This window comes from Methanobacterium subterraneum, from assembly GCF_002813695.1.
GTDB classification, from domain to species: Archaea; Methanobacteriota; Methanobacteria; order Methanobacteriales; family Methanobacteriaceae; genus Methanobacterium; species Methanobacterium subterraneum.
The window spans coordinates 2,023,185-2,138,527 of record NZ_CP017768.1; the positions used below are offsets into that span (position 1 = coordinate 2,023,185).

Below are 115,343 nucleotides of genomic sequence, written 5' to 3' on the forward strand. Positions count from 1 at the left end.
GTATCAGTGAAGAAATACCTAAGGGAATCTCCCCGGAGGAAACTGTGGAACTCATCAGAATTCAGGGAGGGATTGCAGTAGCTGCCCATCCCTTTGTTACCTACCGTGAAGGACTATTTACCCAGGTTAAATTTGTGGATGTGGATGCTATGGAAACCCTAAACTCCCGATACATTTTCGGATACTCTAACTGGCGGGCTAAGAACATGGCCAAAGAGAGGAACATTCCCCAGATTGGTGCCAGTGACGCTCACTTTCTAGGGGCCATTGGAAGCTGTGTTACTGAACTGGAAGCAGACTTCTCAGTGGATGGCATTATCCAGGGTATCCTTTCCGGTAAAACCAATGTCTTCGGAGATCGAACTCCACTGCCTCTTATCCTTAAAGAGGTTATAAATAAGAAGATTCGCAGAATTTGATTTTTATTTATTTTTAAACGGAATTTAAATACCTTAAAATCTTATTGGGCAGATTAGGATAAATTTAAATATTTTAACACCCTACATAGGGCCATGGTTCTTGATCAAATCACACAGTACATCCAGGAGAACTTCATCTACCTGCATCCAGGTTACACCACCTTAAATACCATTGTTTTTGGTATAATCCTGGGCATGGTAATTCTCCTAATCATTCGAATGTTCCGCTGGATTGATAAAGACCCTAAAGACCTTTTTATACCAATCATTCCATTCATTTTCTTTGGATCCAGTGCACGGGCCCTGGTGGACAACGGCATATATCCCTTGACCTACCTCCTGGTCACTCCTGGAATATATCTTTTAACCGGAATTTCAGCTATTTTAACCCTTTTAGGATCAGTTTTAATTGAACGCAAGACTGACCGGGATTACCGTTATATCATTTTCATGGTGGGAGTAGTCATGTGCCTTCCTAACCTGTATTACATTCAACACCTCGACTTGGGAGTAGTATTCCAGGTAATGGGTTCATGGGTTCTGGTATCAGTACCATTCATATTATTGGGCTTTAAATGGAGTCTTTTGAAGGATAAATTCAACTTAAGTGTTCTTTTAGCTCATTTGCTTGATGCCAGTTCTACTTTTATTGCAGTGGACTACTATGGTTATGGTGAGCAGCATGTACTACCCAATGCCCTCACTCAGATGGCAGATAGTGCTATTGTAATGTTCCCCTTGAAAATAGCAGTGATACTACCTTCCCTATATGTTATTGACACCTACGTGGAGGATAAAACCATTCGGAACATGTTGAAACTGGCCATATTTATCTTGGGATTGGCACCAGGCCTTAGAAATTTCCTGAGCCTGGCCATGGGTACTTAGTTTCCAGGATCACTTAATAACAGGATCACTTACAAAAATCACAATCCCTTTTTTTACACAATTTTTTTATGAAGTCCAGTCACAAACATTAATTAATGTCAAACCATTAGGGGTCTTCCCATGTACATAGATAAGGTAAAGCAAGAGATTAAACTGCCAGAAAAGGTACGGATATTCGACACCACCCTCCGTGATGGTGAGCAAACGCCAGGGGTGGCTATAACGCCGGACGAAAAGATTAGAATAGCCAAGAGGCTGGACCGCTTAGGAGTGGATATTATAGAAGTGGGTTTCCCAGCTGCGTCACTGGGTGAGCAAAGGGCTGCCCGTGAAATAAAGGGTCTGGGTCTGAATGCACAGGTATGTGGTTTGGCAAGGGTTCTGCAGGAAGATATAGATGCAGCCCTGGACTCTGACGTGGATTACATTCACACTTTCATTGGAACCTCCCCTTTACACCGGGAGTACAAGTTACACATGAGTCAGGAGGAAATACTCAACAAGGCAACCGAAGCTGTGGAGTACATCAAAGATCACGGGATCATTGCTGAGTTTTCGGCTGAAGATGCTACCCGAACAGAGTTTGAATTCCTTAAAAATATTTACACAGCAGTAGAAGAGGCTGGAGCAGATATAATCAACGTTCCAGACACAGTTGGAGTATTAGTACCGGTATCAATGCATAGTCTCATAAGCGACCTAAAGGATGTAGTTAACATTCCCATAAGCGTGCACTGCCATGATGATTTTGGTCTGGCTGTGGCCAACAGCCTGGCAGCAGTGGAAGCTGGTGCCGAGCAGGTTCACGCCACCATCAATGGTCTGGGGGAAAGGGCAGGAAACGCCTCTCTGGAAGAGGTGGTAATGGCTCTAATGGTCAATTATGGGGTTAAAACCAATATAACTACCGAACTTTTGGTCAGCACATCTGAACTGGTTTCCAGGATAACCGGGGTGAAAATGCCCCCTAACAAGGCCATAGTGGGTGAGAATGCCTTTGCCCATGAGGCAGGAATACATGTCCACGGAGTCCTACAGAAGGCAGAGACATATGAACCTCTTAAACCTGAAATGGTAGGTCACACCCGCCGTATAGTTATGGGAAAACACACCGGTGCTCGTGCCATAAGGTCTAAACTGGATGACTATGGAATTGAAATGGAAGAAGATCAGTTTTGCACCCTGTACGACCAGGTGAAGAAACTGGGAGATAAGGGCAAAATGGTGACTGATGCCGATCTTCAGGCCATGGCAGAAACCGTACTGGGAAAACCCAAGGAAGAAAAGGTCAAACTGGAAGGTTTCACGGTTATGACTGGTGATAACGTACTCCCAACTGCTACAGTTAAACTTAACATCGATGGTAAGATAAAAACTGCTGCCAAAACAGGTGTAGGGCCAGTTGATGCAGCTATCAATGCAATACAAAATTTAGTAGGGGACACTGCAGATATAGAACTTAAAGAATATCATATTGAAGCAATAACTGGCGGTACAAATGCCCTGGCTGAAGTATTCGTAATTATGGCTGATTCTGATGGTAACAGTGCTACTGGGCGTTCTACTGTGGAAGATGTGGTAATGGCAAGTGTAGAAGCAGTTTTAGATGCAATAAACAAAATTCTTATTGAAAGATAATTGGGGTCATGATAATTGAAAGGATACAAATAAGCACGCAGAATCATTATAAAATGGAAAACATATAAATTAACAAATAATAATTAGTTAACAGTTAATAATTAGTTAACAGTTTAGAATTTTCTATAAATTTCAGGAGCACAGATAATCATGGCCAGTGCAACTATCCTGGTGGTGGAAGATGAAAGAATCACCGCTGAAGACATCCGAGCAGGACTGAAATTTGCAGGTTATAAAGTACCCGCAGTATGTTCTACAGGGGAAGATGCTGTTCAACAAGCTGGAAGACTAGAACCTGATTTAGTCCTAATGGATATTAAATTAGAGGGCGAAATGGATGGTATTGAGGCAGCTGCGGAGATAAAAAAATCACACGATATTCCCGTAATTTACCTAACTGCTTATTCTGATGAGGAGACTGTGGAAAGAGCTAAATTAACCGAGCCTTCGGGCTTTTTGGTTAAAGGTCAGGGGCTTTTAAGTAAACCATTCGATGAGAATGAACTACATGCTGCCATTGAAATTACATTATACCGGCATCAGATGGAAAAAGAACATGATCAGATTTCATCAACCATGTTAATGAAAACCAGTGAAGCAGTAATAGCAACCAATTCCACTGGTCAGATCAAATTCATCAATAACCTGGCTGAGGAAATAACGGGCTGGAGAAAGGATGATGCTTTGGGTAAGGATCTCCACGAAGTTTTCTTACCAATCTCTGAAATAAATGATGAATCATCCCTGGAAGATGCTTTGGCCGCAGGGGAATTACCGGAAATAATTTCCCGCAATGGTGCTCGCTTCCGTATTAAAGGGACTGTAACTCCTATAAAAGATTACAAGCATCAGATTAGCGGTATGGTGGTATCTTTCCAACTTCATAATGATTGATGGGAAACTTTATGAAAAGTAGTTCAATAGACAGCAGATATACTGGGGAGGCATGAAATGGGAAACGTAGACATCTTGATAGTGGAAGATGAGAGAATAACTGCTGAAGACATAAAAAAAGCTTTAAATAGTGTTGGGTTTAACGTACCGACCATTGTAAGTTCGGGTGAAGATGCTATAAGGGCTTGTGATGAGTTAGAACCTGATCTGGTGCTCATGGACATCAAACTGGAGGGGGAAATGGATGGTATTCAGGCCGCAGAAAAGATCCGCTCCAAAATGGGAATCCCCATAATCTACCTCACTGCATTTTCCGATGAAAAAACAGTTCAAAGGGCTAAAGTAACTGAACCTTCTGGATTTATTCTCAAGCAACCCTACGGATTTTTACGCAAACCATTCGAAGAAAGTGAACTCAACACTGCTATTGAGATAACTTTGTATCGGGATAGGCTGGAAAAAAGGCTTCGAAAACATGATAAATGGTTAGGGGCCACATTGAGGAGTATCAGTGATGGGGTAATTGCCACGGATCCCCAGGCTCAGGTTAAATTCATGAATTCCATGGCTGAAGAATTAACTGGATGGCTGGAGGAAGATGCGTTGGGTCATGATGTGCGGGATATATTTAAACCCATGGATTACAAATTTCCCCAGGGGGAGGATGTTTCTGTGGATGAGTCACGTTTCAAGAAAGCTATTCTTCCGGCAAAGGATGGAAGTAAATTAACAGTAGATGGTAGTGTAACATTCATTAAAGATTTTGAGGGGAATGTAGACGGCCTTGTGGTAATATTCCGTGCAATTGACTGAAATCATCAAAAGTGAATTAATAGTGGGATTAGTTAGTAGTTTGAATAAAATCTTAATGTCTTTCTAATTTTTACCCTTCATACTATTTTTTCTATTTAATTGAGACTTATGGCGATTGTTTTCAGAGATATCTGTATTTTTTATTTCCATTATTCCTCATTGACTTTGTTGAATTTCCATCCCCCAGAAAACTGTTCAGGGAAACAAAAAAAATGTTCTTACTGTGGAATTTATATCATAAATACTAGATTTAAACGGATATTTAACTTTTAAAACATTATAATCAGTGTTATTTGCCTAAAAGACTGCGTCACAAAATATATATAATATTAATAACACTTTTAGAACCATAGTATATCAATGGAGGTTAAGCGAATGTCAGAGGAAAATGTGGTGTACATTGGAAACAAACCGGTAATGAACTATGTATTAGCTGTAGTAACACAGATGAACGGCGGCACTTCTGAAGTGATACTCAAAGCTAGAGGAAGAGCCATTTCACGAGCAGTAGATGTTGCAGAGATAGTCAGAAACAGATTCATAACTGATGTGGGTATTGGTAGAATTGACATATGCACAGAAGAAATTATGAATAACGAGGGAACCTCAACCAACGTTTCGGCCATTGAGATACAGCTTGCAAAGGAATTCAGTAAATAGTTTTAAACCTCCTTTTTCCTTTTTATATATCTTTTAATAAAATTTAAAGACTTAAACCTTTATTTTTGGAAAATAACAACATAAATATCCATTATTGGATTATTAAACTCCAATTTTTAATCATCTTAATTCTGAAATCTTATTCATTCAGATATTCATGAATATAATATATTGAGTTTAATGAGATTAAAAAAGCTTTAAAATAAAAATTTTCCAAAAAAAGAATAATGGAAGAAGATAAAAATCTTCTTTGTTTTACAAGAATACCATCAAGATTTATTTTCTTTTTTGTTCTTCCTTCGGTTACGCACAGTTCTACCAACCACTAATAGGGCAATTATGATAAAAACAGCCCCACCAATGTAGTAAATGTATACGGACGTTGGCGCGCTTTTCTTGTCGTTGTTAAGGGCGTAGAGTGATCCGTCATCTGCACCAACGTATATCATATTCCCGTAAGTTGCTGGGGAAGATTCTATAGGTTGATTTATAATACCATAGCCCGGATTGTAGGTCCACTCTTCATTACCATTGTACTTGTTTACAATGTAAACTGCACCTCCACTGGATCCGAATACTATTTTGTTGTCCATAATGGCAGCAGTGGTTTTTACAGCTCCACTAGCGGTGTAATTCCATTTTTCAACACCATTCCGGGTGTCTAAACACATTATTTTACCGTTATCCGCTCCCACAAATAGGCTGTTATCATTGGGGTCGATGGTTGGTGAGGATACTACTGGTTTCCCCATATCGTAATTCCACTTTAGTGTTCCGTTTTCTATGATAATGGCATATATTTTCCCATCGTTTGATCCAACATAAACAATATCGTTCATTACTGTCGGGGACGATTGTACCTTATCACCTGTAGTGTATTCCCATGATTTATTTCCGGTGTTAATATCAAGGGCGTATACTTTCCCATCATCAGATCCAATTATTAATTTATCTCCGGAGATAACTGGGGATGATTTAACAGCATTACCTGTATTGTATTCCCATTTTTTGGTCCCGTTTGATGTGTAAATGGCATATATTCTCCCATCATCTGAACCAACATAGGCTGTGTTGTTCTGCACTAATGGTGAGGAAGCGATGGAGTTACCTGTTTTGTATTTCCATTTAACATTTCCGTTTTTAATATCCTGAGCGTAAAGATATCCGTCTGTTGATCCTATGTATAGATAATCTCCTGATATGGAAGGGGAAGATATCACAGAACCTTCAGTTTTATAATCCCATAGTTTGGTGCCGTCTTCAAGGTTAACTGCATATACATGGTGGTCTTGAGAACCAAAATATGCCACTTTGTTAAGTATGGCTGGGGATGATTTTATAGCACCTTGGGTGCTGAAATACCAGACATTAGGTGTGAAATCAGCGGCCTGATCCATGTAACCGGTACGTTGGGCGTTTTCATGGAACATGCTCCAATCAGCCCCTGCGACGGCTGCTGGCGATGCCAGAAGGCAGGTTATCATAAATCCCAATAACAATTGTTTTCTTCCCATATTCATTTATATCACCTGATCTTATGTATTCTCTAAATAAACTAAAATCTCCTAAATGTCCCTGTTAAATCGGGTTACGCCCATTGCAAAGAACAGTAACGTGAAACCCAGAAGAACAACTATTTCAACCCATACATCCCCTATTCCTGCTCCTTTTAACATAACTCCTCTTAATGCGTTGTTTGCATAGGTTAAAGGCGCTAAGTATGCTATTTTCTGGAATATCCAGGGCATGGTTTCCAGAGGATAGAATACTCCAGATATGAACATCATGGGCATGCTGAAGGGCATTACCATCTGGACGTAATCTTCCTGGGTACTGACTCTAGCAGAAACCATTATACCGAAACCGACAAAGCAAAGGGCTGTAAGTATCAGTAGGAGTATGGTAAGTAACATACTACCGGCTATAGTGATATTAAACAGCACAATGGCCGCGCCTATCAGCACCAGGGCAGTTGAAGTTTGAATAACCAGCCTGGATATGATTTTACCACCGACCACGGTAGCCACGCTGGTTGGCGTCATGAAAAGTCTGGCTAGTTCTCCTCGTTCTCGTTCTCCTGCTAGGGATTCTCCCATACTCATCATTGCCCCCATCATAACGGTCATGGCCAGGATTGCGGGCACCAGGAAGTCAATGTATTTGATGTCTCCGTAGATCTTGTTGACCTGGAAATTGATGGAGTTCATGATATTCTGGAAGTTAATGGAGGATAATGATGAAGTGGGCTGAACACTCTGTGACTGTACTTGAATGGATGAGGGCTGAGCAGATTGGCTTTGCATTGCTTCCAGTTTTTGCATTCCAATTTGGGAAGATATCTGGCTGAATAAGGCTTGGGTTATTGGAACCAACGTTTGGGTGGCCATTTGATCTGATGAATCAACATAGATTACCACGGATTTAGAGTTGCTGCTATTGAGATTTTCATAGTCCGGCGGCAGTAAAATGGCTGCCTTCACTTGTCCCGATTCAACCATTTCCCGGCCCCTCTGAGGGTCGCTAATTATATCTTTCACATCATAAAGGGACATTCCCTTAATGGCGTTGAGAGTGGTGTCGGTCACCGGACCATCAGTCTGTTTAACCACCACTACTGGAATGTTTTCGATGGTTCCTCCCATACCATAACCAAAAAGAGCGATCATCAGTATGGGGAAAAGGAAGATTGAAAATAAACGGGGTTTATGTCTCCACAGAACCAGTAGATCCTTTTTAATCATCCACATAATTTTTTTGGTTTCTACCATCCTCTATTCACTTCCTTTTTCCCCTTTATTGGGCTTTTTAGCAGTAACTTTCATGAAAACATCCTCTAATGAAGGGTCTTTGGTGGAAATTGAGGTTATGTTCCCACCAGTTTCCATAATTGCCGATATTACCTGGGTTACCGCATTTTCAGTGTTGGCTAATTTAAAGGCTAGCCTACCTGATCGGTGGCAGTCAATATCCAGAACACAGGGAATTTGAGATAATCGATTAACCAGTTCAGTATCTGAAATATCAACCATTAAACTCATTTCTCTCGCTTTATCTATTTCAGATTCCTTTGCAACTTCTTTAAGCTTACAGAACGATGGATGATCACTGTTATCTGTCCCCTCCATTTCACGCACAATTTCCCCGATTTTAGTTTCCCCACATTCTTCTTGCGTTAGTATGGTGTCTTTCAATCCCTGTGGGGTGTCAAATGCAGCCAATTCTCCTTGATTGATTATACCCACATGGTCACAGAGCATGTCCACTTCGTACATGTCGTGTGAGCACAGGATGATGGTGTGTCCCTTCTGGTTGAGTTCGTCTATAAGATCCCATAGAACACTTTTAGTGGTAGGGTCCAGACCAATGGTAGGTTCATCCAGGAAGAGGATGTCTGGTTGGTGTACTAGGCTGGCAACCACAGATACTTTCTGTTTCTGCCCTCCAGATAATTGCTTAACCAGTTTATTCTCAGCGTACTTGATATCCACCAGTTCCATTAACTCGTCAATTCTCCTTTCTTTAAGGTCTTTGGGCATCCCGTAGTAATCAGCACAGAGTTCTGCATTTTCCCGAGCTGTAAGATCAGCGTAAAGACTGACTAGCTGTGGAACCATCCCTATTTTTTGACGAACCTCGTTGGGTTTTTTTATGATATCATAACTGGCCACTTTCGCTGTTCCGGATGTAGGGGGAATCAGGCAAGTTAACATTTTTATAGTAGTGGTTTTACCCGCCCCATTAGGGCCTAAAAAACCGAATATGCTTCTATCTTTAACTTTTAAGTTTAAAGCATCAACTGCTTTAAAATCACCATATAATTTGGTGAGATCAGAGGTTTCGATGGCATATTTCATACCTTTAACTCCTATTATTTTTTATATACATGACATCTTCTAAAAAATCTTCATACAGATTATTTTTCCGTGTTTTAAAGAAATTTCTTATCTTGTCCAGGGTTTCTATTCCTTCAGGGGTTATTTCATAATATTTAACTTTTCTTTTCCCATGATTTTCCCAGGTACCCTTAATAAGGCCTTTCTTTTCCAGTTGGTGTAATTTTGGATAGATGATGCTGGCACTGGGCATTTTAACTTTATCACTGAATGGCGAAGATTCGTGGAGTTGGGTCATGATCTCATAACCATGCTGTCCCTTTTTACTGATAAGCCAGAGCATGATTATTGGGCCGGAACCTCTCATAATCCCTCTGACCAGTTTTCTTTCAAACTGATTCAAATTTTTGAATACTTCATGGTTTTCCATGGCATTACGGTAGTAACCCCTTGATTTTTTAAGTTCTTCTGCAGGTTCTTTATCACTGGAACCTTCAGTTGGATTGTCTCTAAATGATTCATCACCCATTCACTTCACACCTCCTCTATTCCCATTATTGATATATCAAATTTCGACATAGTTTAATTAGATATATCCACTTTCCATATAAAGGTTGTGTAAAACTCAACTAGGAATTATTCTAAATAAAGTATAGTATGTTCCCATTTTATCATGTCACCCCTTAAAATGCGAAAAAAGTTTAGTGGAATTTCGAAGAAGATAATGAATTTCGAAAAATATATCCCAATTACTATAAAAAGTGTGTATACATGAAAATAGGATTTTCAACTTTGGCTCTTTTCATGAAGTCCTTTGAGGATTTTCTGGACACCGCGACTGCTGATGGCTTTGATCTGGTGGAAATATTATGTGAAGGTCCCTACTGGCCCCGGAATATTCTCAGCCAGGCCGAGGGTCTGGATGTATTTGCCTCCTATGATGTGGATGTTTTCCTGCATGCCCCCACCATAGACCTGAACCCTGCCAGTATGAATCAGGGTATTCGGGATGAAACCCTCCGCCAAATCAAGGAAACACTGGATTTAGCATCAAAAATAGGCGCAGAGGCCATAACCACTCACCCTGGAGTGATCCATCGATTGGAAGATAGAATCCGGGAAATGGGTAAACATTTTGCCATTGAAACCTTAAAAAAGGCCAATCAATACGCAGAGGATCTGGGTGTTATTTTATCCGTGGAAAACATGCCTCATCGATATGCTTATTTCTGTAACACCGCACAGGAACACTCTTACTTCCTGGATCAATGTGGCTGTCACGCCACAGTAGATCTGGGTCATGCCAACACCACCAACCATCCTGGTTCATTTTTAAAACTTGAAAAAATATATTACTATCATTTAAGTGATAATAACGGTGAAAAGGATCAGCACGTGGCCCTGGGTGAAGGAACCCTTGATTTAAGTCTCATAAATGGTATTGAAAGGGGAATAATTGAATTAAACAATTACGACGATGTTTTAAAAAGTCGAAATCTTCTCCTAAACCTATCGAAATAACTCAATCCAGGATAATGCAATAATAAGTCTAACTTTCCAAGGATATTAACAAGTCGAAATGAATAAAAATAGATAAATTATAATTAATGGGGGTTTTTAAATGTCCAGTGAAGTGTATTTTTCTAATTTCAGATCCAGGAGCCAGGGAGAAAACAAAAACAGTAAGATAAAACAGTTATTTGACAGGGCAGGTTTTGGGGAATTCATTAATAAAAATGATTTAACTGCCATTAAACTCCATTTTGGGGAAAAAGGCAACGACGCGTTTCTTAAACCGGTTTTGATAAATTCAGTGGTTGAAAAAACTCTGGAATATCGGGCTAAACCGTTCCTAACCGATACCAACACTCTATATTATGGTAGTCGCCATAATGCAGTAGACCATCTCCAGACTGCAATGAAAAACGGTTTTGCCTATGCAGTTACCGGAGTTCCGGTGATCATTGCCGATGGAATACGTGGTGATAACTGGATTCCGGTGAATGTAGGGTTGAATCATTTCTCAAAGGTGAAAATCGCCGGTGATATTGAAAAATCAGACAGTATGCTGGTTTTATCCCACTTCAAGGGACATGGGATGAGTGGGTTTGGTGGGGCGATTAAGAATCTGGCCATGGGATGCGCATCGGCCCCTGGAAAAATAGAACAACACCAGTGCGCCAAACCAATCATCACTGAGGAATGCACTGGCTGCGAAACCTGCATTGGATCCTGCCCAGTATCGGTGATGTCTCTGGTGGAAGGTAAAGCAGTTTACGATAGGGGAGAATGCATAGCCTGCAACAACTGTCTCTCCAACTGTCCGGAATCTGCCATAGAACTGGATTTGGATTCACTACCGGAATTCATGGAAAGAATGGTGGAATACGCCTTTGGTGCGGTTATAAATAAAGAAGGGAAAGTGGGTTACATTAATTTCCTCATGGATATCACCCCTGACTGTGACTGTGAATCATTCAGTGATGCGTCTATTGTCCCGGACATCGGCATACTGGCATCCAATGATCCCGTGGCCCTGGATAAGGCCAGTTATGATCTGGTGAATCAGGAAGCTGGATTGGAAAATTCTCTCCTGGAACATCATCATCACCAGGGTGGTGATAAATTCAGGGGAGTCTGGGAAGGTGTGGATGGAAGGGTGCTCTTGGAGTATGCCGAAGAAATTGGGATGGGCTTTCAAAAATATGAATTAATAACTTTATAAAGTTTTTATAACCGCTTATTATATTTTATTATTGGGTTTAATCACTAAATCATACTTTTTAGGGGGAGGGGAAAATGGCTTATATATTTTTCCATTTTTTCCCCAGAGCAAGGTATTAAATAAATGATGATAAAACGCAAATAATAAGTGTTAATTTTCTATCTTCAATTAGATCTGCTAAGAGAGGGGTTTTAAATGGATACAGCTTATACCTGGCTGATACTGGGGATAATTGGTGCATTAATAATGCTGGGGATTCAATTTTATTCTAAACGAGCGTTAACCGCGAAAAAAATAATAGAAATATCTCTTTTATCATTCCTGGTTATTACTGTTGGCTTAGGTTCTATCTGGGCATCTATAGGTCATTCCTTCTTTGCCAACCAAGTGGCTGCATCCATTGGATGGGCTACTGGAAGTCCATTTCAACAGGAAGTGGCCTTTGCCAATCTGGCCTTTGGGGTTCTGGGAGTCTTATGCGTCTGGATCAGGGGTAATTTCTGGACAGCAACGGTTATAGGGGTTTCTATCTTCCTTTTGGGCGATGCTCTGGGACATATAAGTAACATCTTTGGCACTGGCAATTATGCATCTGGAAATGCAGGAGCAGTCCTGGTTCTAGATATACTGGTACCTATGCTCTTAATAGGGCTGCTGGTGGCCTACCGAATTATGGAAGAAAGGGCAGTGCGCAGTGCCATTAAGAGTCTGGAAAGATCATTATAGATTATGGCAAACCTGTCATTATAAAAACTAGAATTCTATCATTATAAAATCGAGAAACAATTAAAAGCTAATTTAGGGTTATCATACTTTAATTAGTTATAATTAATTACGTGCTATTAAATTCACCATATCGGGGTTGGCCATTTGCAGGATAATGAAAAAACTGTAAAATCAACAGGAATTAATGTCCGACGCATAGAAACCCTGGTGGATGGTATTTTTGCCATAGCAATGACCCTCCTGGTTTTGGGAATTGCAGTACCTTCCGTTGCCAATCCCACTGAAGCCAGCCTTTATAAAGCCCTATTTGATCTTCTCCCTAATTTTTACAGTTACTTCATCAGCTTTGTTCTTCTGGCTGTTTTCTGGAGGATTAACCACCTTCAGTTTAACCGTATTAAACGAGCAGATGGCACCTTGTTATGGATAATCATTATATGGCTTCTTTTCGTGGCACTGGTGCCTTTTTCAGCTTTTTTTGTAGGGGAATACGGGAATTTCCAGATTCCCAACATTTTTTTCGACCTGAACCTCTTTTTTATAGGATTTCTACTATTTCTTAACTGGCGTCATGCCATCAACCAGGGGCTGGTGGATAAAGTTGATGAGGAAACCCTAAAGTCAAGCTTAAAAGTTAATCTAATGTTACCGGTAATTTCTCTGGTGGCTGCTGGAATCACATTCCTCCCCTTTATGAATGAATGGGGATATGGCTGGTCTAGTCTGGTTTACCTGATTATTCCCTTATTAAAACGTTACCAGTGATCATTGGGGTAATTTAATTAAAAATACTAAACCAGTTCAGGAAATATATTTTTTAAGTGTGTATCTTCCAAGAGTTTATCTTCCTTTAAAAAGTTGAAAAAAACTGTAAATGGTGAATAACAGGCATATGTTGAATAAACTAAATCAGAAAAGGGATCAAGGATCATAATTTGGTTAAAAACATAATCTGACCCTAAAAATCAATATCCAGAATTTCCTTAATATTGCCCACCACCACATCCGCAGCTTCCATAACCTTTCGTGATGTTTCTTTATCCTGTTGTGTGGTTATAACTCCCATATCTGCCTCTTTAAGTGCTAGGATGTCGTTGGCACTGTTACCAACCATCATCACCTTGTATCTTTCTTTAAGTCCAGCCACAATTTCCCTTTTCCTCTGGGCATCAGCAGTGCCGAAGACGTTTTCAGAGGGAATGTGAATATAACTGGCCAGCTCCATCAGGGATTTAGTCCGGTCTCCAGAGGCCACATAGATATGGAATGATCTTTTTTTAAGTTCCTCCACCACCTCCGAAACTTCAGGGAATATCTTACCTCCGGCAGTGATGGTGAATTCAATATCACCACTTCGGGTATTGACAATGAATCCGGATCCACTGCATATCTGGACGTTATAATTTTTATTAGAAACGGCGTGAATGGTATCCTGAATATCACTGATTTCAGCATTTTCATTCTTAATAAGCGGTAATATTTCATCCTTTTGAACATCTGAAGAAGAGTAGCTTATATCAAAAGGCACCTTGTTGCGTACAATGAATTGGTGGATGGTCTGGTCTGGTCTGGCATTAATCAGGCAACTGGAAGGATCAGTCTGAAGGACTACCAGGGCCCGGTGGGGATGCTCATCAACCAGATCAATGGAACTGATGTTGTCATAAATAATTCCACTATTAAGGTTTTTAATAGCCCTGTACCTGGAGATTAGGGTTCCGGAGTTATCGAAAACAACAGCTTTCATGTTTCTTAATTTGCTCCTGGTGACTTATAATTAATTACTATATTATTCAGGAGGTCAATTAAAATTGATAAACATTTGAAATAAAAAATTTAATGAAAATTTCAGGCTATTAAGGTGGAGTAAATGAAATAAACTCCTAATAACACCAGGAAAACTCCACAGATAATCATCATGATCCGGTAACGCTTACCCGGGAGTACATGCCTTCCTTTACTGGTGAAAAATGACACTAAACTGTACCAGCTGAGATCTGCCCCCCAATGACCCACCAGGAAACTTAAAACCCCAATGATCCCGGCTAACTCTATTCCCTTGAGCATGAAGGCCCAACCCACAGTAGCCCACCAGAGGTAGAAGTAGGGATTGGTGACACTGGTGATGACTCCACTTAAAACTGATCCCCGTTTTTCAATAGGCTTATCATCACCTGGTATCTCTTCAGGAACCGGGGATCTGGCGATGCTGTAGCCAATGTAGATTAACATCACTCCTCCAATTCCCCCGATGACCATGGTAATTGTCTGGGATCCAATAACCCACCCTAAACCCAGTACCAGGAGTATAATCAGGCTGATCTCAGCAATAACATGACCCAGAACCACCAGGGGCCCAGCCTGGGATCCTTTTCTAAGAGAATCAGAAATAGTAACAGTCAACATGGGTCCGGGGACCATTGCCCCGGATAAACCCACCCAGAAGGAGGCAGTTGCGAATAAAATAATTTCTAACCACATTTAAATCATTTTTTTAGATACATAGTTTGGAAAATAAATATTCCTGATTATTATTAATTGATTCCCTTGGAAAAAATGGATATTAATTATTATGAGTATAAATAGTGTACTTTTTGATGTGATATCTGAAATAAAGTATTATTCCTATTATGGGTCAACAAACACCTGAATTCTAAATACACCAGTGTTTAGGTTTGATTTAACACTTCTATAATCCGGGATAAGTGCTGATCTATATCTGCAATCTGCTCATCAGAGAGGGATCTGTTTCTGGATAAAAACTGGAAGCGTTCGTACACATGGCCCATTCTACTCAGAACTTCGCTTCGATTTACTTTCTGGTACATTCACATCACCAGAACTAGATTGAACTTTCAAACCTATATATTTTACCCAAAGGGAAGGGTTGGACTTCCCCACCTTTCCAAAACTAAAAAAAGGGATTAGAATTAGCTCATGAAATCAAAATCCGTTCCAATGCCCTGTTCCCGGGCCCTTCGGTATATGAGCCCGGCAGTAACCACATCCTGAACAGCCAGGCCAGTGGAGTCAAATACGGTGATCTCGTTGCCCTCTCTACCTGTTTCCTTTCCAATAACCACATCTCCCAGTTTGGCATGGATATCCTTCCTTTTAAGAACATTTTGTGAGACTGGGACGTTGATTTCACCACTGTGGCTGGCCTGATCCCATGAATCAATAATGATCTTTGACTTTAAGAGTAACCGGGTTTCTAATTCCTGCTTACTGGGAGCATCAGCGCCCATGGCATTAATATGAGTCCCGGGACTGATCCATTCAGCTTTGATCAGGGGCTTCCGGGAGGGGGTGGTGGTAACCACCACATCCACATTTTTCACTGCTTCTTCGGCACTTTCAACTGCTTCCACAGGGAAACCATAGATTTCTGTGGCTGCTTTGGCGAAGTTGGTACGGGTGCTGCAGGTCCTGCAGAAAACTTTGGCTTTTTGAATGTCCATCACTTCATTCAGGGCCATCAACTGTGTGCAAGCCTGTTTACCGGCCCCAATTATTCCAAGGGTTTCTGAATCGGGTCTGGCCAGGTATTTGGTGGCCACCCCGGCCGATGCACCGGTCCGAAGATCAGTAACTAGGGTCCCGTCCATCACCGCCATGGGGAACCCAGTTTCTGGATCAACCAGTTCAATGACTGCCATCACCGTGGGTAACTGGTGTTCCAGGGGGTTTTGAGGATGCACATTCACGCATTTAACTCCGGCTTCTTCACTACTGCGCACGTAACAGGGCATGATCCTTAGATCTCCTTCCTGGAAAAACAGGTACTCCTTGGCAGGCATCTGCACGTTACGCTCTGCAAAGTCCTTAAAAGCAGTTTCAACTGATTCAACAACTTCTTTCATGCTAATAAGTTCTTTTATTTCACTTTGTTTTAGTAAAAGAGTTCCGGACATGAATTTGCACCTCTTAATCTTTAAACCATGATATCAATTAACAAAACTCAAGTAATTAACCCATTGCTATTACTAAATAATCTAATTTTTCTAAATAATCAATTCTTTTAAATAATTAGATTTTTTGGGACCTAATACACGGGGATTTTATAGATGTAAACACATTTAACTATAACTATTTGTGCATATGAGAACACTTTTTAGGAAATTAAGGTTGCACATGGATTTTAATAAGCTCAACAAACATAAAAACAAATGGGAAACTTACAGTAGTCATATTATTTTGCCATTAAAATCTTGTGTGGAAAATGAAGGATTTAAACAAGCGATTCTGGGAAATAGACGTCTTGCGAGGTCTAGCTATATTGGTGATGGTGATTTATCACCTGATCTTTGATCTCACTTACTTCGGGATATTCTCCTTTAACCTCTCATCAGGATTCCTATGGTGGTTCACCCGTGCAGTAGCCTTTATCTTCCTGTTCCTAGTGGGGGTTTCCCTCACTCTGAGTTACACCCGGAGGCAACTACAGGGGCTGGAACAGGTAAATGAAACCCTTTTCACTAAGTATTTCAAAAGAGGGGTTAAGATATTCTTACTGGGATTGTTGGTCACCCTGGCCACTTGGATCTTCATCCCCGATGATTTCATAGTTTTCGGAGTCTTGCATTTCATTGGAATAGCAATAATCCTGGAATATCCCTTCTTAAACAAGAAATATCTTAATCTGGTTCTGGGATTCATCTTCATCATCGCTGGTTTCATCCTGGCCCAGTTTGCAGTCAGTTATCCCTGGCTGTTATGGTTAGGCTTGAAACCTGCCGGATTCATAACCGTGGACTACTTCCCATTACTTCCCTGGTTGGGGGTGGTTTCCCTGGGACTTTTCACCGGAAAAATACTTTATCCCGATTACAAGAGGAGATTCCACCTACCGAAACTTTCCAAAAACCCCTCTATAGAGATATTCAGCTTCATGGGACGGCACTCCCTACTCATCTACCTCCTGCACCAACCACTGCTCATACTGATCCTTTACCTTATGGGTGTACTGGATTTGGGAAATTTATTTCATTTTATGAATGTATGGTAAAAATAGGCACTAAGTTTCTACAGATTACTAATTAAAAATTCAGAATTTAGCATCATTCAGAATCTAACATTGATTTCAGTACCTACTAATTTGATGTCCAGTAGAAGTTTGGTATGTTCAGTGATGCGAATAAACGTTGACTCCAACTCAGAACAGGCCCATCATTTTAATTCAAATTTAAAACCCACATGGTGCTTAGGGATGCCAATGGAAAAGAAATATGTTGAAATGTAGGCATATGACTTCCATATGAAATTATAAATTTGATAAAAACATTAATAACCAATTTTATCAGGAAAAAATCTATTAAATCTTTTTAATCAGGGTGAATCGGTCTTTGCCCTCCTGATTTTTCATTTCTTACCGGGTGAGAAGCAACTCCTGAGGAGTAATTAATCTTTAGAATGGTAAATATAATAAGATTCATTTTCTAAAACAAAGGATGGTAATGATTAACTAGTACTAGATTTGCTACTCACATATTTTAGGTGGGAATATGAATATTTTGGAAAAATCACAATCAATCAGGAATCATGAATTAACCTCAAAAGATAATCTGGAAACATTCATTAAACAAATAGAAAAGGATAATTCTAGTATAAGGGCATTTGTTGAACTTAAATTTGATGATGCCCGGAAAAAGGCAGAAGAAATTGATGATAAAATAAATAATGGCCAGAAAGTTGGAAAGTTGGCCGGTATGGTAGTAGGGATCAAGAGTAACATTAATGTGGAGGATTTCCACATCACCGCAGCCTCACCAACCCTGGAAAACTATCTGGGAAGTTACGATGCCACTGTAACCCGGAGGATAAAGGCTGAGGATGGGATCATAATTGGTATGACCAACATGGATGAATTCGCAGCGGGAAGTTCCACCGAAACATCTTTCTTCGGACACACCGACAACCCAGCAGCACCCGGACGTATACCTGGTGGATCCAGTGGGGGCAGTGCGGCGGCAATTGCCGCTGGGATGTGTGACTTGGCCTTGGGTTCAGATACCGGGGGGTCCATCCGTAACCCCGCATCCCACTGTGGGGTGATGGGATTCAAACCAACCTACGGTGCAGTGAGCAGGCAGGGACTGCTGGATCTGGCCATGAGTTTCGACCAGATCGGACCATTCTCAACGGACGCCAGTGGTGTGGCCCTAATGCTGGAAGTCATTGCCGGGGAAGACCGCCGGGAGTGCACTACCATTGACTGGGAAGTGCCAAAATTCACCTCTTCCATCAATGATCCTGAAAATGTACTTAAAGGAATGAAGCTGGGTGTAGTGAAGGAATTCTTTGACGTCTCCGATGAGGCCATAGTTAATATTATTGAAGATCGCATCAACCAGATGCAGGAGGCAGGGGCAGAAGTAGTGGAATTAAACTTCGATTATCTTAAATTATGCCTACCTACCTACTACCTCATAAACTATGTGGAGTTTTTCTCCGCCACCCGAAAATACGATGGTCGAAAATACGGGGAACGAATCGAAGAAGTGTGTGGAGAGGAAGTACTGCGCAGAATACACATGGGCTCCTACATCAGTCAGAAAGAATTCAGTGGCAAGTACTACAAAAAAGCATTACAGGCCCGATCACTCCTAAGAAGAGAAATTACCGGATTACTGAAATATGTGGATGTTTTGGTAGGTCCTACAGTTCCCAAACTCCCACATAAACTGGGCACCTCACTGGAACCTATGGAAATGTATGCCTATGACGTCCTGACCGTTATAGCCAACCTGGCCGGTATACCTGCGGCCAGCACACCTGCCGGGGATGTTAAGGGAATACCCGTAGGAATGCAGTTCCAAGCCAAACCACTGGATGATGAAAAAATAATACAGCTAATGGCAGCTCAGGAAGGATTGAACTAAAATCCTTCCCCTAATTTTTATTTATTTTTTATTATTTTCAAACCAATTATAACTCACTTAAAATCAATTAAAACACTTAAAATCAATTATAACTAATTCAAATGTACAAATAATCAAATTAAACCAGTGAATTCCCATGAAAAAAATAGGCATCCTCTACGTTAAAGGATCACTACCCAACTTCGAGGACTTTGGAAAACTCCCCACCCACCTTTTAAAGGACAACGGGATGGTAAACGGGAAAAAGGCACACGAAGTCCTGGATGGTCTGATAATCCCTGGTGGAAGTATAGTGGAATCAGAAAGCATCACTCCCGACGTGGCCAGGGTCATTAAGAAAATGAACAGCCAGGGGAAATTCATACTGGGAATGTGCTCAGGATTCCAGGTACTGGCCCACAAAACCGACATAGGCCGGAAATCACCCTGCCCAGTGGAACGCGAAGGACTGGGAATACTGGATGTCACATTCCACCCAATGATTGGAACCGACCGGGTGGAAGCAGAAGTAGCCGATGAATCATTCCTCACCAGGGGAATGGTGGGTGAAACAGTCACTGGATTCCACTGCCACACCTACGGGGATATAAGGGGAGAGGCGCCACCAATCTTATTTTCACAGGTTAAAAGAACCGATTACTCAGACAATCCCCGCAAAATACTGGCCGGTGTTCGTAATGATGAAGGAAACGTGGTGGGGGCTATGATTCATGGTTCTCTGGATGAAAATCCCTCCCTGGTTAATAACATCCTGAATTATATGGATACGGATGAAGAAGAAACAAAACAAATCTATCAGGCCAACCAGGAACTTCTAAAGAAAATCAAGGGAGAAATAGGAATCGGTCTGGATATTTACGCTGATTATCGGTTATCCTTCAACGTGGATGGATTGCACCGACCAACCCCTGGAAATAACCCTGAAAATGTAGAAATACCTCCTTTCCTCATGATAGCCAGCACCGGGTCTGATTCCGGGAAAACATTCCTCACCACGGGAATGGTGGGAGCCCTGCGCCGGAAAGGCTACCGGGTGGGAGTTTTAAAGGTGGGCCCGGATACCCGGGACCTGGTGCCAGCCCTCTACCTCAACAAGGAAAGAATGGTCAACTTTTCATCCATTAAAATCGGTGGACTGGGCTGGAAAGATTTGAAAGAAATAATAAACACTTTAAAATGCAAAAAATATGATTTGATATTGATTGAGGGAGTTATGAGTGTTTTCACTGGCCTTTTAAATGAAAAAACACCCTTCTCTGCTGCGGAGATAGCTCTGGCCGGGAACATCCCCACCATCATGGTAACCGGATGTAACAAGGGAGGCATAGAAACCGCGGCACTGGATTTGACTTCTCACCTGGAAATGATGGAGAAACTGGGCATAAAAACAGTTGGAGCTATTTTAAACAAGGTTTATCATGAAGAAATAGCAGAAAACGCCTCTCGCTACATTAAAAAAAGTACCGGACTGGACTGGGTGGCCCGGGTACCCAAGGCCCAGCTGGCAGCCCGTGGTGGAACTCCGGAGGTGGAGATAAAACTGGAAGATTTCTGCCAGAAGGCCATGGAAACAGTGGAACAACACCTCGATGTTGAAGAAATCATGAAAATGGCTAAAAAACCTGAATTTACGGGTTACCGGCCTTACAGTGATATTTTGGATATTTATTTATCCTAATGTTCTCACTATACTTATTAAAAAAATCAATACTCTAAGGGGCCCGTCTCTAAAAATAATTTAATTGTTTATTAATTTTTCTTTTTTTCCATGTATTATCAAATGCTTTTTGTTTAGGGGGATTTGGCTTCATTATTATTTGTAGGTCTTGTGCGTGTTAATCAGTTTTTTGACGAGAATTCGTGCTATTCTGTGTGTTATTAATTATGTACTTTAATTTTTAGATATAACTCCTAAAACAAGATCTTAAAAAAATTAACTATGATAAATTCATTGATCTCTTTAAAAAAAGAAAAAAAGGGGTTGAATGGGTTGGTTTATTTTTTCTTTGGTGTTAGTATTCCTCCGAGTATGGCTAGTATGGCTAGTATGAGGCTTGTTGTTGGTGTTCCTGTTTTTTGCATTGTTATGGTGTTGCTTGCTGCGTTTGCTGTTGTAGGGTTTGTTGTAGGGTTGTTGTTGTTTGGTGTTTCTATGTTAATGTTGAATGGTTTTATTGTGTTTGTGTTTCTGTTGAGTGTTTGTGAGTTTATTGTGGGTATTATGGTGTATTTTCCGCTTGTTAGTGCTTGTAGTGTGAGGTATAGGTAGGGGTCTCCTACTTCTACGTTGTTGAGTGTCCATGTTATTGTTCTGTTTGTGGGGTTGTAGGTGTATGTTCCGCTGTCAACACTGGCTGTTACAAATTCCAAACCTTCCGGTATCTGGAATGACACCAAAACTTTAGCCGCATCATCCGGACCACTATTACTGAGTTTATAAGTTAAAACAAACTTATCACCCACACTAGGATTAACCTTCGAACTTGTAACGTTCATGTACAGATAAGCAGATGGCTGCAATGTCAAACTGGTACCATTGGTAGAAGCCAAATAATTACTGCTACCAGAGTATTCTGCAATTATATTGTAGGTACCGGTGGTCCAGGTTGTGGGGATGGTCCATGTGATAGTCGCTAAACCATTAGAAACATCCACTGTGCTAATAGTAGTGCTGTTTACTTTGTATGTTACTTGTCCGTCTTTTACTGGATTTCCGTTTGAGTCTGTTGTGTGAGTGGTTATAGGCACGGTTTGGCCTGCGTGGCCGTTAACTGGGTCCACGGTGACCGTGGTTGGTGTTGGGTTTACTGTTAGGTTTGCAGTATTGGTTGAAGCCAAGTAATTGACACTACCTGAATACTCTGCAACAATACTGTAAACACCACCAATCCACGTAGTGGGGATGGTCCATGTAATAGTCGCTAAACCATTAGAAACATCCATATTACCGATAGTAGTGCTGTTTACTTTGTATGTTACTTGTCCGTCTTTTACTGGATTTCCGTTTGAGTCTGTTGTGTGAGTGGTTATAGGCACGGTTTGGCCTGCGTGGCCGTTAACTGGGTCCACGGTGACCGTGGTTGGTGTTGGGTTTACTGTTAGGTTTGTGGTGTTGTTAGATGCTAGGTAATTGGCACTGCCTGAGTATTCTGCAATTATATTGTAGGTACCGGTGGTCCAGGTTGTGGGGATGGTCCATGTGATAGTCGTTAAACCATTGATGACATCTGCATTACCTATAAGAGTGTTGTTTACTTTGTATGTTACTTGTCCGTCTTTCACTGGATTTCCGTTGGAGTCTGTTATGTGGGTGTTTATTGTTATGGTTTGGCCTGCGTGGCTGTTAACTGGGTCCACGGTGACCGTGGTTGGTGTTGGGTTTATTGTTAGGTTTGTGGTGTTGTTAGATGCTAGGTAATTGGCACTGCCTGAGTATTCTGCAATTATATTGTAGGTACCGGTGGTCCAGGTTGTGGGGATGGTCCATGTGATAGTCGTTAAACCATTGATGACATCTGCATTACCTATAAGAGTGTTGTTTACTTTGTATGTTACTTGTCCGTCTTTCACTGGATTTCCGTTGGAGTCTGTTATGTGGGTGTTTATTGTTATGGTTTGGCCTGCGTGGCTGTTAACTGGGTCCACGGTGACCGTGGTTGGTGTTGGGTTTATTGTTAGGTTTGTGGTGTTGTTAGATGCTAGGTAATTGGCACTGCCTGAGTATTCTGCAATTATATTGTAGGTACCGGTGGTCCAGGTTGTGGGGATGGTCCATGTGATAGTCGTTAAACCATTGATGACATCTGCATTACCTATAAGAGTGTTGTTTACTTTGTATGTTACTTGTCCGTCTTTCACTGGATTTCCGTTGGAGTCTGTTATGTGGGTGTTTATTGTTATGGTTTGGCCTGCGTGGCCGTTAACTGGGTCCAAGGTAATGGTAGTGGGGATGGGGGTTACTGTTAGGTTTGTAGTATTGGTGGAAGCCAAATACTTATGACTACCTAAATAATCTACAACAACACCATAGAAACCACCAATCCACGAAGAGGGAATGGTCCAGTTAATGGTTGCTAGGCCATTGGAGATATCCACTGTGCCAATAGTAGTGCTGTTTACTTTGTATGTTACTTGTCCGTCTTTTACTGGATTTCCGTTGGAGTCTGTTATGTGGGTGTTTATTGTTACAGTTTCACCCGCATCACCTCTAACTGGATCTGCGGTAATGGTGGTAGGAGACTGGTTTATTGTTACTGGTGTTGAAAGTATTTGATTATCAACTGTCACCTTAATATTATCTGAGCCTACGGTTCCTGGTATGTAAAACGATGTTATACTACCATTCACCAGTACATTATCAGCTGGTCTGTAGAGTCCCAAGTAACTTGAGAATTCAACATAGATTCCATCTGGCACATGGCCGTTTTCTGGATCATGATAAGTTCCAGTATTGTCATGCAGTAAATCAACAATAACAGTCGAATTACCGCCATAGAAGATATTAGTAGGGTTAGTTGTCATATTCAGAATCAACCAGGAACTTACGTCAACACTACCATTTGAACTATTAGACACATAACTTAATGGATTTAGGTTTGAACCCCACCAGTTAAGCGTAGCATTCACTGTGCCCATTTCGCTGTGGATCTGACTGTTATTTGGACTGTTTCCAACAATCCTGTTGAAATGAACAACAACCTTACCTCCATAACTCCAAATAGCACCACCCGCACCACTATCACCACCAGCAACACTATCCCCATAGGCGGTGTTGTTGGTGAATGTACTCTCCGTAACAATTAAACCTCCAAGATGATTGTAGATGGCACCACCGTAAGAAGTATAGGCGTTGTTGTTTGTGAACGTACTGTTTGTCACAGTTGAACCTCCACTATTGTAGATGGCCCCACCATCACCAGAAGCGGTGTTATTTTTTAGTGTACTGTTTGTCACAGTTAAACTTCCATTATTGTAGATGGCCCCACCATCACCATAGGCGTAGTTATTTGTGAATGTACTGTTTGTCACAGTTAAACTTCCATTATTGTAGATGGCACCACCATACCAATATGCTGTGTTGTCTGTGAATGCACTGTTTGTCACAGTTAAACTTCCAGCATTATTGAAGATGGCACCACCATAACCTTGTTCTAGATTCATGGTGTTATCTGCCAGTATACAGTTCATCACAGTCAAACGTCCGCCATCCTTGTAGATGGCACCACCATAACGCGCTGCTTTGTTGGTGGTGAGTGTACAGTTTGTCATACTAAAACTTTCACCATCTTTACTGTAGATGGCCCCACCATCCTCAGATACTGTGTTGTTGGTGAGTGTACAGTTTGTCATACTTAAACTTCCACCCTTATTGTAGATGGCCCCACCACAATATGCGCTGTTGTTGGTGAATGTGCTGTTAATTACAGTTAAACTTCCAGCATTATTGAAGATGGCACCACCATAGCGAGTTGCGCTGTTGTTGGTGAATGTGCTGTTAATTACAGTTAAACTTCCACCATCATTGTAGATGGCACCTCCAGAATCATCTCCGAGGCCAGAAATGGTTTTGGTTGTGAATGTACTGTTTGTCACAGTTAAACTTGCAAACTTATTGTAGATTGCACCACCCCAAGCACCAACATGCTGATTTGCGGTGTTGTTGGTGAATGTACAGTTCGTCACAGTTAAACTTCCCCACCAGTTGCAGATGGCACCACCATAAGTTGCGGTGTTGTTGGTGAATGTACAGTTCGTTACAGTTAAATTTCCATTATTGAAGATGGCACCACCCAAAGTTCCCCTGCTGTTTGTGAGTGTTAAGTTAGTTATATTGGCTGTTATTCCTGATAGTATGTTGAATATGCTGTTTCCGTTGTGTTGTCCATTGATTATTGTGTTTTCCTGGTTTTCGCCGGTGATTGTCATGTCTTTGTTTATGGTTATTCCTGATTCGTTGTAGGTTCCTGGTGCTATGTAGATTGTTCCGTTTGTTGTAACTGTGCCTGTGGCATTTGTTATGGTCTTTTTGGGTCCGCTTGTGGTGTTGTATGTGGGTGATAGTCCGTCCCATGTGTCGTTTCCTTCTGTACTGACGTATATTGTGGAATTACTTGATGTGTTGGCTGCGCTTACAGCACTAACACTCAAAGAAAATAAAACCACACCTATTAGTAGTAGAAAGGGAATTTTAGGGATCTTTTTTCTATTTTGGGTTTTCATTGGTCTTTTTCACCTCCTTTATGTCTGTTTTAGATATGGATGGTATTGTCATATCCATAAAACCATACTATAGTTATAATAAATAAAACTTCTGTTTGTATGATTAAAATAGGGGTAATTAAAGTTAGTAAGTACAATCTAAAAGTAAAATAACTTTTAAAATTATAACTGCCTTGAATTAAACGAACTCATAACAAATTAAGTAAAATAAGCAAATAAATTAACATGTATCAGTGTCTCCATAAAGTGATAAAAAAAATATGCAAAAAATATTTAATAAATGCTTAAAATGTTCAATTAACCGAAACAGAAATGATCATAATACAGAATTAAGTCCTTTTAGTTTTAGTAAGAATTTAAAACTATCAAATTAGTCATCAAATCAATTAAAAGTCTAATCACGTGTATTTAATGGATTTTATTAACTTTTAATCATGTAAAAAAAAGAAAGGGGGGGTGTATTTGGTGGTTTATTTTTTCTTTGGTGTTAGTATTCCTCCGAGTATGGCTAGTATGGCTAGTATGAGGCTTGTTGTTGGTGGTCCTGTTTTTTGCATTGTTATGGTGTTGCTTGCTGCGTTTGCTGTTGTAGGGTTTGTTGTAGGGTTGTTGTTGTTTGGTGTTTCTATGTTAATGTTGAATGGTTTTATTGTGTTTGTGTTTCTGTTGAGTGTTTGTGAGTTTATTGTGGGTATTATGGTGTATTTTCCGCTTGTTAGTGCCCTAAGTGTAAGATACAAATAAGGATCTCCTACTTCTACGTTGTTGAGTGTCCATGTTATTGTTCTGTTTGTGGGGTTGTAGGTGTATGTTCCGCTGTCAACACTGGCTGTTACAAATTCCAAACCTTCCGGTATCTGGAATGACACCAAAACTTTAGCCGCATCATCCGGACCACTATTACTGAGTTTATAAGTTAAAACAAACTTATCACCCACACTAGGATTAACCTTCGAACTTGTAACGTTCATGTACAGATAAGCAGATGGCTGCAATGTCAAACTGGTACCATTGGTAGAAGCCAAATAATTACTGCTACCAGAGTATTCTGCAATTATATTGTAGATGCCGCTGGTCCAGGTAGTGGGAATGGTCCAGTTAATGGTTGCTAGGCCATTGGAGATATCCACTGTGCCAATAGTAGTGCTGTTTACTTTGTATGTTACTTTTCCTTCGTTCACTGGATTTCCGTTGGAGTCTGTTATGTGGGTTTTTATTGTTATGGTTTGGCCTGCGTGGCTGTTAACTGGGTCCACGGTGACCGTGGTTGGTGTTGGGTTTATTGTTAGGTTTGTAGTATTGTTAGATGCTAGGTAATTAGTACTGCCTGAGTATTCTGCAATTATATTGTAGATGCCGCTGGTCCAGGTAGTGGGAATGGTCCAGTTAATGGTTGCTAGGCCATTGGAGATATCCACTGTGCCAATAGTAGTGCTGTTTACTTTGTATGTTACTTGTCCGTCTTTCACTGGATTTCCGTTGGAGTCTGTTGTGTGAGTGGTTATAGGCACGGTTTGGCCTGCGTGGCTGTTAACTGGGTCCACGGTGACCGTGGTTGGTGTTGGGTTTATTGTTAGGTTTGTAGTGTTGATGGATGCTAGGTAATTGGCACTGCCTGAGTATTCTGCAATTATATTGTAGGTACCGGTGGTCCAGGTTGTGGGGATGGTCCATGTGATAGTCGTTAAACCATTGATGACATCTGCATTACCTATAAGAGTGTTGTTTACTTTGTATGTTACTTGTCCGTCTTTCACTGGATTTCCGTTGGAGTCTGTTATGTGGGTGTTTATTGTTATGGTTTGGCCTGCGTGGCCGTTAACTGGGTCCACGGTGACCGTGGTTGGTGTTGGGTTTATTGTTAGGTTTGTAGTGTTGTTAGATGCCAAGTAATTGACACTACCCGAATACTCTGCAACAATACTGTAAACGCCACCAATCCAATTAGTGGGGATGGTCCATGTGATAGTTGCTAAACCATTGATGACATCTGCATTACCTATAAGAGTGTTGTTTACTTTGTATGTTACTTGTCCGTCTTTCACTGGATTTCCGTTAAAATCCGTTGCGTGAGCGGTCATATTTACAGTCTCGCCAACATCACCGTTAACTGGGTCCACGGTGACCGTGGTTGGTGTTGGGTTTATTGTTAGGTTTGTAGTGTTGTTAGATGCTAGGTAATTAGTACTGCCTGAGTATTCTGCAATTATACTGTAGATGCCACTAATCCAGGTTGTGGGGATGGTCCATGTGATAGTTGCTAAACCATTGATGACATCTGCATTACCTATAAGAGTGTTGTTTACTTTGTATGTTACTTTTCCTTCGTTTACTGGATTGCTGTTGGGGTCTGTTATGTGGGTGTTTATTGTTATGGTTTGGCCTGCGTGGCCGTTTACTGGGTCCGCGGTAATTGTGGTAGGGGATTGGTTTATTGTTATTGGTGTTGAAACTGTTTGATTATCAACGGTGGCTGTGATATTTCCTGAGCTGATGGTTGTTGTTGTGAAAACAGATGTTGCACTACCATTCACCCATACAGTAGATACTGGTTCTAAGTTTCCCATGTCACTTGCGAAATCCACAACTATTCCATCTGGTGCATGGCCGTTTACTGGGTCATGATAAGTTCCAGTATTGTCATGCAGTAAATCAACAATAACAGTCGAATTACCGCCATAGAAGATATTATCAGGGTTCGTTGTGATATTCAGAATTAACCAGGAACTTACGTCAACACTACCGTGAACATCATTAGACACATAAATTGATGGATCAAGGTTTGAACCCCACCAGTTAAACCTAGCATCTATAATACCATAGTTACAGTGGATCTGACTGTTAATTGCATTGTTTCCAACAATCCTGTTGAAATGAACAACAACAACCTTAGAAGCGTCCGGTTGATAACTCCAAATAACACTACCAGTACTAGTTGCGGTGTTGTTGGTGAATGTACAGCTAATAGCAGTTAAATTTCCAGTATTGGTGATAGCCCCACCAAAACTATAGGCATAGTTATTTGTGAATGTACTGTTTGTCACAGTTAAACCTCCACCACTATTGTCGATGGCACCACCACTTTTACTATTCGCAGTGTTGTTGGTGAATGTACAGTTCGTCACAGTTAAACCTGCCCCATGATTATTTTCGATGGCACCACCATAACGAGTTGCGGTGTTGTTGGTGAATGTACAGTTCGTCACAGTTAAATCTGCACCATTATCATTGCCGATGGCACCACCACTGTCCGCGGTGTTGTTGGTGAATGTACTGTTAATCACAGTTAAACCCGCACTGTTATAATTGTAGATGGTACCAAAACCTGCGGTGTTGTTGGTGAATGTACAGTTCGTCACAGTTAAACTTTTTCCAAGATCATTGTAGATCGCACTACCCCGAGTTGCGGTGTTGTTGGTGAATGTACTGTTTGTCACAGTTAAACTTGCACTCTTATTGTAGATGGCACCACCACCATGAATCGAGGTGTTGTTGGTGAATGTACAGTTCTTCACTGTTAAAATTCCACTCTTAAACTCATTGTAGATGGCACCACCACCATAACGAGCATAAGCTCCATCATAAGTTGCGGTGTTGTTGGTGAATGTACAGTTCGTTACAGTTAAATTTCCACCATTGTAGATGGCACCACCCATCTCTGAGGTGCTGTTTGTGAGTGTTAAGTTAGTTATATTGGCTGTTATTCCTGATAGTATGTGGAATATCCTGTTCCCGTTTCCATTGATTATTGTGTTCTTCTGATTTTCACCCGTGATCGTCATGTTCTTATTTATAGTTATCCAAGATTCGTTGTAGGTTCCTGGTGCTATGTAGATTGTTCCGTTTGTTGTAACTGTGCCTGTGGCATTTGTTATGGTCTTTTTGGGTCCGCTTGTGGTGTTGTATGTGGGTGATAGTCCGTCCCATGTGTCGTTTCCTTCTGTACTGACGTATATTGTGGAATTACTTGATGTGTTGGCTGCGCTTACAGCACTAACACTTAAAGAAAATAAAACCACACCTATTAGTAGTAGAAAGGGAATTTTAGGGATCTTTTTTCTATTTTGGGTTTTCATTGGTCTTTTTCACCTCCTTTATGTCTGTTTTAGATATGGATGGTATTGTCATATCCATAAAACCATACTATAGTTATAATAAATAAAACTTCTGTTTGTATGATTAAAATAGGGGTAATTAAAGTTAGTAAGTACAATCTAAAAGTAAAATAACTTTTAAAATTATAACTGCCTTGAATTAAACGAACTCATAACAAATTAAGTAAAATAAGCAAATAAATTAACATGTATCAGTGTCTCCATAAAGTGATAAAAAAAATATGCAAAAAATATTTAATAAATGCTTAAAATGTTCAATTAACCGAAACAGAAATGATCATAATACAGAATTAAGTCCTTTTAGTTTTAGTAAGAATTTAAAACTATCAAATTAGTCATCAAATCAATTAAAAGTCTAATCACGTGTATTTAATGGATTTTATTAACTTTTAATCATGTAAAAAAAGGATAATTCACATTTTTCATGAAAACTAAGATCCCTGATGAATGTGAAATTAACTATGAGACAATCTCAAAAGGATTAAAAAAATAACTTAATTTCGCGGTTATAATGAAATAATAAAGGGGGATTAAAAAATTCCCTAAATTTAAATTCCTTTAAACTCATGGTAGGCTTCTATTAACTCTGCTCCGCTTAAAAATACCAGGTCATTCTTTTTAGCGTACTCCCCTACTTTGTCGGTGTTCATTGAATCACCGGTCTCATCATCCATCATTTCACAGCAAACTGCCACTTCGGTTTGCCCGGCCATTTCAGCCAAGGCAATACTCATCTCAGTATGACCTTTCCTTTTTAAAACATGGTCTTTAGCAGCTCTAAGCAGGGTCACGTGTCCCGGGGAACGGAAATATTTACCAAAATCCTGGAAATTCCCATTTTTACATAGTAATCCCAGTTCCTTGATGGTACAGGCCCGGTCATTGTCGGTGATCCCGGTGAAGGTCTTCCTGTGGTTCACGGTTATGGAGAAGGCTGATTTTTCATCGTAAGGTATGTCGTTAGGGGTTAATTCAGCTAGAACTGGGTATTCTTTACTGGCTTCATTCATCAAATCGGTCATGAATGGAATTCCCAGTTTATCGGAGATTTCTGCAGATATGGGGACGCAGAAAAGACCACCAGCATCGTTCCTAATGGTGGTCATGTGCTGGGGGGTCATAAACTCCGCAGCCACAATCATGTCAGTTTCTCGCTCCCGGTTGTCATCGTCAAAGATTAAAACAATTTCTCCCTTTTTAAATGATTCTATGGCTTTTTTTATCATGTGATCACTGATTAGATTTTTTTTTGATAATTAAATTTTTAGTAGTTTAGTTAACAATTGTTTTATAAGTTAAACATTTTTCCATATTTCATACAATCATGGTTTCTATATCTAAAACAAAAATAATTTTGATCCTCAATTTATTTTTAAAGTAGCTTCATCTCCGTCATTGAGATTGAGAGTGTTTCGAAGATTTTCCTGGGCCACAAATTCCAATATTTCTGGGGAGTGCTCAGTCTTAACCGGGAACAGAATAGCCCCCTCTACCATTCCATTGAGTTGAGCTGGGAGAAATTTAACATCCCCATAATTACCAGTCCCTTCAATGACTCTCATTTTATCCTGCATACTCGATATACGGGCTGCGTTTTCAGGAGAGATTTTCAGGTTAAGAGTACCCGGAAATGGTTCAAATTTAAGCTTTTTCCTAAACTCCTCCTTATAAACCTCTAAAGACATGAAATACGTGCCTTTACGAGTTCCAGAGATGACTTTGCCTGTGATTTCCATATAATTCCTTCAATTTCTTTTAATTCATTTGTAGGTATTAAAAATATTAATTTAATTCTTAATTACTCGTTAATTCCTGTTTAAAAGTTTCTGTTGCCAGTATATGGGTTTGCCTGATTGGTTCCGGAGTTTTGAAAACGCTGGTCATCTTCACAATACTCAATGCAGTTTTTAAGGATATTTTATGCCCAACGCTCACGTATTTCCCCTTAAAAAAGGCCCCAAGCTCATTATTGTTTTCGGTTATCAGTTGAAATTCGCCAATGGCGTGGTGTCTTTGGGTGGCCCTCTTTATATACCTTCCATCAATTAACCTTTTTGCCACCCCAATGGTGGGAACATCACAGAGGACACCCACCTGACAGGCCAATCCAAAGCCACGGGGATGCATAACACCGTGACCATTAACCATTAGAACATCGAAATCGTGTTCTAAAGTGTTCAGTACTGAAATAACTGCATCAGCCTCCCTAACACCGAGAAAACCAGGGATGTAGGGGAAAAATAGTTCCACGGGCAGTGTTCTCTTTTCCAGTATCTCCAGATCTCCCAGTTGCAAAACCACAACTGCCGCAATTGCCTGGTTATCCACGGAAAAAGAAACATCCACTCCGGCCACAGTATCCAAACTGTTAAAACAGTCTTCTTCCAACACCCTATCTGCCAGGGAGAACTGTATATTAGCTATCTCTTGGGTGAAGTTATGGATACACATTATCTGCGTGGAAAATTTTGTTTTTTAAAGATTTTGACATGATTATCTTTTTGGAACTATCTTTATTAGGAAGAAATCTCTTATTTGGAACTATCCTTTTAGAGAATTATGAGTTTTCCTAAAAAGAAAAAAAATATTTTTTTATTTAACATCAATTGCCCAGTATTTCATGAACCGGAGAGATATAATTTAGTCTTTAATCTCACCAGTTATTGTGCAGAATATTGGCCCCCTGATGTCTATAACTTTGTTATTGCTGTTTATGTAGCGCATGGCCAGTTCGTCCAGTTTAAGGTTGATGTCCGAGGGGGATTTGGCTATGGTGGCACGTAACTTAAGTTGTTCCTCTCCGCTAACCACCATCTCCTCCATACGGTAGGCTGCTTGGGCTGCCACACCGTCCATGTAACTGATACCGGTGGGTATGCCCTTTTTAAGGGCCTTAATAGCCAGGTCATCCATTACCTCTTTTCCCATGCTTAGAAGCTTTTCTACAATATCATCAGGTGACTGGAAACGTTCTATCTCTGCGGGCTGGGGCACACCAACGATGTTTCCCTGATAAACATGCACCCGGTTCCAGCTGGCAGGTCCCAGTAGTTTGGTACCGGCTTCGGGTTCAATGATCTTTACTTCAATGTTTTTACCCATGAATTCTCCCTGGAACGCGGTGAACTCGCAGGGTGAACTGGTGTCACCATATTCTACGGCGGTCTGGATTATGGATTCCATCAACCTTCGCCCGTCATCAGTCACTGGATACAGGTTCAAGTGGAGCATGGAGGCCATTTCCCGGTCACTGAGACCCCACTTACCATAGGTATGGGGATAAACCATCTCCCGAATATCCTGGTGACCACCGAGGATCATGGCAATTCTCTCGGCACCCACACCCAGGTTCATAACTTCCTGGTCAATACCATACTTGGCCAGTGCAATGGGGGAGTACAAACCAAATGTAGCCACCTCCACCCATTCATTCAGTTTAGGATGGTAACCGTAGACCTCAGTCTGAGTCCCAGGGATGTAGTACTTGGATTTCTTCTCATCAAGCAGGAATTTGAACTTCTGAAATCCGAAATACTCCAAAAGGCTCTCTGAAACAGCCATTCCCATATCCAGAGAAACTTCATCATCCATCCAAACACAGGAAGCGGAGTGGTAGGTCATAAGGTGGCTTGAATCCTCTCTTTGCTCCCGACGGAAGCAACGGTCAATTGAAAATAGTTTAACTGGCAATGTGTTGTTTTGGTTCAATGCATTCAGGGTGATGAACCATCCAGAAGTCATATGTGAACGTAAAGTGGTTTTGCTGGAGATGGGGGTTAACTCCTTAAGTTCAGGGAAAACCCTCTCCATAACTCGTAGCCCGGTGGCATCGGCTACTTCCAGGGCAAGGGACACATCGTGGATAAGGTCATCTCCGCTGGTTTCACCTTTTTTATAGCTACGGAACACTTCTTTCAGTCCCTGAATTTTTTCTTCATCAAGGGAAACACCTATTTCCTCGATCTGTGCTATTTTATCCATACCGATCCCTATATCTGGTCGGGGTAGTCCTGCCAGGTAGAAGCAACGGTCCAGAACTGCCGGGGCTTCTGGTCCGAACTGGCGGTAAACATGATCTTCTTCAATGAAGAGGGGATTGATGGTTTCCTGGAAACCAAGGAGCAGGTAGGCTTGCCTGAGCTGGGCCATGGTATCGGAGAGTGGATGGGTTTGGCCGGGTTTGAAGTGCAAACGTGGATATTCCTCATCATGATGGGGATTTTTAAGATTTTTACCTGTTTCAGCCCAGGCCTTTTCAAAATCCCTCTTCGCCAGCTTTAATATCTCCTTTTTCTTCACTGCACATCCTCCCTTACTTTAAAGATAATATTGAAAATTGTTTTAAACATATTTTTATATCGGGTCATACCCTTAAACTATCTCTCCACTCTACTTAAAAAACTTAAATAAAACCGGGTGCAAATTCATAGTATGGAAAGGGAGACTTACCACACCGATGTACTGGTCATTGGATCCGGGGGAGCCGGGTGCAGAGCAGCCATCGAAGCAAAAAAGCATGATTTAGACGTTATTATAGTATCCAAGGGATTATCTTACAAATCAGGGTGTACCACTCTGGCAGAGGGGGGCTACAATGCTGCCTTTGCCTATGTGGATGCAGATGACAGTGTACAGGCACACCTGGAGGACACCCTCAAAGGAGGGGGCTACCTCAACGACCTTGAACTGGCACGTATCCTGGTGGAAGAAGCACCAGACCGACTCACCGAACTCGAGAGCTACGGTGCCCTCTTTGACCGACAGGAATCAGGCCAACTGAACCAGCGACCATTTGGTGGTCAAACTTACCCTAGAACCTGTTTCCAGGGGGACCGCACTGGTCACGAGATGATGACTGCCCTCAAGGAGGAGGTTATTCGTCAGGGTATTCAGACTGTGGACGAGGTCATGATCACCTCACTTATCCAGGATGATACTGGACGGGTGGGGGGAGCATGTGGAGTGTCCTTAGAGAGTACTGAATTTGTGGTTTTCCATGCTAAATCCACCATCATTGCCACTGGGGGGGCGGGCTGGATCTACCCGGTAACCTCTAATGCCCTTCAAAAAACTGGGGATGGATATGCTCTGGCCTGGAATGCCGGTGCAGATCTTCTGGACATGGAACAGGTTCAGTTCCACCCCACCGGCATGCTGTACCCTGACTCCCGCCGGGGAGTTCTGGTGACCGAGGCGGTTCGTGGAGAAGGGGGGAGACTCATAAACTCCCAGGGGAAACGTTTCATGACCAACTATGACTCACGTGGAGAGCTGGCCACACGGGACGTGGTAGCCAGGGCCATCTACAACGAGATAATGGAAGGAAGAGGCACTGAAAACGGTGGAGTCTATCTGGATGTGACTCACCTCCCGGCCGAGGTCATTGAAGAAAAACTGGAAACAATGCTCTTACAATTCCAGGATGTAGGGGTGGACATCCGGGAAGAACCAATGGAAGTAGCACCCACCGCCCACCACTTCATGGGAGGAGCCCGGATAAATTCACAGTGTGAAACCAAAATTTCAAACCTCTACGCAGCGGGAGAAGCTGCTGGTGGAGTTCATGGTGCCAACCGGCTCGGTGGAAATGCACTGGCCGAAACCCAGGTATTCGGAAGACGTGCCGGAGATGCAGCCGCAAAAAACGTAACTAAATCTAAATTCAAATTGAATCCAAAATCTCTGGAAATGGAAGAAGAACGAATTGAAAAACTATTCAAGGACGGGGATTACTATCCCTTCCAGATTAAAGAAGAACTGCAGGAAGTCATGTGGAATAATGTAGCCATAATCCGCAGGGATGAAGGCCTTAAATCAGCTTTAAATGCCATCCATGCTATCAAAGATAAAATGGTTCGAATGAAGCTACCGGAGGTACGTGGATATAACCCGCACCTATTAGATGCTCTGGAACTGGAGAACATGGTTTTGATAGCTGAATTAGTTACCAAGTCTGCTATTATCCGTGAGGAGAGCAGGGGAGCACATTACCGTGCTGATTTCCCAGAAACCAAGGATGAATGTAAGAAGAGTATTGTTTTGAATAAAAACAATAAAAATGAAGGATATTTGCAGAGATAAGATTTGCTGATTTATCAGTATAGTTTATAAGGTAAATTTTTCTGATTTTATTCTTTTTTTTGAGTTAAATTATAAGTTAATCCCGGCATTGGTTCTAACTTTATTAATTCTAAAAAATTTAACTTCTAGTCTACGACATTAAAAATTTAACAATTTGTTTTTATAATTTTTTTTATCCATCCTTCGTATAATGTTTCATTTCCGACTATTTCATTGTAGTAAGATTTAAATTTTTGAATTAAGAATGTTTCATCTTTTATATAGATTTTAGACAGTTCACGTTTTATTATTCTCCAAACTTGTTCTATAGGATTTAGTTTTGGAGAATATGGGGGTAAAAGTATTAATTGGATATTAAGGATTTCACAAGCTTTTTTAGCTAATTGTGCTTTATGAACTGGATAATTGTCTAAAATTATTACAATTTTTGTTTCTTTTTTTAATTGACTTATAATTTCAGAGTTTTCTAAATTTTTAACAATATTTTCCCTTTGTAATTTGTCAATTATTCTTTGATTCTTTTTATTTTCATTTTCTAAGATAATCCTCATTTTTTTCTTGATTTGTTCGATATTTAAATCTTTTTGAGGTGTGAAAAAATCGTCAATAATATGTTTAAATTCAGTTTTATCATGGAAATCTGCTTCTAAAAGCGTTTTTAGATGTGTTTCATCAATGTTAATATTATTTAAAATGGAATTCAATTTAGATTTGCAATATGGGTTGTTTGAGTTTTGAATTCTAATTTTAACTAGAAAATTGATAAAATCAAATGTTTTAGATCCTTTGGGAAAGTCTATTAATGATTTGCCGTTTGCTGACTGGAATCCTATTCCTGTAACTGAAAATTTATCTGGATTTTTCTTTAAAATGTTTTTAGTTCTTTTTTTATACCAAATACGGCCTGAATTACCAATATTTTGGCATGCTGTCTGATCTAAAAATCCAATTATGCTATTTTCAAGATTTATTCCTTGAAGTTTTTTTTAAGTGATTCTTCAGCATCTTCTGGCATTTTTGAATATATCGTATAAGGTTTACCATATCCAAATTTTAAATCTCTTAAAATTCTTTCCACCTGTCTAATACTGTATTCAACATTAAATTTTTCTTTTATTAATTCTAAAACCTGTTTAGAGCTATAAATCTTATTATCAATGATAATTTCAGATAATTCTTTTTTTTGCTCAGGAGTAAGTTTCGATTGACCCCCACTACCAGATTTTCTGCCTAAAGAATCATATCCACCTTCATTCCATTGATTTAACCAATTATGCCCAGTAACTCTTGTAATTCCCAGTTTTTTACAAGATTCTGTGATAGAAACATCATGATAAATATCATTTATGAAATACAACTTGTTTAAAACTTTTACATCCTGTTCCAACTTCTTTATTCTAATTTGAAGCTCTTCAACACTCGTAAAATCCTTATTTATAGTTGGCTTTCTATTCATATAAATAAATATAAAACCCACCATATATAAAATTTTCTATGTCGTTAACTATAGAATTAAAAAAAAATAGATAAAGGTTTAAAACCTTCTCCTATCATGTAATTCTTTCATTTTACCAGGATTCCAACCGCCACTAGCAGATTTAGAGCGACCCACCTGTTGTACGTATCCAGTTATCCGGTCATACCATTCCACTTCTTTCTGTTCTCCACAGGCAACACAGCTATTCTGTAATCCTTTCATCAGGGTTTTGCATTTCACACAGAAGCTCAGGGCGCTGCTGTATGCCCAGAAACCAATATCAGATTTTCGGGCGATTTTATTAGTGAGGCTCATGAGTGCCTCAGGGTCACTGTGGGATTCACCCATAAATGCATGGAAGATATGACCACCCAGAGTACGGCTGTGGAACTGTTCTTCAATACGGATCTTCTCAGCCAGATTCACAGTGGTATCCACTGGTACATGGGAAGAGTTGGTGTAGTAATAGGCATCGGAATCCCCCTGGGTTATTGCATTGTTACCGAATTTTTCCTTATCCAACATTGCAAACCGGTAGGCGGTGGACTCTGCGGGTGTCTGGATAATGGTCCAGCGAAGTCCTGTGTCTTTTTTAAGTTCCTGAGCCCGCCCATTCATATAGTCAACAACCTTGAGGCCTAATTTGAGTGAATCTGGGTCTTCAATTCCGGATCCGCAGAATGATTGGAGCATTTCGTTTAATCCCACAAATCCAAATGTCATTGTGGAATTTTCCACCCGGTAATAACGTTCATCATTAAGGTTCTGGGTTAAGAATGGTAACAGGTTGTAATCATCCAGACAGGCCACCGCTTGCTTGCGACGTAACATCAGTACCTCTTCTGACAGGCGTAAATAGGAATCCAAGTACTCGAAGATTTCATCTTCATCACGGGACTGGTATGCTATTCTAGGTAGGTTCAGTGTAACATAGGCCAAGTTTCCTGTTCTAAAACAGTCTTTTTCCCAGTCCCCAGTCCAATTGTCAGAGAGGGATGTTCGGCATCCCATGTAGTTGGCCATTTGTCCCCGGTAACTGGGTAACATGTTAGTGAAGTAGGCAGTACCGTACTTAGATGATAATTCGTGGACTAATTCCAAGTCCTCTGCGAATTCATCCTTCAGAACTTCTTTTCGCAAGGCGTAGATGGTATTGGGGAATAGATGTGGTTTGCCATCGGAATCCCCATCTAGGAGCACTTCAGTGAATGCCCTTTGTAACATTCGGGTTTCGTCTTCAAAATCACCGTATGTTCCCATCAGACGACCTTTAGGCCCATAGGCAGGTTCTTCTTTTAAGAAGTCAGGTACTGTGAATTCCATGTTGATGGAGGTGAATGGTACTTGGCTTCCCCGGGCAGCGTAGGCCATGTTAAGGTTGTAAATGAACATTTGGACTGCCTGTTTGACCTTTTCGTAGGGAAGTCCATGGGCAAATGGTGCAACAAATACATTCCACAGGCTCATTGATTGTCCTCCACTCATGTTCTGCTGGGCTGCCAGCATGATTTCTCCAGAGTGGTTCATCAGGGTTTCGATGTGGTTTGGTGGTCCGGCCACTGAAGTGTGGTCTCCTGTGCCGTCAACTTTAAGTCCGTTTCGTATGAAGAATCTTAGATCATGTTGCAGACAGTTTATGGGTCTGCCAGCAAAGAATTCCAGATCGTGAATGTGTATATCTCCACCTAAATGAGCATCGGCCAGTTCATTGGGGAGTATATGTAGAAGTGCGTATTGTTTAAGGGCCTCATCTGCCACGTATTTGTGCACAGTTTCCGGGTTGTGGATCATGTTGGCATTGTCCCGGCTTCCGTTTTCAATGAGGTTGGTTATGTTGTAAACAGGTATCCCTAGCCTGGTGTACCTTCGCCTTAATGTTTCCAGGCCATTTTCAACCAGTTTAGTGTTTACCATTTCCCTGAGCATGGGAGCAGTTAAGTATTCCACGTCCAGTTTTTTAACCTCTTTCCATACTTCAGTGGCTATTTTATCGGCAAGTTCCGGACTGGCCCCTGTTTCTACCACGAGGGTTTTCTCTATTTTTGATTTGTCGAAGGATTCTATGGTGTCCCGTGCTGTTCGAACCCGTAACTGGTTACTTTTGAGGTATTTGTCAGCTATCTCTGGTTCTACCCGCTTCAAAGAGTCATATACCCACATCTTGATTTCTTTAGTGGTGACTCCGTCATAGGCCGCCCCAGCAGCCTGAGAAGCTATTTTTTCCGCCGCCCATAGTGGTGCGCCTGCCATAAGGCAGGATTTTAATATTTTTTCATGACTGAACTTCTCAAATATCCCATTGTTTTTCAAAACACAAGTTTCCGCCTTGGTTGGTATAGCAGCAATAATACGAGCATCCTTCATTATTTATCCTCCGACTTAACTCTTAAAATAAAAATCAATAACAGCAAATGATTACAAAGATTTTCCCCTTTAACCCCCAGAATTTTTAAGTCTACTTAATAATTAGTCCAGTTGTATCTTATAAAACTTTCCGATACCAAACTGTTCTGATTTACGAAACTATTAAGTAAGTTAACCATTTCCATGATCACACCACCCTCCCCTCTAATTGGACACATGAGGTGAACAGATCACCTCCGAATCCATAAATGATGGTATAAGATAACACACCATGTGCACATAAGGGGATGTATTCACATCATAAGAACACATCCAGTGAACTCTGTTTGGATCGGTCACTTTCAAAGAGGGAATTGATACCTGACTCTATAAGTTCAATCCTTTGCACCAGATACGGATCAATAGGGTAACGACTAGCCAATTCCTTGGATATCTCCAAATATTTAGTAACTGAACCCTTGGATATGCTCAATATAAGGTTTCCACCACAGGTACATTCACCAGTGAGTGGTATGCGACGGTATTTCTTGTTACACTTAGTGCAACGTACCTTCTGCCGGGCAAAGGCCCGTATATTACCAGCCATGTCCGGTAGGAAATGGGAGTTAAGAACTCCTTCTACCACCCCTTTCTGATCCACGGCACGTATCCTTTCTGCCAGACGGATCTGTTCATTCACCTTTTCCTTCATGGTGGGTAATGTTTTATAGAGACATATTTTAGGTCCCTGGTGTATGCTGGAAGTTTCATGGGAATAAATCAGCCCATGATACTGTTCATCCTTACCGAGCCTTTTTTTAACATTGTCCACCATGTCCACCACATCAGCTGGCTTGGCATTCTCCATGGTTTTCTGATATAGTTCTAAAGGTAACATTTCCATGGTGTCCAGGTTATGGGATTCATCATCTATTTCCTCTGGATCAATACGGGATGACAAAACCAGTGGTGCATCCATTCGCCCCCCACGGCTACTGGGGAGGTAAACTTTGGAGAAATTAAGTAACGCATCCATGAGTAGCATTACTGAGTCTTCATCACTATCACAGTTTCTACGCTTGGCTGAGTGGAAGTAAGGATGTGCATAGCACGCTGCGGCTTTGGTAAATCCTATGATCCGGCCCAGCACTCCCGCTGAAGTGTGTGGTGCCAGTCCGACTGCCAGGTGTCCCACCAGGTCTCCTTTGGTCTTTACATTGTAGAATGGTTCCATCTCATAGAAATTTTTAAGGAGATCATCAATGAAATGTGAAACTCGCATGAGATACTCTGCACAGGCCTCGGATATTACCAAGTCCTGTATACGGAGCTCAACCACCTGATCATCATTTTTAAGCTCCTCTCCTTTGATGTCATGAGTGTATCCCATTTCACGAAGTTTTCCGGGACTTACATCTATCTCTCGAGGTATGAAATGGGTGAGTGGCAAGTCGGTGGAGTCGTGGCGGATGGTGGCATCTTTGAATGTGTAAACACCATTCTTTGCCCGGAGTATTCCCTTTTCCAGGGGTTCGGGGAATTTTTCTTCAGATATCATTCCCTGCACTCCCTTTATCTCATCCAATTTCCGCACCCCTGCATTCTTATAGGCCTTCCTGAGGAGGTTAGCCACGTTAATCCTCTTTTTTCCCGAACTGGTGGGGACAGTACGAGCCCCGCATACTGGACAGATAGCTTGCATTGACCCCACACCACACTCAGGGTTGGTACATTTACATCTTGCTATATCAACAGTGATACTACCTTTTTTAGCCGCTTCCACAATATTCCTCCGGTTCCCACCATTGGTTCCTATGGGGAACAGGGCATGGGGTGCGGGTTTCATCATTCGTTCTTTGGTTTTTTCAGGTCGCCCTACACGCCCACCTAGATATGTGGGTGCTTTGGCCATTATTTCCACCGGAGAAACCTGATTTAAAGCTTCCAGGGTTGATATATCATCTTCAGTGTTGAGTGGTTGGTTTATTGTGTTGAGAAGGGCATAGGCATCGCCCTGTGCCAGAACAATTTTACCTTCACGTATCCGGTGGGGAACTCCCAAGGATTCCAGTATCCTCTTTTCCGGACCAATATTCACTTTCAAGTCCTCTTCAATGTTGATATCATCAATATCATGGTTAAGCCAGGATCGGAGTGTGTTAAGATCTTTTCTGGTCACATCATGATAGAAATATGTGTAGTCAGGGTGAAGTGGAATCTGATACTGTTTTGAAAGGTCGAATGCCCCACGAGCAGTTATTCTTTCCTGAAGATACTGGTTCAGTTCTTCTTCCTGCCCATCATTATAGTTAGCTGATTTTTGCAGCAGCTGTATCCACCATTCCTCGCACCAGCCCGCAGGGAGCAGTTGGTGGTTGTTTCTGAGGAATTCTCCGAAGGCTACTAACATGTCCCCCAGATAGATTATTTCCACTACCTGTGACCTTATTTTGCGAGCCTCCTCCACAGAGTCCACATTTACCACATCACCGTTTCTGAGTTTCACAATTGGCCCATCAATACTATCACAGGGAACTACACAGTTTCCCTTACCCGGTCTCTCGATTTTCATCTGGGTTCCGACAGCTAGAAACTCAAGGATCTCCATGGTAGCCGGGTGTACACCCATGGCTGCCAGTCCTGTGTTTCTGGAACGCCCATACCTTAAACGAAAGCCCCCTTTGGTTTGAGGATAAGCTAAAACTGGACGACCACCAATGATATCCCGCATGTATTTATCATCCACTTTGGGGGTCTCTCCCTTGGATTCTTCATCAGTTCCATCATTGTTATCTGATTTTTTGGTTTTAGAAAGATCTCCCAGCCAATCCCAGCCTTCTATCTTCAACATTTTAGCATATTTCAATACTTTGGGGGCTTTCTGGATAACACCCTCTACCAGTGCCAGGAGGGCTCCTCCCCGAAGATGGTTTGTTTCCACCCGTTCCAGATCCCGGTGGGATACTTCGACTTGATCCGTAGGTTCACCAGTGACTTCAACTGGTATGTGCTTTGCTGCGGATCGGACTTCATCAGGGGAGGGGGAGTACTGCAGGTTAGTCACTTCAGACTCGTAAAGCTCAGCTTCCTCAACATAACGCTCTATTTCCCTATCAGTAGGTTTATAAATATCTAAATCCATACTAAGCCTAATATAATCCGCAATTAATACTGCAAGTGCTGATGCAGTTCCACCTGCACTTCTTATTGGTCCTGTGAAGTATATGGCCAGATACCAGCTCTGGTCAAAGTTCCTTTTGATGGCCACCCTGTCTATTCCTTCCAGTGGTGCAGCTACCACCCCCTCGGTAAGAATTGATAAGGCTGTACGCACCGCCTGGTCAGCAGCCTCCTCTTTAATTTTGTACTGGTCTTTGTTCCCTGGATCGGCCTTCATAACCTCATCCGAGGTGACTATCTCCCGGGCCACCTCAAATGCAACTTCCTCACGGGACATTTCCTCTTCAAGTTCTTTTATGTGCTTTGCTATCCCCGGTGGGCCCACCAGTCCTTCCACACGTTCGGCCAGGTTCTTGGCCAGAGGTATCTCTGGTTCAGTTTCAATATCATGACCCTTCTTACGGGCCTCTATGGCCACTTCATAGGCCTGTGCAGTGCCCTCTTCCAATGTTTCAAAGTATCCCATACTAATTCCCTGACTTTTTTATATTCAAAATACTAAACACAAACAAATTAACCAATAATAATCCTACTAAATTGTGTTAAAATCCTGTTTACTTCTAAAAAAACGATTAAAGCCCTATTGAATCTGAGATTATTTAAACTCTAATAATTCTTATTAGTCTGAAGAGAATTTATACTTTTTCAATCCACTGATCTTAAGATGTTACCGATACCACCACTACAAATATAAAGTGGTAAGGGATAACATAAAAATGAATAAAATATCTACAAAATAAGATAACTGAACATAATTTTCATGATCAATTTATGGTGATTTAATTGGCAAAGAAAGAGAAAAAATACCTCCCACCCAGTGGGGCGGGTCTGGTAAGGTACTTTGAAGAGGAAACTAAAGGTCCCAAACTCAGTCCAGAACAGGTTATAATCATGACTGTTATTCTGGCTGTTTTCTGCATAGCTCTCCGGTTTTCATATACCTAGATACCAATATTTTTTTTATAAACTTCCCTCGAATTAGTTTAGGAGGAGTTATAAAAATTCAGGTAAATTTGAAGAATATTTAAATGAGTGACCTGGTTCTCAAAAAAAATATTCAAATGAAATATTCAAATGTATTAAATAAATTTTTTTAAACAGAATCAGATTCTAATATTTTTTTAATGATTTAATAAGATTTTAAGGAGTTTTTAACATGGCTATCCACCCAATTGAATTTCGTTATGGAACCCCGGAAATGAAAAAAGTCTGGGAAGCAGAGAATAAACTTCAAAAAATGCTGGAAGTTGAAGCGGCTCTTGCCGAAGCTGAAGCCCAGATGGGCTTGGTTCCTGAAGAGGCTGCCCAGGAAATACGAAGCAAGGCGAGCACCCAGTACGTTACCAATGAAAGAGTGGCTGAAATTGAAAAAGAAACTAACCACGACATTGCATCCATTGTAAAAGCCCTCGCTGAAGTATGTGAAGGAGATGCCGGAGAATATGTCCATTTCGGTGCAACTTCCAATGACATCATCGACAGTTCACAATCTCTCCTATTAAGGGATTCCATTGAGATTATACAGGAAAAGATCACTCGCCTGGCAAAAATCGTGCTCAAACTAGCTGATGAACATAAGAAAACAGTTTGTATCGGGAGAACCCATGGGCAACACGCCCTTCCCACCACCTACGGGATGAAATTCGCCCTCTGGGCTGATGAACTCCACCGCCAGTATGAACGGCTGGAAGAATGTAAAGAAAGACTCTGTGTGGGAATGATGACCGGAGCCGTGGGTACCACCGCTGCACTGGGTGAAGATGGATTGGAAATACACTTGAAAGTATCAGAGATACTGGGACTTCCTGCAGCACTGATATCCAACCAGGTGGTGCAGAGGGATAACCATGCCGAATACTTGATGGCCCTGGCCAATTTAGCCAGTACCCTGGATAAAATTGCCCTGGAAATCCGTAACTTGCAGCGTACAGAGATCAAAGAGTTAGGGGAGAGTTTCGACCCGGAAAAACAGGTAGGCTCCAGCACCATGCCCCACAAAATGAACCCCATCACTGCAGAAAGAATTTGTGGTGTTTCAAGAGTTATTAAGGCATATCCAGCCCCTGCTCTACAGAATAATGCTTTGTGGCATGAAAGGGATTTGACCAACTCCTCATCCGAACGGATCATGCTCCCGGAGGCATCCATCCTCACGGATTACATACTGAATTTGACCGTCCGGTTAATGGAAAAACTTGTTTTCTACCCTGAAAACATTGAAAGGAACCTTAACCATACTGGTGGGCTTATAATGGCCGAAAGGTTCATGGCTGAACTAACTCGTAAAGGCATGGGTAGGCAAAGTGCTTATGCAGTTGTAAGAAAGTGCGCCCTAGAGGCTAACAAACAGGGAATTAGTTTAAAAGACGTTGTACTCCAACAGGAAGAGATAAAGGACTATTTAAGCCTAGAAGAAGTGGATAAAATCATGGACCCCCACACCTATCTGGGATCTTCAGTGCAGATCGTAGAGAATGTACTGGAAAAATCAAGCCAATGGTTTTAATTTTTTTAAATAAAACCAGGTTTCAGATTTTTTTTAAAAATTTCCCTTTTTTATTATATTTTTGATAATTTGCTGCTTTTTTAAACACCCCTGAAAAGGAAAAATTAATATATTACTAACAACAAACAATATTGTTAATAATTATAAAGGGAGGTGAAAAAATGGTCGATATCAAAGAGATAAAAAAGATTAGAGCAGCACCATTCACATTGATGACATCTTCGATACATGCAATTTTAGCCTTTATCGCAGCAATTCTTCTAATACTGTTCTTCGGAACTATTGCAGCTTTAATACCAGGCATGGGACTATTCGCTAGTTTCATCACATTATTGGGATTGTCCATAATTATTCTATGGCCACTAACCTCGTTCTTCCTCAATATCGTATACACATTTATTCTGGCATTACTTTACAATGTACTTGCCGCCAGAGTAGGTGGTATTAAACTCGGCATGGAAGGAGACGAACTTAAAACAATCCCCGTGGTATCCATGGCCCTCATACTTTCATGTGTAGTCGCTATATTAACTTTTATAATGGGACTGTACATGGGTCTGGCTGGCTCCTCAATACTATCACTGTTCAGTGGAATAATTCCAATAGCAGCTAATATGGCCGCAAATACCACCAACGCCACAGATATAGCCGCACTTCCAACTGGTGCAGGTATGGCAGCAATCTCTGGAATATGGGCTTTGTTCTGGATAATTATAATGCCAATAATTGCATTCATATTCAGCTTCATTGGATACGCACTGTTCGCACTATTCTACAACATAGTAATACCCAAAGTCGGGGGAATAAGACTAATATTCGCCGAAGCAGCCAATGGCTTTGAACTAACCAACATACCAGTTCTGCCTGCAGCAATCGCCCTATCAGTTGTATCTGCAATATTCGGGTTACTACAGGGATTGTTAAATCTGGCTCAGTTCAGTATGATGGGAGATGTTCTAGGAGGATTCATGATGTTAATCGTTCAGATAATATCCTCATTCATCATGACCTTCATCATAGTCGCCCTGGCCACACTAATCTACAACTTCCTGCAACCCAGAATTGGCGGAGTCAAACTGGTACTGGAATAAATCTCTAACCCAATTACCCTTTTTTTATTTTTTTATTGAAATAACAAAGAGATAACTAATTTTAAGGTAACTAATTAGATCAGCATTGAAAATAGAAGGATTATAAAATAATTATAATATTTTAGTAATCAAATTAGATAATATTGATGGATCAGTGTTTAATACACTATATAACTGGAGGTTAATACACATGGAAGAATTAAAAGAAATAAAATCTGTAGCCATTGTACCCTACACCCTGATGTCTTCCTCGATTTCAGCAGTAGTGGGTCTTATATATGCCTTAATATTAGTCATGGTGCTGGGGGTGGTGGCTGTTTTCCTACCCTCTGAAGCCAGCATCATCACCAGTATACTGATGACGTTATCCATAGCTCTTATCATTATTTTGCCAGTGGGAGGCTTTTTGCTAAGCATCTTATCTTCATTTCTCACTGCATTCATCTACAACCAGCTGGTTCCCCGCATAGGCGGTATTAAAATAGGGATAGTTGAAATGGAAGAAATCACATCAATATCTGTGATCCCAGCTTCACTGATGTTATCACTGCTTTACACCATTATAACTTTCCTGATAATGTTGATAGTTGCACCCATACTGGTTGTGGCTTTACAGGGCGCAGCACTAGCCGCAATAAGTACCAGTACTTCGGTAGCTGGGTTAGATGGTTTAGGTGCTCTTGGAATAATTGGGATTATAATAATGATAATTGGAGTTCCCATATTGGTCTTGGTGGCCACTTTCATATCCACTGCCATCATGGCCCTGGTTTACAACTTTTTAGCTCCTCAAATTGGAGGTGTTAAGTTGAAATTCGCTTCAATAAGGGAAAACATCTTTGAAATCAAAAAAATAGCACCAATCCCCGTGGCACTTATCGGGGCCGTGGTAGTTACCATTGTTAACTTCATATTTTCATTACCATCTCTGGCCATGTACTTCGCCACTTCCAACCCCTGGGGAGGGATTGGATACTTTTTAGGGAATACCATTGGAACTTTAGTCTTTACTTTCATAATCTACACGATTATGGCACTCCTTTACAACTTCTTAAGAAGTGTGATTGGCGGAGTAGAACTTGAACTGGAATAGATAGCTGGAAACTGGAATAATAATGGGATAAATAACTAATTTAACAGGTAATAATGGTTAAAAATCCTTGAACAATGTTGGATTTTTCCATACTAATTTTTTTTAGTGTGAAATGATAGATAATAATTTATATTTTAATAATCGAAATTCTAGGGAATTAGTATAAAAAAATAAAGGAAATACCATCATGACTTCTCACAAAATCAAATGTCGTAAAATTTCACGAGGCCACGTTACTGGAAGTGTGATCATTTCCCAGGAACCCCTGAGTTTTTTGGGTGGTGCTGATCCTCAGACTGGAAATATTACTGACCGTGAACACGATCTTTATCAGCAGAACATTAGTGGCAAAATCCTGGTGATCCCCTCTGGTAAGGGTTCCACTGTGGGATCCTATGTGATCTTCCAGATGGCTAAAAACAAAACTGCACCACTGGCCATCATTGCCCTAGAAGCAGAACCCATAATCGCCACTGGAGCCATAATGGCCAGCATCCCCATGGTTGATCAGCCAGAGGAAGATGTTCTGGAAATTTTGAAGGAAGGAGACCGGGTGGAAGTTGATGCTGATCATGGAATTATCAAGTTAAAAAAATAATATTATTTCATTGAAATAATAAAAATCATTTAAGGTAAAATTGATCAATAAGTGATAAAATAATATTATAACCTAATTAAAGCCCTTATGAATTAAATAAACTATTGAAAAATATTTATAGTTTAGGAAAGATAGTAAATGTAATATTTTCATGAATTATTTGCAATAATCTACCCTCACTAATAATAAATCGGAGGATCTATGCTCCTATTCTCCATCATATCCCTGATAATTTCAGTTAGCTGTTTATTCATGGGAAACTTCATTTACTACCGGAACCCCCATAACCAGCTGAATCAAGTGTTGGCTCTTTTCAGCCTTTTTATTGGATATTTAGCCTTCACTGATTTTGGAGGTACGTACGTAACAACTGCGGAACAGGCTTACTGGTGGATCAAAGCCGCTTTCCCCTGGATGTTCACAGCTTCTTTCTTTATTCACTTAGCCCTTTTATCCACCGAAAAGTTCAACATTTTATCCCGAAAAATAACCTATATTATAATATATCTTCCCTCTGCTATTTTAGCTATTATAAACCTCACCACCCCCTCAATCACCCAGGGAGTTCAGATGGGATACTGGGGATGGACTTACATTCCCGCTGACTCAGTTGCCTATTCACTGACACTGCTTTGGACATTATCGCTGGCTTTCATAAGTGCAATCCTGGTTCTGAATTATTATCTTAAATCATTAGGAATAAAACGTCAGCAAGCTAAATACATCTTCCTAGGAGTGTACCTACCCCTGATTTCAGGTGTGCTAACCGAATTCATCCTACCTTTCATGTCTCTCCCCGCACCAAGCATTCTTAACCTGCTTATGGCCCTGGGAATTGGCTTCATTGCATATGGGATCTGGAAATTCAAGTTACCCCAGCTGACATCTTCCATGATTTCCGATAGAATCCTCTCCACCATGTCAAACTTTCTTTTCTTACTGGATGAGGAAAGAAAAATCATTCACGTTAACTTTAAAGCCATTGAATTATCTGGTTACCGCGAAAGTGAACTACTGGGCCAACCATTGGATTTCGTTTTTCCCCACATAAATCGCTCTGATTCTTATTCAAAATCCCTTGAAAATCTTGAAACCTTTCTTAATTCAAAACAAAGGGAAATACCAGTATTAGCTTCCACATCCATAATTAAGACTGCTAAACATGATGTTTTAGGATTGGTATTGGTGGGTAGTGACATCAGCCAACTTAAAGAAGCTGAAAAAGAAAGGGATCGTTACCGGGAACATTTGGAGGAATTAGTGGAAGAAAGAACCAAAGAATTGGAAAAAACCAACAGAAAACTTAAAAAAGAGATTATTGCCCATGAAAAGGCCGAAGAAGAGCTTAAAGATTCCCTGGATGAGAAGGAGATACTGGTAAAGGAAATCCATCACCGGGTGAAAAACAATCTCATGATTATTTCCAGCCTCCTGAACCTTCAGTCACACTATATAACCGATGAAAAATCCCTAAACATCTTTAAAGAAAGTCAAAACAGAGCCAAATCTATGGCCTTAATTCATGAACGACTTTACCGGACTGACAGTATGAGAAGAATTGATTTCGATGATTATATCCATACATTGGCCACTGATCTCTTCCATATTTATCGTTTAGGTCCTGGAATAAATCTTACCCTTGATTTGGAGTCAGTTAAATTGGATGTTAACAGTGCCATTCCCCTTGGCCTCATAGTCAACGAACTAGTAACCAATAGTCTCAAATATGCATTTCCTGATGGTAAGGGAGAGTTATCCATTAAATTTAGGAGTCTTAATAGGGGAGATGAATTTGAACTGGTGATCAGTGATAATGGGGTGGGTTTCCCCCAAGACCTGGACTTCCGAAAGGTAGATTCTCTGGGGTTGCAGTTAGTGTGTAATTTAACCAACCAGTTGAATGGCACCATAGATTTGGACAATACCCATGGAACCATGTTCACAATTCGTTTCAAAGAATCAAAATATGCCAAATAAAATGATAATACCTGATTTTGTATAAATTAATGATAAATTAGCTTAGAAAATAGCACTATAGCACTTATCTATTTGAGAGTTAAACCAACTCTTAAAAAAAACTAATTTTTGGAAGATAAAAAAGAAAGTAAAAAAATTAAGAAAAAATTTAATTTAAAAAAAAATAATTTAATCTTCCACTTCTACTTTTTTACGGCCATTTTCCCTGATTTCAGCACCTATAAATCCTCCAACAACACCCAGAACTCCGCCTAGGAAGATAGAGAATAAAGTGATAAATAGACCTGCAATCAGAGTCATAGCACCGGCCACCATACCAACCTTAGTAAATAGAAGTCCTATTATGGCACTTAAAGCCCCAAAGCCAGCCATGAAGAGAATTCCTATGATGAGTCCACCTATAATTCCAGTTAACCCACCTTCAATTGGTGCGTCCTTTTTATCCCCACGTCCAATGTAGGTTGCCATTAAACCCCCAATTATAGGACCTAAAAAGAATAGGGGAAAGACAGAAATTGTTAAGACTATGGTTAAAACCGCATTGATAAGGGATCCCACAGCCACTGCTTTCCAATCTACCATTCATATCACTCCTTAATGCGTATTCCCTATTATATATCCCTGATTTATTTCATTATTATTTATTCATCATTATCTTCAGAAGAGGATGTTTCTTCAGAATCATCTTCCAATATTGCATCTACCGCCTGTTGTCTGGTCTTCATCACTGAACCTAGGATCCCACCACCAAGGCCTATAAGAATGTACACCGGTATAGAACCTAATGAATAGATGATTAGACCCCCTACTATCCTTTCAGAGAATCCTGAAATTGCATAGATTATTAGGACGTAGATTATTCCGGTGAAAAGTCCCATTAAAGCTCCGTGTACTGCCCCGATCTTAATGTTCTGGTTGGCCATGTATCCCACCACCACTCCAGCTATTATCAGGGCAATCACACCCCCCACTAAGGGGATAAACATTCCAAAAACAACAACCAGTACCACGGCCAGTACTGTTCCAATGAGAATAACTTTTTGATCGATCATGATTTTTACCTTCATATCTCCACTCATTTAGCAATATGAACCTTAGTATCTTGCCCTTAATAGTTAATGAATGTATTATATTATATTTTTTGAGTTTTGAGAAATATAGTTTTGCTAAAAAAATAGGGGAAATAAAATAAAAATTCTAATATATCTGATTTTGACTTTGTTTTTTATGCTTCTCCTTTTATCATGGCTCCAATGGCCCCGCCAATGGCCATCAGGATCATAACTCCAAAGAAGGCTATAAACAGGAATATTGAAGTCACTGTGGCCGCTGCGAATCCCAGTATGCCTAGAATTATGGTTCCAAATATGAGCATGAGTATGGACAGTACTATGGCTCCAAATAAACCAGATACTGCTCCGTTTGCCATACCATTACCGGCAGTTCCCCCCACCATGTAACCAACAACCATTCCAGCTAAGATGAGGCCAATAACCGAACCCACTGCAGGTATTATCACTGCGAAGATGGCTCCTAGAACTATGGATAAAATGAATCCTACAACTACTGCTCCCCATTCAATGTCCATTTTTTCACCTCTTATTTATGAAAAAAAATAAAAAAATAGAAAAATTTGGATTTTTCTATGCTTCTCCTTTAATTGCGGCTCCGATGGCTCCACCGATAGCACCGATAATTGCTTCAATTATGACTGCTATTATCAATGCTACTATGCCTACGCCTACTCCAGCTAATCCAGCCACTGCTCCACCGATAACCATTGCTAGGATTCCAACGATTATACCTGCTACAATCCCTACCAGTGCTCCGTGAATAGCTCCGTTTGCATAGCCTCCACCAACAGTGTAACCGACGTATATGGTTGCGATTAGATAAGCAATTATGCTCCATCCTGGAAGAACCATATCAATGATCAGTCCCAGTATTACTGCAATCACTAAACCAATTATAACTGGAGTCCATTTTACTTCTACCATAGTTTTCACCTCCCTCTAGTTCTAAAGTAAACATAACCTTAATTATTGAACCATGGTTTTAGCAGCATTGTATGCATCATACAAACCATAAAGCCAAACAACTACGAATAATATGAACGCAATGGTCCCTATAAAATAAATAGCAACCCATGATACCAATGCTAAGAAAAAAATTATGGCCCCCATCTTGGTTTTGCCAGCGTATATACTACCTATGCCAGGTAAGAAGAATGATATGACCACTGCTAACATTGGATTTGGCAAATTTCCCAACACTTCCCACCTCCCTTTAAATTAATACTAATTATATCATTTTATGTCATTAATATTTTTTTCCCTTAAATTTCCCATCCTTCATTAATCGAAACTAAAAATCAGTTGGATATCCCCAGTGAACATCAAATTACAAATCAATTTCTAAAAAAAACTATTGAAACTATTTCAATACAATATTATTCATGGTTCTCTCCATTTCCATACTTTTTTGAAAAAAAGATAAGAACTTAGAATACAAATATCAATACTATAGAAATTCACTTTATCACACTAGGTTAGGTGTCATTTTAAAATATTAAAGGACGGTGTCAAATGGTGTATTTCCTAATCCGTAACGGAACTCTAATCGATGGAAATGGTGGAAAACCTATAGAAAAAGCGGAAATTCTAATTAAAAACCATGAAATCATTGATTTAGGCGTTGAGGGTTCTTTGAAACTCCCCAGTGATAAGATCAAATACTTGGATGCCAGGGGCGGATTCATTCTCCCTGGTTTTATTGACTGTCATGTGCACATGATGTTCACGGGATTCCACTTTGAAGACCCTTTATTCACCCCATTATCCCTTTATTTTTACCAGGCCACTCTTAATCTCAAACGCACCCTGAATGCAGGGGTAACCACTGCACGGGATGCAGGTATGGCTGATTTCGGAGTGAAAAGTGCGTTGGAGCAGGGACTCATCACCGGCCCCAGGCTCCAGATTAGTGTAATGCCCCTATCTACCACTGGAGGTCATTTCGATTTTCATCATAAATCAGGTCACCAGGTTAAGACAACCTATCCCGGTCTTCCAGATTCAGTTTGCGACGGGGAAGAAGAGGTTAGGAAAAGAGTTCGTGAAGTTTTAAGGGCCGGTGCAGATGTGGTTAAGGTTATGGTAACCGGAGGAGTGATCAGTGCCAATGACAGTCCTGAGCATCCCCAGTTCACCGCCGGAGAACTGCAGGTGATGGTGGAAGAAGCTTCCTTCCGTGGTTTACCAGTAATGGCCCATGCCCATGGATCATCCGGGATTAAAAACGCTCTAAAAGCAGGTATTAAATCAATTGAACATGGCACCTACCTGGATAAAGAATGCATCCCCCTATTCCTTGAAAATGATGCCTGGCTGGTTCCCACCATGCTGGTGCAACAGATAAATATGGAAAAATTGGAATCAGGAGAACTTCCTGAATTCAGCAGCGAAGATGCCAGGAATGTGTTCATTAAAGGTCTGGAAAGTGTTCAGAAAGCTCAAAAAGCAGGCATTAAGATGGTTATGGGTACTGACAGTGGTATAGGTCCCCATGGACAGAACCTGCGTGAACTGGGATTGCTTTGTAAGGCAGGTATGGATCCCGTAGAAGCTATACAGGCCGGCACTAAACACGCCGCAGAACTATTAGGATGCCAAGATAAGATCGGTACAATAGAACCGGGAAAACTGGCAGATGTAGTGATCTGTTCAACCAATCCCCTTCAGGATATAGATTCCCTGGGAAATCCGGATAATATAACCATGGTTATGAAGGGAGGTAGGATTTATAAAGATACTGAACATGATATCAGACTTTTAACTGATTAAAAAAGGATATTAACATGATATCTAACTTATAACTGGTTCAAGTGATGTTGAACAATGTTGGAGGATCAAAAACCTAATCAAATCAATATCTAACCAACATACAAGAATATTTAGGATTATATTGATATTGAACCTAAAATGAGACTTTTAGAATTATTAACGGCAATGATTTGAATAAACCATGAAAGGGCTGGATTAACATGGCAAAATATTCTAAAAAAAAGGCAGAAATCAAGATTTCAGGTATGCACTGTGCCTCCTGCGCATTGAATGTTGAAAAATCATTGCAGGGATTGGAAGGTGTTGGAGAAGCCCAAGTTAATTTTGGAACGGAGAAAGCCACTGTGGAATACGATCCAGATAAGTTAAAACTCCAGGATCTGGAGAAAACTGTGGAAGATGTTGGTTACGGTGTGGTGAATGAAAAGGTTATTATCAAGGTGGGAGGCATGACTTGTGCCATGTGTGTCCAGGCCATTGAAGGAGTTTTGGGAAAGATCAGTGGAGTGAGTGAAGTTAACGTGAATCTGGCTGCTGAAAAAGCCTTTGTAACCTACAACCCTCAGATGACCAGTGTGGCTGAAATGCGCCAGGCCATTGAAGACCTGGGATATGAATATCTGGGATTGGAAGGAGAAACCAGCGAAGATCAGGAGGAAAAAATACGGCAGGCTGATCTTAATGGTAAAAGGAACCGTTTTATTGTTGCTTTTGCTGTTTCCGTTCCGTTGATGGTGTTGATGTATGCAGGGGTGATGTTACCCTTTAACATGGCTTATTTCATGCTTGCAGTAACTATTTTGCCCTTTATCTACGTCAGTCACCCTATCTTTTCTGCAGGTTATCGTTCCCTCCAAAATCGTAACCTGAACATGGATGTGATGTATTCCCTGGGTATTGGTGTGGCCTTTATCTCCAGTATATTGGGAACCTTCAACATCGTGCTCACCCCTGAATTCATGTTCTATGAAACCGCACTGATGCTGGCTGGTTTTCTAATGCTGGGAAGGTGGCTGGAAGCACGTGCTAAAGGCCGTACCGGCACGGCTATAAAGAAACTGGTGGGTTTGCAGGCTAAAACTGCCACCGTTCTCAGGGATGATGGAGATGGAGAAGGTTTAGAAACCCAGGTACCAGTGGAGGATGTTCTGGTTGGTGATAACGTGCTGGTGAAACCAGGTGAACGGATACCAGTGGATGGGAAGGTGGTTTCCGGGGAAAGTTACGTTGATGAATCCATGATCACCGGGGAACCAATACCCTCCCTTAAGAATGCAGGTTCTGGGGTGGTTGGTGGGACCATAAATCAGAACGGGGTTTTAAAATTCCGGGCCGAAAAAATCGGTAAAGACACTACCCTGGCCCAGATAATTAAACTGGTTGAATCTGCTCAAGGATCTAAACCCCCTGTTCAGAGGATAGCTGACCGTGCAGTTAGTTATTTCATCCCCACCGTCCTTACCATAGCTATTGCTGCTTTCATAGGGTGGTACTTCCTCCTGGGGAGCACTCTACTCTTTGGACTCACCATCCTAATATCCATCCTGGTAGTGGCCTGTCCCTGTGCTCTTGGTCTGGCCACCCCCACCGCAGTGACTGTAGGGATTGGGCGGGGTGCAGAACTGGGCATACTGGTTAAAAATGGTGAAGCCCTGGAAATATCCGAGAAGTTAACTACTGTTCTCTTTGACAAAACCGGTACCCTGACAAAGGGAAAACCGGAAGTTACCAACATCATAGGAACTGCCACGGATGATAAAACTTTACTGTACATTGCAGCCAGTGTGGAGAAGAATTCACAACACCCCCTGGCCGAGGCAATTGTAACTAAAGCCCGGGATAATGATATAAAATTATCCGATAGTGAAGGATTCAACACCTTCGCCGGTAAAGGTGTATTCGCAACAGTTAACGGAAAATCTATTCTTATAGGGAACCGAACTCTGCTAATGGAAAATAATGTGGAAATAGTAGACGATGATGAAGAAATGATTTCAAAACTGGAAGAGGAAGGCAAAACTGCAGTTTTAGTTGCTTTAAATAATGCTTTTTCCGGTATTCTGGGGGTGGCCGATACCCTGAAGGAAAATACCCCTATGGCCATAAGTGAGCTTAAAAAGATGCACCTGGAGGTGGCCATGATCACCGGGGACAACCCGCGGACTGCTGAAGCCATTGCCCGGAAAATAGGTATAGATCAGGTAATGGCCGGAGTATTACCCGAGGATAAATCTGCGGAAGTGAAAAGGCTTCAGGATAAAGGAAAAGTGGTGGCCTTTGTAGGGGATGGTATTAACGATGCTCCTGCCCTGGCCCAAGCTGATGTGGGGATAGCCATTGGTAGCGGTACTGATGTGGCCATTGAAAGCGGGGAGATAGTACTCATCAATGACAACTTGCTGGATGCTGTGGCTGGAGTGCAGTTATCAGAGAAAGTGATGGGACGTATCAAACTAAACCTTTTCTGGGCATTTGCTTACAACACTATCCTCATACCAGTGGCAGCAGGATTGCTCTACCCCACTTTCGGGATTACTTTCCGCCCGGAATATGCTGGTCTGGCAATGGCCCTGAGCTCAGTTACCATAGTAACCCTCTCACTACTTCTAAAGGGTTACATACCTCCATCTAAGAAGTTAGGAGTAGTTTGAGAGATTTAAAACTTAAAATTAAGTTTAGAGATTGAAAATAAGGGAATGATGAGGAAATAAAAGATTTATGGTAAGAAGGTAGGTAGGTCTAAAAAAATAAGAACTAGGAATACCTATCATATATCACAGGGAATTTTGAGGTGATTAAGATGGCTGTAGATCCAATCTGTAAAATGGACGTTGATAAGGAAAGTGCCAAATGGGTTAGTGAATATAAAGGGAAAAAATACTACTTCTGCGCCCCGGGATGCAAAAAAGAATTCGATGATAATCCTGAAAAATACGTGGAAGAATAGGCGAAAAATGCAAATTAAGATTAACAATTGAATTAGACGTAACAGAGGGATTTCATGGGAATTCTGGACTCAGTTACTAAGAAAGCTACTAAAGAACTGGAAAAACAGGCTAAAGGATAAGGTAGTAAATAAATAGAGAAAAGAGCTAAAACTGAGCTTAAAAAACGTTTCAAGATTTAATTTGAAGCGTTGGCACAGCAATCTTTTTTCTATGCATCGCAACTTTCCTTCTTAATTAGGGATATTGGATTAATTATTTTTCTAACTTAAATATTCCTGTTAAAAATAAGTTTATAAGAAAAATATCAAATATAATCCTATGAATGAATTAATTAGGAATATTGAATGCATTTAATTTAAGAAAAAGCTGATAAATAAAGATAATAGAATAAATGATTCCACAAGTCCCATTGTTTGTATGTCGATGCACGCCAATGTTTTATAAGAGTTTTATACTGAGGGGGCACCCCTCTAATATGAGGGGCAATTTAACATAGGCCTTGGTGTCTGATGTGGGTTTGGTAAGAGCGTGTGAGAAGTAAACCGAGGATTAATAAATCCTTAAAGGATTATAAATCTTCAATACACATCCACCTTCATAACTTCTCTTAAAACTGCAGTTGCGTAACAACCCTTGGGAATGGAAAAACTCACCAGAACACCCTCATCAGTTGATTCAGCAGAAACATCCCATATTTTAAAGCGCATGGCCCTGCGTATACCATGACTACCCAGTTTAGGCATCTGGGGCACGGTAAAGTCCTCAAGTTTCAATTTCTCCCCATCCAATATCTTCTGCTCCATTTCTCCCAGTTTACCACCGGCCAGTGGCACTTTACTACCGTAGAGTGGCGATGATGGATGGGCCTGGAAGTTTTTAATTTCATTATCAATTTCTTCTTCTGAAAATTCGTGGATCAGATGTTCTTCATTATCAATTAAAATATCTCCCTTCACGTACTGGTCAATACCAAGCTTGGTACGTTCACTAACCGCTCTGTTGAAAAGATATGACTGGTATGCATGGACAAGCATCCTGCTCAGGGGTTTGGGGATGCTTCTAAGTGCCAAAATATAGGATTTCTCCGTTAATTCGCCCCTTTTTTTCATCTCCTTGATTAGGGCACGTAACATCATCTTCTCGTATCTCATCCCACTGGGCATTGACTCCAGAGACTCCTCCAGTTCCCCTTCATCATAAAATCGACGGGCCTCCTGGATGTGTTTTGGCTCAGTATCGTAAGGGTGTCCAATGTAACGGTCCACCGCCTCCTTTACACCCCCCATGATTAATGCTTTACCCACCAGGTGGGTGTTGGGACGGTCCTTACCAAAACGCTGGTATCCATAATAGTTAGGCACTCCCCTCTCCTTTAACTGGTTAAGTATTTCCTGAGCTTCCTGAGCAGCTGCCCCAGGATCCTCAACATCTCTTACCATTAAACGGAACTTGTTCCCCACCAGTTGCCCCATTCGAAGTTTCTTCTGATTGGGAATTATGTCAATAATTTTAACATTATGGAGCTTTTCTCCCAGCCCCTGGAGTTCTTCAGGGGTTTTGTTACTTACGCATATCCACTGTCTGGTGACTGCCTTTTTATCCTTCATTCCTGCAAAGCCCATTTGCTTTCGGTTTATTTTAAGTTCACGGGCAATGTCTAAAAGCACATCCAGAGTGGTCCTACTATTTTTCTCAATCCAAAGCCAGGTGTTTGGCCCTTCACCACTGGGATTACTTTCCGGGATTTCCTCCACATAGAAATCCTCATTTTTGGTTCTGATCTGCCCCCCTATCCCTTTTTGAGGGGTGAGATATGTTTCTGCATTTAACATGATGCTCTCCATTTGACTATAAATTTGATGTTTTCCTTACTTGGGATGTGTCCTAATTTGGTAAAGATAAGATTATGTAAAAAAAATGTTTCAATGTATTTTATATTGGGAATGGATTAACTAATAGATAACGGATTTTTACAATTAAAAAATAAATTCTTCCATATGAGGGAAAGTTGAAAGAGGAGGGAGTGATCATTATGAGTACGGTGAAAATAATGCCCTGTCTGGATATGAAGGACGGTAGGGTGGTTAAGGGTGTTCATTTTGTGGATTTGAAGGATGCTGGTGATCCAGCTGAAAACGCAGCATTATATCAGGAAGAGGGGGCAGATGAACTAGCCATGCTAGACATTGCCGCCACACTGGAGAACCGTAAAACCCGTCTGGAGTGGGTGGAAAAGGTTTCAGGAGTTATTGACATGCCCCTTACAGTGGGTGGTGGAATTTCCAGTTTGGAAGATATTGATCTCACCCTGAAGGCTGGGGCAGATAAGGTGTCCATGAACAGTGCTGCTGTTCAAAACCCGGAAATGGTAAAGGAAGCTGCCCTAGAATATGGGAAGGAACGGATCACCGTGGCGGTTGACGGATGCCGCAACAGTGCCATGACCTCGGGATTTGAGGTGGTGGTGGCTGGGGGAACTAAAACAACCGGTATTGATGCTGTAAGCTGGGCTACGCAGTGCCAGGAACTGGGTGCCGGAGTTATTCTCCCCACAAGTATGGATGGTGATGGAACTCAGGATGGTTACGACCTTGAATTCACTAAAGCAATCTCAGATGCAGTTTATCTACCAGTTATTGCATCTGGTGGTGCAGGTAAGCTTTCAGACTTTAAAGATGCAGTTTTGAATGGTGGTGCATCCATATTACTGGCAGCTTCAGTTTTCCACTACCGTTTATTGAGTGTTGGAGAGGTTAAAGAATATTTAAATGAGAATGGGATTAATGTCTACCTTTAATACTTTAAGATTTTATCGAAGACTTATCATCCTTTTTGACATATTGAAAATATAGACCGCCTATCCTTGATTTACATACATTTAATGTATTCTTTACCATTGCATTGCGGTAAATTAACTTGATTTGCCAATGAAGAGTTAAAACCACTCCTGTTCCTATCCATAGGATAAGTAATAATATTTATATGCTCTTGAACAGACACCAAGAAGAGAGGCGATTTATTGAAGTCTAAATTCAAGTTTTTAGAAAAGAAGATGGGAGATTTAAAAAATAAAATAAAGTGCCATCCTCACCATCAGCTTATTTTAGGAATAGTAACATTTTTTTGCCTCTTTCTAGTTATGGTACCCATCTACAATGTTTATTCTGCTGAGGAATCAACAAAACAACCAGCAGTCCAAGAAATGTTGGGAAATGAATCCTACGGATCAGTGCTGAAAGAAGGACCCTATGGTAACTCCAGTTCACCAGTGAAGGTGGCTTATATTGTGGGGCAACATCCCCGGGAGTATGAGGCCCATAAAGCTGTGGCTGAAAATGTTAAAGAAAAATCAGGTTCCTTGAAATACTGTTACTATCTTTATTACATTAATGTAACTCATTTTGCCTCTGATTTTTCAAAAGGAAGAATGAACGGGCAATTATTATCCAATAAGTATGTAGTTTCTGATATTGCCCGGGAAAATTTCTGTTTGGCCATTGATGTTCATGGAACAGACGGTGAATATTGTAAAAAAGTTTTCTTATTTACTCCTATCCCCAAAGGTTGCTCTCTGGATATTGCATATAACTTAACCAGTACCATGGAGGGTGTTCCCTATTACACTGCACCCAACCCCAGTAGTACCGCTTACACTACCGTTCCCCTTATTAAAAAAGGTGTTCCTGCTATTGTTTACGAATCTTTTACTGACCAATCTTACAATATGATTAAAGAACAGGATAAAAAGTTTGTTTTGGGCGTGGATAATCTCAATTTAGGCCCCAATCCTTGTTATTAGATTTTAATCTTTAAACATTCTGTTGATGTTGTTCTACTGATCAGGGTCTGGAAAAAAATACAATAATGGGCAACAGATGGTGAAAAAGGTCAGATTTTTAGGGTAGATTTTTGCCGCAAGTAGCAATCTATAAATATTAAACATTGTCTTATGTGTAATTAACACACATGGTGAATACATGCCGAAACATATTGCATCTGGATTAAAGTACCTGGCAGCGGTGAAGCTAAGAGAACAGGGTTATTTCCAAAAAGACATTGCTGATAGGTTGGGAATGGACCGATCAACAGTTTCCCATTATTTAAATGGTAGAAATCTATCCTGGGGATCCATAGAAGTTGCTGAAACTGTAACCAGTTGCTGTAACCGGGACTTCCTATACATGACCTACTCCCTTACTGGAGACCTTGATAACACCCGTACCATTTTAGGTATCCTCATTGAACAAGAATTCAGCGCCAATGTTAAAGACACTTGTATTGGTTGCGGAGTATGTGTGGATGCATGTCTCATGAACAATATTGAAATTGTGGACTTGAAATGCAACATAAGCACTGAAGGGTGTTGTGGTTGTTTAGAATGCCAATTAAATTGCCCTACTAACTCCATACAAATTTTAGAAGTTCAAAATCTCAACAAGTAATCAAATAGATTCTAATCATTTTATTTTTATACTTTTACAACCATAAAACCATTTTTAATCCTTCTTACCCCACAACAAAATGTTTTATGGGAACGATCCCACTGTTTTTATTCGGTAAAAAAAAGAAAATATCCAATTTTTTACCAACCATCATAATATGAATTTTATAGATGGATGATATCCATCAATTTAATCAGAGCGACGATCAACCAAACGTTTAGGTCTACCCCTTATCTTGTAGAATTCGAGACCTCCCGGTCCAGTAAAATTAAAGTGGATGTTAAAGCTACCATCCAAGTGTGCTTCAGATAGGGGAGGCTTGTACTGGAGGAATGATTTTAGAAAGTTTTCCTTAACCAGTTCCTGTGCACAATTTTTGGTATCCTGACACTCCACACTTACCCGGAGGGTAACCTCCTCTTCATCACCATAGAGAAATGCCTCATACTCCCCGGTAAGATAATCCATGTTTTCCCGCTGGAAAACACCCCTCTCCACATCTACCCTGTTAAATGGCGCACCCATAACCCATGATGTTTCTGCCTCTCTTTCAGGATTCAATATCCTCATATGAGTCCTTCCACAGGGACATTTATCACTGCTTACCACCACTGAAGTGTCTTCAGTGTCATAATTCAAAAGTAAAGTACCAGTCTTACCTCCAGGAGGTAGAAGAGATGTTAAAACGATCCGACCACATTCCCCTTCATCTACAAAGTTTTCCAGAGCAGGGTCATAGAGGTCCAGGTGCACCATGTCTTCCGGAACATGCAAACCCACCTTTTCATGGCATTCACCACACATGGTCCCCTCGGTGCTGCCGTAGGTATTGTAAACTGGAACATCCCATACTTCCTCAACATAAGCCCGTGATTCATCAGCAAAACTCTCCCCACCAGCAATTAAACGTTTTATACTTGATTCTTGAGGATTTATTCCTTCTTTTTCCATTCTCCGAGCTAATTTGAGGAGTTTGAACACACTAGCCACTATCCCCGTGGGTTGATAGCTGGTCATGATTCGCACTGGAAATGAACATTTACCCTCCGGAATGATGGCCATTCCAATTTTCTGGGCTGCAAGGGTCATGGTATTGGCCCCCACATTCATCCCATAGCTAGCGCATATCACCACCCGGTCTCCAACTCCAAAATTTTGGGAAACAAAAGAACGGGCGTATTTTTCAGCGTAACGATTCCAATCTTCCCAGGTTAAAAAGAATGACTTAGGCATACCACTGGTGCCACTGGTCTCATGTATGGTGTAAATATCATCCCAATCCATACATTTAAACTCAAAATCTTCCGTTTCTGGGGGTTGCTGTTCCCGCATGACTTTCCCACTGATGATGGGCAGTTCACGCAGATCTTCATGGTCTTTAATATCTTTAGGATTAATATTATTCTGTTTGAACCATTTACGATAAAATGAAGAGTTATCCGCCGCATATTGAATAGTATACTTGATTCTTTCATCAACCAAATCATCCAGCTCATCCCTAGGCATGGTTTCGATTTCTTCCCTGAAGTAATTCATGTTTAAGTCCCCCTCACATTAAACCATTAATGAGTATTCAAAGCGTCTTATTATCCGTTGATTAAAATATGTACTCCCAAACAAATAATGATTACGAATCCGGAATTACCCAAGGAATAATAAAAAAGGATTAACAGTGAAAAATGAGCCGTGGGGATGAAGAACCGGGAAAACAGTGATATTTGTAACCCATGACCCCTAATGTAAACGAATCTGGTTCTGGCTGATAGGATGGGAGGTCTTAAGTCGAAACCCGAGAAAAATCATTAAAAATTTCCAAATTGAACTTAACCGGATAAGGGGCCGAACTACGCCCCAGTTTCTGGAACTTAAAAAAGAAATAACCAGTTATCTGGATGATGAATTATAAACCATTAAAAAAAGAAATTATGGCAATTTAATGAGTTTAAACACCATATAGATACTTATCTACCCTTTAATATCTCAACCTTTTAATATTTCAAGAAATCCATCCCTATCCTTAAGGTTCTCCAGTACAAAATCCGCTCTGGCTCTTTCCAGCTCATGACTGGAATATCTGCCTGTGGCCACGGCTATGGTTTTAATATTGAATGGTCTGGCTGCTTCCACATCACGGGGAGTATCCCCGATAATAAATACCTGATCACCCTGATATCCATGTAATTTTCTGGCACGTTCCAGTGCCTTTTCCACCAGACAGGGCCTTTGTGCACTGTCACTACCAAAACCTCCAAAGGAAAAGAAGCCGTCAAGACCAGCTTTGCCTAGTTTAGCATAGGCAATTGGTTCCAGATTACCGGTGGTGAGGCCCATCAGGACATCTTCATTTTTTAATTCCTTTAAAAGATTATTTACGCCACCCAATGCTTGAACATTCTCCCGGTGTACATTTGCAATGTAGTATTGAGTCATGTAGTCCAAACAGTCCTGGAAGTTCTCTTTGATGGTTTCTTCTGGCACCTGTCCCATTGTAAGGACTTCCATCAGTATTTGAGGGTCAGTTTTCCCAGCGTAGTTTATGCCACTGATATCCTCTTTCATCCCGTAGTACTTGTTTACGGCGTGGACAAAGGCCTGATAGTGGCAGCGTGCCCCTCGAACCAAGGTCCCGTCAATATCAAAAAGGGTTAATATTCCATTGTAATCCATTTACATCACCTTATTTTAGAGAATTATCATTTCCTACTTAAAAAAAATCAATATGAAGGATAATCAAAGGATAAACAATATTTAAATGATTAATAGACATTTAATCCTTAGAAGATCATCTAATTTTTAGTGTTAATTTTCATTAACTGCGCGATATGAGGTCTTCTGCAGCGCTTTCAGCAATTTCCATCACTTCAACCTCGTCAAGGGCTAAAACTTCCCTTTCACGCATCAGGATCTCCCCATTGCATATAACTGTGCTCACATCTGCCCCCTCGGCAGAGTAGACCATGTGGGAAATTGGATTTCGGTAAGGAGTTAAGTGGGGTGCTTTCATGTCCACTAAAGTCATGTCCGCTTTTTTCCCAACTTCAATGCTTCCTATCTCGTTTTCCATGCCCAGGGCAGTGGCACCATTGATGGTGGCCATTTCCAGCACCTGAGGTGCAGGTAAAAGTGTGGGATCGAACTTGTTAACTTTTTGAAGGAAACTGGACATTTTCATCTCCTGGAACAGGTCCAGATTGTTGTTAGATGCAGCTCCATCAGTTCCCAGAGATACACAGACATCTTTAGCCAGTAAATCTGAAACTGGTGATATTCCCGACGCTAATTTCATATTACTCAATGGATTATGAGACAATTTAACATTATTATCCTTAATTAAAGCTATTTCAGCTCCAGAAATCCACACTGAATGAGCTGCTATGACATCCGGTCCTAAAAATTTAAGATCCTCCAAATACTCGAAGGGTCTCTTCATCCTATCGTTTAAACTGTCTTCCACTTCTTTTTTAGTTTCTGAAACATGGATGTGAATTCTGAGTCCTTTTTCATCGGCTTTCTTACGAACCCAATTCAATAGTTCTGGGGAACAAGTGTAAGGTGTGTGGGGTCCTAATGCCACTTGTATCCTGCCGTCGGCTGTGTTATGGCATTTTTCTATGATGCGGAGAGTTTCTTTATATTCTGCCTTTCTCTTTTCATCATCGAATAGATCGATCATTCCATGGCAGATGAGGGCTCTGATTCCAGATTTGTCCAGGGCACGGGCCACGTCATCCATGAAGAAGTACATGTCATTGCAGGTGGTGGTTCCGGATTTGATCATCTCCAGTGTTGATAACAAAGCTCCGGCGTAGCAGTGTTCCCCTTCCAGGTGCGCTTCCACTGGCCAAATATGGTCATTCAACCATACATCCAGAGGCAAATCATCGGCTAATCCCCTCATTAAACTCATGGAAAGGTGGGTGTGGGTGTTAACCAAGCCCGGGATGAGAAACTTTCCTTCGCCATTAATGATTTCATCTGCACCATTACTGGATTTATCAGAGGTTATATCAACAATTTTATCGTCTTCTATCAGTACTGATCCTTTCATAACTTCAGGGGCGAGGATCCTTGTGTTTTTTATGAGTATAGTCTGGGTTTCCATGGGACCACCTATCTATATAAGATTGAGGAAAATAACATAAATATCTACAGTATACAGTATGGTGAAATTTACCTGTACCCGGTACTGTATTACCCGGTTTCAATCATTTTTACTAGATCATGTTTTAGATGCACCTATTAAAGTTTTTAACTAAAAGGTGCATGCGAGGAGGATTTTTTAGATGGAGATAAAAATAGCCCTTCCATCCAAGGGAAGGATAAGTGACCCTGCAGTTGAACTCCTATCCAAGGCAGGGATTGGATTGAAGGATGCAGTTAATCGCCGGCTTTTCGCTGAAACCTATGATGACCAGATCAGTGTAATGTTCACCCGAGCCGCCGACATCCCTGAATTTGTGGCTGATGGCGCTGCTGACATGGGAATGACTGGCCTGGATTTAATAGAAGAAAAAGAAGCCACTGTGGAAATACTGGAGGATCTGAATTTCGGAAGATCCAAACTGGTCCTGGCCGCCCCTGAAGACTCAGACATCAAAGAATTGGAAGATGTTAATGATGGCTCCATCGTGGCCACTGAATTCCCCCACCTTACAGAAAGATACTTTAAAAATCAGGGGATTCCTGTTAAAATTGTGGAACTCAGTGGATCAACTGAAATAGCTCCTTTTATTGGAGTTTCAGACCTTATCACTGATCTGACCAGTACTGGAACCACCTTAAAAATGAATCATCTCCAGATGGTGGACACCATCCTGGAAAGCTCAGTGCACCTTATAGCCAACCCCGACAGTTACCAGAGTAAGAGAGAAAAGATTGATGAAATCCAGACTGGAGTGAAGGGTGTTCTGGATGCCGAGGGTAAGAAACTGGTGATGATGAACGTGGATAAAGAAGTCCTGGATGAGGTTAAAAATGCCATGCCTGGTATGACCGGACCCACCGTATCCCAGGTTCTATCTAACAAGGGGGTAGTGGCAGTGCACGCAGTGGTCAATGAACAGGAAGTATTCCAGGTGGTTAACCGACTGAAAAGGATTGGTGCCCGGGATATTCTGGTGGTCCCCATTGAAAGAATCATTTGAATAATATAGGCTGAAATCCTGTGACTAAAAATAGACTATAATTGGTGTTGGATTGGATATAGTAATTCTAAAGGATATATATTGACATATAAATAATTTTTAGCATATGAAAAGATATAAGGGGATTGTATGAAACTTTTAAGATTTAAAAAGGATGCTGTGGAGAAAACAGGGGTGGTTATCAATGGAGGGCTGGTGGAAATATACCATTCCCTACTGGAAGCTTCCCGATCACCCTTTGATGATCTGGAAAGGAAAGAATTTTACCCCCTGGATGAGGTTAATTTCCTCCCACCGGTTGAACCCGGTAAAGTGGTTTGTGTGGGTTTGAATTACCGGGACCATGCGGAAGAATTGAACATGGAACTTCCTGAGGAACCCATACTCTTTCTAAAACCAAACACCACGGTAATTGGCCATGAAGATAGCATTATCTACCCCCTTCAATCCCATCAGGTGGATTACGAAGCTGAACTGGCAACGGTAATGGGGAAAGAGGCCCGTTTTGTTAATAAAGAGGATGCTATGAACTATGTTGCGGGTTATACTGTTTTAAATGATGTAACTGCCCGTGACCTCCAGCAAAAAGATGGGCAGTGGACTCGTGCCAAGAGTTTTGATACCTTCTGTCCATTGGGACCGTGGATAGAAACGGATATGGACCCTTCAAATCAGAATATCTCCTTAAAATTAAATGGAGATGTTAAACAGGATTCCACTACTGGAAACATGATTTTCCCGGTGGAAGAGTTGGTGGAATACATATCCCATATAATGACCCTTAATCCAGGGGATGTCATTGCCACTGGAACACCTCCCGGTGTGGGTGCCATGCAAGTGGGGGACGTGGTTGAGGTGACTGTAGAAGGTGTTGGAACACTTATAAACCGAGTTAAACCTTAAAATCTTAAAATGAATTCAAATCTTGCTAAAATTATACGGATAACTTTAAAATTGAGGAAAACATTTACATGCGAATAATGATAAAATCAAATTTTCAGAATTCTCTTTATGTAATTAAATGAATTTAAGCATGCCAAGCCCTCATAACCATGTTCTGACTTTTTTTAAGGTGTTCTCCCTCAAAGTCTTCCAGTAACATTCGAACCACACTTTTCTCTATCCTGAAATCTTCCCCTAAGAGGAAATCCACCAGATCATGGTAACATGTGTTAACCTCCAGGAGAACTTCCCCCTGACCATGAATTTCACGGAATAACCTTAAAATTTCTTTTAAAATCTGATCTTGGCGAGGATGGGGTTTCACTGCCCCCCATAAATGTAGAAATACACTAGGATAAAATGTGAGGAAACCCACTGGTTCATCCTTATGCAGGGCTATGAGGATATCTCCACCACATCTACTGGCTAAATTAAGGTCTTTAAGATAGCTGACTCCCCCTAATTCTTGCCGGGTCCACTTGTCAATCTTTTCCAATACAGTTTCCTTCCTATTATCCAGTGTGGGTTGGAAAAGTTCCACCCTAAGATTATCATCATCCTGATTAATTCCATCTCCAAGGTTGGCTTTCTTTTCTGGACCTGATAATTTCTCTGGGACTTTCAGTATCAAAGAGGGATAGGCAGAATTGAATCCCAGTTTATGGTAAAGACCAATATTATTCCCTGCTTCCGGACGCACCTCCAAACCCACCACCTTACAGTGCCTCTGGAGGTAATCTAAACTACGCTGAATTAATTTTTTACCACGACCCTGTCCCTGTAATGATGGATGGATCCCCAGTGGTCCCAGGTAGCCCTCTTCCCCCATGGTTTTGGAAAATGAGTAGCCAACCAGTTCTTGGCCATCCATCAACACGAAACAGCCTTCTTCATCCCCTTCTCGGAGCCCCTGGAGATTCTGGAGACTTCGTGGTTCTTCGCGTTGGAAGGCCATCTGGTCGAGTTCTATGATGGTTTCCAGATGTTCCTCTTCCATCAGGATTATCTGCAATTAATCACTCCGCAAATTGCACTGGCCCCTTACTTGCTATTCCGATTTAGGTGTCCAGTTTTTTATTCCAGGTAAATTGCTGGTTTATAGGGTAAGGCATTCCGGGCCTTATTCTGAGGATCATAGGTTGGTTCTTGATATACAACAACTTTAGCACCAGTTTCCCGGGCGACATAACCCTGTGCATCTTCCAGGAGTTGTTTTTCATCCACCATTCCCACGTAGTGTATTTTGGTCATTTCCCTGGCGATTTTCTGGGCAAATCCAGCCAGTTCCTTCTTATCATCATGAACATTTGCCTGGATGGCCTGTCCCATTATACGTCCAATATCTGGTTTTCCAACCTCACGGGCAATCTCAAAGACTTCCCATTTCCATGTGGGAGCTAGATATATGTGTATCATTTCCGGTTGGCTTTGGGTTATCTTTTTTATCTCCCGGATGTCATCCACCAGGCCCTGGATGATTTCTTCACCCTTGTGCACCTTTTCATCAATTAAGGCCGGATCAGCTTCAGGCCATGGTGCTTCGGATACGAATCCCTGCCCTCCATGACGGTTCCACAGTTCCTCACAGGCATGAGGTGTGAATGGAGCCATTAACCGTATCCAGATTCCCAGTACATAGGCCAGGACATCAGTTATCTCCTCATGGTCATCTTCGTTTTTGAGTTGGTGGTCCACCCGGTGCAGGTAATGGTCAATGTCCTTTTTGAATAGGAAAAGTGATTCCTGGAGAGCTTTACGGGTTTGGAATCCTTCCAGGGCCTGGGTGGCGTCGCGGACCCTCTGGTTTACTTGGCTGATCATCCAGGCATTGATGGCCTTATCCACTGCTGGGGCTTCGGTGTAATCACTTAATTGTATCTGGGAGCCATGGAGTTCATCAACCATTGCCGCAAATCCTGAAAACCATTCTAAACGTTTTTTGGTTCCAATTACCTCTTTTTCCCTCCAGTCGAAGTCCTGCCATGGTTCTGCCGAGGACATTAAGAATAATCGTACCACGTCGGCTCCGTGGATTTTAATGGCATCTTCCAGGAGAATGATGTTTCCCTTGGAAGAAGACATTTTATGTCCTTCCAGTAATCCCATTCCAAAGACTACCACTCCGCGGGGTCTTTTTTCCTCGGGGAATATGGCTGAATGGTGAAAGATGTGGAATGAAAGGTGATTTCCCACCAGGTCCTTGGCAGACAGTCTCCAGTCCAGTGGGTACCAGTAGTTAAATTCTTCCTTCATACCATCGGGTATGTTGGTTTTGGTGGTTGGTTTATCCAGGAATACGTGGTCGAAGAATTCTTCGTCCAGTTCTTCCGGGTCTATGTTTTTCAGGTGCGGGGCGATGGCGTAGTAACTCATGTAGATGGTGGAGTCACTGAGGGGTTCGATTAACCACTGGGTGTCCCAGGGTAGTGGTGTTCCCAGACCGATCCGTCGGGCGCATGCCCAGTCATGGAGCCAGTTAAGGTAGTATTGGAAGTTGGATCGTATCTCCTCTGGTACGGTTTTCATCAGGGAGAGTGTGTTCTGGGTGGTGGTGGTCCAGTCTTCGTCAGAATACTTGAGAAACCACTGGTTGTCCAGGATCTTAACCACGCACTCGGTACCGCAACGGCAGATCACTGGTTTTTCTGCGAATTCATGCATTATGTCCCCTTTACCAGCTTCTAAGAGATTATCTTTAATGGCATCCCTGGCCTCGGGCACCCTTAAACCAGAATAACCAGTGACGTGTTCATCCATAACTCCCTTGGCGTGTTCCAGTTTGTACATTTCATTGGTGGCTTCTTTGAGTTTAGGGTCTTCCTGGCTTTTAACACCCATTTTTTCCACCATTTCCACTGCAGGGTGTTCGCCGAATCCTTTGAGACGTATGAGTCCTATGGGCTGGATTTTCTCCACTTCGTCTTTTATCCCATATTTTTCCAGAGTTTCCGTGTCCTTTTTAAGGTCTACCAGGGCGATGTAGTCTGCTGGGGCGTGTGCCGGTACTGAGTAAACCACCCCTGTAGCATAATCCGGGTCGACAAATGATGCCGGTAGAATAATGTGCTGTTGCCCGGTCACCGGGTTTTCCACGTATTGGCCGATTAAACTTGGGGCATCCGCATCTTCAATTAGTTCCAAGTCGGTTTTCTGATTTAAAAGGTTGTGGTATGCTTTTTTGCTGATAACCCATTCTTCCCCACTACTTCTAACCTTAACGTATTCTTCAGATGGATTAAGCCATAGGTTGGTGGCTCCGAAGAGGGTTTCCGGACGGAAAGTGGCGGCTACTAAATATTTTTCTCCCATTTTAAATTTGATGAGGGTTAATTCATTGATGGCCACTCCTTCTCCTTCCAGGAGGTCATGGTCCCCTACTGGGTTTTCATCATCAGGACAGTACTTTACCGGGTGGGCCCCTCGGCGTACCAGTCCTTTTTGGTTGAGTTTTTCAAATTGCCAGGTGATGAATTTCTGGTAGTGAGGGTCGATGGTGGTGAATTCGCGTCTCCAGTCAATGGAAAATCCTAGCTGAGTCATGACATTGTGGTACTCTTCACTGAAATATTTGACAATGTAATGGGGGTCGGTGAATTTGTTAAGCTCGTCCTCGGGTACTTTATGAACGTTCTGGTATATGTCCAGAGTCCAGGGATCTCTTCTACCGATACGTTTGGCTATCCCTATAACTGGAGCCCCGGTAACGTGCCAACCCATGGGGAATAATACATTGTATCCTTGCATTCTCTTAAAACGAGCATAAACATCCGGAACAGTATAGGTACGGCCGTGGCCCACGTGCATTGCCCCACTAGGGTAAGGGTAGGCCACAGTTAAGAATAGTTTTTCACGATTATCAGGATTAGATTGGAATAATTTTGATTTCTGCCATTTTTTCTGCCATTTCTCCTCAATTTTAATATCTGTCACTAAATCACCGCCATGATAATATTTTAATTTGGTAAAAACTAATTTATGATTAATTAACATTAATTTCAATTAATAATAGATTATAAACCAATAATCAAAGTTTTAATGCTTTTCAAGTGAGTTGTCCAGCCAGTCCAAGTAGTTCTCTGAACCCCTTTTGATCTGGATTTCCAGTGCACATGGTGTCTGGTAACTGTGGATTTCTCCAACCCTATCTATAACTTTATCCACTAATTCTGAACGGGTCTTCACCAGGAGGATGGATTCAACATCTTCCTCCAAACTCCCCTCCCACCAGTAAATGGATTCCATACCAGATATTATATTGGCACAGGCCACTAGTCGTTCATTTAAAAGAGTTTTAGCTATTTTTTTAGACTCTTCAACTCCGGAAGCTGTGATATAAACCATTGAATACACTTTAAACATCTCGAACTACTCGGTTATAGGATGAATTATTTTATTATCCCCATATTATTTGATCTACTATGAACTATCTCAATCAGGAAGTAATAATTCAACACCACTGAATTATCTAATTATGGGAGGTATGGGAGGCATTATTGTTTTGTGTTCAGCAGCCAGCATCATCACCTTAACCCTTACCACTTCATCCAGTTTTATCTGCAATTTGTGGGCTGTTTCATCCTCTTTCATCCCGTGTTCAGTCATCAAGTACAGGATTTTATCTAAAAGATCGTATTTGATTCCCAGATCTTCCTCATCAGTTTGTCCCGGCCATAAACCGGCAGTGGGATCCTTGTGGATTATATCCTCATTGACATCAAGATAACTTGCCAACCTGCGGACATCTGTTTTGTATAAACCCCCTATAGGGAGTATATCAACCCCACCATCACCATACTTAGTGAAATAGCCAACCAGGAGTTCAGTTCTATTACCAGTACCCACTACCAGACGATTTAGAGCATTAGCATGATAATAGAGTACTACCATTCGCATTCGTGCCTTAAGATTCGCTCCGGCAAGTTTATAGTTTTCATCATTTTCAGAACGGCTGCAAACATCTTGAACTGGTTCAATGAGAGGATCTATAGGTATGATTTTGTGTTTTATTCCTGTTTCCTCTGCCAACTTCACTGCATCATCCACGTCTTCTTGACTAGTGGTCTGGCTGGGCATGATGAGGCCCAAAATTTTATCCTTGTTCACCACTTGGGCACATAGTTTGGCAGTGGTGGATGAATCTAATCCACCACTGAGACCTATAACCAGACCTTGCGTGTTGGATTCGATCAATGAACTTTCAATAAAGCTTGATATCTCTCTTGATGCCCTTTCCACATCTAATACTGGTAATATCCCATTATAATCGCCCATATTATACACCCTACTAATTATTTAACCCACATAAAATTTATTATCCATTAATTTCAGTTAATATCCCAACAAAAGCATGCCATCAAATAAAACCTTTTATTGGTCCTTTATTGATGATCGGCCCTCACAGCTGAAATTACACTGTGGTTTGGAAAATATTTCCATATTGATTATAGGATTATATTTAGGTTTTATTAAATATGGATTTTGCACAATTATTATATGTCCACAGAATTTAAGTAAGATAATCAAATAGAAACTATTTAACTTGGAAAAAATGGATGTTTAATATTGAAGTTTATTTTAGGCTTATTACGATCTAGAATAAATAATGGAGGCATTATATAATGGCAATTAGAGACCTTTTCCAATTTAAAAAAGGAAAAACAACATTCGTGTTTATTGGAGGGAAAGGGGGAGTGGGTAAAACTACCGTATCCGCATCAACTGCCCTATGGTTAGCTGAAGAGGGTAAAAAAACTCTGGTAATATCAACAGACCCTGCTCACTCACTTTCAGACTCTTTAGAGAAGAAACTGGGACATGACCCCACCCCCATAGGTGAAAACTTGTGGGCTGCAGAAATTGACCCGGAAGTGGCAATGCAGGATTATCAGGTTAAGATGAAGGAACAGCAGGCCCTTAACCCTGGCATGGACATGGGTATGATGGAGGATCAGATGGAAATGGCCACCATGGCCCCTGGAATCGATGAGGCAGCTGCCTTTGACAAATTCCTCCAGTATATGACCACTGATGAGTACGATGTTGTGGTCTTCGACACCGCACCCACCGGACACACCCTGAGATTACTATCTTTCCCGGAAATGATGGATAGCTGGGTAGGGAAGATGATCAAAGTCAGGAGACAGATCGGTAGCATGGCCAAAGCCTTTAAGAACATCATGCCCTTCATGGGAGATGAAGACGAAGAGGACAAAGCCATGGAAGACATGGAAGCCACCAAAAAACAGATACGTGTTGCCAGGGAAGTTATGGCAGACCCAACACGAACATCCTTTAAAATGGTGGTTATCCCTGAAGAAATGTCCATCTACGAATCTGAAAGAGCAATGGAAGCACTGGAAAAGAACAACATGCACACCGATGCAGTTATCGTAAACCAGATCCAGCCAGAAGAAGCAGACTGTGATTTCTGCCGTGCACGACGTCAGATCCAACAAAAAAGAATGGAAAGTATCCGTCAGAAATTCGGTGGCCAAGTAGTGGCTGAAATACCATTATTCCGGGAAGAAGTTAAGGGTACTGATAAACTAAGAGAAGTTGGTAAGATCCTGTACGGGGAGAGCGAAGTAGCTTCCTAAAACCTCTTTTTCCAATTTCATTCTCTTTTATTTTTAACGCTATTTTTAGATAATCTCTATTATTTAGTCGATAGTTCCATATTTTTAGTCGATAGTTCCATATTTGAAAGAAGAATTTGGTTAAGATAGTTTCACACTTAAGAGAAGAGTTTCAGTACGTTTTTTATAAATCCTTCCAGAGCCTGGTTATAGTTAAACCAATCCTTTTCATAATGTTTGGTCTGGCTGATCATGAAGGTGTAAGAATAGAGGGAAAGGGCCATTGCATTATAGTCCACGTCCCGTCCAGGAAGGTTTTCTTCCAAGTATTTACTCATATATTTCACAAATTCAGCCAGCATGGGATCAGTGCTACCACTTTTTTGAGTGTTGGAAAGAGAAATGAATTCATAGTGATCCTCGGCTATTCTGGCCATGTCGGTGATTAAGGTTCTTAAAAAAACATCAGGATCAGTGGAAACATTGGTAGCCAGGGCTTCATCCACATCTTCTTTAACTTTCACTATGTTCTGATTCAAAACCTTGTTAAAAAGATTTTGTTTTGTTTTAAACTTTCTGAACAAAGTTAATTCACTGAAACCTGCCTTTTGAGCTATAAATCTAGTTGTAGCACCTTTATATCCTTTTTCAGCAAATATTTCCAAAGCTGCGTCTAAAAATTTCTGTTCCGTTTTATCAACCATGTTTACATGCAACCATTAATCCATATCCATAGATTTCTAAACCAGAGGTTTTAAAAAATAATTTCCAGGGTCACCTTATAAAGGTTAACCATCAAAAACCCGGCGATCGATAGATGATATTTTAGATTATTAAATATTAGAGTTTCTGGACTAAATAAGAGTCAGTTATCTATGTTTTTCAGATAATTAAAGTTTATTGTCAATAATTACCAAATAAATTTTGTAGTATATAATATGGAATTGGGTTCTAAGCTTAGTTAATTTATAAGATAATATGATTTATTCTAAGAAACAACACCATTAACCGCCATATATGATAAATCAGCTGCCTTATTAAGACATTGCTGTATATAATTATCGTCATCTGTTTCCAACCATGATTCCCATGCATTCTCGCTCATTTGGTCACAGGAAGATAATTCACTATCCCATTTGCCTGTTTTATCCGTAAGGTGGGGTTCCAGGAGTATTGCTTGTAGCTCACAGCTAGTGTGATCATATCCCGAATTACCCCCAGAATGTGGTGGGCATACACTATCAGAGATATAATGAGTTGCCACACCAAAACAGTAGCTGGCCGGTTTATAATTTCCATTCTGATAATAATCCCTACCTTTTTGAAGCCAGTAGTTGGCTTTTTCTTCACTGGCCGGGTAGTGATGATACTGGAAGTCAAAAAACTTATAATCAGGATCATCAGCCCCATCCAACATTTCTGAAAGATCCAGCTTGTCCTGAGCATCAGCAGGGAGCGAGTAATAAACTTCCTCAACAATGGCATAATGATTAGGAGCCGCCCAGGCAGATACGGGATGGGGTATTGCCAGGACAATAACAAATGTAACAAAAATCATTATCAGGGTTCTTTTCATGGTTCCTCGAACTTAGGGTAAATCTAGAAAATCAGTTAGTCGGTCTAATGAAAATGTGTAGTAAGTACCCATATTTAAACATACGCAACAAAAAGTCATTGGAGAATTAGATTGCAAAATTTAGATTCCATGGATTTAATGTACTTTGAAAAACTAAATTAAATTATTAAACTGGATAAAATAGTATTAATGATCCAATCCCGGTGATATCCAATGCATGGAAAATCATGTCCCATTGATTTGAAACAAATACCCCCTTGGAAGCGGTATTTAAGAGGTTTTCTAAGGATAATCATCCTGATTAACGCAGTGTACCATGTCGTCTTGGGTGAGGTTTTCTTTGGATTTTTAGCCCTATTAGCCCTTACAATCCTTCTTGTTCCCCGATTTTTTACAAAAAACAAGATATGTGTCGTTCCAGTGGATATAGAAATACTTTTTTTAATCGTGGTCTTTTTTGAGTTAATAGTGGCCGATGCCTATAGTTTTTACAGCAGAGTGCCTTACTATGATAAGTTCATGCACCTACTGGTCTCTTTTATTGTGGGCCTGGTGGGAATGGTGATCATTTACACATTCTACGCCCTTGGAAAACTTCAAGCCAGTACTGGGGTGATGTTTGCCCTTATTGTTTTAATAACCATGGGCCTGGGTGCTGGTCTGGAAATGGCAGAATATTTCTACGATCAAATCCTATATCCCTTAATTGGCCCTTACCTACCCACTGGACTCACCCAGGGGTCCATGGTGGCATCACCCCTGGCAGACACCATGGAAGATTTATTTGTGGATACATTGGGAGGTATACTGGGGGCGGCAATAGGGATAATTTTGATTAAAAGAGAAGAGAAAAGGGGAAGAGAACTGGAAATACTGGATGAACTGGAAGTACTGGCCGGGGGAAATAGTGAAGATGACTTGGAATAATCATGGATCCATCCTCTGGCATTAAATTAAATGGTTGTGGTAACATAGATTATAAACGAATCCGTAATATTTCCGTGGCTTTTTTAGTATTTCTAATTATTTTAGTGAGTTTCAGCTTTTTAGCTGGATTACTAGGTGAAACCTCATCCACAGGACCTATTAAAATATTTTCATGGGTTATTGGTTCGATAATTGCCTTTAAGATATTTGAAATCATGGGGGATAAAAAAAAATAGTTCTCTTAAAAAATAGGTTTTTTTAAATAGAACCTTAGTTTCCTCAAATAGAAGAAGTTTATCTAAAAAAAGGTTTTTGAATGGAAAAAATCTTGAAAATGCCCTAAATGAAAAAATGACCTAAAAAGATATAATTATTTTTTTGGTGATTCAAAATGCTTATAAAATCTCTTAAAAAATGCGAATACTTCCAAGTATCCGATGAAACTGTTCTGTGTGAGCTTCTGCACCCTGTAAATGAAAATATAGAAATGGGTTGCAGTGTGGCCCATGCCATCATCGAACCCGGCCAGGCATCTTTACCCCACAAATTAAAAAGTTCAGTGGAAATTTACTTCATAATAGAAGGTGAAGGCATAATGCACATTGACACTGAATCAAGAGATGTTAAACCAGGTGATGCTATCTACATACCTCCAGGATCATCCCAGTGGATAGAAAACACAACCAAGAACAATTTAAAGTTTTTGTGTGTGGTAACACCACCCTGGCGGGAAGAAGATGAGGAACTGTGCGATTAAAGGATTATCCAGCTGTTGTTTAAAAACTGTATGATTAGATGTCCATTATTAAGAAACTAGTAAATGACAAGAACTAACTAGTAAATGACCATCACACACAGATAACTGAACTCCTTACCCGCTATTTCCTTTAAAGTCCCCTTAAACAGTCTTTCATCAGGGTAACTGAGCCTTTCACACACTGCTACTTTTCTTTCCAGGTGAATTCCATTTTCAAGGAGGAACTGTGCCAGTTTCTCCACCCTGAAGTCTGGTAAAACAATGGTGGGCTTCCCGTTATCCAAATAATCCAATATTACTTGGGAGTTTCCTTTCCCATGGAGGGTGAGGAGGTTGGCCTGATCCCATGGGAGTTGTAGCCGGGCTGCAGCCAGTTGCAGGGAGCTGATACCCGGAATAACCTCAATGTCCAGATCATCCCGTAGATTAAGAATAGGTTTCAGGACCCCTGAAAATCCAGGGTCACCGGTGGATAGAATGGCCACATCTTTACCTTCATCCACCAGGGAAATTGACTTTTTCATCATTTCATCCATATTCCGTGCCCTTAATACCAATGTATCCCCCACAAATCCGGGGAATAAATCCAGAGCCCTCTGACTCCCTACCAGCACATCAACAGATTCCACAGCATCTATAGCTGCTTTGGTTAAATAGTCACTTGATCCAGGTCCGGTTCCCACCAGGTAAAGTTTTGACATCTATAATTGCTCCTGTTCTCAATATTAACTGCATAATGATGATATAATACTAATTTTAATATGTTTAGTTTAGTGTTTGAATTTCTAGATATAACTAACATTTCATTTGTTGATCTTCCCCTAAAATCTTTAATAACCTGGTAGGTAAAAAGACTAGTAGTGATTTATTATGCTCCAAATTGCAGTTACCGGAAAGCCCAACGTGGGCAAATCATCTTTTTTCAACGCAGCCACCCTATCAGAAGCAGACGTGGCTGGTTATCCATTTACCACCATCGACGTTAATAAAGCAGTGGCCCATGTGGTTAAACCCTGCCCCTGCCGAGAATTAGAGGTGGAATGTAATCCTCGAAACTCCCAATGCCATGATGGTCAACGACTGATCCCAGTGGAACTCTTAGATGTTGCTGGCCTGGTACCCGGAGCCCATGAAGGCCGTGGTCTGGGTAACAAATTCCTGGACGATCTACGCCAGGCCAGGGTATTCATCCACGTCATTGACGCCTCAGGATCCACTGATGAAGAGGGAAGACCCTGTGAGGCAGGTTCACACGACCCCATGGAGGATGTGGACTTCCTGCAACATGAAATAACCATGTGGCTCTTTGGAATCCTCAATAAGAACTGGAACCGTCTGGTGCGCAAGGCACTCTCTGAGAAACTGGACATTGCCAAGGTTATAGCCGAACAACTCAGTGGAGCTGGCATAATGGTGGAAGATGTTCTGGAAGCCAAGAGAAGTGTTACCAAGGAATATAAGGACTGGGAAGATGAAGATCTCATTGAAATATTGGATAACCTTCTTAAAATTGCCAAACCCATGCTCATCGTAGCCAACAAGGCCGATCTCCCCCATGCAAAGGAGAATATTCACAGACTCCGGGAAAAGTACGATAATGTGATTCCTGCTTCTGCCGAGGCTGAACTGGCATTAACCAGGGCTGCAGAAGCCGGTTTAATCAGTTACGTGTCTGGTGAATCTGACTTCAAGATCCTCCAGGAAGACAAACTGAGCCCTCAGCAGATAAATGCCCTGGAATACATACGGGAAAATGTTCTCCAAAAATACGGAGGTACCGGAGTCCAGAAAGCCCTTAACCAGGCCATTTTCAACCTGCTGGATATGATCGTGGTTTACCCTGTTGAGGATGAGCACAAACTCTCCGACCAGAAGGGTAACGTGCTCCCCGATGCACTCCTCGTTCCTAGTGGTTCCAAACCGAGGGATATGGCATTCCTCATACACACCGATATTGGAGAAGGTTTCATGCACGCCATTGATGCCAGGAGTTGTCGTAGGGTGTCCAGCGACCATGAATTAGATGATGGGGATATAATCAGTATTATCTGTCGTTAGAATGGCTATAAAAAGTTTGAGAAGTTAATAAAAACGTGACACTGTTATTATACCCCTTAAATCCAGGAAGATTTCTTCTAAGGAGAAGAGTATGCTTTTAGGCAGCTAAATTAATAAACTAAAATGAATTCGATTTTATTTATGACATCGGAAATCGCAACCCCCTGAGCTTACTATTCGTTAGCTCTGCTACTTTTCGGATCTGAGAATATTAGTATTATATTCGTTAATAGACATAATACAATAATTTATGCCACTAAAGTTAAATATAATATGAACTTCAAAGACAATATTGATGAATGTAAATGGCTAATAATAATTAGATAAAAATATACTCATTTCATGGAATTTTACATATTCTGGTTGGATTTCTGTCCAGATTATTTCATTATAGGGGGATGGGCATTGTTAAAAAATATTGGAACAGTTGTGATGTTGGTTGCCGCGGTTTTTCTAGCTGTGGTTCTTGTGATATTACCCCACAACCCAACCATGCATGATAAAAACACCCCTGATCCAATTCAAACACCCCTTAACCCAGAAATCCCCCAAAATAATCTTATTAATATAAATACTGCTAATTCTGCTTTCTTGAATGCGAATGCATACTCTTCAACCATTTTCCACAACCCCAACATGGGAAATGGGCCTGTTGGTACTTACCCCCCAGATATTGAAAAGGTTATCAGTTTATTCAATTCCTACGTTGAAAACCAATTCAAAGATAGTCTCATCCCCGGAGCAGCCGTGGTGGTAGTCTACAAGGACAAAATAGTGTACCTGAAGACTTTAGGGGTGAAAAAGGTAGGTGAATCTGATCCCATTAACTTGGAAACCATCTTCCAAATTGGTTCCTGTTCCAAGGCCTTCACCGCCACGGCAATAGCATCCCTGGTCGATGCCGGAATAATGACTTGGAATGACACTGCCCAACAGTATTTCCCTAATGATAACGAGTTCGTACTGCAGGATCCCGTGGCCGCCCAGGAAGCCAATATGAGGGATCTACTCTCCCACCGAAGTGGCATGCATGATAAAGCCGGTAACGAACACGTTCTGGACTTCAAGTACGATTTCAGTGAAATTCTCTACCGTATGAGATATATAGCTGCGCAGAGTGAGTTTAGAACTAAATATGCCTATAACAACATTATGTTTTCCCTTGCAGGCCAATCCTCTGCCCGGGCAGCATCCACCACTTGGCCCCAGTTAATAAAGGAAAAGATTTACCAGCCCCTTAATATGGATTACAGTGTGGTGACTTATCAGGAGTTTGTTGATAATCCCAACCATTCCGGCACCCATGTCATATATAATGGAGTGGCTTACTACGTTGATCCTCTTAATCTAGATGCCATGGGTCCTGCTGGGAGTTTAAGCTGTTCAGTGGATGATATGGGCAACTGGCTCCAGTTCCAACTTAACAACGGGGTTTTTAATGGGCAACAGGTAGTTTCATCCCAGTCCCTGGCTGAAACTCGCACCCCCCAAATACTGGTTGAATCCAATCCCAACATGGAGACCTGGTATGCCCTGGGGTGGACTGTGGTTTACACCCAGGGCAGGACATTCATAGCCCATGCAGGGTCCACCCGGCTATCTTCAGCTTACACCCTTCTGCTTCCTTCTGAAGAGTTAGGTGTGGTGGTTATGGCCAATGAGGCCACTTTTGGCCAGGATTTCTGTGTGGATATTGCCAGTGAACTGATATCCATATACTCCCAGACCAGGGTGGTTCCCTTTCCAGTTCTCCCGAAGAGATGGGAGGGACTCCTGTGGAAACACTGCCCATCTTATCATCAACCACTGACCCCCTGCCCTATGCAATTGATAACTACGTTGGTACTTATTATTCTGATTATTATGGTAACGTTCGGGTGGAGAAATTTAACGACACCTGTCTAAATTTATACCCTGGAAATAACGTTGATCCTTCTCCCTTAAACCATGAAAGTGGTAATACATTTAAAGATGCATATTACGGGACCAGTGTGGTTTTCAGTAATTTTGATACTGGTATTCCCCAGGAAGTTTATACTGAAAGGTGGGATGTGAATGGTGGTAACGGAACCTTCAACAGAGTATAATCTAAGAATCTAATTCACTAATCCCCATTTAACCAAACATCCTTTTAACAACACCCACTGAAAATTCTAACCAAATATAAAGGTTATTAATTGCATGTTCATCGTGAAAATTAGATTTTATAGGTTTTAACCCCATAATTATTCTTTAAATTCAGATTATTCCTGTTAAAAAATAGAGAAAGCTATTATTACCAATCCCATGATTACCATTACCACCAGACAGAGAGAGGTACGTTTCAAGTGTAAAAAATGACGATTAACGAACTCCCCCCTGAAGACGTTTACCAGGAATTAAACTCTTCTCAAAATGGTTTGAATGATAAAGAGGTTGCTAAGAGATTAGAAATATATGGACCCAACCAGATTGAGGAAGTTAAAAAGAAGCCGATTATTTTAAAGTTTTTAGCTAATCTTTACCAGTTGCTGGCTTTACTCCTATGGGCAGCCAGTATTCTTGCCTTTTTAAGTGGCACACCCCAGCTTGGTTTTGCAATTATCGCCGTTATTATAATTAATGCTGTTTTTAGTTTCTGGCAAGAGTACAAAGCAGAAAAGGCCCTAGAAGCCCTTAAAAGAATATTACCCTTCCAGGCCAAGGTAATTCGTGATGGCCTGGAAAAGGAGATATTATCGGGCCAGCTGGTTCCGGGTGATGTTTTGGTTCTGGAAGAGGGGGATAACATCTCTGCTGATGCCCGTCTGGTGGAATCCAACCAGATGAAGGTGGATAACTCCACCCTAACTGGTGAATCCCGGCCAGTTCGTAAAGTAGCCCATGCCAAAGAATCGGAAGGTAATAATCTTATTGGAACTCCCAACATAGTTTTTGCAGGTACCAGTGCGGTTGCAGGTTCGGGCAAGGCTGTTGTATTTGCAACTGGACAGGATACCGAGTTCAACCACATTGCCAGCTTGACTCAGGAAATCAGCCAGGAGGCCAGCCCCCTGCAGAAAGAATTGTCCAGGGTTACCCGAATTATCGCTTTTATTGCCGTGCTTCTTGGTATAATCCTCTTCGCAGTGAACCATTGGGTGGTTAAACTACCCCTGCAGGTGGCCTTCATTTTTGCCATAGGATTGACTGTGGCCAACGTGCCGGAGGGACTGCTTCCCACGGTTACCCTGGCACTGGCTGCATCTGTGCAGAAAATGGCGCGTAAAAATGCCCTTATTAAACGTTTATCCAGTGTAGAGACTCTGGGATCCACCAATATCATCTGCACTGACAAAACCGGAACCCTGACCAAGAATGAGATGACAGTAAGTAAGGTCTGGTTGCCCTTTGAGATCATTGACATCACCGGGGTTGGATATTCACCTGAAGGAGAGTTCTTGCACAAGGGTAGCCCTATAGATCACCGGGAAATCCGGGAGCTTAAGCTTCTTATGCGTTCGGCCACCTTTTGCAATGATTCCAAACTGGTGGAACCAGATACCGCCGGAGGGAAGTGGAAGATACTGGGGGATCCTACCGAAGCCGCTCTTCTGGTAGCTGCCCGTAAAAGTGGCTTTATCTGGGAAGAACAGCTGGCCAGGAAACCAAGAATATTAGAGTTGCCCTTTGATTCCCAGCGTAAATCCATGAGCAGCATACACCAAGATACTGGTAAACAGGTAGCTTATGTTAAGGGTGCTCCTAAAAAGATCATTAACCTATCCCGTAACATATCGGTGGATGGAAAGGTACGGTCTTTCTCCAGTGAAGAAAAAAAGAGAGTGATAGCCAAACATGATGAACTAGCTGCTTCTGGCCTGCGTATCCTGGCCATGGCCTACCGGGATCTCCCTGAGGATTATGATAACTACAGTGCCCAGGCTGTGGAACGTGACCTTACCTTCCTGGGTATGGTGGCCATGCAGGATCCACCACGTCCAGAGGTGAAACCAGCAGTGGAAGACTGTCACAAAGCAGGTATCCGTATCATCATGATCACCGGTGACTACGGTCTCACCGCCCATGCCATAGCCGAAGAAGTGGGAATTGTAGGGAAAGACCCCTGCCGGATTATTAAGGGAAAGGATCTCAACCAGATGGATGATGAAGAGCTTAAAGAGGTTTTACTTTCCGGTGAAAACGTTTTATTTGCCCGTGCTGTCCCAGAGCATAAGTTGAGGATCGCCAGTATTCTGGAGAGCATGGACGAAATTGTGGCCATGACTGGAGACGGAGTAAATGATGCCCCAGCCCTTCGAAAGGCAGACATAGGTGTAGCCATGGGTATAACCGGTACTGATGTGGCTAAGGAGGCTGCGGATATGATTCTTACCGATGATAACTTCGCCACCATTGTGGAGGCAATTAAGGAAGGCCGTACCATCTACGAAAACATACGGAAATTCATCACCTACATCTTTTCCCATGAAACCGCGGAGATAGTGCCCTTCGTGATGATGGTCCTTTTCAGAATTCCACTCCCCATTACTGTGATGCAGATCCTGGCCATTGACTTGGGAACAGATACTGTGCCTGCCCTGGCTCTGGGGGTGGGTCCAGCTGAGTCAGATGTCATGGACAGGCCACCTCGGCCACGTAAAGAACGCCTCCTGAACTTTGGAGTTATATTCCAGGGTTATATTTTCCTGGGAATAATAGAAGCAACCCTGGTTATGTCTGGATTTTTCTGGGTTTTAATGAGCAGTGGCTGGATATGGGGGCAGCAACTAGCCTTCACTGACCCAGTTTACATGAAAGCCACCAGCATGGTCTTTGCTGGGATTGTGATGGCCCAGATGGGTAATCTTCTGGGATGTCAAACTAACAGAACTTCGGTACTGGAAGTGGGAATCTTCAAAAACAAGTGGATTCCGAGAGGTATTCTATTTTCAGTGATTGTTCTCATTACTATAATCTATTTACCCCCGTTACAGGGACTTTTCGGAACAGCAGCCCTGGGATTAACAGAATGGCTCTACCTGCTTACCTTCGTGCCCATAATGTTCCTGGCAGATGAACTGCGCAAATACCGGGTTAGAAAAAATCTTAAATAATCCGTGAAATTAATCATCATCCTAAAATACTAAACATCCCCTAAATCTGGTTAAACTGTAGAAATAATGGGAAAAACATCTTAAAAATCCATTGTTCCCTGTGAGGATATATGATCAGTGCTCGGTTAAAAAGACTTGACTCCTACATGATAAATCATATTAAATTATAAATGAAAAGCTAAATATCAACTGTTAGTATTCAAATTAAAAAAAAAGGAGAAATAATAATGAAATGGCAAATTGTACTTTTATCATTTGTAATTCTTGTTTTTATGTCATTTTCAACCGTTTGGGCTAATGATGATTATGCTGAGGAATCTGATTCCCAAATAAGTGCATCAAATATGGCAAGTATCGCCCCCTTAGTGAAAAGCAGTGGTAGTAAGAGCAGCAGCTCCAGTTCTTCCAAGAAAATCAAAGTAAAGAGTGGGGATGATGATGACGAAGATGATGCTACTGGAACTGATGATTCCAGTGGAGGGTTCCCCTGGTGGTTAATCATTGTTATCGGAGTAGTCATTCTGGCGTTAATAGCAGTAGCAGTATGGTATCTCTTCCTTAGATAAGGGAATGATTCAAGATAATTCCCTATTCATGAATTTGAATATTAGGATTTGGAGACCCACATGTTTGTACTTCTAAGGGTACTCAGAAAAAGCATACCTCTAGTGGCTAAACAGAGGTTGACCTGGATTTTGATCCTGGTCCTCTGTATAATTGCCTACGGCACTCTTGGTTTTCATTTCATTGAAGGCCAACCATGGACTGTGTCTTTTTACTGGACCTTCGTAACTATAGGGACCGTTGGATACGGTGATTACAGCCCTAAAACCACTTTGGGAATGTTTTTCACCATCAGTCTGATTATTCTGGGCATTGGAACCTTTGCCCTGGCAATAGAATCCCTGGTGAACCTGATCTTCAAAAGACAGCAGATGAAATTTATGGGGCTGATAAATGTGGAACGATCAAAACACGTAGTTATTTGTGGATGGACCGAAAGTACTGTGGAGTGTATTAAGGAAATCGGCAAGGAAAGTGAGGTATTTGTGTTAGATGAGGATGAAGAGGTCCGTAAAAATGCTTTGAAAAATGGGGCTAACTTCGTTCATGGTGATCCCACCCGTATCAAGGACCTGGAAAAGGCCAATGTCAAGGGAGCGCAGGCAGTTATCGTGGACATGGACTCTGACTCTAAAACCATCCACTGCATTTTGAGTGTTCGCAAATTAGACCAGGATGTGAGAGTGGTGGCTGAGGCTCAGCGTTATGAGAATATTGAACAGATAAAACTGGCTGGTGCTAACCAGGTTATCTCCCCCTTCGTAATTTCCGGACGTCTCATGTACAAGAGCATTGATGATGGTTATGAGGCAATGTTCGTCCAGGATGTCCTGGCAGAACACACCAGCCGGGAGATGAGGGAAGTTAAAATCAGCTCTGAAAGCCAATTTAACGGTTTAAGCCTTTTAGAAGCAGATATTCATGAGAGAACCGGAATAGTAGTGGTGGGAGTGGGTCGTGACGGGGACTTAGTCATTGACCCCCCACGCAATTACACCTTGGAAACTGGAGATGTGGTACTGGGTATAGGGAAAGTTGAGGAGTTCGAAAAACTGGAAAACATGAAAGTAACCTGATTTGCTGGTAACAAAACCTAATGTTTAAGATTTCCGGTAAAAAAACTAATCTTAAGGTTGAAGAGTTTACTTGAAGATTTAACCCTTGCAAATGATTTAAACAATTCCAAAATTCTACTAATCAAGATTTTTTTGTTTAAGTTTGTTTAAGTTGTTTGATTTAAAGGTTTAACTATTACATCTACCTTTTTTAATGGTTTTAATTCCAATTCTTTTTTATCATAATTTAAAGTGAAAGAATAGGCGATTATCAGAACATTTTCCTTTTCTGCTTGTTTTAGTGTCCTGGAAAAATCAGGATCCATCTCCCAGTTTGGGGAAAAAACTTTAGCATCCCCTCGTGGAATAATAAACAATACTGCAGAATCAATGCCCTCATTTTTGGCTTTAATCAACTCTTCCAAGTGTTTTTTCCCCCTGAGGGTGGGTGCATCTGGAAACCGGGCATGACCCCCTTCAACCAGGGTGCATCCTTTAACTTCCAGGAGCATGTTTTTCCAGGGAGTAGGCACCTTACTATTATTGTGATTAATTACCTCATTATTATGAGGATTGGGCACCTTACTATGGATATTCTTAAGTAAAAAATCAATACGACTCTTCCCAAAGGTGTACTCCCTTTTTTCCACCCGGTAATCAGATAATTCCCCTATAAAACCTGATTCGATTAATTCTCCTGCCAGATCACTGTGAAAACCAGAGTTGATGAGCACCCAGATGTCTTCACACCACACTGCAATTACATCATATTTGGTTTTGCGATTGGCTAAGTTATTAGCAGGCCGGAGTAGTAAACGAGCCCCTGGAAATAGCAATTCCTTGAGTCGGCCAGGATCCCTTAAATGCGCCATTTCCAGAGCTCTATCAGCTTCAAATATTACTGTGAAACGGTTAGGTCTTTCTTTGAATGTTCCTTCTATTAGATTTGGGATTTTCATTTGCACTCCTTCTGAAAAATAGAAAATAAATTTTGGGAAAATTAATGCTTTCCCCTGATACATGAACTTTCTTTAGAGGGATAGCCCGTCAACCACCTCTACAAACTCCGTAGCTTGCCGGAGGGTTTCATTAAAGGGTGCATATGTATAAGTTTCATAGACCATGGCCGGAGTTCCAGACTCTATAATGGGAATGGTCACGTAGGGCCCACTGGTAGGGCCACCATCAAAAGGTGGGACGTAAAATACCAACCAGGGAATCTTGCTGACAATTAGATTGGCCAGGGTTAATGAACGGCTATCCTGGGATGGAACTGAGATAAACTTGGTTTCAGGGTAATCACCCCGGGTAGAATGCACATCCACCACCATATCATACTTACTAGCCTTAACATCCGGTACTACATAGTCCAGAGCCAATTGCTGGCCATTGATCCTTCCCTGATTGTAATCATCCTTATTCTTGGTCACAGTAATTTGATAAACGTAGTAACAGTGTTTCAAGTTTATTTCACCGGAGATAACTGCCATCATGGCCTGATGTGCCTGAACTTCCATGGGGTGCACCCCCACTACATAGGCCACCTTAACCGGAGAGTTCACATTGCCATAGGGCCCGTAACGGACCACAAAGCCATAATCACGTTCACCCAAAAACTTAACCGTGGTCAAAGTACGGTTAGTCCCAATTTGGCCGGAACTATCATTACTAGAACCATTGAAATTATAAGAAATCCCATTTAAGTTGGTAGTTCCCAGGATAGTTACAATCAGTATTAAAATTATCAAAAACCAGTGTTCTCTGCTCATATCATAGCCCCCACAAATATATCCGAAATATATGATAATTTATTAATCAATACACATGTTGTCGGTGCATTGCATTTAATATAATGGAGAATTGTATTCTATTAAAATTTATTAAAAGTATCTAAATTTATTAAAATATCATGCCCACAGATTTAACTTATATTTTAATGACATTAGTTATAATGGTTAATTTAGATAGAAATAATGAAAATTTATCATTTAATGTTTTTTTACAATTCCCAATCCAAAAAAAAATTAGAGGTGAAATAGATTGCATCCCAGACCCAGCCCCATTGCAGCATCCCTTTACACTCTCCGAGACTTGAACGCCGACGTTATCATCCTACACGGACCCCATGGCTGCTGCTTCCGTACGGGCCGTCTTCTGGAAAATGACGGAGTGAGGGTGGTAACCACTGCCATGTCAGAAAACGACTTCATATTCGGCGCATCCGCCAAACTGGAAGAAACATTACACGAAGTAAATGAACTATTCCATCCCCAGCTGGTGGGAGTAGTGGGAACCTGTGCCAGTATGATCATCGGTGAAGATATGCAGGACGCTGTTAACAATGCAGGAATCCCGGCCAAAGTACTGACTGTAGAGTCCCATGGTGGTTTAAGTGAAGGGGATAACACTGAGGGAGCCATAGCAGTTCTGGAAGCTGCTGAGCGTGAAGGAGTGATCTCTCCCGAGGAAACTGAAAGGCAGAGCAGGATGCTTAAAAGGGCCACTGAAATTGAAAAAACCAGAGGAATGGCCCAGGGTAAATATATCGCCCCATCGTACGGTGATGACAAAGAAGAAGTGGCCAGTGTACTATTGGAAGCCTTTGGAAAGGGATATAAAATTGCAATTGTGCTTAACTCCAAAAAAGAAACCTCTTACCTCTTTGCAGACCTTCTGAAAATCCCATTCAACCAGATGTACCCTGAAAACAGGCCCCTGGTCATTGCCAACCTGGACCTGGAAACTGGTCTTCCCCGTATACAGCAACACGCCCAGAATATTACCGAAGAACTGAATGATGCAGGATTGGAAATTGATATTATCACCGGTGGACTGGATGAGTACCCTGTAACTGGGGATAAGGCAGGTGAATATCTGGAAAAAGAAGACTATGATCTGGTGGTGGTGGCTGGAGTGCCCCATGCTCTGCCCATTGAAAAACTGGATATCCAATCAATTGCCATTACCGATGGCCCTCGCCTGGTGGAACCACTGAAAAAATTAGGATACAATTGGGTGGTTACTGAACTGGATGCCCATGCAAAAACACTTGGAACTGATAAAATAATTGAATCTGATTTTGGAAATGTTTTAAGACAAATAATTGATAAACCATCATGAATCCCGGGTTGAATGGTAGATTTGGTTTTAGAGTTTGTCTGCAGTTGGTGAATTTTATATATACTGGCTTAATAATATAGCCAATAGAAATAGGGAATTTATGATGAGATAATAGATTTAGAATCTGGATAAACATTCATGGATGAATTTGATTTGAAAAGATATCTTGATTAAAGATGAAATAGTGGTGATGAATTATGACCAGTACAGTAGGTATGATACTCTGCGGAGGATTTGGAAAGAGATTACGACCACTCACCGAAAGGGTGCCCAAACCCCTCATTGAAATTAAAGAAGACTACACTATCCTGGATAAACAGCTTTTTGACTTTAAAAATGCAGGTGTTAACCAGGTTTTCCTCTTAACCGGTTTTTTAAGCGACAAAATACGGGAAAGATTCGGTGACGACTACATGGGCGTTAAAATAGAATACGTAGAGGAAGACAAACCCCTCGGAACTCTTAACGCCATAAGGTTGGGGATGGAAGCTGTTGGTCCGGGTAAACAATGTGTTATACGAAACGGTGACGTCGTCGCCGACTTAAACATTAAAAAAATGATTGAAAGTGGTGAAAAATCAGACCACCCTTTATCCATATTCATAACTCGTATGGTCTCCCCCTACGGCATAGTGGAAATCAGCGGTGATCGACTGGTATCTTTCAAGGAAAAACCAGTCCTGGACTATTACATTAACGGAGGAGTTTACTTCTCCAAAGGAGATATTGACTTCGGAGACTTTGATGTGGGAGACATTGAAAAAACCGTGTTCCCCATGTACGCCAAAAACAACCAGCTAGGCTACTACCAGGAAGACGGATTATTCTGGATGGCCATCGATACCTCCAAGGAACTGGAAGAAATTCGAAAAGAATATCAGAACCGGGAAGACAAACCCTGGGGATACGAGAAAATCCTGATAAACACCGAGAAATACCTGACCAAAGAATTATTCATCCGGGAAGGATACCAGACCTCCTACCACCACCACCCCCAGAAGGATGAAACTATGTACATCCTCAGTGGAGCCGGATACATAGAATTCGAGGACCGTAAAGAGTACTTTGGCAAAAACGACACCATCCGAATTAAACCACTTGAAAACCACACCATCGTGGCCATGGAAAACACAGTACTCCACGAAATATCCACACCACACCCTGACGACACCGTCCGTGTTAAGGACTACTACGACATCAGGTAATCCTATCTCTTTTTTAAAACAAAGGCGAGGAGTAAAAGGATAGTTCAACTCAGGATTAAAATATGATCTAATAAAAAAATTTACCCAAAATTCAAGGAAATAAATTATTTTAATCCGAGATTAATCAAGTAAACGTGTTTTTATTACCTGAAAATCATGATAGCTATTATTGACTACGGCAGCGGGAACCTGAAAAGCATTCGTAACGGATTCCACCGTATTGGTGCCCAGGCACTGGTAACTAATGATAAAAGGGAGTTAAAAAAGGCAGATGTAATGATCCTCCCTGGTGTGGGGGCCTTTGGAACTGCCATGGGAAACCTCAAAAAATACGAGGACATCATCCACCAGCACATCCAAGAGGAGAAACCATTTTTAGGCGTTTGTCTGGGTTTACAAGTGCTCTTCAGTGAGAGTGAGGAAAGTCCAGGAGTCAAGGGTTTGGATGTATTCTCCGGGAAAGTAGTACGCTTCCCTGAAACACTGCCTGCTGAAGGTCTTAAAATACCCCATATGGGCTGGAATAACCTCAATATAAAACGTGAATCTCCTTTACTGGAAGGTATAGGTAGTGATTACATGTACTTCGTCCACTCCTACCATGTGCACCCTGATAATGAGGGAGTGGTGGTGGCTACTGTAGATTACGGTGTGGAGGTACCCGCAGTGGTGGCCCAGGATAATGTATTCGCCACCCAGTTTCACCCTGAAAAAAGTGGAGAGGTAGGTCTAGAAATACTGAAAAACTTCCTTAAACAGGCTTTATAAATTATTTTTTAATCTCACATTCAGAAGATTAGCTTAATACAAAGAAAAAGTAACAAAAATATAAATATTAGTAATACTATAAGAGGTGTTAGTGTGGATATAGAAGGTTTCGCCAGGCGTGCCCTGGTAGATCACAGCGAAGAATCTGTACAAAAAAGCCTCCAGGAAAAAATCCTGGAATTTAAAGACATCAACCCAGTACAAGCCGGCCAGATGGCACAGGCCGTGCTGGATGAAGTCAAATACACCCTGAAAATCGAAGACCATCCTGATGAATCACTTAAAAACCTTATAAAATATCCTAAATCAGGAATCGGAATGGGCGAAATGGGTGTGGGTTCCCGTGGAGCAGGAGACTTCTTCGTACACCGTCAAATCGCTGAAATCGTTAAAAGCAGCCACACCAACGCCTTCATCAACCCCACAGCCCAGGATGACGGAGGAGTGGTTAAAGCAACAGCCGGAGCCGATGAAGTATACATCACCACAGCAGTGGATGGAATACACTCCCGGCTAAGCGAATACCCCTTCCTGGGAGGTTTCCATGTGGCCCGAGCCTCCATGCGGGATGTCTGCGTCATGGGATCCCAACCAGTGGCACTACTGAGCGACCTCCACCTGGCAGATGATGGAGAGGTGGCTAAACTCTTCGACTACACCGCCGGAGTATGCGCTGTTTCCGAACTCACCGGAGTTCCCCTGGTAGCAGGCAGCACACTACGTGTGGGTGGAGACATGGTCTTAGGAGACAGGCTGGTCAGTGCCGTGGGCTCAGTGGGAATATCCCCCCATCCCCCCACTGCCCGTAAACGGGCCGAAGCCGGGGATGTGATCCTCCTAACTGAAGGATCAGGCGGAGGAACCATAACCACCACTGCCCTCTACCACGGCCTCTTTGACGTGGTGTGGGAGACCATGGACATCAGCTTCATCCAGGCCTCCGAGGCCATACTGCAGGATGGCCTACTTCCAGAAGTCCATGCCATGACCGATGTGACCAACGGAGGACTCCGTGGCGATGCCCACGAGATATCCCAGACCACCGGCCTGGGAATGGCCTTCTGGGAGGATGAAATCAGGGCCCTGGTAAACCCCAAGGTACTGGAGATGCTGGAAAGCCTGGACATCGACCACTTGGGTGTTTCCGTGGATTCACTCATGATCGTGGCCCCGGAAGATGTGGCCAGCAAGGTGGAAAAGGTAGTTTCCAGTGCCGGAGTTCGGATTGGTAGGATCGGGGAAGTTGATGATACTGGAATCCCCCGCCTACTAACCGACCATGGTGAAGAGGAACTCAAACCCCTCTTCCGAGAGGCAGCCTACACCAAGATTAAAAAGATCGTTGGCGACTTGCAACCTGAAGACTTCGAGGAAATGAAGCAGAAAGTGGAAAGATCAGCACTGGAAGCCATTGCCAAGAAGGATGAAGTGGTAGCCCGTATAAAGGAAAGGCACGAGAATTAAGTGCTTTAATCCAATACCCATTCTATATCCATAGATAAAACTAATAATTCCCATAAAGGTAAGAGTTCCCTTAACATACCATAGTAGTTTTATCTTACATTCAATGGGATTAAACTAATTAATGTGAATATTTATGGATGAAAAAGGATTTGGATACACTCTAGATGCCGTACTGGCCATTATACCAGTTATGATTGTTCTTTTTGGGGTTAGTAACCTCGCTCTATCCCCTGAATCTCCCCTCCAGATCCATTCCTCCCAGAAAGCCCATGATACCATGGAGTTGATGGTTAACTACCGTGAAGGAAATGCCCTATCAGTTTTAGAAAAAATGTCTGCTATTCTCAATTCCGGGAATAATAGCCCAGCCAGCATAACCAGTGCTGGGGAGCTTGCCTCTGATTTTCTGGATAAAAACCTGGCAGGTAGTGAATACCTTTTAACTGAAGAAAGCCAGTTGGGTGGGAAAGCCCTGGCTGGTAGGATGGAATTGAAAAATACAGATAATGTGGCTACTGCCATCCGTAACTCGGGTAACTACACCTACCGGATTTACATAACCTGAAACCCCTAAATTTCCTAACCAGACCCTTAAGGGACTCACCTGACTCCTAAAAGAAAGATTTTATTAAGCAGTAGTTTTAAAGAGGATATACCACTGTAAACTTCTTATCCTCATGAAAAATATCTACCGGAAGGACATTTAATGCCCCTTTTTAATCTTTCTAATGAAAATACAACCCTGAAAGAAACCCTGGCCCATTTCATATCCGCTGTCAGCAACCCCCACTGGTTGCCATCCCAGTTTTTTTGGTTATTAACTACGTCCTACTTTATGGAGGTGACTGGTTATGGTTTTCAGGCCTTAGTATCTTATTTGTGAGCATTCTACCCATTATTACCAGTACATTATGGATAAAAAGGAAAGAACTGGAAGTGGATATGCCACAGAGGGAGGACCGGATTTACCCCCTTTTAATGGTGATCCTATCCTACATCATAGGGGTGATGGTTCTATACACTCTTGGAGCACCCACACTAATCACCACTTTAATGATCTGCTACCTTAACAACACCGTAGTCGTGCTCTTGTTCAGTCTTTACTGGAAGATCAGCCTACACGCCATGGGCATGACTGGTCCGGCAACTGCAATCATCTATCTTTTCGGATGGACCGGGCTTATCTTCAGTTTACTGGTGCCCCTGGTTCTTTGGAGTAGATTACACCTTAAAAGACACACCCCGGCACAGTTAATTGTAGGAACGGTGCTGGGTTACTTGTTAACAGCAGCCCAGATTTACCTGTTAATGGGATTATAGAACTGTTAATGGGATTATAAAAAAGAGAATTATGAAAAGTAATTCTAATAATCAGTTATTCATAAATACTTAAATCGAGTCAACCAATGAACCATATCATCCAATTTTAACTAGAGAATGGGGTTTTAGATGGAATGTGAGTATTTTGAAAAATTAAAGGATCATCAGTTTGGTGAATTACTGGCTGAGACTGATCACTGGCTAATTATCTTGGCCCCAGACCAGAGGAACCTGGGAACCTGTGTTGTAGCCCTTAAAAGGGATGAAACTGAGCTTTCTGGTTTGAAGGATAGTGAATGGGATGATTTGGCCAGAGTGGTTAAGAAATTGGAGTCCGCTATTAGGAAAGCCTTTAATCCCACCCATTTCAATTGGGGTTGTTTGATGAACTCCTCCTACCGGGAGGATCCTCCCTGCCCCCACCTGCACTGGCATTTCATCCCCCGTTACCAGGAGCCAGTTGAATTTAGGGGAGAAAGATTTGATGATCCCTGTTTCGGCATGAGCACCATGCATGACCGTAGGAAAATGGTTCCCCTTTCCGATGAATTTAAAAATGCTATAAAAATTAAAATTCTGGAAAATCTGGAGATATGAAGAGTATTTTCAGCTTTATTATTTGCATTAGATGATTAATAGTTATCCAACTAAAGTAAACCATCCCACTAATGAGATCTTCTTTCAGATGATGATCAATATCTTGTTTAAAATTCTAAAACAAAACTTAAATACATAAAAAATCAATTGAGTATAAGTTCCAACAAATGTTGGGATCAAAAACTACTGTTTTGTATATATTGCCCTGATAGTGTAGTGGATATCACTTAGGATTGCGGATCCTATAACCCGGGTTCAAGTCCCGGTCAGGGCATATTATTTATTTTAGATTTAATCATTCAAATAAAAGAAATTTACATAAGATTAGATTTTTTTTCATCTAATTTTCATCTTTGGTTTGTTCAAGAATTTTTATGATAGTTAACGACATAGAAAATTTTATATATGGTGGGTTTTATATTTATTTATATGAATAGAAAGCCAACTATAAATAAGGATTTTACGAGTGTTGAAGAGCTTCAAATTAGAATAAAGAAGTTGGAACAGGATGTAAAAGTTTTAAACAAGTTGTATTTCATAAATGATATTTATCATGATGTTTCTATCACAGAATCTTGTAAAAAACTGGGAATTACAAGAGTTACTGGGCATAATTGGTTAAATCAATGGAATGAAGGTGGATATGATTCTTTAGACAGAAAATCTGGTAGTGGGGGTCAATCGAAACTTACTCCTGAGCAAAAAAAAGAATTATCTGAAATTATCATTGATAATAAGATTTATAGCTCTAAACAGGTTTTAGAATTAATAAAAGAAAAATTTAATGTTGAATACAGTATTAGACAGGTGGAAAGAATTTTAAGAGATTTAAAATTTGGATATGGTAAACCTTATACGATATATTCAAAAATGCCAGAAGATGCTGAAGAATCACTTAAAAAAAACTTCAAGGAATAAATCTTGAAAATAGCATAATTGGATTTTTAGATCAGACAGCATGCCAAAATATTGGTAATTCAGGCCGTATTTGGTATAAAAAAAGAACTAAAAACATTTTAAAGAAAAATCCAGATAAATTTTCAGTTACAGGAATAGGATTCCAGTCAGCAAACGGCAAATCATTAATAGACTTTCCCAAAGGATCTAAAACATTTGATTTTATCAATTTTCTAGTTAAAATTAGAATTCAAAACTCAAACAACCCATATTGCAAATCTAAATTGAATTCCATTTTAAATAATATTAACATTGATGAAACACATCTAAAAACGCTTTTAGAAGCAGATTTCCATGATAAAACTGAATTTAAACATATTATTGACGATTTTTTCACACCTCAAAAAGATTTAAATATCGAACAAATCAAGAAAAAAATGAGGATTATCTTAGAAAATGAAAATAAAAAGAATCAAAGAATAATTGACAAATTACAAAGGGAAAATATTGTTAAAAATTTAGAAAACTCTGAAATTATAAGTCAATTAAAAAAAGAAACAAAAATTGTAATAATTTTAGACAATTATCCAGTTCATAAAGCACAATTAGCTAAAAAAGCTTGTGAAATCCTTAATATCCAATTAATACTTTTACCCCCATATTCTCCAAAACTAAATCCTATAGAACAAGTTTGGAGAATAATAAAACGTGAACTGTCTAAAATCTATATAAAAGATGAAACATTCTTAATTCAAAAATTTAAATCTTACTACAATGAAATAGTCGGAAATGAAACATTATACGAAGGATGGATAAAAAAAATTATAAAAACAAATTGTTAAATTTTTAATGTCGTAGACAATAATTAATTTTCGCTCATCTCCCGGAAAGTGTACAAAGGTATATGTAGTTTGCAGTTCAAATAATAATGTATGAAAGATCGAAGTTTAGCATGCGAGTTGTCGGTTCCGGACGATGATAAAGCTTTACAGGTTTTCAGATGCATAAGATGGTCTGATGGGGTTTATTGTCCGAAATGCAAGTCTTTTGAAGTGTACAATCGCGGATATTTGAATAAAACTCACATTAAGCGATATTCTTGTAAGACTTGCGGGAAAAATTTCACTGACTTTACTGGAACCATTTTTTCCAACAAAAAATTACCTCTGGGTGATATGTTCTACATAATCCTGAACTTAGATAAAAAAAGCATTAAACGTTTAGCTGATGAATCAGGACATAAATGGGACAGCGTTTATAGATTAGCTCAGGAGTTCAGGGAATGTTTGGTTGATGAAGCCAAAGATCCAGTTTTGTCAGGGGAAATTGAATTTGATGAAATGTACCAATCAGCAGGCACCAAAGGTTTAAAAAAAACATCCGAGAACTAGAGGACTTAAACAACGTGGAAGAGGCACTTATGATAAAGATAAGCCCCCAATAATCTCCATGATTGAAAGAGGAAGTCGAAACACCATTTTGGTTGTTGAAAAGAACCTTTCCAAGGTTTTAATACATAGAAAGATAGAAACTCACTGTAATGGGTCCATTAAGGCCTTTACGGATGACTATACAATTTACAGTGGACTAGAAGAACATCCGCAGGTCATAGAACACCATATAATCAACCATTCTGCAAAAGAATATGCTGATGGTGACAATCACGTGAACAACTGTGAAAACCGACATTCACTAATAAGGCCCTATTTGAACATTTTTAGAGGCATATCCAAGAAAAAGCTAAACACCTATGTAAAATTTTATCAATTCACTTTCAACAATGGAATAAACTGGTTTCAAAAAGCACTTGCAACCATTTTATAAAAATGTACACTTACAGGGAGATGAGCGTTAATTTTTTATTAATAAATCTAAAAATTAATATTCATTTTAATGAGCTATTCATAAAAAGAGTGGATAGTAAATAAATGGGACATATTTAAGAAGTTAAATATTTCAAACCAGCTATCTGGTTTAAAATATCGGTTTTGGTTAAAATTCCAATGGGTTTGTCCTTTTCATCAGTAATGATGAGACGTCCAATTTTGTTTTTATTCATAATCTGAATGGCTTCTGATATCATAACATCCTGTTTAACGGTTATTATATATTTAGACATCAGATTGGTTATTTTAAGATCCTTTTCTTCATTGGCAATGGCTTTGGTAATGTCAATGAGAGTTAGTATTCCTATAACTGTATCATTTTCAATTACCGGGGCTCCGTCTATTCCATTGTTAGATAGTATCCATGCTGCTTCTTTTATATCCATATGGGGTTCCAGAGTTATAAGATCCTGGCTGGCTATTTCCATCACTGATTTATGGGGGATGCTTCGTATATCCCTAACATCCAGGAGCAAAACACCATCCATATCATCTCTTCCAACAATAATCCCATTTACCACAAGTTTATTCACAGGACTGGGTCCAACTCTTATTTTATCTCCCAGATCAAGTTGTTTGATATCTCCCATGACCTTTATGGTTGCTTCACACTCTCCTGGTTGGGGGAGGCTGGTGAATTCAATTTTGGTTACAGTTAAGTTTTCCACCTGTTTATCTTTTTTAAACAAAGGTACAGTTTCTTCTTCATCAGCAGCACTGATATTTAACGCATGATATGCCTCTATTGTTGGCTTATACCCTCCTCTAGGTCCAGGAACACCTTTCACGATCCCCATACTTCTTAAGGATTGCATTTGATTTCTTATGGTCCCAGGATTCCGCTTCATAATCGCGGCTATATTCTCTCCTTTAATGGGCATATAATTAGATTTGCTATATAGATCAATCAAAACTTGCAATATTTCTTTTTGGACGGTTGTGAGCAATAAAACACCTTCTGATTGGTTATTATTATTGTAAGGAATAATAATACTGGATGTTATTGGAAGAGTATCAACCTATAATAATCCTGGTATTAAACCGGATCCAATGGGGATGGAAGTCCTATTTATTCTTAAATATTATTTGTTTAGGGCGCGTTGTATTTTTTTCAATTTATAAGGTGGTAAACACGTATAAAAAAAATGAAAAGGGTATAAAGAGTATCAGGTTATGATCTCTTCTAACCGGTCATCGGCAATACCCTTTTTGATTTCTAGCGCCATTCTGCGTCCCATACTTAATGGTTCTCCATAATAGAGGTAGCTGTAGGAAGATCCGTTCATAAAGGTGTTGGTTCCACCGTCGGAACGGGCACTCATTTCAAATACTACTACTTCAAGGTCATCATTAACCAGAGTTTGCATGCAGAAAGGACCGTTAAATCCTGGTGGTACTAATCCTTTAGCACCTTCGGTGATCTTGTCACCAATATCAAATACCTGTGGCAGTAAAGATTCTCTCATAACTACGGGATGGTTACCAGTTATCACGTAGGATGGATCTGCACCTATATCTAGCTGGTCTTTGGCAGGTACTCTGGTTAAACCATCTATGGTAGATTCATATCTGCTATCAATTCCTAAAAGTTCCACTTCATCTTTTAATCCTGAGAAGAAGTAATGAATACAGTAGTTACATCCTAAAACGTATTCTTCAATGTGTGCCTCTTTTATATCTTCGTCTTCGATCCATTTTCTTTCCAGCATGGCCTCAATTTTCTGGTCGAATTCCTCAGTTGAGTTGGCAACGAAGTATCCTCGCCCTCCTCTTGCTCCGGGGAATTTTACCATAACGGTGCCATCGATTTTTGAAGGGTTGGTTATCTTTTTAGGAATTCTAACTCCGGACTCGGTCATCAATTTTCTTTCCAGATCCCTTTCAGCTTCCCATCGTAGAATGTCCCTGTTTCCAAACATGGGGACGTTAAAAATAGTTTCAATATTGTCTAGTCCAGCATAGGCCACGAAAGATCCGTGGGGGAATACTATACTATTTAAATCCCTTAACTCGTCCTGGACTTCATCATTAATTATGTCACTAAATTTGTCAACCATAATGTATTCATCAGCAACATTAAATCTTTTGTATGGAACTTCCCGTCCTTTTTCACATACTACTGCCGTCTTGAATCCCTCTGCTTTTGCTCCCTGAAACATATGCAGGGAGGAATGACTTCCTAAAGTTGCAATAGTTATGTCTTCCTTATCATACCCATCCAAAACATCCAGAATTTCCTGCCGGTCTATTTTACTCATTTGCTAAATCCCTCCGCATGTTAATAAATATCTGGTTAAATTAACATGGTCAAGTTCTGATAGTTATCTTTTTCGTCTTGATTTTTGTTTTGAAGGGTAAGTGGTGTAGCAATACATGTATAATTAATCCTTTTTTAAAGTTTTAAAAATGGAAAATAAGATATTTAAGTTCTGTAAATTAAATTTCAAGTGTTTATTTATTTCTTACTCCCGCGGTATTTGAGTATTAATGATTAAAATTGTGGGGCTATGTTTTTAATGTGGATCAGAAATGTTTTTATATCCCCTGTGTTAATAGTGATTTATGTAGGTGATGGGTTCCACCTTATAACCGCGAAGTGCTGATGATCCCTGTAACTAAAAAATATGTGGAGGAATCATAGTTGCAAGCGGAGACAAACTCATTTATGAAAACTATTTTTTCATGCAATGCTAATCACCCTGGGTCTATTTTGATTTTAGAGCAATCAGAATTAATAAAATCCATTTCAGGGACATATTTCCAGAATTTATTTAAGTTCTTTCCCGCCATGAATCACTTACTAAATTCATGTTAAGGTGATTTAAATTCTAGGCCAGGTTTTAAAGTTTGTCCAGAAAAGAGAACATCCTGAAGGTGGATTTACTCTCTATGAGGGGATTCCTGACACTAAGAACACGTACTACGGTGTTAAGATTCTTGAAATGGTGGATGACGAACCTCAAAATAAGGAAAATACAATTAAATGGATAGAAAACTTACAAGAAGGAAGACAATACGGTACCCGGGGAATTTTTTACAGGGTAAACATTCTGGATTCATTTAAAAGAAATCCAAATTTTCCTCAAAAATATATTAATAAATTTTTAGAGCGATACAGGACTTCTAATCTGGAAATAATTTATTTGATGACTAATGTCCTGAGAATTGTGGGGATTGAATTACCAAAATATATTATTGAATGTGTATTGGCTTTCCAAAATGAGGATGGGGGATTTGGGAGATATAGATCTGATATAATGTCGACCTATTATGCTCTGGAAACGTTGAACCTCATTAACCCTGATTTAATAACTTCACAAGATAAGATAATGGATTTCGCTGCGAATTGCCAGACTGATGAAGGGATTTTTGCTTACACGCCCTTAAGTTACCCTCCCTATATTGAAAGCATATATGCGGGGATCAGAATCTATGAAATCCTTGCTTATCCTCTCGATCACTGGTCAAACCGTGATGAAGTCCTTAATTTTGTATTAAAACTTCAAAATGCAGATGGAGGGTTCAGGAGATCATACTTTATCGGGATATCAGAGCTTGAATATGTTTACCGGGCTTTGTATATTCTAAAAAGCTTACATTACTTCTGATCTTGCCTGTGAATTTCTTCACCTTATTGAGATATGAATAACGACAATTTATTCACCATATCCCATTTAATACTTTAAAAAAACTTTAAAATTCGTTAATTTCAATAAAATATTCAAAAAAAGGAGATGATATAATGAATTTGTGGAAAGATATTAAACCAGGACCCAATGCACCTGAAGTGGTGTACGCAGTAATTGAGATACCCAAGGGTTCACGGAACAAATATGAATATGACAAGGATAAAGAGGCTTTTGCTCTGGACAGGGTTCTGTCATCACCATTCTTTTATCCTGGAGAGTACGGTATAATCCCTCAAACTCTCTATGATGATGGGGATCCCATGGATATACTGGTAATTATGGATCAACCAACCTTTCCGGGATGTGTAATTGAAAGCCGGCCAATTGGACTCCTAAAAATGATCGATGGTGGGGAACAGGATGACAAGATATTGGCAGTACCTGTGGATGACCCTAAATCCAATCACATAAAAACCATCGACGACCTTCCAGAATCACTCCTTAACGAGATTGTTCACTTCTTCCAGGAATACAAACGACTTGAAGGAAAAACCACTGAAGTATTAGGCTGGGAAGATTACAAAGAAGCATTGAAGGTAGTCGAACATTCAATTATGCTTTATAAAGAATAATATTGAAAGAAAAGATTTTCGGTCAATCGAATTCTAGAATTAAGTTAGATCCAAAGGGAGTGGTGTTTCAATGAATAGTGTAATTGAAGATGTAAACATAAGGAAAATTTCAGATAGCCGTGGAAATCCCACCCTGGAAGTGGATATTTTAACTACCACTGGGCATGGCAGGGTCGCCGCCCCAAGTGGTGCCAGTACCGGAGAACTTGAAGTGGCTTCCTTTCCAGAAGAGGGTGTCGACCATGTTATAACTGAATTTGGCAATAAAATTGTTTCTGAACTGATTGGACTTGATGCCAGTGAAGGTATATACATAGACCAAATATTAAAGGAGATGGATGGCACTGAAAATCTTTCATCTTTAGGTGGTAACACCATTGTAGCCATTTCCCTGGCAGCTGCCAAGGCAGCATCATCGTCCCACGGCCTACCACTCTACCGGTTCCTGGGAGGTAACATGGTTGAGGAAATACCATACCCTCTGGGGAACATGATCAATGGAGGAGCACACGCTGGCAAAAACGCTCCAGACATACAGGAGTTTTTAGTAGTTCCGGTGGGTGCAGACAATATCACTGATGCTATTTTTGCCAATTCAAAGGTTCACAAGAGAATAGGGGAACTGATAAAAGTTAAAGACAAATCATTCACCGGTGGAAAGGGAGATGAAGGTGGATGGGCTCCTAACCTGTCAAATTATGATGCACTAGAAATCCAAGCTCAGGCCTGTGAAGATGTTAGCAACGAATTAGATTTCATTATTCGCCCATCTCTTGATCTGGCACCCAGTGGACTTTGGGATAATGGAAAAGAAGTATATGTTTATGGAAGAGAAGGAGTGGAAAGAAACACCGGTGAACAGATAGATTTTGTTAAAGAAATCATCGAAACCTATAAAATGTTCTTTGTGGAGGATCCACTGCATGAAAAGGATTTCGCTGGTTTCGCTGAGTTAACCCGTAAAATCGGTAGAAAATGTCTAATCTGTGGGGATGACATTTTCGTAACCAATAGGAATATACTGGAAGAGGGAATCAGGATGGGTGCCGCAAACTCTATAATCATCAAACCCAACCAGATTGGAACGCTAAGTGATACTTATGAAACTGTTAAACTGGCTAAATCAAATAATTATGTGCCAGTGGTGTCCCATCGATCTGGTGAAACAACTGATGAAACCATAGCTCATCTGGCAGTGGCATTCTCCTGCCCACTCATTAAAACCGGAGCACTGGGTGGGGAAAGAATAGCCAAACTCAACGAACTGATCCGAATTGAAGAACAGATGCTATGTCCTTCCATGGCACGATTAAATAAATAATTTAACAAACAACCTGAAAAACTTAAGAGAACTGTTTCAGGAGGAATAATTTCTGAATCTCTGGAATGACATCCCAACCAGGGCCAGCGGTCCAAAAACGATAAACGTAGTTGTTGAAATCCCTAAGGGTTCCCAAAACATATATGAATACGATAAGGAAAAGGAATTCTTTGCATTTCGTGGTGTTTCATCATTCCTCCCCTATCCTACGAATTATGGTATGATCCCCCAAACAATGGGAGGTGATGATAATCCCCTCGATGTTTTGGTTATTATGGATCAACCAACCTTCCCTGGATGTGTTATTGAATGCAGGCCCATTGCAGTGATGAGGATGAGAGATGGTAAGGATAGGGATGATAAAATATTGAGTGTACCTTTATCTAACCCTCAGTTCAAGGAAATAAAAGATTTAATGGATGTTCCTCCCCTTTTTTTAGATGAACTAACACATTTTTTTCAGGAATTTGGTAAATTAGTGGGCAAAAACACCCATGTAATAAATTGGGAAAATGATAAAAACGCATTAAGAACTATAGAACGTGGAAAAGATCTTTATAAACAAATGTTAACCATAAAATCTCTATTTCTCCTGGATTAATTATTCCACACGTAAACGTGAATATTAAGCCTTTACTCATAATTCATTTATTAATAAATTTGATATTTGCTCGTAGTCGGCGATAGAATGAAAATTAATTGGGATAAAGAGCCTCAAAAACGAGAAGAAATTATTGTCGCAGCATATATTGAAGACAAGATAATCATACTTGGAAACTTACTGGATTTATATGCTCAGGAAAATTTATTAACCATTTCTTGGACTCCTAATCCATTAAATGGTAATTATTATACCTATGAACTTAAATATCACCGGCATAGAGAAAAATACCTAATTAACATATGGAAAGGAGTAAGGACTGGTGATGCGCTGCCTATTCTGTATGGGGATATTCAATTTTGATAAGTGATTTACTCTTAAATTAAACTAATTGAAATAGAAAAATAAAAAAATAAGAAAATAGGATATCAGTTTTATCCTTCAACTAAAACTTTTAATTTACCATCATAGAGGTCAATTATAAGACCATGGATTGGCACATCATCTGGAATAAATGGTGATTCCTTTATTTTTTCCACCACTACCATCACATTCTCTTCTTCTCCATCAATTGCCCCTATCCAATCTTTAAGATTTACCTCAGAAAGTGCTTTTTCATCCACACCCCTGGTCTTCATATTGGCTTCCAGTTTTTCCGGGTCAACATTGGCCATCCCACAGTCGTAATGACCAATTACCATTACTTCTTCCACCCCCAGAGCGTGGATGGCTGCGGCCACAGATCGGATCACATCCCGGTCAACTGCAGTATTCCCTGCATTTTTGATTATCTTGGCATCTCCTCTTTCAATTCCAATTGCAGGTTCCAAAAACCCGGTAAGCCGGGTGTCCATACAAGTCACAATGGCCAATTTCTTTTGGGGCATGTGACTCATTTTTTTAGGTTCGAAATCTTTAACAAACTCTTCATTAGCTTTTAATACTTCATCAAGCATCATTTTTATCACCATAACATTTGAGTAAGCTATCAAAGTTAGAGATTATCACTTCAGGTATCCAAAGTTCTACAACTAATTAAATAAAAAAAATAGTAAGGGTGAGGTTATTTTATTCCTCACTAGGTTCTTTGTCTATCACAGAAAGAGGTGGTTTTTGTTCCACGTCGTATCCAGGGTGGTAGTCAAAGACATCCTGTAGTTCCACGTTAATCTTATGGAAGATCCTGGCCAGTGGTATTTCGGCAGGGCATACTTCTTCGCACTGTCCACAGTTGGTACAGGAATCCACCATATGCAACATTCTCACAAAGTGGAACATTGGTGATGGGGGAATTTCTCCTTTAGGCACCCAGTTAACAGATTCTGACTCAATGGAACATTCCTTACAGAAACAGATGGGGCATGCTTCTCTGCAACCGTAGCACTTGATACATTTGTCAAATTCATCCAGGTACTGGTCCAAGTTCATTAACTCGTCACTTTCTTCGAAGTTCCTGGACTGCCACTTGTTAGCCAGATTAACCATTGCTTTATCGATGTTGGCCCTTATCTCAATACCCTTTGGAACTGGGTCCTGTACTTTCAAGACGTTAGCTTTAATGGCTTTATCTAGGATTTCTGCACCTTTTTTGGAGAACACTTCCACGAATGTGGCTTTACCAGCTTGTGGTCCGATTACTCCCCAGTTACCCATGGCAAGGTCTGCCATTTTTGGTATGTTGGTTTCGCATCTTCGGCAGTTGGTTCTTCGTCCGTATCCCTGATCTTCCAGTTCATCTATGCTGATCTCTTTTTCAGTGTCATCGGCAGTTTCAATTACCAGGTTTCCTTTGGCGATTTCTTCCTTCACCACAGTGTCAGGGTCGAGTTCGTAGAATTTTTCGATCATTTCACGGGCCTGTACTGGGGGTAAGGTTCCTCCACAGTTAATACCAATCATCACCACATTATCCTGGCTGATCTGCTTCCTTTTCATAAGTTCCACAATGGTCATGGCGTCGCAGGGTTTGGTGGTGACTGCGATTTTCATGTCTTTGGCACCGTCGAGGTATGTATGGATTACTTTGGCCATGTTTAGTGTTCCGCAGTGGAGGGATCCTGCTGTTTCTATGACCTCTGCCGGGTCGGTTATTAGTGTGGGCACCGCATCGTAGAGATCAGCACCTTTTTTAACGGCGAGAACTGCGTCCACTATGCCTTCTTCAAGTAAAAACTTAAGAATGGATGTTACTGCGCCTCCACATTCCCCACTGGCTGCAATTTCTTCATCAGGGGATATAGCATAATACATGTCGTTTATTTGAACCATTTGATCACCCTACACTTCTGCCTTGTTTTTTCTCCAGGAGAAGGGACCAAGCTCTTTAACTTGTTCACTCACCATCTTCATTGCATTGGCGAATTTCTCACCTTCGGAAGCAGAGATCCAGTCAAGGTAGAATCTTCCTTCTTCAAGGCCCAAGGTCTTCATCACTGTTTTTAAAGCGGTTATACGCCGGTCACATGCGAAGTTTCCTCGGTCGTAGTGACAATCTCCAAAGTGGCATCCTGCAACCATTACTCCGTCAGCTCCTTCATCAAATGCCTTTAGAACAAAGAGGGGATTTATCCTACCGGAACACATAACTCTTATTATTCGCACGTTTGGGGGGTATTGCATCCTTGCTGTACCTGCAGTGTCTGCTCCACCATAGGAACACCAGTTACAACAAAAAACTATTATTTTAGGGGTCCATTCCATATGATTATCTCCTTTTTTCTTTTTGATAATATTTTTTCATAATCGCAAATTTTACCAAGTTTGCATAATGTTTCATTTTTTTCTCCATTAAATAATTAATAACAAACCACATCTTGCATTTTGCTGGGGGTGATGTTCTTCCTGACTCTAATTTTTTTTATTATATTTGATGATATATTTGAGCGACATATTAGGTCAGATTCAAGGATTATACAAATGTGGTTTGTTATATCTTGTAGCAATGCTTCAAGATCGTGATTTATGACCTATATTCTGGGTCTTTTTGAATGATTTGATCAGAGTGTTAATTTAAGGTTATAATATAAGGGAGGGGAATAATTCCCCACCTTCAATTTTTTTCTTGGTTTATTTTCCAGGAGCTGGGAAATAAGACAATGGTGGCATTTTTTCATCCATTCCTCTAGTGAAACCATAGGTTTCCTGCAGTTTGAGGTTGATTTCATGCCAAATTTTTGCCAGTGGTATTTCGGCAGGGCATACTTCTTCGCACTGCCCACAGTTGGTACAAGATTCCACCATGTGGATTAACCGTTCCATATGGAATAGTGGTGATGGTGGGAGTTCTTTGCTCAGCCAGTCTGGACCATTATTTGACTCTAGACAGCAGTTTTCACAGTAACAGATTGGACAGGATTCCCTGCAACCATAGCACTTGATACATTTGTCGAATTCGTCCATGTACTGGGCCATTGTGGCAAATATCTCGCCTCTAGTTTCGTCGAAATCTTTAGCTTGCCATTTACCTGCTAATTTTGCCATGATTTTGTCGATGTTGGCCCTTATTTCAACACCTTTTGGTATTGGTTCTTGGGTGTTGAGAGCTCCAGATTCTATGGCTTTGCCAAGAACATCGGCACCTTTTTCGGAAAATACTTCCACGAAGGTTGCTTTACCGGCCAGTGGTCCAATAACTCCCCAGTTACCCAGTGCGATATCAGCCATACTGGGTATGTTAATTTCACATCTCCGGCAATTGGTTCTTCGACCGTATCCAGCATCTTCCAGTTCGTCGATGCTTATTTCCTGTTCTTCATGGTCTTTAGTTTCGATGATCAGTTTTCCTTTGGCTATTTCTTCTTTAACCACTTCATCTGGGTCAGTTTCGTAGAATTTCTCGATCATCTGTCGGGCTTTAACTGGAGGCATGGTTCCTCCACAGTTAACCCCTACCATTAGCAGGTTGTCCCCGTCCACTTCTTCACGTTTGATTAATTCTACCAGGGTCATGGCGTCGCAGGGTTTGGTGGTTACTGCGATTTTCATGTCTTTGGCACCGTTTAGGTATTTCCCCACTACTTTGGCCATGTTTAGTGTTCCGCAGTGGAGGGATCCTGCTGTTTCTATGATTTCTTCAGGGTCGGTTATTAGTGTGGGCACAGCATCATATAGATCTGAACCTTTTTTAACTGCAAGGACTGCGTCTACTATGCCGTCTTCTAAAAGGAACTTTAATATGGTGGTTACTGCCCCACCACATTCTCCGCTGGCGGCAATTTCATCGTCTGAACCCCATGCATAATACATATCGCCTACTTGAACCATTGGGATCACTCCAGTTTTTCAATGCTTGCTGCGGAAACTTTCAGTTCAGGCATCTTGGCGAATGGGTCCAGTTCATCCCCGCTGGTGAGCATGTTTGCAGCACATTCAGCAAAGTGGAATGGTATGAATACAGTTCCCTGTATGATGTCTGAAGTGACTTTGGCTGGTACTTCGATTTCACCACGTCGAGTTTTAACTTTGACCATTTCCTTATTTTTAACGCCGAGTTTAGCTGCGTCTTCTGGGTTAATTTCAACGAAACCAGTTGGAACTTCACGGTCCAGTGTTTCTGATCTTCGGGTCATACTACCTGTGTGCCAGTGGAACAGCATACGTCCGGTGGTGAGTATGAATGGATACTCATCATCTGGGTTTTCAGCTGGTGGTTTGAACTCGATGGCTTTGAATACTCCTAGACCATCAGGGGTTGCGAATTTTTCTGCGTGGAGTATGGGAGTTCCAGGGTGTTCTTCGTCAGGGCAAGGCCAGTGTAGTGCTTCTGGTTTTTCCAGCCTTTCCTTGTTCATACCAGCATACTGGGGGGTGACATATCGTACTTCTTCAAAGATTTCATGTGCACTGTTGAATTTAAAGAGTTCAGAACCCATTCTGGTAGCAATGTCTGAAATTATCTCCCAGTCATCTCTTGTTTCACCTGGTCCGTCTACGGCTTTTCGGATGTACTGCACCCTTCTTTCGGTGCTGGTGAAGGTTCCGTCTTTTTCAGCCCATGAGAATGCGGGTAAAACCACATCAGCCAGGGCTGCGGTTTCAGTTAAAAAGATGTCCTGTACTACTAGGAAGTCCAGGTTGTTTAAAGCGGCTTCAACGTGTTGTAGGTCCGGGTCGGAAACCATGGGGTTTTCACCCATAATATACATGCCCTTAATATCACCATCATGAGCGGCGTGCATTATTTCCACGACAGTAAGACCTGGTGTACATGATAGGTCACCACATCCCCATGAGGTTTGCATTTTTTCTCCCAGTTCCTCGTTAATAACAGCCTGGTATCCAGGGTATACTACCGGGAGTGCTCCCATGTCACATGCTCCTTGCACGTTGTTTTGACCTCGCAGTGGGTTGACTCCAGTACCAGGTCGGCCAATGTTACCGGTGAGCATGGCTATGTTGGAAGTGGACATAACGTTTTCAGTACCAACAGTGTGTTGGGTTATACCCATTGAGAATAGTAAGGCAGCATTATCTGCTTTAGCGTACATGAGTGCTGCTTCTTTGATGAGATCAGCAGGAACTCCAGTAATTTTTTCAGCTTCTTCTGGAGGGTACTGTTTGACCATTTCTTTTAGTTCTTCGTAGCCAGTGGTACGGTTTTCAACAAACTCTTTGTCTTCCAGTCCTTCAGCAATAATCACATTCATCATGGAATTGAGTAATGCTACATCTGTACCGGATTGGAATGGTATGTACAAGTCAGCTTGCTTGGCAGATGGTGTGAATCTGGGGTCTGCCACCATGATTTTAGCACCATTTTCTTTAGCTTGTAATGCTCTTCTCCACATCAGTGGGTGTTGTTCCAGGGTGTTGGTTCCAATCAGGAACACCACATCCGCATGGGCACAGCTTTCCAGTGAGTTGGTCATTGCTCCGGATCCGAAGGTCTGGGCCAGTCCAGCCACTGAAGGACCGTGACATAATCGTGCACAGTGGTCCACGTTGTTGGTTCCAACTACAGTTCTCACAAATTTCTGGAACACGTAGTTATCTTCGTTTGTACATCTAGCTGAGGATAGGAAAGCCAGTTGCTCAGCATTTGCTTCTTTCATTTCGGTTAATTTAGATGCAACCAGATCAAGTGCTTCATCCCAGGTTGCTTCCACAAATTCTCCACCTTTTTTAATTAAAGGAGTGGTTAACCTGTCTTCTCGGTGGACAAACTCGTATGAAAAGTTACCCTTTGGACATAATTTTCCTTCATTCACTGGGTTTCTTTTCCATGGTTCCACACCTTTCAGTTTGCCATCGACACTTACTAGGTTAAATCCACATCCGCATCCGCAGTAGGGACATGTGGTTGGTGTGTATTGGATATTCATTTTCTTCCTCCTCTCATCATAAGTATGATGTAATAATTCTTCCTTCCTTTAAAATCCATGAATATTCATGATAATTTTTTTTGAATCAAACTTTTCCAGTGATATTACGCTGGAGAATGATGTTTTGCTATATGATCATTCATGATAGACTTTGGGATTTGGACACCCTTCCTTTTTTTTTAAAAAATAAAAAATAAAAATGGAAAGGGATCTACAAATACCTAATTATGGCAATGTAAATTACTTTCCCGGATTAAGCTTCTGCTTTTTTGGTTCCACGTAGGTAAGTGAACCAGTAGATACATCCCACAAATATTGCTCCACCAATGATGTTACCGAGAGTAGCTGGTATCATGTTGTTGATGAACATCTGTGACCAGGTTACTCCGCCAATGAATATTCCTACAGGTATAAAGAACATATTTGCGACTACGTGCTCGAATCCGATGGTTACGAAAGCCATTATTGGGAACCAGATTCCGAATACTTTGCCAACAATATCATCTGAGGCAATGGCCAGGTAAACTGCTAGACATACTAACCAGTTACATCCAATTGCTCTCCAGAACACTGTCATCCAGTCTAAAGATGTGACAGTTTTACCTGCTGCTACAAACTTTGCTCCACCGAGTGCTTTGGTTTTTGCAATGGTAACTGCGGTTCCTGCCCAAGGGTCTGCGGTTAGAATACCGGTGAGGTATGCTAGGACATAAGCAACAAATATTGAACCGATTAGGTTAAATATCCAGCTTCCTACCCAGTTTCGGATAAGACCCATAATACTTGCTTCTCCCTGAAGCACTCCCATAGGCATGTACATACAATTACCAGTAAACAGCTCAGAACCGGCTATAACGACCAGCATTAGCCCTACTGGGAACACGCCACCAAAGACGAATTTTACTAATCCTACAGGATAACCAGCAGCAGCCATACCTCCAGTAGCAACTTCTGCCAGAAGTCCTCCAAATGCAATGTAGGCCCCAGCTAAAAAGCTTAAAACAAGTAAATTACTCAGAGGGGCTTTTTCTTTTAGCGCTGCGATACCAACACATGCTTTGGCGGTATCTGCAGGTGATTTAAACGACGATGCCATATATATAGACCTCCTTTTAATCGACTATCAATTCGAATATATTCATGAATTATCATGTAGAGATGATCAATCTATCATGATTTTTCACTAGTTTTGATTCATTTTTTTCCCTAAAATGGGATTTACAACTATTTTTGAGTTAGTAACTCAAAATCCTACATGAATATTCATGATGTATTCATAAGAATGGTCTTATTATATCCTAATATAAACTTTTGTTAACGAAACAATTTCGAAAGACTTATATCCGTTATGTATATTTTTGCATATCAATAATAAAAAAGTAGAATTTTTAAGGGGGTTAAAAAGAAATCTAACAATAATTATATCTACAAAATTTAATTTAAAACTAAAATTGATATTAAAGACGTTAAAAAAATAAAATAGTTTAGAAGAAACAATTTAATTACTTTTTCCCTCTTATTTGTTCTTCTATTTCTTTTTGAATCTCTGCTTGAACTTTTCCCCTTATCTGTTCTTCTATTTCCTTAGAGATTTCAGCGTGAACTTTTCCCCTTATTTGTTCTTCTATTTCTTTTTGAATTTCTACATCAGGTTTTCCTTTTATTTGTTCTTCTATTTCCTTTTCAATTTCAGCTTGAACTTTTCCTCTAATTTGTTCTTGTAGTTCCTTTTCAAGTTCTTTAGACATTTGACCACCTGACCCTATTTGGGATTTTTTTTATTATTAACCTTAATTAATTATAAAATTACATTAAAAATATATAAAGATTTTTATTTCTTTTTTTCCCAATAAAACGGCCATTTTTTTCCTTAATTAAAAAATAATCCAATATTAATCAATTCGGTAAACTATGAAAATCATTTTTCATAATGAAAAATGCATGTAGAATTATGTAGGTTCTATTTTTTTCCTGGTGGCGTTATAGTCCATATAAAATTTAAATATTGGATATTTCCCATATTTCCCTATTATTTGGTTTTATAATGAATTTGAAGAATTTTTAAAGTTTAACTCATTGGTTAATTCATTATGGGTGATAATGGGGAGGAGTTCACAAGTAGTAGCTACGAATTGATAATGGGATATTCATTGTTTTTCAACCTTAGTAAATTTTATAAGTCCCCATTCTATAACAGCATAACAATCTAGGATAAGTTACCGCAAACTAAAGTGATTGCAATAACTAGAAAATTAAATATATTGTTAATATATCTGAATTAATTAAATCAGATAACAGATTAGCTTTGAAAAGGGAATCGATTAAATAACGTTGTTTAATCAACTTTATATTAATTTAAATTCATAATTAAATGGTTAAATTGAGATTTAGGTGATATCTTGGTATCTACAATAATTTGTCCACGCTGCAAAACTAAAAACAAAAAAACAGCCGAAATCTGTTCCAACTGTAAAAATCCTTTAAAAACCAATAAAAAACCTGATAAAAAGAATTTTTTAATTTTTAACCCTGAATCTCGGTTTGATTTTAAAATTATCCTAATTGGAATTTTTTTATTTGTCATATGTAACGTATTATTATTGAACGTAGTTTATGACTATGCAATGCTGGTTTCTGGATTCGCCATAATGTTATTTTTATATATTCTCTTCAAATACTATTCTTCCCAGGATGATTCTGCAAGTATGAAGAAAATTGGATATAAAGTAATTCTATACTACCTAATCATCGTGTTTGTTGGCGCTGTAATCCTACTTACCTTTAATTTATTCTAATTAAAACCTTAACCAATTGTTTAATGGGAGTAAAATTAGATAAGGATTAATGGTGGATTTCACCTCAAATTCAATATTTTTTTATTTTTAAATCTGGATTGCTACCATATGTATGGATTTTTGGTCTATGTGGTGGGCACGCGGTTTATACCCTTACTTTCAGTATCAGTGGAGGGAAAGACATTGGTGAAAATGATCTTTTTGTAAACGGGTTATACTCCCACCTTGTGGAATAGTAAATTAATAGGTAATTCTAAAAATATTATTATGATTGAATTTTTAAAGTTCTTCATTTGACTTAAAGGTGATTTTAATGAATCATGAAGCTTTCTATGAGTGTATCGATAAACTGGTCGCTGAATTTACAGCTCCTCAAATCCAGATTTTCCGTTGGCTACACCAACATCCTGAACTAGCCTACCAGGAGTATGAAACCAGCCAGTATATTCAAAAACACCTGGAAAATCTCCCTAATTTGGAAGTCCAATCCCATATTGCCAAGACCGGTATAAAAGCAGTTTTAAAGGGGGAAAAACCGGGCCCTACTGTAGCCATCCGGGCGGACATCGACGCCCTCCCTGTAAAGGAAGAAACCGGTCTTGAATACGCATCTAATGTGAAAACGGATTATAATGGTCAGGAAACATCTGTGTCCCATGTATGTGGGCATGATGCCAGTACTGCAGCGGCCATAGGCACGGCTACAGTTTTAAGCCAGCTTCAATCAGAATTACCCGGCACTGTGGTTTTCCTTTTCCAACCTGCTGAAGAAGGTGCTCCAACAGGGGTTGATGGTGGAGCTATGCGCATGGTGCAGGAAGGAGTACTGAAGGATCCTGAAGTCCATGCCATATTCGGATTTCATGCTAACAATACGTGTTTCCCGGGCCAAGTCATGATCAGGGAGGGACCCACTCACGCCAGTCAAGACAGCATCTTCATACGTATATGGGGAGAACAGGCCCATGGATCCCAGCCATGGAGTGGCAAAGACCCTATTGTTGCTGGAGCATCACTTATAAATTCCCTGCAAACCCTCATCAGCCGAGAAGTGGACTTACAGAAGGGGGCGGCAGTTATCACTGTGGGATACTTCTGGGGAGGAATCAAGGTGAACATAATCCCTGAAGGTGCTGAAATGGGGCTCACTGTCCGTTCACTTGATGAAAGTAACCGTGAAATTTTAATAACCCGTATCAAAGAGTTAGCTGAACTTAAAGCAGAAATGCATGGTTGTCAGGCAGAGGTAATATATGGTCAGCACTACCCCCTGAATGTTAACAACATCGATCTTTATGATGCAATGCTTCCCACTGTGGAAAGAGTTGCCCAAGCAAAGAATGTCCTTTATTATCTTGCATCAACAAAATCAGAAGATTTCTCCTATTTTTCCCAAGAAATCCCTGGTTTATACATGTATTATGGTGCAGCCTTGTGTGATCGTCCACTATCTGAGTCAAAACCCAATCATCACCCTGAGTTTAGGGTGGATGAGAAAGCTCTGAAGTTTGCCACTCGCCTGGAGTGTAATTTAATTTACGATTGTCTGAGAAAAATTTAAAGATATTATTCAATAAAATTCAATTTTTAAGATAATATTTAATTTTAAGATAATATTTAATTTTTTTACGGGAATTTTTAAGGGGTCAATGTGATATCTTTAAATATTGGGAATATTTTTCTATTTAAGTCTCTTCAAATTGTATTTTTTTTAATATTGTTGTGTTTTAGATATTGCAATCGTATTTAGCAACAAATTCGGAAGGATACTTCCAAGGTGCTTAATATAAATCTGATTAATTGCATAATTAATTATTATAATATCTATGTAGGTGGTTGAATGAAAAGATTGATCTACATTTTGGCAGTTGTTTTATTAGTGGTAATGGCCTCTGGTTGTACCAGTGATGAGTGGGCGTCGAACAAGACATACTCCGGCAATGGGGTAACTTTCAGTTATCCCGGGACATGGAGCGAGAATGCAACAAAAACAGTGAGCACCCCTTCGGGTTCCAACAATATTGCAGCAGTTGGAAGTAACGATGAAGGTTTTGCTATTGGAAGTATATCTGCATCTGGACTGGACACTGCAAGCATTCAGAGTGTACAAAATCAGCTGGTTCAGGAATATCAGACAAAAGGATATGGTGCCAGTAAATCCGTCACTGTGGATGGAGCTACTGCTTCCATGATCACATCAACAAGCAAAGACTCTTCTGGTTACTATACTACCATCGCGTTCTGGGTCAAAAATAATAGTCTTTATTATGCTGCTTATGTATCCGATACTAACAGCACCCAAAACATGGAAAGAATACTCGGTAGCCTGAAAACAACCTAAAATATGCACTAAAGCTTTAGAAGCATTTAGCTGCATATTTTTTTTCTTTTTTATTATTATCCTCATTCTTACTGGGGTGCATTTCATGGAATTTAAAACAGAATCTGATGATAATTATTTTATGAATCAGGCAATCATTGAAGCCAAAAAAAGCCTCAAAGAGGGGGGAATTCCCATAGGGGCTGTGTTGGTGGCCGAGGGTAAAATTTTAGGAAGTGGACACAACCGTCTGCTGCAAAATAATTCAGTTATTCTTCATGGTGAAATGGATTGCATTGAAAGTGCAGGGCGTATTAGGGGGGCTGATTATCAGAAATCAACTTTATACACCACTTTATCTCCATGTACCATGTGTTCTGGTGCCATAATGTTATACAAAATACAT

Annotated in this window: 101 protein-coding genes, 1 tRNA gene, 1 pseudogene and 1 riboswitch (2 of these 104 cut by a window edge); of the genes and pseudogenes, 58 read left to right on the plus strand and 45 right to left on the minus strand. The window is 40.7% G+C overall.

Annotated features, from left to right (window positions below; translation table 11 throughout):
• The 6 genes from BK009_RS09840 to albA form a co-directional block, all read left to right on the plus strand.
• Positions 1-419, plus strand: the 3' portion of a protein-coding gene (locus tag BK009_RS09840; protein WP_100907230.1) for a PHP domain-containing protein. 229 nt of this gene lie to the left of the window's left edge; the window shows 419 of its 648 coding nt (coding positions 230-648); its start codon lies off the left edge, out of view; it ends in the stop codon at positions 417-419.
• 93 nt (positions 420-512) lie between these two features.
• A complete protein-coding gene (locus BK009_RS09845; protein ID WP_100907231.1) occupies positions 513-1,307 on the plus strand; it encodes a DUF63 family protein in 795 nt (264 codons plus the stop codon).
• A gap of 120 nt (positions 1,308-1,427) precedes the next feature.
• Complete coding sequence (locus BK009_RS09850; RefSeq protein ID WP_100907232.1) at positions 1,428-2,945, plus strand: 2-isopropylmalate synthase; 1,518 nt, start codon at positions 1,428-1,430, stop codon at positions 2,943-2,945.
• A gap of 150 nt (positions 2,946-3,095) precedes the next feature.
• Positions 3,096-3,839 (plus strand): response regulator, encoded by a 744-nt coding sequence (locus tag BK009_RS09855; protein ID WP_100907233.1) that lies wholly within the window; start codon positions 3,096-3,098, stop codon positions 3,837-3,839.
• Positions 3,840-3,896: 57 nt separating this feature from the next.
• The gene (locus tag BK009_RS09860) at positions 3,897-4,652 is read left to right on the plus strand and encodes an ATP-binding response regulator (protein ID WP_100907234.1); all 756 of its coding nucleotides are present in this window, start codon (positions 3,897-3,899) and stop codon (positions 4,650-4,652) included.
• A 375-nt stretch (positions 4,653-5,027) separates the two neighbouring features.
• Entirely contained in the window at positions 5,028-5,312 is a 285-nt protein-coding gene (gene albA / locus BK009_RS09865) for a DNA-binding protein Alba (RefSeq protein WP_100905176.1), read from the plus strand.
• 269 nt (positions 5,313-5,581) lie between these two features.
• On the opposite strand, the gene BK009_RS09870 is transcribed toward albA, so the two are convergent.
• The 4 genes from BK009_RS09870 to BK009_RS09885 are packed head-to-tail and all read right to left on the minus strand — an operon-like array spanning position 5,582 to position 9,674.
• On the minus strand, positions 5,582-6,832 hold the full coding sequence (locus tag BK009_RS09870) for an outer membrane protein assembly factor BamB family protein (protein WP_100907235.1): 1,251 nt from the start codon (positions 6,830-6,832) through the stop codon (positions 5,582-5,584).
• Positions 6,833-6,877: 45 nt separating this feature from the next.
• Positions 6,878-8,080 carry an ABC transporter permease gene (locus BK009_RS09875; protein ID WP_100909508.1) on the minus strand — a complete coding sequence of 401 codons (1,203 nt, stop codon included), beginning with the start codon at positions 8,078-8,080 and terminating at the stop codon, positions 6,878-6,880.
• A gap of 3 nt (positions 8,081-8,083) precedes the next feature.
• A complete protein-coding gene (locus BK009_RS09880; RefSeq protein ID WP_100907237.1) occupies positions 8,084-9,166 on the minus strand; it encodes an ATP-binding cassette domain-containing protein in 1,083 nt (360 codons plus the stop codon).
• 4 nt (positions 9,167-9,170) lie between these two features.
• Positions 9,171-9,674, minus strand: coding sequence for a PadR family transcriptional regulator (locus BK009_RS09885; protein ID WP_100909509.1), 504 nt, complete (start codon positions 9,672-9,674; stop codon positions 9,171-9,173).
• Between the two features lie 242 nt (positions 9,675-9,916).
• On the opposite strand from BK009_RS09885, the gene BK009_RS09890 reads away from it, so the two are divergent.
• The 4 genes from BK009_RS09890 to BK009_RS09905 all read left to right on the plus strand — a co-directional run bounded on the left by BK009_RS09890 (position 9,917) and on the right by BK009_RS09905 (position 13,361).
• Entirely contained in the window at positions 9,917-10,666 is a 750-nt protein-coding gene (locus tag BK009_RS09890) for a sugar phosphate isomerase/epimerase family protein (RefSeq protein ID WP_100905171.1), read from the plus strand.
• Positions 10,667-10,766: 100 nt separating this feature from the next.
• A complete protein-coding gene (locus BK009_RS09895) occupies positions 10,767-11,870 on the plus strand; it encodes a DUF362 domain-containing protein (protein ID WP_100907239.1) in 1,104 nt (367 codons plus the stop codon).
• Positions 11,871-12,065: 195 nt separating this feature from the next.
• Positions 12,066-12,596, plus strand: coding sequence for a DUF6790 family protein (locus BK009_RS09900; protein ID WP_100909510.1), 531 nt, complete (start codon positions 12,066-12,068; stop codon positions 12,594-12,596).
• A gap of 144 nt (positions 12,597-12,740) precedes the next feature.
• The gene (locus BK009_RS09905) at positions 12,741-13,361 is read left to right on the plus strand and encodes a TMEM175 family protein (protein WP_100905168.1); all 621 of its coding nucleotides are present in this window, start codon (positions 12,741-12,743) and stop codon (positions 13,359-13,361) included.
• 193 nt (positions 13,362-13,554) lie between these two features.
• On the opposite strand, the gene BK009_RS09910 is transcribed toward BK009_RS09905, so the two are convergent.
• From BK009_RS09910 to ala, 4 genes are all read right to left on the minus strand, one after another.
• A complete protein-coding gene (locus BK009_RS09910) occupies positions 13,555-14,343 on the minus strand; it encodes an HAD family hydrolase (RefSeq protein WP_100907240.1) in 789 nt (262 codons plus the stop codon).
• 101 nt (positions 14,344-14,444) lie between these two features.
• Positions 14,445-15,077, minus strand: coding sequence for a LysE family transporter (locus BK009_RS09915; protein ID WP_100907241.1), 633 nt, complete (start codon positions 15,075-15,077; stop codon positions 14,445-14,447).
• A gap of 188 nt (positions 15,078-15,265) precedes the next feature.
• Positions 15,266-15,424: a hypothetical protein gene (locus BK009_RS12520; RefSeq protein ID WP_169032958.1), complete on the minus strand. Its 159-nt coding sequence runs from the start codon at positions 15,422-15,424 to the stop codon at positions 15,266-15,268.
• 102 nt (positions 15,425-15,526) lie between these two features.
• Positions 15,527-16,510, minus strand: coding sequence for an alanine dehydrogenase (ala, locus tag BK009_RS09920; RefSeq protein ID WP_100905165.1), 984 nt, complete (start codon positions 16,508-16,510; stop codon positions 15,527-15,529).
• Between the two features lie 308 nt (positions 16,511-16,818).
• Between ala and BK009_RS09925 the strand changes: the two genes are divergently transcribed.
• From BK009_RS09925 to BK009_RS09935, 3 genes are all read left to right on the plus strand, one after another.
• Positions 16,819-17,604 (plus strand): DUF1624 domain-containing protein, encoded by a 786-nt coding sequence (locus BK009_RS09925; protein ID WP_100905164.1) that lies wholly within the window; start codon positions 16,819-16,821, stop codon positions 17,602-17,604.
• Positions 17,605-18,100: 496 nt separating this feature from the next.
• Complete coding sequence (gene gatA, locus BK009_RS09930; protein WP_100905163.1) at positions 18,101-19,477, plus strand: Asp-tRNA(Asn)/Glu-tRNA(Gln) amidotransferase subunit GatA; 1,377 nt, start codon at positions 18,101-18,103, stop codon at positions 19,475-19,477.
• Positions 19,478-19,613: 136 nt separating this feature from the next.
• Positions 19,614-21,155, plus strand: coding sequence for an AAA family ATPase (locus BK009_RS09935; protein WP_100909511.1), 1,542 nt, complete (start codon positions 19,614-19,616; stop codon positions 21,153-21,155).
• Between the two features lie 317 nt (positions 21,156-21,472).
• Here the strand turns inward: BK009_RS09935 and BK009_RS09940 are convergent, their stop codons facing one another.
• The 6 genes from BK009_RS09940 to sepS form a co-directional block, all read right to left on the minus strand.
• Positions 21,473-25,696 carry a beta strand repeat-containing protein gene (locus tag BK009_RS09940; protein ID WP_100909512.1) on the minus strand — a complete coding sequence of 1,408 codons (4,224 nt, stop codon included), beginning with the start codon at positions 25,694-25,696 and terminating at the stop codon, positions 21,473-21,475.
• A 470-nt stretch (positions 25,697-26,166) separates the two neighbouring features.
• Positions 26,167-29,772 carry a beta strand repeat-containing protein gene (locus tag BK009_RS09945; RefSeq protein WP_100909513.1) on the minus strand — a complete coding sequence of 1,202 codons (3,606 nt, stop codon included), beginning with the start codon at positions 29,770-29,772 and terminating at the stop codon, positions 26,167-26,169.
• A 587-nt stretch (positions 29,773-30,359) separates the two neighbouring features.
• Positions 30,360-31,037 (minus strand): 3,4-dihydroxy-2-butanone-4-phosphate synthase, encoded by a 678-nt coding sequence (gene ribB / locus BK009_RS09950; RefSeq protein ID WP_100909514.1) that lies wholly within the window; start codon positions 31,035-31,037, stop codon positions 30,360-30,362.
• Between the two features lie 135 nt (positions 31,038-31,172).
• Complete coding sequence (locus BK009_RS09955) at positions 31,173-31,547, minus strand: DUF120 domain-containing protein (protein WP_100905160.1); 375 nt, start codon at positions 31,545-31,547, stop codon at positions 31,173-31,175.
• 58 nt (positions 31,548-31,605) lie between these two features.
• Positions 31,606-32,262 carry an endonuclease V gene (locus BK009_RS09960; RefSeq protein ID WP_100909515.1) on the minus strand — a complete coding sequence of 219 codons (657 nt, stop codon included), beginning with the start codon at positions 32,260-32,262 and terminating at the stop codon, positions 31,606-31,608.
• Between the two features lie 189 nt (positions 32,263-32,451).
• Entirely contained in the window at positions 32,452-34,110 is a 1,659-nt protein-coding gene (gene sepS / locus BK009_RS09965; RefSeq protein ID WP_100909516.1) for an O-phosphoserine--tRNA ligase, read from the minus strand.
• 132 nt (positions 34,111-34,242) lie between these two features.
• Here sepS and tfrA point away from each other — a divergent pair, with 132 nt between their 5' ends.
• On the plus strand, positions 34,243-35,892 hold the full coding sequence (gene tfrA, locus BK009_RS09970) for a fumarate reductase (CoM/CoB) subunit TfrA (protein WP_100909517.1): 1,650 nt from the start codon (positions 34,243-34,245) through the stop codon (positions 35,890-35,892).
• 146 nt (positions 35,893-36,038) lie between these two features.
• Here tfrA and BK009_RS09975 read toward each other — a convergent pair whose 3' ends face one another.
• The 4 genes from BK009_RS09975 to polC form a co-directional block, all read right to left on the minus strand.
• A complete protein-coding gene (locus BK009_RS09975; protein WP_100906223.1) occupies positions 36,039-36,596 on the minus strand; it encodes a transposase in 558 nt (185 codons plus the stop codon).
• A 263-nt stretch (positions 36,597-36,859) separates the two neighbouring features.
• Entirely contained in the window at positions 36,860-37,348 is a 489-nt protein-coding gene (locus tag BK009_RS09980; RefSeq protein WP_157809696.1) for a helix-turn-helix domain-containing protein, read from the minus strand.
• Positions 37,349-37,426: 78 nt separating this feature from the next.
• Complete coding sequence (gene nrdD, locus BK009_RS09985; protein ID WP_100909518.1) at positions 37,427-39,733, minus strand: anaerobic ribonucleoside-triphosphate reductase; 2,307 nt, start codon at positions 39,731-39,733, stop codon at positions 37,427-37,429.
• Between the two features lie 298 nt (positions 39,734-40,031).
• Positions 40,032-43,358, minus strand: a complete 3,327-nt coding sequence (gene polC / locus BK009_RS09990) for a DNA polymerase II large subunit (RefSeq protein ID WP_100907276.1) — start codon at positions 43,356-43,358, stop codon at positions 40,032-40,034.
• A gap of 317 nt (positions 43,359-43,675) precedes the next feature.
• On the opposite strand from polC, the gene BK009_RS09995 reads away from it, so the two are divergent.
• From BK009_RS09995 to BK009_RS10020, 6 genes are all read left to right on the plus strand, one after another.
• The gene (locus BK009_RS09995) at positions 43,676-43,837 is read left to right on the plus strand and encodes a preprotein translocase subunit Sec61beta (RefSeq protein ID WP_100905116.1); all 162 of its coding nucleotides are present in this window, start codon (positions 43,676-43,678) and stop codon (positions 43,835-43,837) included.
• A 211-nt stretch (positions 43,838-44,048) separates the two neighbouring features.
• Positions 44,049-45,398, plus strand: a complete 1,350-nt coding sequence (gene purB, locus BK009_RS10000) for an adenylosuccinate lyase (protein ID WP_100907275.1) — start codon at positions 44,049-44,051, stop codon at positions 45,396-45,398.
• 161 nt (positions 45,399-45,559) lie between these two features.
• Complete coding sequence (locus tag BK009_RS10005; protein WP_100905118.1) at positions 45,560-46,489, plus strand: hypothetical protein; 930 nt, start codon at positions 45,560-45,562, stop codon at positions 46,487-46,489.
• A 190-nt stretch (positions 46,490-46,679) separates the two neighbouring features.
• Entirely contained in the window at positions 46,680-47,582 is a 903-nt protein-coding gene (locus tag BK009_RS10010; protein ID WP_100909519.1) for a hypothetical protein, read from the plus strand.
• A 187-nt stretch (positions 47,583-47,769) separates the two neighbouring features.
• On the plus strand, positions 47,770-48,180 hold the full coding sequence (locus tag BK009_RS10015; RefSeq protein WP_100905120.1) for a DUF126 domain-containing protein: 411 nt from the start codon (positions 47,770-47,772) through the stop codon (positions 48,178-48,180).
• A gap of 201 nt (positions 48,181-48,381) precedes the next feature.
• Positions 48,382-50,157 (plus strand): histidine kinase dimerization/phosphoacceptor domain -containing protein, encoded by a 1,776-nt coding sequence (locus BK009_RS10020; RefSeq protein ID WP_100909520.1) that lies wholly within the window; start codon positions 48,382-48,384, stop codon positions 50,155-50,157.
• Between the two features lie 168 nt (positions 50,158-50,325).
• Here the strand turns inward: BK009_RS10020 and BK009_RS10025 are convergent, their stop codons facing one another.
• The 5 genes from BK009_RS10025 to BK009_RS10045 form a co-directional block, all read right to left on the minus strand.
• The gene (locus BK009_RS10025; RefSeq protein WP_100907272.1) at positions 50,326-50,739 is read right to left on the minus strand and encodes a DUF5518 domain-containing protein; all 414 of its coding nucleotides are present in this window, start codon (positions 50,737-50,739) and stop codon (positions 50,326-50,328) included.
• Positions 50,740-50,798: 59 nt separating this feature from the next.
• The gene (locus BK009_RS10030) at positions 50,799-51,224 is read right to left on the minus strand and encodes a DUF5518 domain-containing protein (RefSeq protein ID WP_232728093.1); all 426 of its coding nucleotides are present in this window, start codon (positions 51,222-51,224) and stop codon (positions 50,799-50,801) included.
• A gap of 158 nt (positions 51,225-51,382) precedes the next feature.
• Positions 51,383-51,745: a DUF5518 domain-containing protein gene (locus BK009_RS10035; RefSeq protein ID WP_100907271.1), complete on the minus strand. Its 363-nt coding sequence runs from the start codon at positions 51,743-51,745 to the stop codon at positions 51,383-51,385.
• A 55-nt stretch (positions 51,746-51,800) separates the two neighbouring features.
• Positions 51,801-52,154 (minus strand): DUF5518 domain-containing protein, encoded by a 354-nt coding sequence (locus BK009_RS10040; protein ID WP_100907270.1) that lies wholly within the window; start codon positions 52,152-52,154, stop codon positions 51,801-51,803.
• A gap of 42 nt (positions 52,155-52,196) precedes the next feature.
• Positions 52,197-52,427 (minus strand): hypothetical protein, encoded by a 231-nt coding sequence (locus BK009_RS10045; RefSeq protein ID WP_232728092.1) that lies wholly within the window; start codon positions 52,425-52,427, stop codon positions 52,197-52,199.
• Positions 52,428-52,742: 315 nt separating this feature from the next.
• Between BK009_RS10045 and BK009_RS10050 the strand changes: the two genes are divergently transcribed.
• From BK009_RS10050 to BK009_RS10060, 3 genes are all read left to right on the plus strand, one after another.
• Entirely contained in the window at positions 52,743-53,999 is a 1,257-nt protein-coding gene (locus BK009_RS10050; protein ID WP_100909521.1) for a metal-dependent hydrolase family protein, read from the plus strand.
• Positions 54,000-54,199: 200 nt separating this feature from the next.
• Positions 54,200-56,650: a heavy metal translocating P-type ATPase gene (locus BK009_RS10055; protein WP_100909522.1), complete on the plus strand. Its 2,451-nt coding sequence runs from the start codon at positions 54,200-54,202 to the stop codon at positions 56,648-56,650.
• 149 nt (positions 56,651-56,799) lie between these two features.
• Positions 56,800-56,946, plus strand: coding sequence for a YHS domain-containing protein (locus tag BK009_RS10060; RefSeq protein ID WP_100905126.1), 147 nt, complete (start codon positions 56,800-56,802; stop codon positions 56,944-56,946).
• A gap of 579 nt (positions 56,947-57,525) precedes the next feature.
• Here BK009_RS10060 and truD read toward each other — a convergent pair.
• The gene (gene truD / locus BK009_RS10065) at positions 57,526-58,779 is read right to left on the minus strand and encodes a tRNA pseudouridine(13) synthase TruD (protein WP_100909523.1); all 1,254 of its coding nucleotides are present in this window, start codon (positions 58,777-58,779) and stop codon (positions 57,526-57,528) included.
• Between the two features lie 200 nt (positions 58,780-58,979).
• On the opposite strand from truD, the gene hisF reads away from it, so the two are divergent.
• From hisF to BK009_RS10080, 3 genes are all read left to right on the plus strand, one after another.
• Positions 58,980-59,744 (plus strand): imidazole glycerol phosphate synthase subunit HisF, encoded by a 765-nt coding sequence (gene hisF / locus BK009_RS10070; RefSeq protein WP_100909748.1) that lies wholly within the window; start codon positions 58,980-58,982, stop codon positions 59,742-59,744.
• A 222-nt stretch (positions 59,745-59,966) separates the two neighbouring features.
• The gene (locus BK009_RS10075) at positions 59,967-60,746 is read left to right on the plus strand and encodes a hypothetical protein (protein ID WP_100907266.1); all 780 of its coding nucleotides are present in this window, start codon (positions 59,967-59,969) and stop codon (positions 60,744-60,746) included.
• Between the two features lie 178 nt (positions 60,747-60,924).
• Positions 60,925-61,389 (plus strand): helix-turn-helix domain-containing protein, encoded by a 465-nt coding sequence (locus BK009_RS10080; protein ID WP_100907265.1) that lies wholly within the window; start codon positions 60,925-60,927, stop codon positions 61,387-61,389.
• Positions 61,390-61,578: 189 nt separating this feature from the next.
• Here BK009_RS10080 and ftsA read toward each other — a convergent pair whose 3' ends face one another.
• The 3 genes from ftsA to BK009_RS10100 all read right to left on the minus strand — a co-directional run bounded on the left by ftsA (position 61,579) and on the right by BK009_RS10100 (position 65,491).
• Positions 61,579-62,925, minus strand: a complete 1,347-nt coding sequence (gene ftsA, locus BK009_RS10085) for a coenzyme F390 synthetase (RefSeq protein WP_100907264.1) — start codon at positions 62,923-62,925, stop codon at positions 61,579-61,581.
• A 444-nt stretch (positions 62,926-63,369) separates the two neighbouring features.
• Positions 63,370-64,056 carry an HAD family hydrolase gene (locus tag BK009_RS10095; protein ID WP_100909524.1) on the minus strand — a complete coding sequence of 229 codons (687 nt, stop codon included), beginning with the start codon at positions 64,054-64,056 and terminating at the stop codon, positions 63,370-63,372.
• Between the two features lie 142 nt (positions 64,057-64,198).
• A complete protein-coding gene (locus BK009_RS10100) occupies positions 64,199-65,491 on the minus strand; it encodes an amidohydrolase family protein (protein WP_100907262.1) in 1,293 nt (430 codons plus the stop codon).
• Positions 65,492-65,672: 181 nt separating this feature from the next.
• Here BK009_RS10100 and hisG point away from each other — a divergent pair, with 181 nt between their 5' ends.
• Both hisG and BK009_RS10110 read left to right on the plus strand, forming a co-directional pair.
• On the plus strand, positions 65,673-66,533 hold the full coding sequence (gene hisG / locus BK009_RS10105; protein WP_100907261.1) for an ATP phosphoribosyltransferase: 861 nt from the start codon (positions 65,673-65,675) through the stop codon (positions 66,531-66,533).
• A gap of 129 nt (positions 66,534-66,662) precedes the next feature.
• Positions 66,663-67,436 (plus strand): fumarylacetoacetate hydrolase family protein, encoded by a 774-nt coding sequence (locus BK009_RS10110; protein ID WP_100907260.1) that lies wholly within the window; start codon positions 66,663-66,665, stop codon positions 67,434-67,436.
• A 124-nt stretch (positions 67,437-67,560) separates the two neighbouring features.
• On the opposite strand, the gene BK009_RS10115 is transcribed toward BK009_RS10110, so the two are convergent.
• The 4 genes from BK009_RS10115 to BK009_RS10130 all read right to left on the minus strand — a co-directional run bounded on the left by BK009_RS10115 (position 67,561) and on the right by BK009_RS10130 (position 72,746).
• Positions 67,561-68,487, minus strand: coding sequence for a GNAT family N-acetyltransferase (locus BK009_RS10115; RefSeq protein ID WP_100909525.1), 927 nt, complete (start codon positions 68,485-68,487; stop codon positions 67,561-67,563).
• A 62-nt stretch (positions 68,488-68,549) separates the two neighbouring features.
• Positions 68,550-71,405: a leucine--tRNA ligase gene (gene leuS, locus BK009_RS10120; protein ID WP_100909526.1), complete on the minus strand. Its 2,856-nt coding sequence runs from the start codon at positions 71,403-71,405 to the stop codon at positions 68,550-68,552.
• A gap of 102 nt (positions 71,406-71,507) precedes the next feature.
• Positions 71,508-71,816: a divalent-cation tolerance protein CutA gene (gene cutA, locus BK009_RS10125; protein ID WP_255553810.1), complete on the minus strand. Its 309-nt coding sequence runs from the start codon at positions 71,814-71,816 to the stop codon at positions 71,508-71,510.
• A gap of 120 nt (positions 71,817-71,936) precedes the next feature.
• A complete protein-coding gene (locus BK009_RS10130; protein ID WP_100907257.1) occupies positions 71,937-72,746 on the minus strand; it encodes an NAD+ synthase in 810 nt (269 codons plus the stop codon).
• A gap of 347 nt (positions 72,747-73,093) precedes the next feature.
• Here BK009_RS10130 and BK009_RS10135 point away from each other — a divergent pair, with 347 nt between their 5' ends.
• Positions 73,094-74,071: a TRC40/GET3/ArsA family transport-energizing ATPase gene (locus tag BK009_RS10135; RefSeq protein ID WP_100905138.1), complete on the plus strand. Its 978-nt coding sequence runs from the start codon at positions 73,094-73,096 to the stop codon at positions 74,069-74,071.
• Between the two features lie 137 nt (positions 74,072-74,208).
• Here the strand turns inward: BK009_RS10135 and BK009_RS10140 are convergent, their stop codons facing one another.
• Positions 74,209-74,754, minus strand: a complete 546-nt coding sequence (locus BK009_RS10140) for a TetR/AcrR family transcriptional regulator (RefSeq protein WP_100905139.1) — start codon at positions 74,752-74,754, stop codon at positions 74,209-74,211.
• 284 nt (positions 74,755-75,038) lie between these two features.
• The gene (locus BK009_RS10145) at positions 75,039-75,626 is read right to left on the minus strand and encodes a zinc dependent phospholipase C family protein (protein WP_100907256.1); all 588 of its coding nucleotides are present in this window, start codon (positions 75,624-75,626) and stop codon (positions 75,039-75,041) included.
• Positions 75,627-75,839: 213 nt separating this feature from the next.
• On the opposite strand from BK009_RS10145, the gene BK009_RS10150 reads away from it, so the two are divergent.
• Positions 75,840-76,553, plus strand: a complete 714-nt coding sequence (locus BK009_RS10150) for a hypothetical protein (protein ID WP_100907255.1) — start codon at positions 75,840-75,842, stop codon at positions 76,551-76,553.
• A 391-nt stretch (positions 76,554-76,944) separates the two neighbouring features.
• A complete protein-coding gene (locus BK009_RS10160; protein WP_100907253.1) occupies positions 76,945-77,310 on the plus strand; it encodes a cupin domain-containing protein in 366 nt (121 codons plus the stop codon).
• Between the two features lie 77 nt (positions 77,311-77,387).
• On the opposite strand, the gene cbiE is transcribed toward BK009_RS10160, so the two are convergent.
• Positions 77,388-78,011 carry a precorrin-6y C5,15-methyltransferase (decarboxylating) subunit CbiE gene (gene cbiE, locus BK009_RS10165; protein WP_100907252.1) on the minus strand — a complete coding sequence of 208 codons (624 nt, stop codon included), beginning with the start codon at positions 78,009-78,011 and terminating at the stop codon, positions 77,388-77,390.
• A gap of 169 nt (positions 78,012-78,180) precedes the next feature.
• Here cbiE and BK009_RS10170 point away from each other — a divergent pair, with 169 nt between their 5' ends.
• From BK009_RS10170 to BK009_RS10195, 6 genes are all read left to right on the plus strand, one after another.
• Positions 78,181-79,368 carry a redox-regulated ATPase YchF gene (locus BK009_RS10170; protein WP_100909527.1) on the plus strand — a complete coding sequence of 396 codons (1,188 nt, stop codon included), beginning with the start codon at positions 78,181-78,183 and terminating at the stop codon, positions 79,366-79,368.
• A 405-nt stretch (positions 79,369-79,773) separates the two neighbouring features.
• Positions 79,774-81,273: a serine hydrolase domain-containing protein gene (locus BK009_RS10175; RefSeq protein ID WP_157809726.1), complete on the plus strand. Its 1,500-nt coding sequence runs from the start codon at positions 79,774-79,776 to the stop codon at positions 81,271-81,273.
• A complete protein-coding gene (locus BK009_RS10180; RefSeq protein WP_100909529.1) occupies positions 81,246-81,455 on the plus strand; it encodes a hypothetical protein in 210 nt (69 codons plus the stop codon). Before BK009_RS10175 ends, BK009_RS10180 begins: the two co-directional genes overlap by 28 nt.
• A 249-nt stretch (positions 81,456-81,704) precedes the next feature.
• On the plus strand, positions 81,705-84,443 hold the full coding sequence (locus BK009_RS10185) for a cation-translocating P-type ATPase (protein ID WP_100909530.1): 2,739 nt from the start codon (positions 81,705-81,707) through the stop codon (positions 84,441-84,443).
• 227 nt (positions 84,444-84,670) lie between these two features.
• The gene (locus BK009_RS10190) at positions 84,671-85,009 is read left to right on the plus strand and encodes a hypothetical protein (RefSeq protein ID WP_100905148.1); all 339 of its coding nucleotides are present in this window, start codon (positions 84,671-84,673) and stop codon (positions 85,007-85,009) included.
• A gap of 60 nt (positions 85,010-85,069) precedes the next feature.
• Positions 85,070-86,083 carry a potassium channel family protein gene (locus BK009_RS10195; RefSeq protein WP_100909531.1) on the plus strand — a complete coding sequence of 338 codons (1,014 nt, stop codon included), beginning with the start codon at positions 85,070-85,072 and terminating at the stop codon, positions 86,081-86,083.
• 146 nt (positions 86,084-86,229) lie between these two features.
• Here the strand turns inward: BK009_RS10195 and BK009_RS10200 are convergent, their stop codons facing one another.
• Positions 86,230-87,021 (minus strand): DNA/RNA nuclease SfsA, encoded by a 792-nt coding sequence (locus tag BK009_RS10200; RefSeq protein ID WP_100906692.1) that lies wholly within the window; start codon positions 87,019-87,021, stop codon positions 86,230-86,232.
• Between the two features lie 72 nt (positions 87,022-87,093).
• Entirely contained in the window at positions 87,094-87,831 is a 738-nt protein-coding gene (locus BK009_RS10205) for a hypothetical protein (RefSeq protein ID WP_100909532.1), read from the minus strand.
• Between the two features lie 271 nt (positions 87,832-88,102).
• Between BK009_RS10205 and cfbD the strand changes: the two genes are divergently transcribed.
• The 12 genes and pseudogenes from cfbD to BK009_RS10265 form a co-directional block, all read left to right on the plus strand.
• Positions 88,103-89,182, plus strand: a complete 1,080-nt coding sequence (cfbD, locus tag BK009_RS10210; RefSeq protein WP_100909533.1) for a Ni-sirohydrochlorin a,c-diamide reductive cyclase catalytic subunit — start codon at positions 88,103-88,105, stop codon at positions 89,180-89,182.
• A 197-nt stretch (positions 89,183-89,379) separates the two neighbouring features.
• A complete protein-coding gene (locus BK009_RS10215; protein WP_100905152.1) occupies positions 89,380-90,387 on the plus strand; it encodes a sugar phosphate nucleotidyltransferase in 1,008 nt (335 codons plus the stop codon).
• A gap of 156 nt (positions 90,388-90,543) precedes the next feature.
• Entirely contained in the window at positions 90,544-91,155 is a 612-nt protein-coding gene (hisH, locus tag BK009_RS10220) for an imidazole glycerol phosphate synthase subunit HisH (RefSeq protein WP_100905153.1), read from the plus strand.
• A 93-nt stretch (positions 91,156-91,248) separates the two neighbouring features.
• Complete coding sequence (locus BK009_RS10225) at positions 91,249-92,619, plus strand: AIR synthase-related protein (protein WP_100909534.1); 1,371 nt, start codon at positions 91,249-91,251, stop codon at positions 92,617-92,619.
• A 133-nt stretch (positions 92,620-92,752) separates the two neighbouring features.
• Positions 92,753-93,184 (plus strand): hypothetical protein, encoded by a 432-nt coding sequence (locus BK009_RS10230; protein WP_100909535.1) that lies wholly within the window; start codon positions 92,753-92,755, stop codon positions 93,182-93,184.
• Positions 93,185-93,429: 245 nt separating this feature from the next.
• Positions 93,430-93,939, plus strand: a complete 510-nt coding sequence (locus BK009_RS10235; RefSeq protein WP_236950977.1) for a phosphatase PAP2 family protein — start codon at positions 93,430-93,432, stop codon at positions 93,937-93,939.
• A gap of 129 nt (positions 93,940-94,068) precedes the next feature.
• A complete protein-coding gene (locus tag BK009_RS10240; RefSeq protein ID WP_100907246.1) occupies positions 94,069-94,536 on the plus strand; it encodes an HIT family protein in 468 nt (155 codons plus the stop codon).
• A 202-nt stretch (positions 94,537-94,738) separates the two neighbouring features.
• A tRNA-Arg gene (locus BK009_RS10245) sits at positions 94,739-94,810 on the plus strand.
• Positions 94,811-94,965: 155 nt separating this feature from the next.
• A complete protein-coding gene (locus BK009_RS10250; protein WP_157809727.1) occupies positions 94,966-95,454 on the plus strand; it encodes a helix-turn-helix domain-containing protein in 489 nt (162 codons plus the stop codon).
• 263 nt (positions 95,455-95,717) lie between these two features.
• Positions 95,718-96,275 (plus strand): transposase, encoded by a 558-nt coding sequence (locus tag BK009_RS10255; protein WP_100906223.1) that lies wholly within the window; start codon positions 95,718-95,720, stop codon positions 96,273-96,275.
• Positions 96,276-96,365: 90 nt separating this feature from the next.
• Positions 96,366-96,824: a transposase gene (locus tag BK009_RS10260; protein WP_100905792.1), complete on the plus strand. Its 459-nt coding sequence runs from the start codon at positions 96,366-96,368 to the stop codon at positions 96,822-96,824.
• A 13-nt stretch (positions 96,825-96,837) separates the two neighbouring features.
• Positions 96,838-97,257, plus strand: a pseudogene (locus tag BK009_RS10265) (IS1595 family transposase); the annotation flags it as partial.
• 115 nt (positions 97,258-97,372) lie between these two features.
• On the opposite strand, the gene BK009_RS10270 reads toward BK009_RS10265, so the two are convergent.
• Positions 97,373-98,266, minus strand: a complete 894-nt coding sequence (locus tag BK009_RS10270; protein WP_100905113.1) for a CBS domain-containing protein — start codon at positions 98,264-98,266, stop codon at positions 97,373-97,375.
• 219 nt (positions 98,267-98,485) lie between these two features.
• Positions 98,486-99,577, minus strand: a complete 1,092-nt coding sequence (locus BK009_RS10275; RefSeq protein WP_100905112.1) for a formate--phosphoribosylaminoimidazolecarboxamide ligase — start codon at positions 99,575-99,577, stop codon at positions 98,486-98,488.
• 300 nt (positions 99,578-99,877) lie between these two features.
• Positions 99,878-99,938, plus strand: a riboswitch (Fluoride riboswitch).
• A gap of 326 nt (positions 99,939-100,264) precedes the next feature.
• Here BK009_RS10275 and BK009_RS10280 point away from each other — a divergent pair.
• From BK009_RS10280 to BK009_RS10300, 5 genes are all read left to right on the plus strand, one after another.
• A complete protein-coding gene (locus tag BK009_RS10280) occupies positions 100,265-100,927 on the plus strand; it encodes a prenyltransferase/squalene oxidase repeat-containing protein (RefSeq protein ID WP_169923166.1) in 663 nt (220 codons plus the stop codon).
• Positions 100,928-101,061: 134 nt separating this feature from the next.
• Positions 101,062-101,580 carry an inorganic diphosphatase gene (locus tag BK009_RS10285; RefSeq protein ID WP_100905110.1) on the plus strand — a complete coding sequence of 173 codons (519 nt, stop codon included), beginning with the start codon at positions 101,062-101,064 and terminating at the stop codon, positions 101,578-101,580.
• A gap of 70 nt (positions 101,581-101,650) precedes the next feature.
• Entirely contained in the window at positions 101,651-102,901 is a 1,251-nt protein-coding gene (eno, locus tag BK009_RS10290; protein WP_100909538.1) for a phosphopyruvate hydratase, read from the plus strand.
• Between the two features lie 118 nt (positions 102,902-103,019).
• Positions 103,020-103,502: an inorganic diphosphatase gene (locus tag BK009_RS10295; protein WP_335645305.1), complete on the plus strand. Its 483-nt coding sequence runs from the start codon at positions 103,020-103,022 to the stop codon at positions 103,500-103,502.
• 87 nt (positions 103,503-103,589) lie between these two features.
• Positions 103,590-103,865, plus strand: a complete 276-nt coding sequence (locus BK009_RS10300; protein ID WP_100909540.1) for a hypothetical protein — start codon at positions 103,590-103,592, stop codon at positions 103,863-103,865.
• Between the two features lie 71 nt (positions 103,866-103,936).
• Here the strand turns inward: BK009_RS10300 and BK009_RS10305 are convergent, their stop codons facing one another.
• The 7 genes from BK009_RS10305 to BK009_RS10335 form a co-directional block, all read right to left on the minus strand.
• Positions 103,937-104,461, minus strand: a complete 525-nt coding sequence (locus BK009_RS10305; RefSeq protein ID WP_100909541.1) for a beta-class carbonic anhydrase — start codon at positions 104,459-104,461, stop codon at positions 103,937-103,939.
• A gap of 109 nt (positions 104,462-104,570) precedes the next feature.
• Complete coding sequence (locus BK009_RS10310) at positions 104,571-105,770, minus strand: Coenzyme F420 hydrogenase/dehydrogenase, beta subunit C-terminal domain (protein ID WP_100905105.1); 1,200 nt, start codon at positions 105,768-105,770, stop codon at positions 104,571-104,573.
• Positions 105,771-105,779: 9 nt separating this feature from the next.
• Positions 105,780-106,202 (minus strand): hydrogenase iron-sulfur subunit, encoded by a 423-nt coding sequence (locus BK009_RS10315; protein ID WP_100907282.1) that lies wholly within the window; start codon positions 106,200-106,202, stop codon positions 105,780-105,782.
• Positions 106,203-106,568: 366 nt separating this feature from the next.
• Entirely contained in the window at positions 106,569-107,765 is a 1,197-nt protein-coding gene (locus BK009_RS10320) for a Coenzyme F420 hydrogenase/dehydrogenase, beta subunit C-terminal domain (protein WP_100905104.1), read from the minus strand.
• A 5-nt stretch (positions 107,766-107,770) separates the two neighbouring features.
• Positions 107,771-109,822 (minus strand): formate dehydrogenase subunit alpha, encoded by a 2,052-nt coding sequence (gene fdhF, locus BK009_RS10325; RefSeq protein ID WP_100905103.1) that lies wholly within the window; start codon positions 109,820-109,822, stop codon positions 107,771-107,773.
• 253 nt (positions 109,823-110,075) lie between these two features.
• Positions 110,076-110,918, minus strand: a complete 843-nt coding sequence (locus BK009_RS10330; protein ID WP_198517209.1) for a formate/nitrite transporter family protein — start codon at positions 110,916-110,918, stop codon at positions 110,076-110,078.
• A 406-nt stretch (positions 110,919-111,324) separates the two neighbouring features.
• Complete coding sequence (locus BK009_RS10335) at positions 111,325-111,570, minus strand: hypothetical protein (RefSeq protein WP_100909542.1); 246 nt, start codon at positions 111,568-111,570, stop codon at positions 111,325-111,327.
• 651 nt (positions 111,571-112,221) lie between these two features.
• On the opposite strand from BK009_RS10335, the gene BK009_RS10340 reads away from it, so the two are divergent.
• From BK009_RS10340 to BK009_RS10355, 4 genes are all read left to right on the plus strand, one after another.
• Positions 112,222-112,617, plus strand: coding sequence for a zinc ribbon domain-containing protein (locus BK009_RS10340; RefSeq protein WP_100905100.1), 396 nt, complete (start codon positions 112,222-112,224; stop codon positions 112,615-112,617).
• Between the two features lie 313 nt (positions 112,618-112,930).
• The gene (locus BK009_RS10345; protein WP_100905099.1) at positions 112,931-114,178 is read left to right on the plus strand and encodes a M20 metallopeptidase family protein; all 1,248 of its coding nucleotides are present in this window, start codon (positions 112,931-112,933) and stop codon (positions 114,176-114,178) included.
• 279 nt (positions 114,179-114,457) lie between these two features.
• Positions 114,458-114,958, plus strand: coding sequence for a hypothetical protein (locus BK009_RS10350; protein ID WP_100905098.1), 501 nt, complete (start codon positions 114,458-114,460; stop codon positions 114,956-114,958).
• A gap of 85 nt (positions 114,959-115,043) precedes the next feature.
• Positions 115,044-115,343 carry the 5' portion of a nucleoside deaminase gene (locus BK009_RS10355; protein WP_100905097.1) on the plus strand. It continues 180 nt past the right edge of the window, so 300 of the gene's 480 nt are visible here — the first part of the coding sequence; it begins with the start codon at positions 115,044-115,046; the stop codon falls past the right edge of the window.

What these genes read in the sequence shown, in the direction of transcription:
- BK009_RS09885 (WP_100909509.1), bottom strand. Translation starts at nt 9,674, where the DNA reads ATGGGTGATGAATCATTTAGAGACAATCCAACTGAAGGTTCCAGTGAT.
- BK009_RS10240 (WP_100907246.1), top strand. Translation starts at nt 94,069, where the DNA reads ATGGAATGTGAGTATTTTGAAAAATTAAAGGATCATCAGTTTGGTGAA.
- BK009_RS10205 (WP_100909532.1), bottom strand. Translation starts at nt 87,831, where the DNA reads ATGAGCAGAGAACACTGGTTTTTGATAATTTTAATACTGATTGTAACT.
- BK009_RS10170 (WP_100909527.1), top strand. Translation starts at nt 78,181, where the DNA reads ATGCTCCAAATTGCAGTTACCGGAAAGCCCAACGTGGGCAAATCATCT.
- BK009_RS10040 (WP_100907270.1), bottom strand. Translation starts at nt 52,154, where the DNA reads ATGGTAGAAGTAAAATGGACTCCAGTTATAATTGGTTTAGTGATTGCA.
- BK009_RS12520 (WP_169032958.1), bottom strand. Translation starts at nt 15,424, where the DNA reads ATGTACCAGAAAGTAAATCGAAGCGAAGTTCTGAGTAGAATGGGCCAT.
- BK009_RS09940 (WP_100909512.1), bottom strand. Translation starts at nt 25,696, where the DNA reads ATGAAAACCCAAAATAGAAAAAAGATCCCTAAAATTCCCTTTCTACTA.
- hisG (WP_100907261.1), top strand. Translation starts at nt 65,673, where the DNA reads ATGGAGATAAAAATAGCCCTTCCATCCAAGGGAAGGATAAGTGACCCT.
- BK009_RS10050 (WP_100909521.1), top strand. Translation starts at nt 52,743, where the DNA reads ATGGTGTATTTCCTAATCCGTAACGGAACTCTAATCGATGGAAATGGT.
- BK009_RS10200 (WP_100906692.1), bottom strand. Translation starts at nt 87,021, where the DNA reads ATGAAAATCCCAAATCTAATAGAAGGAACATTCAAAGAAAGACCTAAC.
- hisF (WP_100909748.1), top strand. Translation starts at nt 58,980, where the DNA reads ATGAGTACGGTGAAAATAATGCCCTGTCTGGATATGAAGGACGGTAGG.
- BK009_RS10215 (WP_100905152.1), top strand. Translation starts at nt 89,380, where the DNA reads ATGACCAGTACAGTAGGTATGATACTCTGCGGAGGATTTGGAAAGAGA.
- purB (WP_100907275.1), top strand. Translation starts at nt 44,049, where the DNA reads ATGGCTATCCACCCAATTGAATTTCGTTATGGAACCCCGGAAATGAAA.
- BK009_RS10260 (WP_100905792.1), top strand. Translation starts at nt 96,366, where the DNA reads ATGAAAGATCGAAGTTTAGCATGCGAGTTGTCGGTTCCGGACGATGAT.
- BK009_RS10005 (WP_100905118.1), top strand. Translation starts at nt 45,560, where the DNA reads ATGGTCGATATCAAAGAGATAAAAAAGATTAGAGCAGCACCATTCACA.
- tfrA (WP_100909517.1), top strand. Translation starts at nt 34,243, where the DNA reads ATGGAAAGGGAGACTTACCACACCGATGTACTGGTCATTGGATCCGGG.
- BK009_RS10305 (WP_100909541.1), bottom strand. Translation starts at nt 104,461, where the DNA reads ATGATGCTTGATGAAGTATTAAAAGCTAATGAAGAGTTTGTTAAAGAT.
- BK009_RS10195 (WP_100909531.1), top strand. Translation starts at nt 85,070, where the DNA reads ATGTTTGTACTTCTAAGGGTACTCAGAAAAAGCATACCTCTAGTGGCT.
- albA (WP_100905176.1), top strand. Translation starts at nt 5,028, where the DNA reads ATGTCAGAGGAAAATGTGGTGTACATTGGAAACAAACCGGTAATGAAC.
- hisH (WP_100905153.1), top strand. Translation starts at nt 90,544, where the DNA reads ATGATAGCTATTATTGACTACGGCAGCGGGAACCTGAAAAGCATTCGT.
- BK009_RS09960 (WP_100909515.1), bottom strand. Translation starts at nt 32,262, where the DNA reads ATGTGTATCCATAACTTCACCCAAGAGATAGCTAATATACAGTTCTCC.
- BK009_RS10330 (WP_198517209.1), bottom strand. Translation starts at nt 110,918, where the DNA reads ATGGCATCGTCGTTTAAATCACCTGCAGATACCGCCAAAGCATGTGTT.
- BK009_RS10250 (WP_157809727.1), top strand. Translation starts at nt 94,966, where the DNA reads ATGAATAGAAAGCCAACTATAAATAAGGATTTTACGAGTGTTGAAGAG.
- gatA (WP_100905163.1), top strand. Translation starts at nt 18,101, where the DNA reads ATGAATATTTTGGAAAAATCACAATCAATCAGGAATCATGAATTAACC.
- BK009_RS09925 (WP_100905164.1), top strand. Translation starts at nt 16,819, where the DNA reads ATGAAGGATTTAAACAAGCGATTCTGGGAAATAGACGTCTTGCGAGGT.
- BK009_RS09915 (WP_100907241.1), bottom strand. Translation starts at nt 15,077, where the DNA reads ATGTGGTTAGAAATTATTTTATTCGCAACTGCCTCCTTCTGGGTGGGT.
- cbiE (WP_100907252.1), bottom strand. Translation starts at nt 78,011, where the DNA reads ATGTCAAAACTTTACCTGGTGGGAACCGGACCTGGATCAAGTGACTAT.
- BK009_RS10230 (WP_100909535.1), top strand. Translation starts at nt 92,753, where the DNA reads ATGGATGAAAAAGGATTTGGATACACTCTAGATGCCGTACTGGCCATT.
- BK009_RS10350 (WP_100905098.1), top strand. Translation starts at nt 114,458, where the DNA reads ATGAAAAGATTGATCTACATTTTGGCAGTTGTTTTATTAGTGGTAATG.
- BK009_RS10110 (WP_100907260.1), top strand. Translation starts at nt 66,663, where the DNA reads ATGAAACTTTTAAGATTTAAAAAGGATGCTGTGGAGAAAACAGGGGTG.
- eno (WP_100909538.1), top strand. Translation starts at nt 101,651, where the DNA reads ATGAATAGTGTAATTGAAGATGTAAACATAAGGAAAATTTCAGATAGC.
- BK009_RS10080 (WP_100907265.1), top strand. Translation starts at nt 60,925, where the DNA reads ATGCCGAAACATATTGCATCTGGATTAAAGTACCTGGCAGCGGTGAAG.
- BK009_RS10160 (WP_100907253.1), top strand. Translation starts at nt 76,945, where the DNA reads ATGCTTATAAAATCTCTTAAAAAATGCGAATACTTCCAAGTATCCGAT.
- BK009_RS09895 (WP_100907239.1), top strand. Translation starts at nt 10,767, where the DNA reads ATGTCCAGTGAAGTGTATTTTTCTAATTTCAGATCCAGGAGCCAGGGA.
- BK009_RS09845 (WP_100907231.1), top strand. Translation starts at nt 513, where the DNA reads ATGGTTCTTGATCAAATCACACAGTACATCCAGGAGAACTTCATCTAC.
- fdhF (WP_100905103.1), bottom strand. Translation starts at nt 109,822, where the DNA reads ATGAATATCCAATACACACCAACCACATGTCCCTACTGCGGATGCGGA.
- BK009_RS10300 (WP_100909540.1), top strand. Translation starts at nt 103,590, where the DNA reads ATGAAAATTAATTGGGATAAAGAGCCTCAAAAACGAGAAGAAATTATT.
- BK009_RS10035 (WP_100907271.1), bottom strand. Translation starts at nt 51,745, where the DNA reads ATGGACATTGAATGGGGAGCAGTAGTTGTAGGATTCATTTTATCCATA.
- BK009_RS09860 (WP_100907234.1), top strand. Translation starts at nt 3,897, where the DNA reads ATGGGAAACGTAGACATCTTGATAGTGGAAGATGAGAGAATAACTGCT.
- BK009_RS10345 (WP_100905099.1), top strand. Translation starts at nt 112,931, where the DNA reads ATGAATCATGAAGCTTTCTATGAGTGTATCGATAAACTGGTCGCTGAA.
- BK009_RS10150 (WP_100907255.1), top strand. Translation starts at nt 75,840, where the DNA reads ATGCATGGAAAATCATGTCCCATTGATTTGAAACAAATACCCCCTTGG.
- BK009_RS10285 (WP_100905110.1), top strand. Translation starts at nt 101,062, where the DNA reads ATGAATTTGTGGAAAGATATTAAACCAGGACCCAATGCACCTGAAGTG.
- BK009_RS09850 (WP_100907232.1), top strand. Translation starts at nt 1,428, where the DNA reads ATGTACATAGATAAGGTAAAGCAAGAGATTAAACTGCCAGAAAAGGTA.
- BK009_RS10320 (WP_100905104.1), bottom strand. Translation starts at nt 107,765, where the DNA reads ATGGTTCAAGTAGGCGATATGTATTATGCATGGGGTTCAGACGATGAA.
- BK009_RS10275 (WP_100905112.1), bottom strand. Translation starts at nt 99,577, where the DNA reads ATGAGTAAAATAGACCGGCAGGAAATTCTGGATGTTTTGGATGGGTAT.
- truD (WP_100909523.1), bottom strand. Translation starts at nt 58,779, where the DNA reads ATGTTAAATGCAGAAACATATCTCACCCCTCAAAAAGGGATAGGGGGG.
- BK009_RS10025 (WP_100907272.1), bottom strand. Translation starts at nt 50,739, where the DNA reads ATGGTAGATTGGAAAGCAGTGGCTGTGGGATCCCTTATCAATGCGGTT.
- nrdD (WP_100909518.1), bottom strand. Translation starts at nt 39,733, where the DNA reads ATGAAGGATGCTCGTATTATTGCTGCTATACCAACCAAGGCGGAAACT.
- BK009_RS09910 (WP_100907240.1), bottom strand. Translation starts at nt 14,343, where the DNA reads ATGAAAGCTGTTGTTTTCGATAACTCCGGAACCCTAATCTCCAGGTAC.
- ribB (WP_100909514.1), bottom strand. Translation starts at nt 31,037, where the DNA reads ATGATAAAAAAAGCCATAGAATCATTTAAAAAGGGAGAAATTGTTTTA.
- BK009_RS10135 (WP_100905138.1), top strand. Translation starts at nt 73,094, where the DNA reads ATGGCAATTAGAGACCTTTTCCAATTTAAAAAAGGAAAAACAACATTC.
- BK009_RS10020 (WP_100909520.1), top strand. Translation starts at nt 48,382, where the DNA reads ATGCTCCTATTCTCCATCATATCCCTGATAATTTCAGTTAGCTGTTTA.
- BK009_RS10095 (WP_100909524.1), bottom strand. Translation starts at nt 64,056, where the DNA reads ATGGATTACAATGGAATATTAACCCTTTTTGATATTGACGGGACCTTG.
- ftsA (WP_100907264.1), bottom strand. Translation starts at nt 62,925, where the DNA reads ATGAATTACTTCAGGGAAGAAATCGAAACCATGCCTAGGGATGAGCTG.
- BK009_RS09880 (WP_100907237.1), bottom strand. Translation starts at nt 9,166, where the DNA reads ATGAAATATGCCATCGAAACCTCTGATCTCACCAAATTATATGGTGAT.
- BK009_RS10315 (WP_100907282.1), bottom strand. Translation starts at nt 106,202, where the DNA reads ATGGAATGGACCCCTAAAATAATAGTTTTTTGTTGTAACTGGTGTTCC.
- cutA (WP_255553810.1), bottom strand. Translation starts at nt 71,816, where the DNA reads ATGGTTTATATCACAGCTTCCGGAGTTGAAGAGTCTAAAAAAATAGCT.
- BK009_RS09900 (WP_100909510.1), top strand. Translation starts at nt 12,066, where the DNA reads ATGGATACAGCTTATACCTGGCTGATACTGGGGATAATTGGTGCATTA.
- ala (WP_100905165.1), bottom strand. Translation starts at nt 16,510, where the DNA reads ATGTCCGGAACTCTTTTACTAAAACAAAGTGAAATAAAAGAACTTATT.
- BK009_RS09935 (WP_100909511.1), top strand. Translation starts at nt 19,614, where the DNA reads ATGAAAAAAATAGGCATCCTCTACGTTAAAGGATCACTACCCAACTTC.
- BK009_RS10140 (WP_100905139.1), bottom strand. Translation starts at nt 74,754, where the DNA reads ATGGTTGATAAAACGGAACAGAAATTTTTAGACGCAGCTTTGGAAATA.
- BK009_RS10310 (WP_100905105.1), bottom strand. Translation starts at nt 105,770, where the DNA reads ATGGTTCAAATAAACGACATGTATTATGCTATATCCCCTGATGAAGAA.
- BK009_RS09875 (WP_100909508.1), bottom strand. Translation starts at nt 8,080, where the DNA reads ATGGTAGAAACCAAAAAAATTATGTGGATGATTAAAAAGGATCTACTG.
- polC (WP_100907276.1), bottom strand. Translation starts at nt 43,358, where the DNA reads ATGGGATACTTTGAAACATTGGAAGAGGGCACTGCACAGGCCTATGAA.
- BK009_RS10010 (WP_100909519.1), top strand. Translation starts at nt 46,680, where the DNA reads ATGGAAGAATTAAAAGAAATAAAATCTGTAGCCATTGTACCCTACACC.
- BK009_RS10015 (WP_100905120.1), top strand. Translation starts at nt 47,770, where the DNA reads ATGACTTCTCACAAAATCAAATGTCGTAAAATTTCACGAGGCCACGTT.
- BK009_RS09890 (WP_100905171.1), top strand. Translation starts at nt 9,917, where the DNA reads ATGAAAATAGGATTTTCAACTTTGGCTCTTTTCATGAAGTCCTTTGAG.
- BK009_RS10100 (WP_100907262.1), bottom strand. Translation starts at nt 65,491, where the DNA reads ATGGAAACCCAGACTATACTCATAAAAAACACAAGGATCCTCGCCCCT.
- BK009_RS10130 (WP_100907257.1), bottom strand. Translation starts at nt 72,746, where the DNA reads ATGGGCGATTATAATGGGATATTACCAGTATTAGATGTGGAAAGGGCA.
- BK009_RS09945 (WP_100909513.1), bottom strand. Translation starts at nt 29,772, where the DNA reads ATGAAAACCCAAAATAGAAAAAAGATCCCTAAAATTCCCTTTCTACTA.
- BK009_RS09980 (WP_157809696.1), bottom strand. Translation starts at nt 37,348, where the DNA reads ATGAATAGAAAGCCAACTATAAATAAGGATTTTACGAGTGTTGAAGAG.
- BK009_RS10060 (WP_100905126.1), top strand. Translation starts at nt 56,800, where the DNA reads ATGGCTGTAGATCCAATCTGTAAAATGGACGTTGATAAGGAAAGTGCC.
- BK009_RS09955 (WP_100905160.1), bottom strand. Translation starts at nt 31,547, where the DNA reads ATGGAAATCACAGGCAAAGTCATCTCTGGAACTCGTAAAGGCACGTAT.
- BK009_RS09870 (WP_100907235.1), bottom strand. Translation starts at nt 6,832, where the DNA reads ATGAATATGGGAAGAAAACAATTGTTATTGGGATTTATGATAACCTGC.
- BK009_RS10190 (WP_100905148.1), top strand. Translation starts at nt 84,671, where the DNA reads ATGAAATGGCAAATTGTACTTTTATCATTTGTAATTCTTGTTTTTATG.
- BK009_RS10185 (WP_100909530.1), top strand. Translation starts at nt 81,705, where the DNA reads ATGACGATTAACGAACTCCCCCCTGAAGACGTTTACCAGGAATTAAAC.
- BK009_RS10030 (WP_232728093.1), bottom strand. Translation starts at nt 51,224, where the DNA reads ATGAAGGTAAAAATCATGATCGATCAAAAAGTTATTCTCATTGGAACA.
- BK009_RS10055 (WP_100909522.1), top strand. Translation starts at nt 54,200, where the DNA reads ATGGCAAAATATTCTAAAAAAAAGGCAGAAATCAAGATTTCAGGTATG.
- BK009_RS10335 (WP_100909542.1), bottom strand. Translation starts at nt 111,570, where the DNA reads ATGTCTAAAGAACTTGAAAAGGAACTACAAGAACAAATTAGAGGAAAA.
- BK009_RS10145 (WP_100907256.1), bottom strand. Translation starts at nt 75,626, where the DNA reads ATGAAAAGAACCCTGATAATGATTTTTGTTACATTTGTTATTGTCCTG.
- BK009_RS09855 (WP_100907233.1), top strand. Translation starts at nt 3,096, where the DNA reads ATGGCCAGTGCAACTATCCTGGTGGTGGAAGATGAAAGAATCACCGCT.